We start from the raw sequence: 113,104 nt of genomic DNA, 5'->3' as shown, positions 1-113,104 counted from the left end.
GTGATCGCCGTGGACGCCCACGGCGAGAACAACATCATCATCTCCGCAGGAGCCAACGGCACGCTGTCCCCGGCCGACGTCGCCGGCGCCGCGGACGTCCTGGACGGTGCCGCCGTCGTCAGCCTCTGCCTGGAGGTGGCCATGCCCACCGTGCTGGCCGCCGCGCAGGCAGGGCACGACGCCGGCGCAACGGTTCTGCTGAATCTCTCGCCGTACGCGCACATTCCGGCGGAGCTGGCGGAACTGACAGACGTCCTGCTGGTGAACGCCCACGAGGCGGCGCTGTTCCTTGGCCCCGGGGCTTCGGTCCCGGGCGCGGACGCCCACGCGGCGCAATGGGATACGGTCCGGGAGCGGTTTGCCGGGCGGGGGATCCGGCAGGTCCTGGTGACCCTCGGCGCGCACGGGTCCGTGGTGCTGGATTCGGAGGCGGCTCCCGGCGCCCAGGTGACCTTCGTGGCGCCCACGCGCGTGGACGCCGTGGACACCACCGGGGCCGGCGACGCCTTCACGGGAGCGGTTGCCGTCCGGCTGGCCGCCGGAGACGCCCTCGCCGAAGCTGCCGCCTTCGCCTCTGTGGCGGCCGCCCTGGCCACCACCCGGAAAGGCACCCAGGCGGCGTACCCGGAGACGGCCGACGTCGAACGCCGCCTCCGCGCGTCCTGACGCCGCCGGCGGGATCAGCCGGAGGTTACGCCCGGGCCTTGGTCTGGACGGAGGCCCGCTCGACGGCGGGGCAGTGGATCTTCGCTGCCCCGCCGACGGCTGGGTCGAGGCCCAGGAGCATCCGGACACCCGCAGCGCCCAACTCGTAGTGCGGCAGGGCAACCGTGGACAGCGGCGGGCGCAGGTGGGCGGCAATCACTTCCTGGTTGTCGAACCCCACCACCGCCATGTCCTCCGGGATGGCCAGGCCGTGTTCCCGCAGGCCGTCGTAGAGGCCCATGGCCATCCGGTCGTTGTAGCAGAACACAGCGGTGACATCCCGCTTGAGCAGTTCCGCCGTGGCCCGGTAGCCGCCTTCCTGGTCCGGATAGGACTCCATCACCAGGGCCGGATCGAACGGGACACCGGCCTCCTCAAGGGCCCGCCGGTATCCGGCCAGCCGGCCATCCTTGGCCGGCGCCGGAATGGTGGCATTGATGAACGCAATGCGCCGGTGGCCGTTCCGCAGCAGGATCTCCGTGGCAGACCGGCCACCCTGGACCTCGTCCGGGACGACGGCCCGGGCGCCCGGCTCATCGGAAAAGCAGTTCACCAGGACGAAGTCGGCTTCGCGCAACGGGGCCGGAATATCGGTGGCCCGGTGGAACCAGGTGGAGTAGAGGATGCCGCGGACCTTGTATTCGAGCATCATGCTGATGGCATCCTGCTCCAGCTCGCCATTGCCCTCGGTATTGGCGATGAGCAGCGCATACCCGTGCTTCCACGCCTCGTCCTGCGCCCCGTGGATGATCTGGCCGGCAAAGGGCGTGGTGGCCACGCCGTCGGCCACCAGCCCGATGAATTTGGAGGTGCCGCTGACCAGGGTCTTTGCCATCGCGTTGGGCCGGTAGCCCAGGGTGCGGAGGGCCTCCTTCACGCGCCGCCGGGTTTCCTCGGCTATGCGGGCGTCCTTCTTCTTGTTGACCACCAGCGATACCGTGGCGGTGGAAACACCGGCCGCTTCCGCGACCTCGCGGAGGGTCACGGGGTGGGCCCGCTCCGGCGCGTGCGGCGGATCCTGCGGCACGCCGCCGGCCGCGCCCGCACCATTCTCCATTGAACTCATCTGCCCTCCTTCAGGAGTATATCCAGCAGCAGGTGCCGTCATCCCTTGGTCGCTCCGCTCTCGAGCCCCTGGATCATGGCCTTGTTGAGCACCAGGAACACCAGCAGGAGCGGGGTGATGGTCACGCACACGGCCGCAAAGGTTGCCGTCCAGTCCACCTTGCCCATGGCGCCGATGTAGTTCTGCAGGCCCAGGGGGATGGTCTTGAGGTCCTCGGAGAGCACGAACGTGTTGGCGAAAATGAAGTCGTTCCAGATGAAGATGCTGTTCACCAGGACCACGGTGACCACCGTGTTCACTGACAGTGGCAGCGTGATCAGGCCGAAGATCCGGTACGGTCCCGCACCGTCCAGGGACGCCGCCTCATATGTCTCCTTGGGAATATATTCGTAGAACGAGGAGAACAGATAGACGGACATGGGCAGGGAGAAACCGGCCAGCGGGATGATCATCGACTGGTACGTATCCAGCAGGTTCACCTGCGAGTAGTCGATGAACAGCGGAACCAGCGCGATCTGCACCGGGACGATGATGCCGATGAGGAACAGCCCGCGGACCAGCTTGCTGAGCCGGAACCCCAGCACCTGGATGGCATAGGCGGCCATCATCCCCAGCAGGACGATGAGCACGTTGGCGCCCATGGTCACCACGAAGCTGTTCAGGATGTTCCGGCCCAGGTCGCCGGTTTCGAAGGCCCGGGCGTAGTTCTCCCACGTCAGCGAACTCGGCAACGCGAAGGGGTCGCCGGTGGCGAAGTCGTGTTCGCTGCGCAGGCTGGTCAGGAACAGCCATGCCAGCGGATACACCTGCACGATCACGATGAGCATGATCAGCACGCGGGAGAGTGTCCGGAACAGGTCCGGCCGGCGCTTGCGGCGCCTCACGGCGGGCGTGGGAGGTACGACGGCGGGCGGCTGGGCGGGCGGGGCTGCCTGGGTGATCATGCGTCTGCCTTTCGCTTCAGCAGGAACAGGATAAGGCCGACGGCGGCGAGGCACTCGATGACGATAAACACCGAGATGGTGCTCGCATAGCCAAAGTCCGTGCTGGTGAACGCCGTCTTGTACATATAGGTGGTGAGCAGTTCGGAGGACTGCCCCGGACCGCCGTTGGTCATCAGGTAGGGGATGTCGAAACCCCGCAGGCCGTACGTGGTGGCCATGATGGTGGTGGTGATCCACACCGGGCGGATGTACGGGAACCGGATCTTGCTGAACAGCGTCCAGCGGGACGCGCCGTCCAGGACGGCCGCTTCCTCCAGTTCCTTGGGCACCGCGAGCAGTGCCGCGTAGATGATCAGCATGTACAACCCGGTGAACCGCCAACCTTCCGGAGCGGACACGGCCGCCAGGACCGTGTTCACATCCGACAGCCACGGCCGTTCCAGGCTGCCCAGCCCGATCCAGTGGAGCAGCTGGTTCAGCAGCCCCACTGGTTCCAGCGAGTAGATCCGGACGAAGAGGAAGGCAATGGCCACCGTGGAAATCACGGCCGGCAGCAGGTAGAGGGTCTTGATGAGCTCCCGTCCGCGGCGGAGGGAGGTAAGGAGGCTCGCGACCGCCAGGGCACCGCCGAGCTGCAGCACCAGGCAGATGGCCAGGTAGATGAGCGCGTTCAGGAACGCCCGCCAGAAGATGTCATCGCCGACGAACATCCGGACGTAGTTCGCCAGCCCGACGAATTCCATGTCGCTGATGCCGTTCCAGGAGAAGAAGCTCAGGAACAGGGACTGGACGATGGGGAAGAGGACCGCAGCGCCATAGAGCAGCAGCGGCGGGAGCAGGAAGACCAGGACCGATGTCCGTGACCTGTTGGGCAGCATGGCGAACCTTTACTTGAAGAACTTGGGGGCGTTCTGGGCGATGGTGCTGTCCAGCGTTTCCGTGAACTGCTGGGGCGTGACCTCGCCTTGCACCAGCAGGACCAGTTCCTGCTGCAGCCGGCCGTTGGTGGTGGGGTCCAGCTGGGTATCCCACGGCATGGCCTGCTTGGAGCCGAGGTCCTTCGCCTGGTCCATGGCCTTTTGGAACAGCGGCGTGGCGTTGGCGGGGACAGTGGTCTGGACGTCGGTGGTGGGGGACAGTGCGCCGGTGGCCGCGTATTCAGCGGGGTACTTCTTCAGGGCGAACTTCAGGAAGTCGCTCACCAGGGGATCGTAGGTCTTGGCATTGACGGCCATGCCGATGCCCGACGGCGAGACGAACTCGTTTGCCGCCGTCACGGATCCAGCGGTGGTTGGCAGCGTGAAGAAGTCGATGTCGTTGCGGACAGCAGGGTTGAGCTTGTCCGTGGCCAGGCTGGGCAGCTCCCAGGTTCCAATGTTGTACATCGCGGCCTGGCCGGAGGTGAACTGGTTTTGCGCGTCCGAGTATCCCTGGGCGGAGAAACCGTCCTGGAAGCACTTGGCCTTGCCCAGTTCGGCCAGCCAGTTGACGGTCTTCTGCCCGGCGGCGTCGCTGAACTTGGCGTCGCCCTTCTTCAGTTTCTGGACGAAATCAGGCCCGGCTTCGCGGAATGGCTGGTAGGCGACGTACCGCTCCAGCGGCCATTGGTCCTGGCCGTCGATGGCAATGGGGGTGATTCCCTTGCTGCGCAGGGCGGTGCACATGGCGGGGATATCGTCCAGGGACTTGGGTACGGCTACGCCGGCCTTGGCCAGCAGTGCCTTGTTGTACCACATGAACTCCAGCTCGAACTGGAACGGAATCATGTAAAGGGAGCCGTCGTCGAAGCGCTGGTAGTCCAGTGCCCCGGGGCGGTAGTTGCCGTAGATGTCCAGGGATTTCAGCAGCTTCTCGGCGTCGAGCATCTTGCCCTGTTTGGCCAGCTGCTGGGCGAACGGGGTGGCATCGGTGTCGAAAAGTTCGGGAAGCTTGTTGGCCGCGGCCAGGGTCTCAAGCTTCTGGATGTAGGAGGGCCGGTCAGGGGTGGTGATCAGGTTCAGCTTGAAGCCGGGGTGGTCCGCGGCGTATTCGTCGGCCAGCTTCTTCATGATGTTGATGACGGCGCCATCTGCCGGGCGGGAGAGGAGCCAGGAGATTTCATGGGGCTTGATCTCGCCGGTGGGGCTGACGTCGGAGGAATTCGTGGAACTGCCGCCGCCACAGGCGGTCAGTGCCAGGGCGGTGGCGGCTGCGACGGCGGCAGCGCGGAGCAGGTTTTTCATTTGGGGCAATCTCCCTTGATTGAACGGATCGTTGGAACGGGTCGGATGGAATGGAGGATGGGTATTCAGTTGTCGGTGCGCTTGCGGACTTCGAGATCTGTGACAGTGACCGAACCTTCGCCGGCGAACACGCCCAGTGCGCCGGTGGGGAGGTCGTAGATGCGGGTACTCAGGGCCACCTGCCGGTCCACGACGGCGACGCACAGATCGCCGTCCACCACCACTTCCAGCGTGTGGCGTCCGGGTGCGAGGTCGCACGGGCGTTCAAGTTCTATGGCGTACGGGACGTCGCCCGAGACGTGCCATTGGGCTTCGCCGGTGACGGCTCGTGGCCAGCGGTCGAACACCAGGCGGCCGCGTTTCGGTTCGAGGCGGAGGACGTAGGAGTGGTCGCCGTCCGCGGTCGACCGCAGCAGCAGCCCGCATTCCGTGGTGCCGGGGCCGATGTCCAGCACCGCTTTGGCGTAGAACTGCGTGGGCATCGGATTCGCAGACATGGCGGCAGCGTAGCCGTCCGGGACGTCCAGCCGGAGGGGCAGCCCGCTTCCAAGCTCAAGCGGGACGTCGTCCCAGAAGCTGTCCACCAGTTCGTCGGCGAACCCGAACGCCAACGTCCCGTCGGCGTTTTGGCGGGCCTCCAGCACGGCCATGGTGCCCGCCCACTGCCAGGCGCCGTCGTCGGAATTTCCTTCCTTGCTGGCGATCCAGCCGAAGAAGAACCGCCTGCCGTCCCGCTCCGCCGTTTTTGCAGCGTAGAAGGCGCGCCCGTCGATGCTGTCCCGGGCCGGAACGGTCCACGGGCCGTCGGGGCTCGTGGCCATCCGGTACCGGGTGGTGAAGGTTTCGGAGAACTCCGAGTAGACCATGTACCACCAGCCGCCCCACTGGAACACGTCGGGGCACTCATGGGTGATGTACCGGCGGGGATCCCAGAAGGGTTCGGCGTGGGACCAGGTCATCAGGTCGGTGGAGACGCACTGCGCGATCACGCCCCGGCGGCGTTCCGGTCCGGTGGAGTGCCTGGCGGCAAGGAGCATCCGCCACACGCCGGCTGCCTCATCGCGGAAGACGAAGGGGTCCCGCCAGTCTGCGGAATCGTACCCGTCCGGGGCGCCGAAGGTGAGTTCGGGGTGCTTGGTCCAGGTGGCCATCCCGTCGGTGCTGGTGGCATGCATGACCAGTTGCAAGGGCAGTCCGCCGGGGCCGAGGTTGGCCGGGTTCTGGCCCGTGTAGAAGAGGTGGTGGACGCCGGACTCGTCGGCGACGATGCTGCCGGTATAGCAGTTGAAGTCCAGGTCGTTTGCGGTGCCGTGGGGGAGGGCCACGCCATGGTCCTGGAACTGCGTGAGGTCTTTGGTGGTCACCAGGTTCCACGCCGTACCGGGCTTCGGATCGGCGCGCACTTCATGAAGATAGAAGAGCCAGAACTCGCCATCCTTCTGGAAGGGGATAAGGTCTCCAACCCACGCATCGGCGGGCTGGAAGAAGACTGGGTAGCTCATCAGCGGTGATGTCCGTTCTGCTAAAGCGTTTGATCACCTAGAAGCTAGCGTGAAAGCAAGCGCTGATCAAGCGTTTTAGCAAAAATACTTTCCGAGGTGCCCACGGCTCCATTTATGACGTGGGCCACTTTGCTGAAACGCTTGACCAATCCTGCCGCCACTGGGTAACTTGTCCTGCTAAAGCGCTTAATCACTGCGGTGACCGTGCGGACCAACGAGTGTTCCCCACGGAGCGCCCGGCGGCGGAGCCGCCGCCCCCGCGAGAGGAAGTCAATGATGACCCATGCCATGTCCCGCCGCCACATCCTGCAAGGCACCGGAGCAGGAGCGTTCGCCCTCCTGGCGGCCGGAGCCATCTCCGCCCCACCCGCGCACGCCCGGGATTCCCTGCGCGCGGTCTTCCACATGACCCCGCCATCGGGATGGCTGTGCGACCCCCAGCGGCCGGTATTCGTCAACGGGGCCCACCACCTGTACTACCTGCATTCCACGCAAAACAACGGGCAGGGCGGGTGGGACCATGCCAGCACCACCGACGCCGTGGCCTTCACCCATCACGGCGTGGCGCTGCCGCTGCAGCCCGATTTTCCCGTGTGGTCCGGATCCGCAGTGGTGGACACCGCCAACACCGCAGGCTTCGGCGCCGGAGCGATCGTCGTGCTCGCCACGCAGCCCACGGACGGCATCAGGAAATACCAGGAGCAGTACCTCTACTGGTCCATCGACGGCGGTTACACGTTCACGGCCCTCGCGGACCCGGTAATCGTCAACACGGACGGCCGGGCGGCCACCACACTGGCAGAGATCGACAACGCGGAATGGTTCCGGGACCCCAAGATCCACTGGGACGCTGCCCGCAACGAATGGGTGTGCGTGATCGGCCGCGCCCGGTTCGCCGCCTTCTACACATCCGTGAACCTGCGGGACTGGCAGCTGAAACGCAACTTCGACTACCCCAACCACGCGCTGGGCGGCATCGAGTGTCCGGACCTGTTCCAGATGAAGGCCGACGACGGCACCTGGCATTGGGTGCTGGGCGCCAGCATGGACGCCTACAGCATCGGGCTGCCCATGACGTACGCCTACTGGACCGGAACCTGGGACGGTAACCAGTTCCTTGCCGACGACGTGGATAATCCGCAATGGCTGGACTGGGGCTGGGACTGGTATGCGGCGGTGACCTGGCCGGTGCCGGATGCGCCGGAGACGCGCCGGTACGCCGTCGCCTGGATGAACAACTGGAAATACGCGGCCCGGGATGTTCCCACAGACGCCACCGACGGGTACAACGGCCAAAACTCGATCGTCCGCGAAATTCGCCTGGTGCGCCAGGGCGGAGGCTGGTACAGCCTGTTGAGCAGCCCGGTTCCCGCGCTCGCAGGCTACGCCACCTCCACCACGGTGCTCCCGGACCGGACGGTGGAGGGCAGCGTCGTCCTGCCCTGGAATGGCAGGGCCTATGAGCTGGAGCTGGACATCTCCTGGAGCGCCGCGGCAAATGTGGGCGTGTCCGTCGGCCGCTCCGCGGACGGTGCCCGCCACACAAATATCGGCAAATACGGTGCTGAGCTCTACGTCGACCGCGCACCCTCGGACCTTGCCGGCTACTCACTGGTGCCGTATACCCGTGCCGCGGCCCCCATTGACGCCGCCGCCAGGTCCGTGCACCTGCGCATCTTCGTGGACACCCAGAGCGTGGAGGTGTTCGTGAACGCCGGGCACACGGTGTTGTCGCAACAGGTGCAGTTCACCGACGGCGATACCGGCATCTCGTTCTACAGCGACGGGGGACCGGCCGTCTTTTCCGGAATTACCATCCGTGCCTTCTGAACGGTCTAGCTGAGCGCTTCCAGGGTGGTGCCGGTGCAGTCCGCGAGCTGCGCCAGCAAAGCATCCTGGAAGCGGGGATCGCCGGCCGCCGGGTGCGGGGTTTGCCGCTCCTGGTGAAACCAGTAGCCGCCGCTGGCCAAGGCCTCCGCATCATCGCTGGTGGCCAGCCACTCCTGGGTGCGGTGGCCCAGTTCCAGGCTGTCCGGCGCCGACCGGCCACCCATCCGGGTGGGGACCCAGCCGGGGTCGACGGCGTTGCTGGCGACGTGTGGCACCAGCCGGGCCAGCGCCAAGGTCAGCGCAGTGACCTGGAGCTTGGTGGTGGAGTAGGAGGCCGTCGTCGTCCGCCCTTCCCAGTCCAGGCCGCCTAGGCTGGCGTCCCCGCCCCGGTGCATGCCGCTGCTCAGGTAGACCAGGCGGCGCGGACCGGGCATGAGGGCCGTCAGCAGGTAAGGGGCAACCACGTTGACGGGCAGCAGCGCCGGGCCGCTGAGTACGCCGGCGTTGTGGATGACGGCGTCGATGCCGCCGATTCCGTTGGCGTCCGCCGCCAGTTGCCTGACGTCCGCCAGGACGGCCAGGTCTCCGACGACGCTCTGCGCCCCGCGGTCCAGCAGGTGCTGTACTGCGGGGAGCCGCCGGGAGGACCGCGCATGCACGATCACCTCGTGGCCGTCCCGGAGCAGCGTCTCCGCCGTCGCCAGGCCCAGCCCGTCAGTGGAGCCGGTGATGAAGATGCGTGCCACTGGGTCCTCCCGGATTGGTGGTGTTGTCCCCAGACTAGTGGCGGATGCCGCCGTCGGGCGTCCCGACGGCGGCGGCGCCATCAACCGGGCCGGCTGCGGGGTCTGCCCCCGTTGCAGCGAACAGGCGTGCCTTCCGCGTTGCCGGGCCGAAGATGGCCAGGGCGACGGCGCCGAACAGCCAGGTGCCGGCGATGAAGAAGAAGACGCTCTGGTAGCCGCTGCCGTTATAGAGGGCAGCGATGATCAGCGGACCGGCGGCATTGGAAAGCCGGCCCAGGCCGTAGGACACGCCGGTGCCCATGGAGCGTCCGTTGGTGTCGAACAGTTCGGGCGAGTAGGCGTAGGCAAGTGCCGTGTAGCCGCGCTCGAACAGGTTGACCAGGAAGCCGAACAGGACGATCAGCACCGGGTTGAACGTGAGGCCGTAGAGGAGGCCGCACACGGCGATGACGGTGCCAAAGACCACCAGGCACCACTTTCGCTCGAAGCGGTCCGTGACCAGGGACGCGAGGTAGGAGCCGAGGGGTGCGCCGACCGTGGTCAGTGCCACGTAGAAGATGGAGTTTTCAACGCTGAAGCCTTCCTTGGCCAGCAGCGTGGGTGCCCAGCTGGAGTAGCCGAAGAAGCCGATGGTCTGGGTGACCCAGAGGACGGTGAGGAGGAGGGTGGGTGCCAGGTATTTCTTCTGCAGCAGCAGCGTCAGGGGTGCCTTGGCGGCGGCGGGAGTTTCGACCGGGGCGGCGGGCGCGGGGAGGGCTCCCTTCTCCGCGCTGACGGTGGCCTCGATTTCCTTGAGGACGGCGTCTGCTTTGGCGTAGTCGCCCTTGTTTTCATACCAGCGCGGGGATTCCTTGAGCCGCCGCGTGAACAGGATGAAGAGGATGCCCAGTGCGCCCCATACGTAGACCAGCCGCCAGGTCCAGTCCGCCAGGGGGACCACCAGGCTGGCGATGAGGTTGGTGGCCGGTGTCCCGCAGATGCCGATGACGATCGCGTATGCCTGGTACTTGCCGCGCTTGGCCGCGGGGAACAGTTCGTTGACGTAGATGACCGCCACCACGGTCATGGCGGAGAGCCCGGCCGAGGTGAGGATCCGGAAGAGGCCCAGCGACACGATGTCCCAGGAGAACGCGGCTACCAGCGAGAAGGACGCGTACCAGAGGGTGGTGATGACCAGGGCATTCTTGCGGCCCCAGCGGTCTGCCATCCAGCTGGCGATGAGTGAGCCGAAGAACATGCCAACGAAGGAAGCGGACGTCACGTACGCCACCTCGTTGACGCTGACACCCCACAGCTTGATCAGTTTGGGCACGGTGGTGGCGAAGCTGTTGATGTCGGCGAACTCGAAGAAGTAGGCGAACGAGACGGCCACCAGGGCGATCTTGTGGAACTTTGAGATTGGCAACCGGTCAAGGCGGTTGGCGGCGTTGGAATGCATCATTGGAATCCTTGGGGCAAGAGGGAGGCAGGCTAGGCGTTTTCGCCGGGCCAGTAGAGGTTCATGGGGTTGCTGACGAGCAGTTTGTGCTGAAGCTCCGGGGTGGTGGCCACGTGCGGGATGTAGTCCACCAGGAGTCCGTCGTCCGGCATGTGGTGCGTGAGGTTCGGGTGTGGCCAGTCGGTTCCCCACAGGACACGGTCCGGAAAAGCCTCGACGACGGTGCGGCCGAACGCCATAACGTCGCGGTACGGGGCAGGCTCCCCGTCCAGCGCGGGCGGACCGGAGATGCTGAGCCGTTCCGGGCAGCTGACCTTGACCCAGACGTCATTGTTCTCCACGAAGCGCAGGAACCTGCCGAACTCCGGCCCGGTCGCCGGTTTGGCCACGTCGGGGCGCCCCATGTGGTCCACCACCAGCGGCGTGGGCAGCGAACCGAAGAAACCTTCCAGCCCTTCGAGGTCCTGGCCTTCGAAGTAGATGACCACGTGCCAGCCCAGCGGGGCGATCCTGCGGGCGATTGCGGCCAGTTCCTCTTGCGGTGCCGCGTTGACCAGCCGCTTCAGGAAGTTGAACCGGACACCACGCACCCCTGCGGCGTCCAGCCGTTCCAGCTCGGCGTCGCTGATGTCCGGGCGGACGGTGGCCACTCCGCGGGCGCGGCCCTTGGAGGCTCGGACGGCGTCCACCATGGCGCTGTTGTCGGCGCCGTGGCAGGTGGCCTGCACGATCACGTTGCGGCTGACGCCCAGGTGGTCCCGCAGGGCGAACAATTGGTCCTTGCCGGCGTCGCAGGGCGTGTACTTCCGCTCCGGCGCGAACGGAAACTCGTTCCCGGGCCCGAAGACGTGGCAGTGCGCGTCCACTGTGCCCGCCGGAAGCGTGAAGCCTGGCGTGGAGGGGTTGCTGTACCAGTCGAGCCAGCCGGGTGACTTGGTGAAGGTGCTGTCCATGGGGTTCCTTTGGCCGGCAGGTGAATGGGCGGCAGTCCCGCGTGCGTCAGTGGACATAGCGCAGGCCTGCCGCTTCGAGGGGTCCGCGCATGTTGTAAATGTCGAGTCCGAGTTCTCCGTTGGCAAAACGGAGGCGTTTCGCCTCTTCGTTGTCTTCGCGCTTCCGCGCAGCCTCCGCGACGTCCGCGGCGCGCGCGGCGGGGACGACGACGACGCCGTCGACGTCCGCGACCACTACGTCGCCCGGGTTGACCAGGGCGTTGGCACAGATAACGGGGATGTTGACGGATCCGAGGGTGGCTTTGACGGTGCCTTTGGAGTTGATGGCGCGGCTGAAGACCGGGAAGTCCATCTCCTCCAGCGCGGCGACGTCGCGGCAGCCGCCGTCGATGATCAATCCGCGTGCGCCGCGGGCTTTGAGTGAGGTGGCGAGCAGGTCGCCGAAGAAGCCGTCTTCGCTTTCGGTGGTGCACGCGGCAACCACGACGTCCCCGGGCTGGACCTGTTCGGCGGCGACGTGCATCATCCAGTTGTCTCCGGGCTGGAGCAGCACGGTGACGGCGGTGCCGCACATGGTGGCGCCGGGGTAGACGGGGCGAAGGTAGGGGCGCATGAGGCCCAGCCGGCCCATGGCTTCGTGGATGGTGCTGACGCCGAAGGCGGAGAGGGCTTTGACGTCCTGTTCCGCTGCGCGGGTGATGGTGGTGTGGACCACGCCGAGTTCCTGCATGTTCGGGCTCCTGGGATGGCTAGCGGCCCTGCTGCTTGAGCAGGGCGTTGAGGCGGGGGTAGACGGTGCGGGCGTTCTGTTCGTGGACGGCGGCCAGGTCGGCTTCGTTCAGCCCGGCGGCGTCGAGGTAGCGGGCAGTGTCGTCGAAATTGTGGCCGGTGCAGGGGTCGATGTCCCGGACGGCGCCGACCATTTCGGAGGCGAACAGGATGTTCCTGGTGGGGATGACGTCCAGGAGCAGATCGACCCCGGGCTGGTGGTAGACGCAGGTATCGAAGAAAACGTTGCGCAGCAGGTGTTCTTCGAGGGCCGGTTTGCCCAGTGCCATGGCCAGGCCCCGGAAGCGTCCCCAGTGGTACGGGACGGCACCGCCGCCGTGCGGGATGACGAGTCTTAGGGTGGGGAAGTCGGTGAACAGGTCGCCCTGGATGAGTTGCATGACGGCGGTGGTATCGGCGTTGAGGTAGTGCGCGCCCGTGGTGTGGAAGGCGGGATTGACACTCGTGCTGACATGGACCATGGCAGGGATGTCGAATTCGACCATTTTTTCGTAGATCGGGTACCAGTACCGGTCCGTCAGCGGCGGAGCGGTCCAGTGCCCGCCGGAAGGGTCGGGGTTCAGGTTCAAGGCCACGGCTCCGTATTCCTCAACGCAGCGTGTGAGTTCCGGGATGGATGTGGCCGGATCCACGCCGGGGGACTGGGGAAGCATCGCGGCCGGGACGAACCGGTCCGGGAAGAGCCGGCTGACCCGGTAGCAGAGCTCATTGCAGATCGCCGCCCACTCGGCCGAGGTCTCGAAGGAACCGATGTGGTGTGCCATGAAGGAAGCCCGGGGCGAGAAGACGGTGAGGTCGATCCCGCGTTCGTCCATGAGCCGCAGCTGGTTCGCTTCGATGCTCTCCCGGAGTTCGTCGTCGGAAATTCTCAAATCTGCCGGGGACGGCGCCAAGGCGGGATCCTGCAGTGCGGCGACCTGCCGGTCCCGCCACTGCCCCAGGGCGGCCGGCGCCGTGGTGTAGTGGCCGTGGATGTCGATAATCACAGTGTGTGCTCCTGGAATGAGGGATGGGCGGGGACCATGACGGCGCCCGCCATGAGAAGCCGGGCCGTGCGGATCAGCGCGGATTTGACCACTTTGGTGGGGTCGTGGGCGTCCAGGCCGAGCTCGACGGTGAATTCACCGCTGGGGTGTTCAACTGCGACCGTGGGCGCGGTTCCCTCTGGCAGTACGGCGACGTCGTGCGCCACAGTCCCTTTGAGGATTGCGGCGGTGGCGGCCGTGACCGCGGCGAGCACGCCGATGGATTCATGGCAGACGTGCGGGATGAAGCTGCGGGTATTGACCGCACCGCCGGAGGCCGGCGCTGAGACCAGGGTCATTTTGGGGTAGTTCTTGCCCGTCACGTCGCCGAGGCCCATGAGTTTTCCGCATGCCAGCCGCAGGTCCTCAAGGCGGCCCTTGAGTTCGGTGTCCTTGTTAAGGTCGACGACGGACTCCCGCCCCGTGCGGCCCAGGTCACCGGCGTTGATGATCACCAGCGGTTGGCCATTGTCGATGCAGGTCACCTCCACCGCCCCCACCCCGGCGATATCCACGGTGTCGCGGAGGTTGCCGGTGGGCAGCAGTGAGTCGCAGACCGAGCCTGCCGTGTCCAGGAAGTTGATGGTCACTGGCGCGGCCGTGCCGGGAACACCGTCGATCCGGGCGTCTCCGGCGTATTCGACGTACCGTCCTGCCGGCCCCATGGGCGTCCGGACCGTAATCTCGGCGACCATGCCGGTGTTCACGGTGAGGACCCGCGCCGTAGTGGTGTCGCCGTCGGGAGTTAGAAGGCCTGACTCAATCGCGAACGGGAGCGCGGCCGCCAGCATGTTACCGCAGTTGGGCGTGGTATCCACCTGGCTGCTGTCCGGCTGGAGTTGAGCAAACAGGAACTCAAGGTCCACCCCATCCCGATCACAGATCGAGACAATCCCGGCTTTGCTGGTTAATGGGTGGGCGCCGCCCAGTCCGTCGATTTGTCGCGGATCCGGCGAGCCCATGGCAGCAAGCAGGACCGCGTCCCGGGTGGCTGTGTCGGCCGGGAGGTCGGTGGCACGGAAGAACGGGCCCTTCGACGTCCCGCCGCGCATAAGCCAACAGGGTACGGGGGTTTGGCCCCCGTCTGGCTGTCCGACGTGAGCATGCTTGGTATGCGGCGCCACTGGGTCCACACGGCCCGCGCTCGCCGTCAAGGGAATGCCCTCATCCATGGTCTGTCCTTCGGTGATGTGGGAGGGCGCCCTCGGTTGCGACGCCGTAGCCTCAAGTGAACCAAGTTACATTCAGGATTGTCAACAATTTCTTATACATTTATGTTGACGGTCTGCTTTGCCGTGGATGTCCCTGGAAGGAGGGGCAAGTAGGCTGGTACAAAGTTGTTGACAATATTGCTTGCCTTGGACAGGCGCACGGAGGTGGCGAAGCATGGAAACCCTGGGAGGTACCACGGCCCGGTCCCTTACGGTTGCCGAACTGGTGGATATGCTGAGGTCTGCCATCGTGGGCGGAGACCTGGTGCCAAACCAGCGCTTGGTGGAGGCGGACCTGGCCGCCGAATATGGAGCCAGCCGGGGAAACATTCGGGCGGCGTTGGCAGAACTGACGGTCGAAGGCTTGGTGGAGCGGGTCCAGAACCGCGGCGCCCGCGTGCGCGCTGTTTCCGTGGAAGAGGCGGTTGAGATCACCGAGGTCCGTGCCGCCCTCGAGGCGCTCTGCGCACGGAAGGCGGCCGAACGGATCACGGACGATGAAGCCGTCGAGCTTCAGGAGCTTGCCGGGCGGATGAAGGACGCCGTGGAACGCGGCGACCGGGACTCCTATTCGGAGTGCAACCAGATCCTGCATGCCAGGGTCATCGACATCAGCGCACAGCAAACGGCCGCAGCTACCATCCACCGGCTCCGCGGCCAGGCCGTTCGCTTCCAGTTCCGGCTCGCCCGGCAGCCTGGCCGGCCGGCAGTTTCGCTGCCCCAGCACCTCGCGATCATCGATGCCGTCTGCGCGCACAATCCGGATGCGGCCGCTGATGCGATGCGGGTGCACTTGGAAAGCGTCGCTGACGTCATCCGCTCAACGCACACCTAGGACGCGCCACCCCGCACAACGTGCGGTCCCGCCACGAGTGCTGAGGACCCGGCACACATGGTTACCCGGGAGTAAGTTACCTTGGACAGCAACTGATTCGAGGATGTGAGGGGTTTATGGACAGTCACGCGGCAGCTGTTCGGCCCGCCTTTTCGGCCATGAAGGTACTTGAGCTGGCGCGGTGCGCCATTCTCGTCCTGAGGCGGGAAGACGGGATTATCGTCTCGGCGAATCCGTCCGCGGAAAAACTGTTCGGGCGCGGCCCGGGAGAGCTTGACGAAGTACCTGTCACGTCCCTGCTTCCTGAGTGGAAGATGCAAACAACCACGGGTGTCGCCGGGGCCGCAAATGAACCCGCAGGCGACCCCGACGTTTTCCATACGCGTGGACAGTGGGTAGGGGGCCACAGCTTTACGGTTGAAGTCGGCTTCGGCGGATCGGGCCGGGACCCGTACGTGGTGCTCACCATTCGTGAACTGCGGGACCATGAGGGTGGAACGGCAGAGCTGCAGAATCTCGTCTCGCTGCTAAACGCGACGCTTGAGTCTACTGCTGACGGGCTCTTGGTCGTTGGAGTGGATGGCCGGATCACCGGCATCAACGCAAATTTTGCGTCTATGTGGAGGATTCCGCGCACCATGTTGGCGACCCACGACGATCAAGCAGTGATTGATCTGGTGGTAGAACAGCTGGAGGAACCGGACGCATTCCTGGCCAAGGTCCGGGAGCTTTATGACCAGCCGCAGGCCGAGAGCCTGGATGTTTTGGAGTTCAAGGACGGCAGGGTTTTCGAGCGTTTTTCCCGCCCCCAGATGATTGGGGATCGAATCGTCGGGAGGGTATGGAGCTTCCGGGACGTTACTGCGAAGCGGCAGGCTGAGGTCAAGGCCGATCAAGCCATGCGCGACCTTGCCAAAAGGGCAGATGACCTGCGGAGGCTCGCGTTTACCGATCCGCTGACTGGCTTGGGGAACCGGGCGCTGTTCAATGAGGAATTGCGAAGGGCATGCAGCTCCGGCGGTCCGCAGCATGCGGCGTTGCTGCTGTTGGACCTGGATGATTTCAAAGAGGTCAACGATGTCTATGGGCACCAGTCCGGAGACCGGATGCTCATCGAGCTCGCCCGACGTATCCGTGGCGTTATCCGTAACGACGACATTGTCGCCAGGATAGGGGGCGACGAGTTTGTCGTGATCATCCCAGACGGCTGCGACGCGGACAGTATCGCGGAGAGGCTCGTAGATCTGTCCCGTCGACCCATAGATGTGGGGGGTGTCCAGATCACGCCGAGCCTGAGTATCGGGATAGCACGGTCCGGTACTGACTGTCCTGGGCGGGATAGCGGCGAGGACCTCTTGCGGCGGGCCGATATCGCCATGTATGCGGCAAAAGCCGCGGGCAAGAGCCGTTTCGTGAGTTTCCAGCCAGAAATGATGAGCAAGCTCATCGAGCGCGCTGCACTGCAGGAGAACCTCCGAAAAGCACTTGCCACGGGCGCCGTTGTCCCCTTTTATCAGGTGGTGGTGGCGCGCAGCGGGGAAGTGGTCCAGCTGGAGGCGCTGGCCCGGTGGCAGCATGAGGGCAAGCTGCGATTGCCCTCCGACTTCATCTCCCATGCCGAAAGCACGGGCCTCATCCGGGACCTCGGTGCGGCCATGCTGACCAAAGCCTGCACGGACATGTCCGGATGGCTGGCGGAAGATGCCGGGCGCAGCATTGCAATCAACGTTTCGGGGCTGGAAATCCGCGACACGGAGTATGCGGGATCGGTGCTGCGGATTTTGCAGACCGCCGGGGTTGATCCGGGACAACTGGTTCTTGAGGTCACCGAGAGTGTGTTTCTCGGTGAGGAGACCGAAGTCATCACGCAGTTGGCGGAGCTTCGCCGCCGGGGCGTGAAGATTTCCGTGGACGATTTTGGTACGGGTTATTCATCCTTTGGCCGTCTGCACGAGCTGCCTGTGGACGCCGTTAAGCTGGACAAGTCCTTTACCCGGCTCATCACCGGCGGTGCCTACCACTCGCCAATCATGGTCTCCATGGTGGACATGGCGCACAACCTTGGCATGGCGGTTACCGCCGAAGGGATCGAAACCAACGAGCAGGCCGATTACCTGAATCGAATCGGGTGCGACTACCGGCAAGGGTATCTCTACGGCCGCCCGCAGGCCCTCCGTGATGTCCAGGCGGCCCTTCCGTACCTGACCAAGAAGGGCCGCAGGCTTCCGCCTGGCTAACGGCTCCGGGGGACCGGACCGGGTCGTGCAGCGGCGCCGAGCGGTACGGTTATCCCGACCGCCCGGCGCCACAGCTGTAACCATTCATCGTTCCCGGCCGGATTGGGTCCACTGTAATTCCTGGACTCCCGGCGTCTTCTCAGGTGCGTAGACGATTCACGCCATGACCGGGATTAGACCCTTTTCCGACGCAGGACCAGGGTGAGGAGACCGCCGAAGGCCAGGAACAGCAGGCCCACCAGCAACAAGCCGGTGTTCACCCCCGTGTTGGCCAGGACCGTCGGGGCTGCAGCATAGTTGGCCTGCATCGGAGCCGCTGCGGCGCGGATGTCAGCAGCGCCGGCCCCCGGCTGGGCCGCCGGAACCTCGGTGGACGGAGTGGTGACCGTCGGGGTGGTGATGGTCGGCGGGGTAACTACCGGAGGATTCACGACCGGAGGAGTAACCACCGGGGGGTTCACCACCGGCGGGGTCACAACTGGCGGCGTGACAACCGGGGGGTTCACTACTGTGGCCGTTGAATTACCGATCACGCCCACAGAGGTGGCGCCAAGGGAGACCGGAAGAGTGATCGGCGCGACCACTTGCGTTCCGGAGAGGACCCCGTCGGTTCCGCCGGTGGTAATGGGTCCAGCGGGTGCCGTCGTGGTGCCCGCGGTGCTGGAGCCCTCAACACTGGCGACGGAATCCCCGACCAGGCCCACGGACGTGGCCCCGAGGTTGATCGGTGCAGTTACAGGCGCCACTACCTGGGTTCCGGACGCGATGCTGTCACTACCGGTGGTGTTCGCGGCGGGTGCTGGAGCGGGGGCTGCCGGTGCCGTGCCCGAAGTGGCGGGGTTCTGGGTGCTTGCTGCCGAGTCGCCAACAGCGCCCACCGAGGTTGCCCCCAGGGTGATGGGAACGGTGATCGGCGCCACTACCTGGGTTCCGGACGCGATGCTGTCACTACCGGTGGTGTTCGCGGCGGGTGCTGGAGCGGGGGCTGCCGGTGCCGTGCCCGAAGTGGCGGGGTTCTGGGTGCTTGCTGCCGAGTCGCCAACAGCGCCCACTGAGGTTGCCCCCAGGGTGATGGGAACGGTGATCGGCGCCACTACCTGGGTTCCGGATGCGATGCCGTCGCCGCCGTTAGTGGATGCGGCGGGTGCCGGAGCGGGTGCCGCCGGTGCTCCGGCATTCTGTGTGCTCGCTGCGGAGTCGCCAACAAGTCCCAGCGAAGTGGCTCCGAGGTTGACCGGGATGTTGACCGGGGCCACCACCTGAGTGCCTGAAAGTAGCCCGTCATTTCCCGAGGTTGTGGTGTCTGCTGCGTTGGCGGCGGCACCGCCAAAGGCCAGCAGTCCGCCGGCAAATGCGGTGCCGAGCAGGCACCTGCGAATGTTGCGATGCATCATTTTAAGTTCTCCTGAAAAGTTGAATTGGGCATACTTCTTGGGCCCGGAAATGGCTCAGTTTCCGCACGTGAGTGCGCGGAGGGGCCTCAACTAATCAGGGGAAGATCCGGGGTCGAAGGACACCGGTGCCGGGGCTGCGAGCAGACGGCCCTCGATGGCGGCGGTACCCGCCGCAGGAACGTAGAAATGGTGGGCGTTGAGCCATGCGGGGACGGCCGGGCCGTTGCCCCCGGAGGAGCTGCTTCCGCCGGTAGTGGCACCCGGCACGCCCGGCAGGGAATCAGAAGGTTCATGGATTGGTGCGTGGTCCGGGCCGGCTTCGGCAAGTGCCGGGGCGTTTGCCACCGAATTCATTCGGGTGTCACAGGCCTGGCCGGTTCCGGGCAGGGCGTCTCCGAGAATCATCGCGGCTCGACCCGGCGCGGTGCCGGCAGCATCGGCGTTTGCGACCGTGACAGACGCATCCGCTTCGTGGCCTGCCTGCGGAAGGCCGGTCACGGAAGGAGCGGGGGTCGACGCCGGATCAGAGGTGAGAGTGTCGATGGCGTCGGTGACCACGGGGGGAACCGGGCCGGAGTCAGCCGGGTTAACGCCGGGAAGGGGAACGGCGTCGGTGACAGGTTCCACAACAGGCTCAAGGGGCTCAAGAACAGCGCCGGCAATTGGGGCCACGGTTCCCACCGCACGGTCCAGCACGGTACCGACAGTGCCGGCAACCGGGTCCACCACCGTGCCCACCGTCCCGGCAGGCACTACCCGGTTGACGACGGGAACGGCCTGCACCACCTGGTCGGCAAGTCCGGTGACGTCTTTCACCGCCGGGCCCAGGGATGGCGCGGGGATCGACGCCGGAACACTCGCGACAGGCGCATTGTCCGGACCGCCCTTGAGGGTGGCCTCCACCGGTTCCAAGGCACCTTTGGCTTGATGCGCAACGGTGGTGGTGACGGAGCGAAGGGATGATCCGACCGATCCGAGCATGGAATGCCGGGAGTCCGAATCGTCCGCACCGGTATCAGCAGAAGCGCCGCCGGCGGACAACGCTACCCAGGCGGCAGTAGCGGCGAGGGCAAGCAGGAGGGGGCGGAGAAAAGCCCACGGATTATGATGTGACTTCACTCAGAACGCCTCCCCCCAGAGATTGCTCTTACAAGCAGCACCAAGCATAGGCACAGGTCTTAGGCCAAGTCCAGCAAATAGAAAAACTAAGCAAGAGGGAACTTTCGCTTATGCCGGATCGTTTGCAGCTGTCGCCGGCGCGGCTTCCGCCCACGCCCGGTCCCTGTAGTCTCTGGCACATGGTGCAGCGGCTGAAGTACTCCTACGGCGCGGACCCCAGCCAATGGGGCGAGCTCTTCCTGCCAGATCCTCCCGCGGCCGGGCAGCTTCGGGGGGTAGTGGTGGTGATCCATGGCGGCTACTGGCGCTCAACATACGGGGCAGAACTTGGGGAGCCGCTTGCCGTAGATCTTGCCGAACATGGGATGGCCGCCTGGAACCTGGAGTACCGCCGCGCCGGCAACGGCGGCGGCTGGCCTGCCACCTTCCAGGATGTCCTGGCCGGGATCGACAAACTCGCTGAACTGGCAGGGCAGCACTCGCTTGACCTCGGCAAAGTGGTGGCCGTGGGCCATTCTGCCGGCGGACATCTTGCCGTCTGGGCGGCGGGCCGCGGGCACCTGGCCGGGCCGGGTCCGGGCGCGGAGCTCGCAGACCCCGGCGGCGTCCGCCTCGCCGGGGTGGTCAGCCAATCCGGCGTCCTGAACCTGGCCGAGGCCGAACGCCTGAACCTCAGCAACGGTGCGGCGGCCAACCTGCTTGGCGGATCGTCGTCGGAATTTCCCCGACGCTACCGCTGCGCCGACCCCATGGGCGCCCTGCCGCTGGATGTGCCGGTCTACGCGGTGCACGCAGAGGCGGACGACGACGTGCCGCTGGCCATGTCGGCGCTGTACGTGGACGCAAGCGGGGCCGGAGGCGTGCCGGCGCACCTGGTCATGGTGCCCGGTGACCACTTCGACCTGATCAATCCCAAGTCCCCGGCGTATGCGGTATGCCGCGAACTGGCGGCCCGGCTGCTGGGCTGACATGAACTGCTGAGCCGGCCCGCTTTCTGGCAGAGTATGACCATGCTCACAGTTATTGGCGAAGGCCTTGTCGACGTCGTCCAGCGTGCCTCGGGAATCGAGGCGCACGTCGGCGGCAGCCCCCTCAACGTCGCGGTCGGCCTGGCCCGGCTGGACCATCCGGTGCAGTTCATCGGCCGCTACGGCCGGGACGCCTACGGCGATTCTGTGGCTGCGCACCTTCGCGCCAGTTCCGTGATGCTGCCGCTGCCTCCGGATGAGTTGCCTACCAGCGTTGCCACCGCATTGATTGACGACGACGGCGCCGCCACCTACACGTTCGACCTCGCCTGGGAGCTGCCCGGCCTCGTGGACCGGCTCGGCTTCATGCTGCAGGGCACCACGCTTCTGCACACCGGCTCCATTGCCACCATGCTGGCGCCGGGCGCCGCCGAGGTGCTGGCCGCCGTCGAGCATGCCCACCCGTCCGCCACCATCAGCTTCGATCCCAACTGCCGCCCCAGCATCATCACCGATGTGGACTACGCGCGCCGGCAGGCGGAGAAGTTCGTCAGCCTGGCGGACGTGGTCAAGGCCTCGGACGAGGACCTGGAATGGCTCTACCCCGGCCAGGATGTGCTGGACTCCGCGCGCGCCTGGCTGGCGCTTGGCGGGGAGGAGGGCCCTGCCCTGGTGGTGGTCACCCGCGGCGCGGACGGGCCCTGGGGTATCTGCCGCGCCGGGGAAGCGTCGGTGCACGCACCCAAAGTGGAGGTGGCGGACACCGTGGGCGCCGGCGACTCGTTCATGGCCGCACTTCTCTCCGGCCTGGTTGACCGGGAGCTGGACGGCGCGCAGAACCGCGAGGAACTGCGCTGCCTGCCCGCCGAAGGGCTGGCCGAACTCCTGGCGCACGCTGCCCGTGCGGCGGCCGTCACGGTATCGCGCCCGGGCGCCAACCCGCCGACACGGGCTGAGCTGAACGCCGTAGGCGGGTAGCCGCTACCCTTCGTGGTTGTAGTACGGCCACGGCAGGAAGCGGCGCTCCCAGGAGTTCTCTGCCGGCTTGAAAACTAAGCATGCTTTCTATTAGTTTGGTGTCAGCTCCTCCGCCGGCCCCCCAACAGGCGGAGTGGTTGCCACGAAGGCCCCGCTCTACAACAACATGTATTGCGGGGCTCTTCGCTTTCCGCGCTTGCGCAGCAGGCGTCTTGGAACCAAACAGCAGAGGGAGTGTGCAATGGCTCAGGGCGATATCGAGACGTACTACGAAGACGGCCAGTGGAAGAACAAGCGCGAAGGCGCTGACCGCGCGTTTGGTGCCGGCTACGGCATCAAGGAAGAGGCGGTAGCCGCCGGTCGCGACGCCGCGAAAGCAGACAAGGTGGAACACGTCATCAAAAACCAGGATGGCCAGATCGGGGAGAAGTACAGCTACGGCAACGATCCCCGGAACGTCCCGGGCTGATTGGTTCACCTTCCCCGTGACGCCGCGGTGCCGGGGAAGGCAAGGAGGGCCGGTTCATGGATTTGAGCCGGCCCTCCTGTGTTCTCCCCGTGCGGCGACGCCGGTATGGGATGCTGGACCGGTGGACGATCCCGGCATGGAAGGCTTGGCCACCGCGCGCGCGGATGGCCGGTGGTTCGCGCGCGCTGATAACAAGGCGCGCAGGCCATGACGGTGAACGAGATGGTCCGAGACGCGGTCCTTGCCGGAACCGGACTGCCCATTCCAGGCCCGGACGGACATGTCGAAGTTCCGGCTGCGTCGGAACGCTTGCAGAACCTTGTTGAACTGGCCCGCACGGTCTGTGGCCAGCCCGTGACAGCCATCAACATCATCACCGAAGACCTCCAGTACCAGGCAGCCACCGCGGGCATGGAACCGTATCTGTGCACCAGGGAAGACTCGATGTGCGCGGTGGGGTTCCTTAGCGGTGAACCCACCGTCCTCGAGGACGCTTCCTTGGACCCCCGGTACCGCGAAAACCCCTACGTGGACGGCCGGCGCAGCAGTGTCAGGTTCTATGCCTCCATTCCGCTGGTGACCGACGACGGGTTTGTCCTTGGCACCCTTTGTGCCGGCGCCCGGGAAACCGGCCGGCTCAGCGGCGAACAACTCCGCGGCCTTGAAATCCTCGCCGCCCAAATCGTCGACGTCCTGCAATTGGAGCGCCGCGCACGCCGCCTGGCTGATGCGCTGGCCGAAGCCGAGCGGAGCAACACCCTCCTGGCGGAGTTTGCCGGCAGGATCAGCCACGACCTCCGCAACCCGCTGACCTCGATCCTCGGATTCGTGGAACTGGGCGAAATGGACGCAGAAGCAGGCGACGACGCCCGGCTTCCGGAGTACCTGGGCATCGTGGGCCGGACCGGCCGGCGTATGCTGGCGATGGTCGAGGACGTCCTGGCTTTCGCCACCATCGGCGGTGACCTGCAGCCGGCCGCGGTTTCCCTGGCGGATCTCGTGGGGGACGTCGTCGCGGACCTGGCCACCGCCGTGGAGGAGTCGGGAGCGTCCGTGGACTCGGGGGAGCTGCTATTTACCGCGGACCCGGTCCAGACCCGGGTTCTCCTGCAGAATCTCATCCACAACGCCCTGGCCTACAGCCGGCCTGGCGTCCCGCCGGTCATCCACATTACCGGCCACCGTGGCGAGGATGGTGCGGTCCTGCGCGTCATCGACAACGGCAAGGGCATCGCCTCCGGTGACCGCGAACGCGTGCTCGATCCGCTGGTGCGCCTTGACCGCCAGGGTGACCCGCCCGGATCAGGCTTGGGCCTGGCAACCTGTGCCCGGATTGCCGCTGCGGCCGGCGGACGACTTGACCTCGGTCCCGCCCCCGAGTCGGGGACCGTCGTCACCATTCACCTGGGACCGGGCAGCTAACCGGCTGCCCTCTGCGGGGAGCCCTCCTTGCGCGGGCGCCGCGTCGTCCTGGTTCGGGCGGCCCCGCGCTGTGAACGGCGCTCCGCAGGAGTCGCTGTAGGTGCACAAAACAACACCTGCGGAGCAATCAAGGGTAGGAGCTATTCCTTGCCGAGCCCGGCCGCCGAGGTCTTCTCGCCGGACACGCTGTTGAGCGCCCTCAGGTCGAAGATGCCGTTGATGTCGGCCTGCTTGGTGGTACCGGCGGTCACGCCGTCGGCCAGCAGTTTCTGGTAGGTTCCGGCAAGCGGGTCCACAGTGAAGACGATGTTCTTCAGGGACCGGTCAATGACATCCGGCTTCAGCTCCGCGCCGGCGGCTTCCTTCAAGGCGGAATTGATCACCGTGGCCTTGTCGGCGGCAGAGGCGTTGTTCAGCCACTCAACCGATTTCACGTGGCCCTTCAGCAGCGCCTTGACGGTGTCCGGGTGGTCCGCCGCGAACTTCTGGTTGACGATCAGGATGGTGGTGGGGAACTCGCCCGGCTTGCCCGAGAGGGAGCCGTCCCACAGGTCCTTTTCGTCCACCAGCACCTTGGCGCCGGCGTTCAGCACCAGGCGGGAGGCCCAGGGCTCGGGCAGCCAGGCGCCGTCGAGCTTTCCGTCCTGGAACAGCTTGAGGGTCTGGGCGTTCTCGGTGGGGTTGATGGCGACGTCGCCACTGCCGTCCACGTTCGTTTTGTAGCCCTGTGATGAGAGCCAGGCCCGAAGGGCGACGTCCTGGGTGCCGCCCAGCTGGGGGGATGCAAGGGTCTTGCCCTTGAGGTCTGCGGCGGAGGTGATCTCCGGCTTGACCACAAGCTGCGCCCCGCCGGCGGCGGCTCCGGCGATGATGCTCACCGATTGGCCTTGGCTCTTGACGAACGAGTTGATGGCCGGGTTGGGGCCGATATAGGTGGCATCGATGGCGCCTGCGTTCAGGGCTTCGATGGCGGCCGGACCGGCATTGAAGACCTGGGTGCTGAGTTTGGTGCTGCCCAGTTCCCCGGCGATAAAGCCTTTGCTGACGCCCACCAGGGCCGGGGCGTGCGTGACGTTGCCGAAATAGCCCAGCTTCAGCTCGGCTGCCGGATTGCCGGCCGGGGCGCTTTCCGGGGTTGCGGCCGGGGCGCCAGTGTTGACGGCTGAGGCGACGGCGGCGCCACCGCCAACCAGGGCCAGGATTGCGGCGGCAATGCCGATTTTCAGGCCCAGGGGGCGCTTGGGTTTGGCTGACTGGCCGGCCACGATGCGTGTGGACTTCTGCGGACCGTTGTCCTGCGGGTTGGTCATGGGGATTCCTTTGCTGGGGCGGATGCTGAGACGAGGTTACGGAGCGCCCACCAGGCCCACAATCGTTCGTGTCGTACTGGTTCACCCGGCGACGCGAACGCGCAACGTGGCGTCGCGAGGCGTCAAAAAACGTCGTGAAGCGTCTTTTTGCGGGTGGCAGCGCCAGCCCGGAAGCCACCTTATTTTGCTTGACGGTTAATTAGCTAATAAGTAAAATATAGGGATGGAGAAATTCTGGAGCCCCGCATGACAGTTGCGGAAGATCAGCGGCTCGACGCGATGTTCAGTGCGCTTTCCGACCCGACGCGCCGGGCCATCGTGATCCGGCTCGCCGCCGGCGACGCCACCGTCAACGAACTGGCGGAACCGTTCAACTTGAGCCTTCCGGGCATCTCCAAGCATCTGAAGGTTCTCGAGAGATCGGGATTGATCAGTCGAGGCCGGAAAGCCCAGTTCCGCCCCTGCCACCTGGAGTTGCAGGCCCTCGATGTCGCTGCCGGCTGGATCGAGGAGAACCGGCGCCTTTGGTCCGAGCGCTTCGACAAGCTCGACCAACACCTCCGCAACCTGCAGGAACCCCCGAATGGAGACCGCCATGAATGAGAACACCCTCCGCTTCACCCGCATCTTCGAGGCGCCACGGCAACTGGTCTTCAGCTGCATGGTCGAACCCGAGCATTTGACCCACTTCTGGGGTCCGGCCGGCGTCACCACGCCCTTGGACACAATCACCGTGGATGCCCGCGTCGGGGGTGCCTTCACCACCGTCATGGTCAACAACCGCGACGGCAGCACCTACCCGACCAGCGCACGGTACGTTGAGGTGACCCCGCCGGAGCGCCTGTCGTGGATTGAGGACCACTCGGGGATGACCGTGACCATCACCTTCACCGAGCTGGGATCGCGCCGTACCCAAGTCGACATCGAACAAACAAACGTTCCGGAGCCAATGCTCGATCCCGCCGCCCAGGCCGGATTCCTCACCTCGCTGGACCGCTTCGAGACCTACCTGGCACAGCACGCCGGAGCCCACCGATGAGTGCGGACAGCTACTCCATGGCGAACATAGCAGCCGAGCGGCGGGCCTTTACCAAAATCCTGGAAGTGCTGCCGCAACAGGCGTGGGACGCCGCCTCGCTCTGCGCCGGCTGGCGCGTGCGGGAAGTCGTCGCGCACATGGCCATGCCCCTGCGCTTCTCCACCCCACGGTTCATCGGCGAGTTGCTCCGCTCGCGCGGCAACTTCGCCCGCATGGCGGATCGGGTCGCCCGCCACGACGCCCAGGAGCCGGTCAGCACCTTGCTTCACCGCTGGCGCGCGAACGAGGACACGCTGTGGAAACCGCCCGGCGGTGGACTCCAGGGAGCCCTTACCCACGACATCGTCCATGGCCTGGACATCACCATCCCGCTCGGCCTCAAACACCCGGTCAGTGATGCAAGCCTCCGCACGGTACTCGACCATGCGACCAGCCCCCTCAGCCGGAAGCATTTCCGGCTTGACCTGGCCGGCGTCCGGCTCGAAGCCACCGACCTGGACTGGGCCTTCGGCGACGGCGAGCCCCTCCGCGGCGCCGCCCACCACCTCCTGATGGTGCTCATGGACCGCCGGCTGCCCAGCGGGGCCCTCGACGGCGGGGCAACTGCCCGGTTCACCACCGCCTGATCCTGCCCAGCCCCGGTGCGTTCCAGGAGAGCTGCGGGGATTTGCATCCATGCGCGAAATCACGCACAAAGGGGACACGTCTATTTTTTTGATGCCCTGCCATTTCCAGCAGAGGCGTCCTGAAATAGTCTGGGATTTGCCACACAATTTCGGTGTGGCGATTCAGCAGGCCACTGCGACGTTTTACCGGCCGTGCTGATGAACGGAAGCGGCATGGGGGCCTGGAACGGGAGGTAGGGGTGTATTCCTTGCAGTAGGCCCGGCTAAGGCGCCGTACTGCACATGCAGCAGTTCCAGCCAATAACAATGCAGGAGAAATTCATGTTGCTTTGGATCGCTATTATCATCGCCGTTCTCTGGCTCCTCGGACTGCTCGCCAATATTGGCGGCGGGCTCATCCACATCCTTTTGGTGGTTGCCGTGGTAGTCCTGATCTTCCACTTTGTCCGCGGCAGGTCCCGCGCCTGATGGCCACGAGGGTCCCCGCCGCCGGCCTTGGTGCCGCCGGCGGGGACCCGAAGGTCAGGCGGCCTTGACCAGCGGCAGTTCGTCCCAGTGGGTTGTGTACCGGGGTGAACGCATATTGCGCTTCATGGTCCAGTCAAGGCCGGACTTGACGCCTGCGTACCCCAATCCAATGGAACCGCGCCCAAAGCGGCGGCTGACGTCCTCCAGCAGCGGCCCGATGCCGCGTTCCTCGTGCCGGTTCTCGAAAGGCTCCAGCGGTGGCTGGTTGCCGGTGGGCCGAAGATCGGTCAGCATCAGGCCCGCCTTCGCATACCTGAGCCCTTCCCGGATTTTCGGCAGCAGAGCGTGCGCGGCCCTGGTGAGCAGGAGCGGATCCGCGGTGGGCATGGGAAGCCGGACGCACACCGTAGGATACGCCTGCTCCTGGTTCCGGAACGGCGAGGTGGCTGCGAACGCCGTCAGCACCTTTGCCTGGAGGCCGTGTTTGGACAGCCGTGCGCTCGCCTGCTGGCTGTAAATGCCCAGCACCTCCCGCACACCGGCAGAGGTGGTCACCGGGGTGGCGAACGAGCGGGAAAAGATCAACTGGTCGCGGCCAACGCGCTCCTCCTCCATGGGAATGCAGGCAGTGCCGCGCAGTTCGAGGACGGTGCGCATCAGCACCACCGAAAACTTGCCCCTGATCGCCACCGGGTCGGCGTGCATCAGGTCCAGCACGGTAAAGATCCCCATGGCATTCAGGCGCTTGGCCAGGCGCCCGGCGACGCCCCAGATCTCGTCCACGGGCAACCGGCCCATCAAGCCCTCCCGCACCGGCGGCGGCACTGACTCCCAGAGGCACACCCCGCCAAATGCGGGATTGTTCTTGGCCCACTTGTTGCACAGCTTGGCCAGTGTTTTGGTGGGAGCTATCCCTACGCACACCGGAACCCCGACGTGGCGCAGCACGGCCTCCTTGATCCGGCGGCCAAGGACCAACAGCTGGTCCGGTTCGCCCTTGACGCCGAGGAACGCCTCGTCAATGCTGTAGACCTCCAGCCACGCCGAGTAGCGGCCGAGAAGTTCCATGACGCGGGCGCTGATGTCCCCGTACAACTCATAATTGCTGGACTTGGCCACCAGGCCCCATTCCTTGGCCCGCGGCGCGAGCTTGAACCAGGGCTCCCCGGTGGAGATGCCGAGGGCTTTCGCCTCGGGGGACCGGGTAACCGCGCAGCCGTCATTGTTGGACAGGACCACGAGCGGCCGGCCCTCCAGGGAGGGATCGAAGGCGCGCTCCGCCGACGCGTAGAAGCAGTTGACGTCCACATGGGCGATCTGCGGCATCCTCCGCATGGGGGCCGGCTTAGCCACGATGCACTTCACACATGATGGAGGCACCGGGTGGCAACGCCCCAGATGGTCAGCTCGGACAGGGCCGGTACCCGGATGTCCGGATACCGCGGGTTTTCCGCCTGCAGCACCACGCCGTTGCCGGTGATGCGCAGGCGCTTGACCGTCAGTTCTCCGTCCAGGACGGCGATCACCACAGACCCGTCCCGCGGTTCCAGGGCCCGGTTCACAATGAGTTCATCGCCGTCGCTGATGCCCGCGCCTTCCATGGAGTCCCCGGTTACCCGGACCACGAACGTGCTGGTGATGTCCTTGATCAGGTGGGCGTTCAGGTCGATCCGGCCATCGAAGTAGTCCTGTGCGGGCGACGGAAACCCCGCCGCCACTGCCACGGGCGAGATCAGCACCGATAACAAGGAGACGCCCGCATCTATCACGCGGGGACCAATAATAACGCCCACAACACACCTTTATTCGAATATATGTTCGATACTTCAGTGTAGCCCCGCAGGCCGACAACGGGAGCCGGCGGCCAACGTAGACTTGCAGGATGCGGTTGGTTGCGAGCGATATTGACGGAACGATCCTTGGGCACGACGGAAAAATCAGCCCGCGCACCATACGCGCCTTCCACGCCTGCCGGGATGCCGGCGTCGAACTGGTCTTCGTCACCGGGCGCCCTCCGCGCTGGCTGCACCCGCTTGAGGAGCAGCTGGGCCACGCCGGACGGGTGATCTGCTCCAACGGTGCCGTCGTCTGGGACCTGGAAGCGGACCAACTGGTATCCGCCCGTGCGCTGGCCACCGCTGCTGTCCTGGAAATCCGCCGCGTCATCAAGGAACTCCGTCCCGCCGCGCTGTTCGCCGCCGAAACGCTCACCGGGTTCCACCTTGAGCCGGGCTTCATCGAAAACGAATCCAGCGAACTCCTCGCCGAATTCACTCCGGCGCCGCTCCATGAAACGCTCACCGGGGACGATTCCGTGGTTAAATTCCTGGCCATTGTCCGGGAGGGCACCCCGGACGACTTCCTCGCCGAGGTGGCGCCCGCCGTCGAACACCTGGCCGCCGCCACGCACTCCTCGCCCGGCGTCGCCATGCTGGAACTGTCCCTCCCGGGCGTTAACAAGGCCGTCACCCTGGCCGAGTACGCGGCCGCACTGGGCATCGATGCCGCCGACGTGGTCGCCTTCGGCGACATGCCTAACGACATCGAAATGCTCCGCTGGGCGGGGCACGGTTACGCGATGGCCAGCGGCCACCCCGAGGCCATCAGGGCGGCGGGCCGGCAGGCACCGCACTTTGACGACGACGGCGTGGCCCAGGTCCTGGAGGCCAGGCTGGCAGCCTTGGGCGTCCAGTTTTCCTGACTCCCGCCCCGTACTTCCAGCTGGCGCTCACCTGGCGTTTACCTTTCGTCTGTACCGTCAAGGCTGGAGGGTTCGCCCCTCACCGGCCGGCTCACAGGGGGTTCCGATGGCACGAAGCGTCAAACAGGGCGCAGCAAATGCGCCGCTGCGCAAGGCAACGCCTGATCCGTACTGGAAACAGTTGCGCCAGGGCGACAGGGTCCGCGTCCTGCTGTCACCCGGCTTCCAAGCGAGCGGGGTAGTGGACACCATTACCGCAGACCACAGCGCCGTCTGGGTCCACCTGGATGGCGGCCGCGGACGCGTCCTGCTGCACTGCGGCGACGGCGTGGACATCCTGCCCTGCGGCGAGACCGACTGCCGGGACTGACGGTGCGGGCCTCGGGTACGCTCGCAGGGTGACCCTGCCCTTTTTCCAACACCCCGACGACGCCGGGCGGCAGCTTCCCATCGCCATGGCCCACCGGGGCTTCTCGGTGGACGGGCTGGAAAACTCCATGGCCGCGTTCCGCGCCGGCATCGAACTCGGCTTCCGCTACCTCGAAACGGATGTCCACACCACGGCGGACGGCGTGCTGCTGCTGTTCCACGATGAATTCCTGGACCGGGTGACCGACGGCAGAGGCAGGGTCGGAGATCTTGCCGCCGCAGAGGTGGCGAAGGCGCGGATCGACGGCCGTGAACCCATTCCCACGTTCGACGAGCTGGTCACCGGCCTGCCGGAGGCCAGGCTGAACCTCGACGTCAAGGACTGGGATTCGGTGCGGAGCACTGCCGCCGCGATCGAGCGGCACCAGGTGCACCACCGGGTGCTGGTCACCAGCTTTTCGGACCGGCGGCGGCGGGCGGTGCTGAAGCTGCTCAGCCGGCCGGTGGCCTCCTCCGCCGGCGTGGCCTCGAATGCCCTCTTCACCCTCCTGGGACCTGTCCTTCCGCGGGCGGCCTTCCGCCGGATCATGCGCCGGCCGCTCCGCGATATCCAGGCATTGCAGGTTCCCGTGCGGTACGGACGTGTCCCCGTGGTCACCGCAGGCTTCATCCGCCGCGCCCACGACCTTGGCCTTGTGGTGCATGTCTGGACCATCAACGAGGCCGCTGAGATGCACCGCCTCCTCGAGCTGGGGGTGGACGGCATCGTCACGGACCGTGCGGACCTGCTGCGCGAGGTGCTCAGGGCACGCGGCCAGTGGCCGCCGGCGCAGGAACCCCGGTAGGTTCCGTGCCGGCTACTCGCCGGGGCTGGCCAGGTGGCGTTCCAGGCCGTCCACATCCAGGCGGGTGTTCCAGTTGGCCCAGTCCTCAGGCCGTACCGAGGGGCGGCCCAGCAGGTAGCCCTGGCCGGCGCTGATGCCGAGTTCCGTCAGGACTTTCAGCTCGCCCACTGTCTCAATGCCTTCGGCCACCAGGGTGATGCCGATCTGGTCCGTGAAGTCCACCAGGCAGGCGGCGAGGGCGCGCTGGACACCGTCTTTGTCCACGTCACCGATCACGTTGCGGCCCACCTTGAGGAAGTCCGGGCGCAGGTGGATCATGCGGCTCAGGGCGCCGGCGCCGGTGTGGGTGTCGTCCACGGCGATCCGGAGGCCCTTCTCGCGGAGGGGATTGAGTGCGGAGATGAACTGAAGGTATTCCTCTTCCGGAATGTCTTCCGTCAATTCGAGCACCACCCGGTTGATGGGGAGCTCGATGTGCTCGAACAGTTCGGGCAGCCGCGGGTCCATGCAGGACGTGGGGGAGATGTTGAGGGACACGTAGAGGGAACCGGGCAGGTCACGGGCAGCTGCTGCAGCCGAGCCAAGGGCTGAGAACTCGAGGTTCGCGCCCAGGCCCACGGCCTCTGCCTCGGCAAACCAGAGTTCCGCGGTGGCGCCGTCGTCGCTGACGAAGCGCGAGAGCGCCTCCACACCCACCACGGCCTTTCCTTCCAGCCCGTAGATGGGCTGGAAGGCGGTCATCAGCATGTGGTTTTCCAGCAGGGCGCTGATCCGGGAGGCGCTGCGGATGGCGTCCAACTGTTCGGCCAGCTTCGGTGGCAGTACGGGCGGCGCCAGGCGCATCTGCCGTACGGATTCAATGGTTTCCGCCGTGTTGGCGTCGCTCCTCCGGGCCTCCAGGAGATATTCCAGCAGGGCCCGCTCGGGCACGCCGGGATTCTCATCGAGGCTGTCGCTCAGCCGCTGCCGGACAGCGGCCCCCGCGGGATCCGTATCCGAGAGTACTGCGGCGATAATTCCCCATGCTTGTACACGAACCGACATTAGCTACGCCCCCAGTTGACGAAGTAATGACCCATTGGCCCATTAATGTTCAATTTCAAAAACGCCTTTTAGAGTCCGGTGCTGCTGTGAGACCTGAAATTCCGCGGCGACGAAAAAGCCCGACACCGCACGCTGATCGTATAACGGCGGCCACAAAAGCGCAGTAGTTTGCGCACTACTGGTTAGCGCTTTCCGCCCGCTCTTTCAATAAACCTGGAATCTGGTCGGGCGGGACCGGCCGGCCGAAGTAGTAGCCCTGGGCGCTGCGGCAGCCCAGGCTGCGAAGGATTTCCGCCTGCTCCGCCGTTTCCACGCCCTCCCAGACAGCTTCCAGCCCGCAGGCACGCACCAGCTGGAGGACTGCTGCCACCAGGCCCGGCTGGCTGGGATCGCTCTCCAGTCCGGTGATCAGCGACCGGTCAACCTTGACCCGGTCCACCGGCAAACGGCGGAGGTAGCTGATGGATGAGTAGCCCGTGCCAAAATCGTCAATTTCAATGCCCACGCCCAGGCCCCGCAGGCCGCCCAGCGAGTATCGGTCCAGCTCATTGCCCTTGACGATTGCCACTTCCGTCAGTTCCAGGACCACCTGGTCGGGCCGCACGCGGGTTTCTTTCAGGACGTTGCGCACGTCCTCGATGAACTGCAGGCTTTGGAGGTCCGTGGCGGAGATGTTGATCCGCACGGAGAAATCGCTGTCCACCAGCGAGCTGTCGATCCATTCCCGCAGCTGCCACACAGCGGTCCTGAGGACCCACAGGCCCAGCTCGGAGATCAGCCCCGCCTCCTCCGCCAGCGGGATGAACTCGTCCGGCATGATGAAGCCCCGGGTGGGATGGTTCCAGCGGACCAGCGCCTCCACGCCCTCGACGCGTCCGGTGTTGAGCTCAACCACCGGCTGGTAGTAGAGGGTCAGGCCATCCTCCTTGATGGCTGCGCGCAGGTCATCCACCAGCTGGCTGCGGAGGCGCCGCATCAGCAGCAGCGCGGGTTCGAACCGGTGCAGCTTGTTCTGGCCCTCCGCCTTGGAGGCGTACATGGCGACGTCGGCCTCCATCAGCATGTCCTCCGGGCTCTGGCCTTCGCTGCCCAGGCTGAGCCCGATGCTGGCACCGCAGCGCACGCTGCGGCCGGGGAGCTCGATGGGTTCGCTGAGCGCCGCCAGGATGCGGTGCGCCACGATGGCGGCCTGGTCCGGTGATGCCGTGGGCATCACGATGGCGAATTCGTCCCCGCCCAGGCGGGCTACGACGTCGGAAACGCGCACCGCGCCCCGCAGCCGTTCGCCCACGGTCACCAGCACCTGGTCGCCGGCGGTATGTCCAAGGCTGTCGTTGATCGACTTGAACGAGTCCAGGTCCATCAGCAGGATTGCCGGGCACTCGCCGGCCGGTTCCAGGGTCCTTCCGTCCACGGCCAGCAGCGCGGTCCGAAGGGCTTCGATGAGGGCGGACCGGTTTGCCAGGCCGGTCAGGGGGTCCTGCATCGCCATTTTCTGCATTTCCAGGTGGGCTTCGTGCAGCAGTTGGGTCCGGACCTGGACCCGCTGTTCGAGTTCCTGGTAGATGATCTCCAAGTCCTCGGCGAGCAGGTTGGTGCCCATGATGATGGCGTCCAGTTCGTCCCGGGCGGGGGAGACCTCAATCCGGGAGGTGAGGTCGCCGGAAGCGAGCCGGACAATGCCTTCCAGCAGCTGGGAAAGCCGGGGGTCGTCGTCGGCAAACATTGCCAGTCCTCCTTCCCGCTTAGTTGACCTGGGCGTGGTCGGTGCCTAGGGGAAGGCTGACCGTCACCGTGGTCCCGGCGCCCAGGGTGGAGGCCACATCGATGCTGCCGCCGTGGCGGTCCACGATGTCCTTGGAGATGGCCAGGCCCAGGCCGGTGCCCGGGATGGCCCCGTTCATGGCGTTGGAGGCCCGGTAGAAGCGGGTGAACACATGGTTGATCTCGTCGCTGGAAATGCCGATTCCGGTGTCGGCGATCCGGACAGTGGCCCATTTGGATCCGTCGGCACCGGCGTAGGACTCACTGCCCACCTCGATGCGTCCGCCGCTGGGGGTGAACTTGATGGCGTTGGACACCAGGTTGGTGAAGACCTGCTGGAGTTGTACTTCGTCGGCAAGGATCTCCGGATCCTCTGGAACGGGATCGACGTCGATGGTGACGTTCTGCAGCGTGGCCAGCGGCCGCAGTGCGGCGGCCACCAGGTCAAGGGTCTGTCCCAGGCGTACGGGCGCCAAGTGCATCACGGTGTCATCCAGTCCGCCACGCGAGACGCTGAGCATATCCTCGATGAGCGTCCGCAGCCGTTCGGTGTTGCGGACCACGATGTCCAGCATCTGGTGGACTTCCTTGGATACCGGGTGTTCAGTGCTCTCCTGGATCATGTCCAGGTACGCCATGATCGAGGTCAGCGGCGTCCTCAGCTCGTGGTTCACGGTGGCCAGGAAGTCCGTCTTTGCCTTGTCGAGTTCCCGCAGCTGTTTGACCACCTGCTGCTGGCTGTTGATCAGGTGGCTCTGGATCAGTCCGTACGCGGCGTTGCCCGCCACGTGCTGGATCAGCCCGAGCTCGGCGCTGGACCAGGTCCTGGGCCGCTCCATCATGGCGATCCAGATGATGCCCAGGGACGAGTTTCCTTCGCCGATGGGAACTGCCAGGGTGGAGGCGGCCCCGGCTACAGCGGGTGCGGGCCTCGCGGGGGCATCCGCATCGGCCTCGCTGCCGTCGGCAGACAGCGTTTCCGTGCCCGCCCAGAGCGCATCCGCCGTGGCACGGGCTTCGTCCTCGCCAGGCAGGGCTTCGGGGCGCAGCTCCACGAGCCCGCGCCGGCGCCAGGTGGCCGTGATCACCGGGACCCTGTGGTCCTCGAAGGTGGAAAGGACAACGTAATCGGCCTTGAAGGTCCGGCCGAATCCGGCCACGACGTGGTCGGCAATTTCCTGGGGATTGTTGGTGGCGCGCACCGCCGCGGACACTTCACGCAGCTGTTCGCGGAGCCCCTCCGCCTCCTCCCGTGACGCGCGGCGGCGGGATACCTGCTCGATAAGGACCGACGCGCGGTGGACCAGTTCCTGCGGTGCGGGCGGCTTGGTGATGCAGTCGTGGATGCCGGGCGGGTTCGCTGCCCCAATGTCCGCCGGATCGTCCAGGTCCACCATCACCAGGACCGGGGCAGTCGTCCGGACCGCTGACAGCGGCGCGTCCACGACGATGATGGAAGGCTCGCCGGCAGCCAGCAGCCGGGCCAGGGACGCGGCGTCGGCGGCTTCCAGGACGGTGTAGCCGGCCTTCCGCAGGGCGTGTGCGTTAAGGGCCAGGCGCCCGGCGTCGGGATCGGCCACGACGGCGGTGCGGGGCAGGCGCACATCACTCGGGACAGCCGTCACAGTGCTCCCTTCCCTCCCAGTTGAGTACATTGTAGGGGGATGCAGGGTGCCGGGGGCCACTACGTCCGTCCCGCGCCCCAACCGCCGCCCCGCGCCGGGGCGCGCCGTAATGTAGCGCAAGGTGCGCCGCCTGCGGGAGCGGGAACATATATTTGAGCCGTGTCCTCCCGAACCAAATCGACGTCGTCCGCCTGGCGGAAGTACTTGTTGATCCCCAAGCTCGTCAGGCTGTCCCGGAGTGCTCCGAAGGACCGGCATAAGGCGTGGGACCAGTATTGGGCCGGTATCACCGCCACGGGCCCGGGCGGCGAGGTCCTGTGGGATTCGGGCAGCGACCACGAGTTCCTCGGCTACCGGGACAACCTCCTGCGCTACCTGGACCCGGCCCTCCCGGTGGTGGACGCCGGTTGCGGCCACGGCGGTTTCACCCGGGCGCTCGCGGGTGTCTTTCCGCGGGTAATTGGCGTGGATGTGTCGCCGCACGCGGTTGACATAGCGCGGCGGCAGTCCGCAGGAGCTGCCAACCCTGCTTTCGAAGCGCTCGACATGACTGCACCGGGCGCCGGCGCTGCCCTGGCAGAGTCAATCCATGCGGGTGCTGATGGCGCCAACGTCTTCATTCGCGGAGTCCTGCACGTCCTCGATCCCGCCCACCAGAAGGCGCTCGTGGAAAACCTGGGGACCTTGGCCGGCAACCGCGGCACCGTCTTCATGGCGGAAACCAACTTCCACGGGAACCCGGTGGAGTACGTGTCCCACCTCGGTGCCACCACGCGCGGCATCCCGGCGCCGCTGGAACTGGCCATCCGCGGGCTGCCGATGCCCGGCCACTTCGGCCCCGAAGAACGCGAACGGGCGTTCCCGCCGTCGGACTGGGAACTCCTGGAAGACGGCCACGCTGCCATCGAAACCAATCCGGTCACGGGCGTCCCCGGGCAGGACCGGGTGCCCGGATATTACGCGGTGGTCCGGCCCCGGCGGTAGCGCGCTGGGCCTGCTTTTCCGCACGTTTCCGCAGGCCTGTGGGTATCTCCGCAGGCCATCCACACAGTCCTGGCGCGGGTCCTTGACATGGAGCGGATCCGGAGGCTCTATGGTAAGTACGCTTATCAATTGGCCGCAGGAAAGGAAAGAGCTGTGGCAGGGGACCAAGGCAACAGCACCCGTCAGTTCATTCCGTCCGGGGCCCTCCGCAGGCTGCTGCTCCCGCCCACCTACGGGCGGCATGGCACCGAGGTTGCCGAATTCACCATCCTGTCCGTGGAGGTGTGGGCGTCCGGGCTGGTGGTCAACATCCACCTGCCCTCGGACGGTGCGCCCGAGCCGCGGCTCACGCTCCAGGATCACTTCGGGACCGAATACACCCTGCAGGATTCGGCCACGGTGGGCACCCGCAACCTGCAGGTCTTTACCCCGTCGGTGCCGCCCGGCACCAGAAGCCTGACCGTCAGGTCCGCGGACGAAGACGACCGGCCCGTGGTGACATTCGCCGTGCCGTTGATGGCCGTGCCCGAGAGCCAGCCCACCCTGGCCGCCGGACCACGCGGGCGCTCCAGCGGCACCGACGGGCCCTACGAGCCGGAACTCCGCCGCCCCGCCTGACCTGCTACCCCGCCTGCCCCCGATGAAAGGCCCGCCATGCCGGACACCAGCAATTTCACGCCTACCGCTGCCATCGTCACTGCCTCCGATTCCGGGATCGGCAAGGCCACCGCGGTGGCGCTCGCGCGCGCCGGCCTGGATGTTGGCGTCACCTGGCATACGGACAGGGCGGGTGCCGAGGGTACTGCCGAGGAAGTTCGGAGCCTGGGCCGGAGGGCCGTAGTCCGGCAGCTGGACACCACCGAACTCCGTGCTGCCGCCGGAGTCATCGACGACCTCGCCGGGGAGCTGGGTGGCCTGGACGTCTTTGTGAACAACGCCGGCACCGGGGCGAACACCAAGTTCTTGGACATGGGCATCGACGACTGGATGCGGATCCTGGATACCAACCTCAACGGGGCCTTCGTCTGTCTGCAGGCCGCGGCCCGGTACATGGTCCGCGCCGGCAGCGGCGGGCGCCTGATTGCGGTGTCCAGCGTCCATGAGTTCCAGCCCCGCGTCGGCTCCTCCGCCTATGATGCCTCCAAGCACGGCCTCGGCGGCCTCATGAAGACGCTTGCCCTGGAACTGGGCCAGTACGGCATCACGGCCAACACGGTGGCCCCAGGCGAGATCGCCACGCCCATGACGGGGCAGGAGGACCAGGACCCGACGACGATCAGGCGGCCCGGTGTCCCGCTCGGCCGGCCGGGGCACGCGCGGGAGATCGCCGACGTCATTGCGTTCCTCGCCTCGCCCGCCTCCAGCTACGTGACCGGTGCGGCCTGGGTGGTGGATGGCGGAATGCTGCAGATGGGACCGCAAGCGGGCTCCCACCTCGCCGGCGACGACTGGCGCCAGGGGTAACAGCACTACCGGCGCCCTGGGCGTCCGTATTACGATGGCAAGCGCTTTCCCGGCGGATGCTGGCATGATGGAGCGCATGCGCATTCTTATTGCTCCGGACAAATTCAAGGGGTCCCTCACGGCGGCAGAAGCGGCCGCCGCCATCGCCGAAGGGGCACTGCGGGTCTACCCGGATGCCGTGGCCACCCAGTTCCCCATCGCCGACGGCGGGGAGGGGACCCTGGAGGCCGCCGTCGCGGCCGGGTACGAGGAGCGGCTCAACGCCGTGGTCGGACCGATCCTTGCTCCCGTCGGCGCCGCCTGGGCCATCCACAAAGGGGCCGACGGCACGGTCACGGCAGTGATCGAGACGGCCCAGGCGTCCGGACTGGCCGACATGGAACCGACCCCTGCCAACGCCTTGCGCGCCCACAGCTACGGCTGCGGCCAGCTCATCGCCGCCGCCCTGGACGCGGGCGCCACCGAGATCGTGCTGGGCCTGGGCGGTTCGGCAATGACCGACGCCGGGAGCGGCGCCCTGCGCGCCCTGGGATTGAAGCCGCTTGATGGTGCCGGGAATGTGGTGCCGCTGGGCGGCGGGTCGCTGGCCGACGTCGTGTCCCTGGATACCTCCGGGCTGGACCCGAGGCTCGCGGCCACCACCTTCCGGATCGCCGTGGACGTCCGCAACCCGCTGTATGGACCGTCCGGTGCAGCCCACGTCTTCGGCCCCCAGAAGGGTGCGGACCCGGAAGCTGCCGAACTGCTCGACGCCGGCCTGCGCAACTGGGCATCCATACTGCGGGAAGTGACGGGCCGGGACGTGAACGTCCCCGGGGCGGGCGCCGCCGGCGGCTTCCCGGCGTCGTTCCTTGCCTTCACCGACGCCACGCTGGAGGGCGGCTTCGCGCTGGTGGCCGGCCTGACCGGCCTGGCCGGCCAGCTGGACAGCGCAGACCTGGTGATCACGGGGGAGGGGTCCATGGATTCGCAGTCGCTGACCGGCAAAGCGCCGATTGCGCTCGCGGATGCAGCCCGGGAGCGCGGGATTCCGGTCATCGTGGTGGCCGGCCGGATCCGGGTGACCCTCGAAGACCTCGCCGGGCATGGCGTGGTGGCAGCGGCGCAGTTGCTGGACGTGGCAGCGAGCCCGGACGACGCCGTCGCCAACGCGGGCAAGTACCTCGCCTGGGCAACAAGCCAGGTGCTCGAAGGCGCCTAGCCGGCCAGGGGTTGCAGGGGCCCAAGTCCGCCTTACTGCGCCTTGCCGGGAGGGAGCGGGGCGGGCTTCCCCGAAGCCCGCTTGTTGAGTCGGAATGGAACGAATACCAACAGCACCACCATGATGCCCAGCAAAGCTCCGCCGGCGGTAACTCCGGCCGAGCGCCCGGCCGCGACGTCGAAGACGAGGGCTGCCGTGCCCGCGCTGAGCAGGGCGATGCCGCCAAGGGCAATCTTGGTGATGGTGTCCGCGCTGGACACCAGTGTTTCCTTCAACCGTTTGCGGAACAGCCTGCGGTGCACGCTCACCGGAAGGAGGATGAAGGCGGTGGTCAGGGCCGCCACCACGACGTTCGCGAGGTAGAGGGCCACCTCTACGCCATCAAGCGTTTCAAAGCGCTGCTGGAACGGCAGCGTCAGCAGGAAGCCGGCCAGGATCTGCACCCCGGTCTGGAGCACGCGAAGCTCCTGCAGGAGTTCTGCCCAGTTGCGGTCCAGCTGCTCCTCGCGGGTCTCATTCCGTCCCGTCCGGCCCGTGTAGTCCTCAACATCGGACACCGGCGCTCCTTCCTTGCAGGCCAAGTACCAGGTCTTCTTTCTACTCCTCCCGTGCCCGGAAACAAGGCATCCCGTTGCACTTGCACCCATATTTGATAAGTTTGCTGATTATCACCCGCAGTTGGCACACAGGAGGAAGCATGACGCAGGAAAACCAGCAGGCTGAACCCGAGTCCGCCCCGGGCGGTTACGGCACCCCCACTGCCGAGCAGGAAGCGGCCGGTACGCAGGGCCAGGGGTCCGGTGGCGGGTCTTCCGCCGGCGCGGACACCAACGAACCGCAGCAGGGAGCGGCCCAGGAACCCGTGCCCCACGACATGGACCTTCCGTCCAGCGCCGCGGAAATCGATGAGTCGAATGACGATTCCCAAGGTTCGGCGCCGGTTTCCTCCGAATCCGGCGAGGAAGCCACGGGCCTTCCGGACGGCAGCGGAAACGACCTCCCGCAGGAGGAATCGCCCAATGACGACGACGAGAGCTTCGACGCCGGATAAAGCGCCTTGAGACGGTGGCCCTTGGATCAGGTACTGGTTCCAGGGGCCACCGTTTTCTGCTGTATGGGCCTATGCTGTATCGGCCTCCGTGGGAGTTGTTCGACGCCGGTGCCATCTGCACGGACCCGGGCGAGCTGGACATGGCCGTGCGTGGTCGAGAAAGACTCCGTGTGGCCGTCATTGGCGGACAGGAAGATGGTTTCGCCATCAGGATGCGATCCACACCTCGCACTGCTGCCCCGGCCGGAGGGTTCGCACGCGGCGTCAGTCGTTGCTGCTGAAGGCGGCGTCGAAGCTGGTTTGGGAGGCGGGGAAGTCGTACTTTTTCAGGGCGGCGAGGGCTTCGGGGGCTCCGTGGAGGCGGTCCATGCCGGCGTCTTCCCATTCGATGCTGATGGGGCCGTTGTAGCCGATGGCGGAGAGGGCGCGGAAGGAGGCTTCCCAGGGGACGTCGCCGCGTCCGGCGGAGACGAAGTCCCAGCCGCGGCGGGGGTCGCCCCAGGGCAGGTGGGAGCCCATGACGGTGTTGCGTCCGGTCTGGCGGATCTTGGTGTCCTTGCAGTCCACGTGGTAGATCCGGTCCTTGAAGTCCCAGATGAAGGAGACGGGGTCGATGCCTTGCCACATCATGTGCGAGGGGTCCCAGTTCAGGCCGAATGCTTCGCGGTGGCCGATCGCTTCGAGGGTGCGGACGGTGGTCCAGTAATCGTAGGCGATCTCGGAGGGGTGGACTTCGTGGGCGAACCGGACGCCTTGTTCGTCGAAGACGTCCAGGATGGGGTTCCAGCGGTCGGCGAAGTCCTGGTAGCCGGCGTCGATGACTTTTTCCGGGACGGGCGGGAACATGGCCACGTACTGCCAGATGGCGGAGCCGGTGAACCCGACCACGGTGTCCACGCCCAGTGCTTTGGCGAGCCGGGCGGTGTGTTTCATTTCCTCGGCGGCGCGGGTGCGGACTCCTTCGGGGTCGCCGTCGCCCCAGACTTTGGATCCGACGATGGCCTGGTGCCGGAAGTCGATGGGGTCATCGCAGACTGCCTGGCCTTTGAGGTGGTTGGAGATGGCCCAGACTCTGAGGTTGTACTTGTCCAGTATCTCGAGTTTGGACTCGACGTAGCCGGGTTCGTCCCAGCGCCAGGCGTCCAGGTGGTCGCCGGAGACGGCGATTTCCAGTCCGTCGTAGCCCCAGCCGGCGGCCAGGCGCGCGACTTCTTCGAAGGGCAGGTCGGCCCACTGGCCGGTGAACAGGGTGAAGGGGCGGGGCATGGGGGCTCCTTGGTGGTGGGGTGCTAGTGGCGCACGACGGTGAGGGTGCTCTTATTGGCTGCGGATTCCTCCACGGCGTCCAGGACGTATTGGACGTTCAGTCCTTCTTCGAACGACGGCGACGGCTGGGTTCCGTCCCGGACCGCGAGCAGGAAGTCGCGGACCTGGTGGGTGAAGGTGTGTTCCCAGCCGATGATGTGGCCCTGCGGCCACCACGCTTCCAGGTAGGGGTGCTCGGGTTCGTTGACCAGGATGCGGCGGAAGCCCTGCTCCCGGGCGGGGGCGGTGGCGTCCAGGAAGCCGAGTTCGTTGAGGTTTTCCAGGTCGAACAGGAGGCTGCCCTTCTCGCCGTACACCTCGATCTGGAGGGAGTTCTTCCGGCCGGTGGCCACCCGGGAGACCTCCACCGAGGCGACCGCCCCGGAGGTGAGGGACAGCGTGGCCCAGGCGGCGTCGTCGACCGTCACCTCTTCGAGGCCGCTTGCGGCACCACTTGTGCCGGGGCGGTGGTCCACGAAGGTGTGCAGCCGGCCGCTGACCTCGCTGACCTGGTCGCCGAGGAGGAAGAGGACCTGGTCGATGGCGTGGCTGGCGATGTCCCCCAGCGCGCCGGACCCGGCGGTTTCCTTCCGCAGCCGCCAGGTCATGGGTGCCTGGGCGTCGGCGAGCCAGTCCTGGAGGTAGGCGGCGCGGACGTGCCGGACCGTGCCCAGGCGTCCCTCGGCGATCAGTTCCCTGGCCAGGGCCAGTGCCGGGACGCGCCGGTAATTGAAGCCGATCATCGACTGCACGCCCCGGGCACGGGCCTTGGCGGCAGCGGCCGTCATGAGTTCGGCCTCGGCCAGCGTGTTGGCCAGGGGCTTCTCCACCAGCACGTGCTTGCCCGCCTCCAGCGCTGCGATCGCGATCTCGGCATGCATCCAGCCCGGCGCGCAGATGTCCACGATGTCGATGTCATCCCGTTCAATCACGGCGCGCCAGTCGGTGGCCGACTCCGCCCAGCCATAGGCGGCCGCGGCCTCGGCCACGGCGGTGGCGTCCCGGCCCACGAGGACTTTCTGCTCGAAGGCCGGGACGTCGAAGAAGCTGGCCACGTTCCGCCATGCGTTGGAGTGCGCCTTGCCCATGAAGGCGTAACCGATCGCGGCCACACCCAACGGGCGGCCGGACCGTCGGGAGGGCGTGGAATCGGAGGGGTGTGCGGGTGTGCTCATGATGCGTTCCTGCTGCCTGTCAGAGGGTGGCGGTTTCCGGAGCCCAGTCCTCCGGAATGGCGGAGGATGCCGGGGCGGAGCTTTCGACGTCGATGAACGTGCCGGAGTCGATGGACTCACTGATCGAAACCATGGTGTCCAGCACGTGGTACGCCAGGTCGCCGGTGGCCCTGTGGGCTGTTCCTGCCCGCAGTGAGCGAGCCATGTCCAGCACGCCCATGCCGCGGCCGTTAGCGGGCCCGGTGGCGGGAACGGTTGTCCAGTCCTCGTCGCCGGCGCGCCAGAGCTTGATCTCGCCGGTGAAGTAGTTGGGGTCCGGCAGCGACAGGGTTGCTTCGGTGCCTGTGATTTCCACGAAGCCCATCCGGGTCCGGGGGGACTCGAAGGAGAAGACGCTGTGCGAGGAGGCGCCGGACTCGAACTGCGCCATGGCCGAGACGTGGGTGGGCACCTCGACGGTGAACTTCTCGCCCGCCTTGGGGCCGGAACCGATCACGCGCACATCCTTGGCCTTGGACCCGACGGCGGCCACCTTGCGGATGGAGCCGAAGGCCTGGACCAGGGTGGTGAGGTAGTACGGGCCCATGTCGAACAGCGGGCCGGCACCGTGCTGGAAGAGGAACGCCGGGTTGGGGTGCCAGGACTCCGGGCCGGGGGTCTGGAACGTGGTCATCGCCGTCAGCGGGGTGCCGATGTCGCCGCGCTGGATCAGGCGCAGGGCGGTCTGGATCCCGGCACCGAGGAACGTGTCCGGGGCGCAGCCCAGGCGGATCCCGGCGGTGTCCGCCGTCTTGAGCAGGCCCAGCCCGGACTCGCGGTCCAGGGAGAAGGGCTTCTCGGTCCAGACGTGCTTGCCGGCGTTGACGGCGGCGGTGGCCACCTCCACGTGTGCTGCCGGGATGGTGAGGTTGACGATGATTTCGACGTCGGGGTGGTTCAGGGCCTTCTCCACCCCGCCCCACTCGGCGATGCCGTACTCCTTGGCCCGCGCCTCGGCGGCCTCCTCGAAGAGGTCCGCGATGACGTGGACCTTCAAGTCCGGGAACGCAGTGAGGTTGTCCAGGTACTGCTTGCTGATCACCCCGGCGCCGATCACGCCGACGCCCACCGGGCCCTTGCGGGAAGATTTTGCTGCGGGCGTGCTCATGCGTTGGCCCCCTCGGCTGCGGTGTTGCTGTTCAGGAAAGCAAGGCTTTCGGCGATGCCTTCGAAGATGTCACCGGCGTAGTCGTCGAACTCCACGACTCCCACTTCAAGCGACGTGGCCGCGGCGATCACGTCCATGACCGGCACTTTGCCCTGGCCCGCCGGCTGCTGGGCCTTGTTGTCCCTGGTGAGGGGGCCGTCCTTGATGTGGATGAACTTCACCCGGTCACCCAGCTTTGCCAGGATGTCCACCGGGTCCTGCCCGCCCACGGCTACCCAGTAGGTGTCCACTTCGAGGACGAGTTCCGGGTCCAGCAGGGATTCGAAGTATTCCAGCGCAGTGCGGCCGTCGATGATGGACTCCAGCTCCCAGGCGTGGTTGTGGTAGCCCACCCGGATGCCGTACTCGGCCCCCTTCCTGGCAGCCTGGTTGAGCTTTTCGGCGGTGGCTTGGATGTCTTCGGCCTTCTGCCAGTGCTCGGCGGGCAGGAACGGGTCAATGACCGTGCTGATGCCCAGTTCCTTGGCCGCGGTGAAGATCTCGTCCTGGTCCTGGCTCATCAGCGGGGCGTGGCCGGACGGTGCGGTGAGGCCGTTCTCTTTCAGGGCTGCGCCGAGTTCCTTGGCCGTGGCTACGAAGTTGTAGGGCTCCACCTGGGTGAAGCCGATATCGGCAACCTTCTTGATGGTGCCGGGCAGGTCCTCGGAGATGGCGTTGCGGAGCGTGTAGAGCTGAAGCGAGTAGGACATGGGTTTCCTTAGCGGTGTTGGGAAGCGGTTGGTCGAATGCGGCGGTCAGCGGCCGGCGAGGGAGCCGCCGATGCCACCGACGCTGAAGTATTTGTTCAGGGCGGCGAACACGATGACCGGCGGGAGCATCATGACCACGGCCAGGGCCATGACTGAGGTCCAGTCTGTCGCGTTTTGCTGGAAGAAGGACTGCACGCCCATGGGAAGGGTGAAGATTTCGTTGGAGCGGAGGAAGACGATGGCCACGAGGTAGTCGTTCCAGGCCAGGAGGAAGGCGAAGATGGCGGTGGAGAGGACGCCTGGGAGGGAGTTTCGGAGGACCACTTTGGTGAAGGATCCGAAGACGGAGCAGCCGTCGATCCAGGACGCTTCCTCGAGGCTGATGGGGATGGAGTCGAAGTATGCGGCCATCATCCAGGTGGCCACCGTCATGGTGGAACCGACGTAGATGATGGTCAGGCCCAGGAGGTTGTCCACCAGGCCCATCCCGGCGAACAGGATGAACAGCGGCACCACCGAGGTGATGATGGGCAGCGACTGCATGACGAACAGGAGCAGGGAGTAGCCGGAGACGGCCTTGGACCGGCCGCGGGAGAGGACGTAGCCGGCGGGTGCGGCCACCGCCACCGATACCACCACGGTGGAGAGGGTGGTGACCAGGCTGTTCTTCAGCCAGGTGGCGGCAAGGGTCTTGGAGAACACGTTGCTGAGGTTCTCGAAGGTCAGGCCGGTGGCGGTGCTGTTGGGACCGGGGGTGAAGGCGAGCACGATGGTGACCATGATGGGCACCAGCACGATCGCGGTGATGATGAGGATGGCGATGAACCGCCACCAGCGGCCGCGTTGGCCGGCTTCGGAGAGTACCCGGCGGGTGTTGCCTGCCTGGCCGACTCCCAGGGCCGGGCCGGATTGGGGATGGGCGTGGACTGCTGCGCTCATTATTCGACACTCGACTTTCGGATCTGGCGGTACAGGATGACCGAGATGACCACCAGGGTCATGGTCATGAGGAAGGCGATGGCCACGCCGGGGCCGGTGGCGAAGTCCTGGAACACGGTGCGGTAGGCCAGGACCACCAGGGAGGTGGTGGCGTTGACGGGTCCGCCGCCGGTGAGCAGGTAGATGGTGGGGAAGTCGTTGACGCAGAAGATGGTCATCAGGATCCAGCTGATGTAGGTGGAGCGGGCGATCAGCGGCAGGGTGATCTGGGTGAATTGCTGCCAGCGGCTGGCGCCGTCCATGCTGGCGGCCTCATAGACGGTGGTGTCCACGGAGGCCAGGGCGGCGGAGATCATCATCATCATGAACGGGAAGCTGACCCAGACTTTGAAGACCATCACGGTGATGGAGGCCAGGGTGGGGTCTGCCAGGAACAGCGGGGTGCCCAGGCCAAGGTTCCGGAACAGCGCGGGAATCAGGCTGTCCGGGGTGGCCACCAGCCAGTTCCAGGCGGTGGAGGACACCACGATCGGCACCACCCAGGGCAGGAGCAGCAGGACCTTGAACGTATTGCCGGCGGGGATCTTGGTGCGCAGGAGCAGGGCGAGGCCCAGGCCCACGAGCCAGGATCCGAACACGCCGACGATGGTGAACCAGAGGGTGAACTGGGCGGCTTTCCAGAACGCCGGTGAGCTCAGGACAGTGGAGAAGTTCTGGACGCCCACGAAGTTGCCGGTCTGGAGCAGGTCGCCGTCGTGGGTGGCCTGGACCGCGGCGTAGATCAGCGGGTAGCCGTGGATCAGGACCAGGAGGACCACAGAGGGGAGCAGGAGCCAGAAAAAGGTCCTGGTGGCCTGGGCCGAGAGCTTGCTCTTGCGTTTGCCGGGGGCGGCCCCGGACCCGCCGGGGGCAAGCCCGCGGCGGGCCCGGGCGAGGCCGGATTGTGCAGTGGTGGAGGACATGGCGGGCGCTTACTTTTTCAGGACGGACTCGAGGCCGGACTGGAAGGTCTGCAGGGCGGTCTTGGCGTCGGCCTTTCCGGTGATGATGGTCTGGCTGAACTGGTTCAGGGCCTGGCCGCCGTCGAGGGCGGCCAGGTTGGCGTTCAGCTTGCTGCCCTGGGAGGCGAAGGTCTTGGCGATCGGCTGCCAGTCCTTGACGATCTTGACGTTGTTGGGGTCATCCGCGAACTCGGGCATCTCCGTGATGGATTTGAAGACCGGCAGTGCGGACATGAGCTTCTTCTGCCACAGCTGCTTGAGCTGGCCCAGGTAGTACACCAGGAACTCCTCGGAGGCGTCCTGGGACGGGGTGTTGGTGTACATCATGATGTTGTTCGGGAACACGATGGTGGCTTTGTCCCCGTGCGGGCCCTTGATCGGGTCAGCGACCAGGAGGTCGCCAGAGGTGTCGCCCACGCGCTGCGGAACGTTCACCTGGAACAGGCCGTAGCCCGCCTTGCCGTCCTTCCACTGGGCTGACATGTTGTCGGTGGTGTAGCTGACCGCGGCGGGGTCCACGATGCCGTTGGACACGAGCTCCAGGACGAACTCCATGGCCTCGACGTTGCGGTCGTTCAACAGGTCCAGCTCGCCGTCCTTGTTGAACACGCCGCCGCCGTTGTTGACCATCATCATGATCATGGAGTGGTTGGCGTAGTTGTTGCCGGCACCTGCGCCGGTGGTGAAGCCGAACGCGCCGACCTTCTTCAGGGCCTTGCCGGCTTCAAGGAGGGACGGCCAGTCCGTGGGCAGGGCAACGTTTGCCTTCTCGAAGAGGGACTTGCGGTACCAGAAGACGCGCATGTCCAGCTGCCAGGGAACAGCCACATAGCCCTTGTCCGACTTGAACGGGTCCAGCACGCCGGGCAGGAAGTCGTCGAACTGGCCGTTCGCCTTCAGCTTGTCGATCACCTTGTCCGCGTAGGCGATCTGGCCCTGCTGCTCGAACTGGAACGCCTGGAAGCCGCCGCCGGTGGAAACGGCGGGGCCGGTCTTGGAAGCAATCGCGGAGGAGAAGGTCTGGTAGAAGTTGTTCCACTGGATGATCTGGTAGCTGGCCTTGCTGCCGTTGGCACCGGAGAAGCCCTCGGCGATGCTCTTGGCGGCGTCGTTGTAGGCCGGCGTTGCCCAGGGCATGTCCCAGAACTTGACGGTCCCGCCGGCCCCGCCTCCGCCGCCCTGGGACGCCGAGCCGCCACCACAGGCTGCCAGCAGTGGCACGGAGGCCGCGGCAGCCGTCAGGCCCAGGAAACCGCGGCGGGAGAAGGAGCGGCGTGGTTCGGAAGATGCATTCATGGTGTGTCCTTTCGGGACCGTCGGACGCAGTGTGCCGTGGGTACGGTCCTGCTCATCGTTGAGAGTGGAGGTGGGACTGGGCTGCTGTGTTCGGTTGTGTATCTGGAAGGTGGTTACGTGGCGGTGAGGGTTGCGTAAAGGTCGGTCAGCCGGGCGAACCCGGCCAGGTCGTCCGGCCTGGTGCCGGCGCTGAGGTGTTCCTTCAGGCGCCGCCACGCAAACCGGTGGGCGGATTCGTACAGGGTGGGAAGCAGGAGGTCGCCGTGCGGCCCGGTGACCCGGACCTCGGCAGGCCATGCGGCGTCAGGGTCGGGGACCCGGACGGCAACCCCGCCGTCGGCGGTGTAAAGGCGGATGTCGACGCCGGCGGGCCGGGCGGCGGTCAGCACGCCCTGGGCGGTGAACGGCGCACCGTTTGCCAGCCTGCCGCTGGCCGTGTAACCGGAGGTGTCCAGGCGCAGGATGGCCACGCCGTCCAGGCGGCCCGCCACGGCAAGCAAGGCGGCGAAGTGGTCGCTGAGGAGTTGCCGTGGATCGGTGCCGGGCGCCGCCGTCGCCACGCTGTCCAGCAGCGAGGCGCTGCCCAGCCCGCTGCGCACTGCGCCACGGGCATCCGCGCCGGAACCTTCGCCGACCAGGGCCGGGTTCGCTGCCCAACGGAGATCGAGGACGACGACGGCCCCCGCCGCGTCCGCGGCAGCCGCGAGCTCCGAGGTGTCCTCGGGCACGGGGTTGGCCACCACAATGCCGCGGGCCCCTGCCTGCATGGCGCCGGCGGCTTCGGCGGCCCATCCACTGCTGCCCGCAACCACCCGCACGTCGGCCTGCCCGGAATGGCCGGCCGGCATAGGGCCGAACGTTGCAGGCAGCGATGCCACGGTCTCGGTGACGGCGCCTGCCTCCCGGGCTGCGGGCGTGGCGTGCACCGTGAAGTGGGCGCTCATGCGGAAACTCCTGCCGTGTCGGCTGCGGCCGCATGGTCCAGGGCGGCGCTTTCCACCGTGGCCTCGGCGATGGCCAGGGCGAACGTGAGGTCGTCGATCAGGGTTTGGGCGGGCGGGGCCTGCCGGGTTCCGTTGGCGAGCCCGGCAAGTTCGCGCCACTCGCCCTCGTAGCCGTTGTGGCCGAACGGGCCGAAGCTGGTGGTCTCGCTGCCGTCATTGCGGGTAAAGGTGGCCACAGCGGAGCCGGCCTGGACGTAGGAGGGTGTGAAGTCGATCCGGAGCGCGGAATCGTCGGCGATGGCCTCGAAAGTCCACTCGGGCTTCCAGGTGCCGTTCATGACGGCCCGCAGTTCAATGACCCGGGAGGGGGTCCGGAGCGAGACCGCGTAGCCGAACGGGCGGACGTGCCGCGCCTGCAGGACGTCGACGTGCTCGAAATCGGGCGTGAACCGGCGTACCAGCGGAAGGTCGTGGATGGCCAGGCCCATGATCCCGCCGTGGAGGGCGGCTTTGAGGACCTCGATGTCCGAGTAGTCCGGCCGCCCGGCGGCGGGGCGGGTGAGGATTTCCGTGGCGAAGTCTTCGAACCGGGCGTTCGGTGGCAGGACGATCGAGGAACGGATGGTGTGGGCCGTTTCGGGAAGGTCGCCCCAGTTCTGTTCGGCTGCGAGCCAGCCCGGATCGAAGGTGTGCATGGCGCCGACGACGATCGGGACCCCGGTTTCGGTGCTGACCGCAGAGATGCGGGTGGCTTCCTCGGCGTTCATTGCAAACGGCTTTTCGCAGAGGACAGCCTTCTTGCCGGCCCGGCATGCGGCGATGACCTGGTCCGCGTGGAACTGGTGGGGGCTGCAGATCGCGACGATGTCCACGGCCGGATCGCCCAGCAGCTCGTCCATGCTGGTGCTGGACGTTGCCCCGACGCGCGCCGCCACGGAAGCCGCAACGGCTGCGTCGACGTCCATGATGTGCCGTACCTCGAGGACATCGCGGAGCCGGGCCAGGGCGGGAAGGTGGATAGCTTGGGTCACCGGTCCTGCCCCCAGGATGCCAACCCCCAAGGGCTGGTCTGTCGGCGCGGTGTGATGGGACAAGTTCAATTACCTCTTCGTAAGCGGACTCTGCAGTGGTGGGATCACCGTGGTGGATACCAGCCATCGGATTCACGAATGTGCCCTGAGTCACAAGGTAGAACTACTTTTGCCGCGCGTCAAGCAAAAGTTGCTTGTTTCTCGTTATTCTTCTGGCGTGATGACAGTGCTAAGTAAGAGTGTTATGACTTAGTGCATGACTTCTTCACCCGCCGGGAAACAGCTCGGAAAGGAATCCGACGCCGGCAATCTGTCGCGCGCGGGGGACCTGTTCCAGCTGCTGCGGGACGGCAGGGCCCGTACCCGTGCCGAGCTCGCCCTAAGCACGGGCCTCGCCAGGTCCACGGTTGCCTCCCGGATCGACGCGCTCATGCTCTCCGGCCTGGTGGGACCTGCCGGTGAGGCACTCTCCAGCGGCGGGAGGCCGCCGTCGCGCTTTGCTTTCAACCCGTCCGCCCGCCTGGTGTTGGCCGTCGACGTCGGTGCCACGCACGTGATTGTCGCCGTCACCGACCTTGGCGGGACAATCCTCGCCGAGCATCGGCTGTCCCTGCAGGTGGCAGACGGGCCGGAAGCCGTGCTGGACCAGGTGGTTGCGCAGGGCAAGGAACTGCTGGCGTCCGCGGGACGCAGCGTCACCGAACTCGCCGGGATTGGCATCGGGCTTCCGGGGCCGGTGGAACACGACACCGGAAAACCGGTCAAGCCGCCCATTATGCCTGGCTGGGACGGGTTCGACGTGGTCAGCTACGTCCAGCGGTCCCTGCCCGTCCATGTGCTCGTGGACAACGACGTGAACATCATGGCGCTGGGGGAGCAGTCCGCCCACTGGCCCGAGCACAACAATTTCTTCTTCGTGAAGGTGGCCACCGGCATCGGATCCGGCATCATCAGCAACGGGCAGCTGCAGCGCGGCGCGAACGGCACGGCCGGCGACCTTGGCCACATCCAGGTGGCCCGCGGCGCGGAGGTGCTCTGTGCCTGTGGAAACTACGGGTGCCTTGAGGCACTCGCGTCCGGGCCCGCCGTCGCACGCTCCCTCCGGGACCAGGGCGTGGACGTCGCCAGGGGCGCGGATGTGCTCCGGCTCGCCGCCGACGGCAACCTGCAGGCCATCCAGGCGCTGCGGCAGGCCGGCCGGGACATCGGTGAGGTGCTTGCCACCGCGGTGAACCTGCTCAACCCGTCCGTCATCGTGGTGGGCGGCAGCTTCGGCGAGACGGGCGAGCACCTGGTGGCGGGAATCCGTGAGGTGGTGTACCGGCGCTCCCCGCCGCTGGCCACCTCGCACCTGCGCATCAATGTCTCCCGGGCAGGCGACCAGGCGGCCGTCCTCGGGGCGAGCCAGCTGGTCACCCAGTACGTCCTCTCGCCGGCCATCATCGAAGCCACGCTGTCGGGCGCGATCGCGGGGTAGCGCAGAGCTGCGCCGGGCGCTGCCGGGTACGAATCACCCGGCGCCGCCCGGCGTCCTCCGTTAAGCCTCCGCGTCCGGCTCCGGTGCCTCGGTAAGGAGCAGTGCCGTCCCGCCGTAGGCGGGCAGTTCAAGGAAGAAGCTGTGCAGGTCGTCCACCTGCCCCACCGTCTCGCCGCTGAAGAGGTCCTTGACGTTGGCCCCGGAGGGCAGCTCGTTGGACTGGATGCTGCCGGCGATGTCCTGCCCGGAGAAGTTGAGCGCCGTGACCTGCAAGGCGCCGTCCTGGAGCCGGTTGACCAGCACCAGTGCCCCGCGGTTGGAGACCTCGGGGACATCGAGCAACGTGCCCGTGGCAATCCCGTTGTCCTCACGGACGGCAAGGATCCGCTGCAGCCTGCGCGCGAACGAGTTCGCATCCTGAAGCTGCTCCGGCAGCGTGCCGTACAGGCTGCGCGCCCGCGGCATGCCCGCCGAGGACGTGGTGGCGTCCGGGCTGGTCCCCATGAGGTCGTGCGCGCCGCGGTTGATCCAGCGGGTGTCGCCCTGGGAGGTGAGTTCCCGGACGCTGCTCCGGTCCAGGGCCAGGATGCCCGTGAGATCCCAGCCGGAGAGGGCGAAGACTCCCGGCTGCAGCGCGTTGTACATGGCCAGGAGGATGTGGACGTCCCGGATCTGTGCCTCCTGCTCCGGGGTCACGGCGTCCGGATCCTGGATGCCCAGGGCGGCCATGATAAAGCTGACGGTGGTGCAGGCGATGCCGTTGGTGGTGAAGACGGCGTTGTACGGTCCGTTCTCACCGGTCAGCCGGTCCCGCAGGGTTTGCTGGACCTGCTCGGCGAGCTGCGCGCCGGTGAGTTCCTCACCGTTGAGTTCGAACATCTCCTCCCGGTGCCCGGCGGCGAAGTGCAGGAGCTCGTAGGTCAGTTCGTCATGGTTCTGCAGGGCATGGACCAGGGACGCCTGGTCCACCCCGATCTCCATGGACAGGCGCAGCGTCAGCCGCAGGAATTCGGTGTCCGCGGTGACCAGGGCGTAGTGGTACGCGGGGCGGGTGATGAAGTCGTACGACAGGTCGGGACCCGATTCGGAGGTTGCCTTGATGTCGTCGATGGTGAGGTTCAGTTCCTGGAAGGAGAACCCGCCCACCTTGCGGATCATGGATCCGATCAGCTGGTTGGCTGCCTCGGACAGCGGGTGGCCCTCGGACCAGCCGGGCTGTTCCTCGGCGCTCTTTTCCACGCCCAGGAACCCGTTGGCGTCGAGGCGGAGCGCCCCGGTGCCCAGGTCCACCAGGGAGTGCAGGGCGTCGCCCACCACCAGCCGCATCCCGGCGAAGGTGGGGTCCAGCCAGTTGATGGAGGGCTGCCCGGCCTTGAAGTAGTGCAGGTAGACCCAGCGGCGGGTCTTGCCGGTGGTGTCCACGATGGGCCGGGTGGCGCTCCAGTTGGTTTCCTTCACCCCGGGTTCGTAGAAGATGACGCGCTGGAGCCTGCCGATGATGTACCCGGCTTTCTGCAGCGCCTGTTCGGAATCAGGGCTGAGGTTGACCGAATCCGCCCCCTCCGGGACATCGGGCAGGAGGTTCCAGTCCTCCTCCGGAATATCCACCATGTGGTAGATCCCGGGGTAGTCGCGGAAGTTCATTTCGGCCAGCCGGAAGTCGGCGCCCTTGCCGGTGTGGCCTGGGACGATGTCGTCAATGACCGTGCCGCCGTGCTCGGCAGCGACCTCGCACATGCTGCGGAACTCTTCTTCGGTGCCGAAGACCGGATCGATCGCCATGCTGATCCGGTCGAAGTGCCCGTCAACACTGGGCGTGTGCGACCAGCCGCTGATGCCGCCGGCCAGTTTCACCGGCCCGGTGTGGATGCCGCGGATGCCGATCTCGCGGAAGGCTTCCCACATGGCCTTGTCTCCCAGGGCGGACAGGAACGACCGGCCCGGCTCGGTGATGAAGGACAGCGGGTAAGCGGTGAACCAGACAGGGGCGCGTTCGACGGCGGCCCGGGGGTTCGGATGCGCGTACGAGTTCTGCCACATGCTGGCCTGGCCGGACAATTGCCGGGCCAGGACGTTGGCGTCACCGAGCATGGCCTGGTTGCGCAGCCAGTCCACGTACGCGGCGTTCCGGCCGTCGAATTCGAAGGAGGGCCTGTTGCCCACGAATTGGCGCCGCCGCGCTACGGGCCGCAGCGCTTTTGGCCGGGCGGCGAAGAACTGTTCGTCGAAAGTGACTTCCAGGTCCGCTGCCGGCTCCGTGGCGGCTGCCTCCCCTTCCCCGACTCCGGCGGTGTTCTCCGCATCCGAAACGCGCTCGCTGGTCCCCGGCTCCCGCATAAGCTCCTCTTTCCACTGCTCGTCTCCGTGCTGGCATGGATGCTCCGTAGCCCCTTGCCCGTGGAAAAGTACCCAGCCGGACAGGGAGTATTCGGTGTTCCCTCTCCCGATGCTACTGGGCGGCGCAACCGGTGGACGGAACAAACGTGCCGGGCTGGCGGATGCCTTGTCCGATCTGCCGGCCGATGTCGCGGTGCAGCTGCTGCCGTACAGGGACCCTATCAGCGAACAATTTCCTCCTCTTTTTGGCTTATTTCTGCTGCCACTCCCGCCAGGGCCCGGTTCGGACGTATTCTGGGAACCAGGTTTTGTAGTAGGCCGAAGCGCTTCGAACAGGGCTGGAACATGGCGGCTGAACCTTCGGGGCAGGTTGGCTGGGGGCTGCTTCCAGTTACCCCGGAGCCGGTCTTCGACAGCAAGGATGTCGAAACCTTCCTCCGGGAAGTCACCCATGACTTCATGAGCGAGATCAAGGGTGAACGCCGCGGTATCGGCTGGGCCGCCACGCTCTTCCACCTGGGCCAGGGACACACCCTTGCGGCCAGCACGGAGCAGGCGCAGGAGGCGGACCGGAAACAGTGCTCGTTCGCCGACGGGCCCCTCATGGAGGCCATGCGCACCGAGGCCTTCGTCCTGGTATCCGATCTCAGCCGTGACCGTCGGTGGCCCGGTTACGCGAGTGCGGCGTCGGGCCACGGGGTGCAGTCGATGCTCTCCGTTCCCATCATGTCTGAAGGCGGGACGAGCGCCGCCATCACCTTCTACGCGGGCGTGCCGCATGCGTTTGCCAGCGATGACCTGGTCAGGATTCAGGGCTTTGCGCGCCAGATGGCCCGGGCCCTTCGCCTCGTATTCCGCGTGGCCGAGCGGGCCGAAGCGACGGCCGGCCTCGCCGTCGTCCAAAGCTCCCTGGTCCTGGTGGACCTGGCCGTGCGCAGCCTCACCAGCGAATACGGCCTCAGCAGGGAGGCGGCGCTGCTTTTCCTGCAGACGCAGGCACTGCACCATGAGCTTGGCCTCCGGGACGCGGCCCTGAACGTCGTGGCCCCGGGGACCGGCCGGGACCCGAGCGGCGCACCGCCGTCCGCGTTGCGGCAGGAAGCGTACGACGGCGTCGCGGAGCTTCCGCGCCCGTCGGCGGCGGGGCGGGGCTTTCCAACCGGAAAGCAACCCCGCAGGAACGCTGCGGTGAAGACGGAAACCCCGCCTCCCGCAGAAGGGAGGACAGCATGACCATCCAGAAGCAGGAGCCGCGCCTCATCGCGGACAGCCCGGACGGCCACCCCTGGCGCCGGTTCGTTGCCCTGGGAGACTCCTACACCGAAGGAATCGGCGACCCGGAACCGCTCAGCCTGGGCGGCCTTCGGGGCTGGGCGGACCGTGTGGCCGAGGAGCTGGCGTCCGGCCGTCCCGACTTTGCGTACGCCAACCTGGCCATCCGGGGACTGCTGCTGCGGCAGATCCTCGAGGGTCAACTGGCCGCGGCGCTGTCCTTGAAGCCGGACCTTGTCGCCATTGCCGCCGGTGGCAACGACATCATCTTCAGGCATGGCGATCCGGACAAACTGGCCGGGAAGCTGGACCATGCCATCGGCACGCTCGCAGCCACCGATGCCACCGTGCTTCTTTTTGCGGGCCCGGACTGGGGCAACACACCCGTGTTCGGCAAGATCCGCGGCCGCGTGGCCATCTACAACGAGCACCTGCACACCATCGGGGCCAGGCACCACGCCATCATGGTTGACCTGTGGTGCCTGCCCGAGCTTCAGCACGCGTCAATGTGGGACCCGGACCGGCTGCATCTGTCGCCGCTGGGCCACCATGCCGTGGCCGCGGCAACCCTTGATGCGCTGGGAGTGGAGCATGCGCTCAAGCCGTTGCAGCCGAGGCCGCTGCCGGCCCACGGGTGGACGCAGGCCCGGGCGGAGGACCTGGTGTGGGCGCGGCAGTATTTCATGCCGTGGGTGCTCAAGCAGTTGCGGCCCCGCCAGGCCGACGCGCTGGCGGCCAAGCGGCCGCAGCCCGGCCCGGTCTTCGGCCAAGGCCTTCCCGGTCCCTTCCCGCCGGGACACCCGGCCAAGGGATTGGCGATGGGCCCCGGCACGGCAGCCGGCGGCCCGGATGGGAGGGCGGACCGGGTGGCCTGACGCCGGTCCGGGTCAGCGCTTCCTGGGCGTCCGCTTCGAGGCTGCATTCATGGCAGCCTTGACGGCCGGCGGCAGTCCCGTCTGCTCGGTTTCGGGTTCGGCCGCTGTTCCCCGCGCCTTGGCGATGGCGCGCATGCCGTGGTAGATCACCAGTGCGGCTGCCGAGCCCAGCGCGATGCCGGTGAACTTGAGGTCGCCGATGGTCCAGGTGTAGTCGGCGATGCCGATGATCAGGGCCACAGCCGCGGTGGTCAGGTTTACGGGATTGGCGAAGTTCACCTTGTTCTGGACCCAGATCTTCACGCCGAGGATGCCGATCATGCCGTACAGCATGGTGGCCGCGCCGCCCAGGACGCCGGCCGGGACGGTGGCAATCAATTCGCCGAACTTGGGGGAGAAGCTCAGCAGGATGGCGAACATGCCGGCCACCCAGTAGGCCGCCGTCGAATACACCTTGGTAGCCGCCATGACGCCGATGTTCTCGGCGTAGGTGGTGGTTCCCGAGCCGCCGCCAAGGCCGGCGAGGACTGTTGCCGCGCCGTCGGCCATCAGCGCCCGGCCGGAGACGCCGTCAAGGTTTTGCCCCGTCATGGCGGCAACCGACTTCACATGGCCGATGTTCTCCGCCACCAGCACCAGGACTACGGGGACGAACAGTCCCAGCACGCCGATGTGGAACTCGGGGGTCTGGAACTGCGGCAGGCCAACCCAGGCTGCGGCGTCCATCTTGTCGTAGGCCACCTCGCCCCGGAGCATGGCCACCAGGTAACCCACCACGACGCCCACCAGGATGCTGAGCCGGCCGAGGATTCCGCGGAACAGGACGCTGACCAGGATGATCGTGGCCAGCGTGACGACGGCCGTGATGGGTGCGGCGTCGAAGTTCTGCTTGGCTGCTGGGGCAAGGTTCAGGCCAATCAACGCGACGATGGCGCCGGTGACGATGGGCGGCATCAGCCGGTTGATCCACCCGGCGCCGAACTTCTGCACCACGGCACCCACGAGGGCCAGGGTGGCACCGGCGAGCACCACGCCGCCCAGCGCGCCCGGGATGCCGAACTGTGCCTGCGAAGCTGTGATGGGCGCGATGAACGCAAAGCTGGAGCCGAGGTAGCTGGGCACCCGGCCCTTGGTGACCACCAGGAACAGCAGGGTTCCGATGCCGGAGAAGAACAGCGTGGTGGCCGGCGGCATCCCGGTGATGATGGGCACCAGGAAGGTGGCGCCGAACATTGCCACCACGTGCTGCATGCCCACGCCGATGGTCAGGGGCCAGGCCAGCCGCTCATCCGGGGCCACCACCTGGCCGGGCTTGATGGTTTTGCCGGTGCCGTGCAGCTTCCATTTGATTCCGAGCATGCTCATGGGAAGGGATGCCTTTCAGGGGTGCCGCGAGGGGGCGAAGGATAACTCGGTCCAGAATACCGCCAAGTATTTCGCTGCCGTCCGTTGTGGCCAACGTCACCTGCGGTCATGGGAAGAGGAACCAAGCACTTGAAGTTGCAACTATGGAAAGCACAGAGGCCACCCCGGTAGGCGGGCGGCACAGCGAAAGGTAAGCCAATGACCATTGCACACGAAGAAGCGGTTATCGATTCGGCGGCCGTGGACGCGATCTTCGCCCAGGCCCGCACCGCCAACACGTTCACCGGCGAGGTGACCGAGGAGCAGGCGCAGGCCATCTACGAACTGACCAAGTTCGGGCCCACCGCCTTCAACTCCCAGCCGCTGCGCGTCACGTACGTCCGCTCGCCCGAAGCCCGCGCCACCCTGGTGGATGCGCTGTCCCGCGGCAACCAGGCCAAGACCGCGTCGGCTCCGCTGGTGGCCATCCTTAGCTATGACACCGACTGGGCGGGCAAGTGGGACAGCTTCCTGCCCGGCTACAACGCCCCCAAGGCCATGTACGATGCCGATCCCGAGCTCGCCGCCGCGACGGGCAACAACAACGCCCACCTGCAGGCCGGCTACTTCATCCTGGCCGTCCGCTCACTCGGTTTCGCCGCAGGACCGATGACCGGCGCCGACTTCAAGGCCATCGACGCCGCCTTCTTCCCGGCCGGTGACCAGAAGAGCTTCCTGGTGGTCAACATCGGCCAGCCCGGCGAGGAAGCCTGGGGCGAGGCGAAGCCCAAGTACTCCTACGACGACGCCGTCCGCACCGTCTGACGCCACGGCACGTTCCGCGGCTAAACCACGAACGCCCCATCACTTGGTGATGGGGCGTTCGTGCTTAAGCTGCGGGGCTTCCGGTCAGGCGATGACGCTGTCCACTAGCGCCTTGGCCTCGGCCTGCACCTGCTTGAGGTGTTCCTCACCCTTGAAGGACTCGGCATAGATCTTGTACACGTCCTCGGTGCCGGACGGGCGGGCAGCGAACCAGGCGTTCTCGGTGACCACTTTCAGGCCGCCGATGGCAGCGCCGTTGCCGGGTGCCTCGGTGAGCTTGGCGGTGATCGCCTCCCCGGCCAGTTCGGTGGCCGTGACGTCAGCGGCGGAGAGCTTCCCCAGCTTGGACTTCTGCTCACGCGTGGCGGCTGCGTCAATGCGGGCGTAGACGGGAGCGCCGAACTGGTCCGTCAACCCCTTGTACAGCTGTGACGGCGACTTCCCGGTCACGGCGGTGATCTCGGAGGCCAGCAGCGCCAGCAGGATTCCGTCCTTGTCGGTGGTCCACACGCTGCCGTCCATTTTGTTGAAGGATGCGCCGGCGGATTCCTCGCCGCCGAACGCGCCTTCACCGGAGAGCAAACCGGGGACAAACCATTTGAAGCCCACCGGGACTTCCACCAACTTGCGGCCCAGGCTCTCCGCCACCCGGTCGATGATCGAGGAGGACACGAGGGTCTTGCCCACCACGGATTCGGGGTTCCAGCCGCTGCGGTTGCGGTAGAGGTAGTCGATGGCGACCGCGAGGTAGTGGTTCGGGTTCATCAGGCCGCCGTCGGGGGTGACGATCCCGTGGCGGTCGGCGTCGGCGTCGTTGCCGGTGGCGACATCGAAGGGCACGGACCCGTCGGCACCCACCGACATCCGGCTGATCAGGGAGGCCATGGCGGACGGCGACGAGCAGTCCATCCGGATCTTCTCGTCCCAGTCCAGGGTCATGAAGGCCCACTGCGGGTCCACGGTGGGGTTGACGACGGTGAGGTTCAGGTGGTGCCGTTCGGCGATCTCGCCCCAGTAGTCCACGGACGCCCCGCCCATGGGATCGGCGCCGATCCGGACTCCGGCCTCGCGGATGGCGTCCAGGTTCAGGACGGACGGAAGGTCATCCACGTAGCTGCTCAGGAAGTCGAACTTGCCGGTAGTGTCCGCGGCCTGCGCGTCGGCCAGCGGGATCCTCTTGACGCCGCGCAGTCCGTTCTCCAGCAGTTCGTTGGCACGGTTGGCAATCCAGCCGGTGGCGTCCGAGTCCGCGGGTCCGCCGTGCGGCGGGTTGTACTTGAAGCCGCCATCGGCCGGCGGGTTGTGGCTGGGGGTCACCACAATGCCGTCAGCCTGCGGGGCGCCGGGCGCGGCCTTCCGGTTGTATGTGAGGATGGCGTGGCTCAAGGCCGGGGTGGGGGTGTAGCCGTGGCGGGCGTCCACCAGGACGTGGACGCCGTTGGCGGCCAGCACCTCCAGGGCGGAGTTCTGCGCCGGTTCGCTCAGGGCATGGGTGTCCTTGGCCAGGAACAGTGGGCCGGTGACACCCTGCGCCGTCCGGTATTCCACGATCGCCTGGGTGATGGCCACGATGTGCTGCTCATTGAAGGACGCTTTGAGGCTGGAGCCCCGGTGTCCGGAGGTGCCGAACACCACGCGCTGGCCGGGATCACCCAGGTCCGGCGCGATGTCGTAATACGCATCAAGGAGCGCAGTGATGTCAACAAGGTCCTGGGGTTGGGCAACTGTACCCGCGCGGCTAGCCATGGGACCAGCATGCCAGAACCTGGCGGGAGTCAAAACGAATTGCCCAGGATCCGGACGCTGTGACACGCAATGACGTCACCAACCAAGTAGTGCACCTGAGTACAGCGCCGTGAAAGTACCTATATACCGGCCCTTCAGCGCCCTGCTATTTTCAAGAAAATTCCAGGCACGCAAGCGAAAGCAACGGACGACGGCGGGACCCGCCGATCGTCCCGTCCGGCAAGGAAGCGGGGACGTCCAATGGGGGCAGGAGACGGGGCAGCCGAGCAGTCCAGGCTCGCTGCCGAACGTGTTGCCAGGCTGAAGCGCCAGCTGGATGAGGCCGAACGGTCCACCAAGGCCTGGGACGCCGGAGCCCTGGGGGAGCGGGTGGTGGCGGACAAGCTCAGCGAACTGGTCCCGCGGGGCTGGTACGTGCTGCACGATGTCCACTGGCCGGGCCGGCCCAAGGCCAACCTTGACCATGTCCTGGTGGGCCCCGGCGGGGTGGTGGTGGTTGATTCGAAGAATTGGTCCGGCGAAGTGCGCGTAGTGTCCGGCGTGCTCTGGCAGGGCCGCTACGCGCGGACCCAGGCCGTGGAGGGAGCGCTGGCACAGTGCGCCGCCGTCGCCTCGGTGCTGGCCCCCCAGCATCGCCGGCTGGTGCGTCCGCTCATCTGCATGGCGGCCCAGCCGGATCTCTTCGGGGTGACCGCCTCCGATGTAGCCGTGGCGGGTTCCCACCGGGTGGTGCGGACCATTGAGGCGCTTCCGCCGGTGCTGGATCCGCAGGCGGTGGTGGGGTTGTACGAGCAACTGGGCCAGCAGCTCACGCATGAACAGGAGCCCGGCATCACGGCGCTGCGCAACGTCCGCCCCGGAACCGTGGTGCGCCCGGCGGGGGCCCTGCCGCCTGGCGGCCCCGTCGCGGGTGCTGCGGAAGGGAGCAGGCCACTTGACGGCAAGGGCCGCAGCGGAAGCATGTCCCGGCATCCGGCCGGCCGCAACCTGCCGGCCGGCGGATCCCGGGCAGGAGCACCGGCAGGGATCCGGGCCGGCCGGCGCGGCGGGAAAGCCAAAGCGCAGCAGAGCGGCACCAGCGGCGGGAAGTTGGCCCTGCTGGCGGCCTTCGTCATTTTTGCCGTCTATTTCCTGCCCTACTTGGCCCGCTGACACCCTCTCCGCCGCCGGGCCGCAGCCGGTCTTTGGCCGCGGTCCGTACCGCGCGGGTGATCCGGTTGAGGCCGTCAGAATCGAGGGTCCAGGCCTGCCAGTAGAGGGCCACATCCTGGTAGCCGTCATCCAGCCGGACCAGGGTGCCGTCCGAAAGGCCATCCGTGAGCTGGAGCTCGGGGATCATGCCCCAGCCCAGGCCCGCCTTGACCGCCGCGAAGAAGCCCTCCGATGACGGCACGGTGTGCGTGGGGGGAGGCTGCGCAATGCCCTTGGCCGCCAGCAGTTGCAGCTGGAGGTTGTCCTTGGCGTTGAATTTCAGGACGGGCATGGCGGCCCAGTCAACACTGTCGGCCGCCGCAAACCGGCGCCGCAGTCCGGCGCTGGCCACCGGGATGTACCGCATGGAACCCAGCATTTCTGCCCGGCACCCGCTGACGGGCACGGGATCAGAGGTTACGGCGCCCATCACGTCTCCTTCGCGGAGCAGCTGGCTGCTGTAGCCCTGGTCTTCGACACGCAGGTCCAGCACGGCGTCCTCCCATTCGGCGGCCCGATGGAGGACGGGGACAAACCAGGTGGCCAGGGAGTCGGCGTTGATGGCCACGGGCAGGTGGGCGCGGGCTGGCGGCCCCGCGCCCAGCGCCGCCGATGTCTCCGCCTCGAGCACCTGGACCTGCCGTGCCATGCGCAGCAGCAGTGCGCCGGCGTCCGTGGTGGTGCAGGGCGACCGGCGGCGGACCAGGACCTGGCCCACGGATCCCTCGAGGGCCTTGATCCGCTGGCTGACGGCTGACGGCGTGATGCGCAGGAGGTCCGCCGCCGCCTCGAATGTTCCTTCGTCGATAACCGCAACCAGGGCCTTAAGATGCTCCAGATTCATGAAGAGATTCTAATGCGTACGCAGAATCCTTTACTTGCCTACATATCTCATAGGACCCTACCGTCGTAGCCATGTGGACTTCGTGGATAACCGGCATGCTGACCGGATTGGCGCTCATCGTGGCGATCGGTGCCCAGAACGCCTTCGTCCTGCGGCAAGGGATCCGCCGCGAACACATCGGCGTGGTGGTGGCGGTGTGCATGGCCGGTGACGCGCTGCTGATCGTGGGCGGTACGGCCGGAATCGGGGCCGTGGTGACCCGCTTCCCCGAGGCGCTCGAAGTCCTGCGGTGGGCAGGGGCCGCCTACCTTTTGTGGTTCGCGGTCCGGTCCTTCCTGGCGGCAGCGAAGCCCTCAGTGTTGGCGGAGCAGGCGCCCCGGTCCAAACACTCGGTTTTCGCCACCACGGCGGCCCTCACATTCCTGAATCCCCACGTCTACCTGGACACCGTGGTGCTGCTCGGCAGCTTGGCCAACCAGCAGGGACCGGACCTCCGCTGGATCTTTGCCGCCGGCGCCGTGGCCGGAAGCATCCTGTGGTTCTCAGGGTTGGGGTACGGGGCGCGGGCCCTGGCGGGCGTCCTGGGCAGCCCGCGCACCTGGCGCTGGATCGATGCCGGCATCGGTGTTTTGATGCTGGTGCTGGCCGTCCGCCTGGTCCTTCACTGAAGTAGGCTGGAGCCAGATCCGCAGGGGAGAAACCATGACTGACCAGCCGTCCCAGGGGCCCGACTACCAGCGTCCCGACCGCCAGGGCAACGATGCGCCGTGGCCCAGCTACCAACCGCCGGCCCAATACGGCCAGACGCAGTATGGGCAAGGCCAGTATGGGCAGCCCCAGTACGGCCCAAGCTACAACCAGGGCCAGTTCAACCAGTCCCAGTACGGCCAGGGGCAATACTTCGGCCAGCCGGCCTACTACGGCAAGCCGGCCGAGCCAAAGACCCTGAGCATCGCCAGCATGGTCTGCGGCATCGCCTCGGTCATCATGGGCTGGCTGCTCCTTCCCCAGCTGGCCGCCATCATTACCGGCCACCTCGCCCTCAGGCGCGAGCCGTCCGGCAAGGGGATGTCCATCTCAGGCCTGGTACTGGGCTACCTGTGCCTGCTGGGCTACGGCGCCATCTGGTTGCTGCTCATCATCGGCCTCACCGTCGCCAGCACCACGGGTTCGAATTCCGGGACGTTCTAGGCGCCCTGCCCCCGCCGCGGGGCGGTTAAGGGTCGGTCACGAATAAAGTCCCCTCCGGGTGGACTGCTCCCCTGCGCATGGCAGGGGGACTGTTCCATGCGACGGGGATGCTGCCGCTACGAACCCGCGGTCGTGCCGCTAGCGGAGCAGTTCCACGTCCGAGACGAGGTCGATGTGCGCCAGCATGGCCTCCGTTGCTGCGGCCGGATCCTGCGCGCGGATGGCGTCGGCGATCCGGCGGTGTGACGCCAGTGACTGTTCCGGACGCCCGGGCTGGCCCAGCGATTCCATCCGGGTTTCCAGGATCATCTCGGCGATGAAGGCCATCAGCTGCGCCAGCACGGAGGAGTGCGCCGCCGCGGTTATGGCCTGGTGGAAGAGCTCATCGCCATGGGTGCCTCGATCGCCGTCGTTGATCTCCCGTGCCATGACGTCCAGGGCGTTGTCGATGGCGGCGAGGTCGTCTCCGGTCCGGCGTTCGGCGGCCAGTGCCGCGAGCTTCCCTTCCAGGGTGCTGCGGGCTTCGACGATCTCCGGCAGCCGGCTTTGGTGCTCGCGGAGGCCCTTGATGACGGATGCCACGCTGGGACGCCGTGCCAGGACTGCCCCTGTGCCGTGCTGCACGTCGATCACGCCCAGCACTTCGAGGGCCACGAGGGCTTGGGCCAGGGTGGCGCGGGAAACTCCCAGCCGCTCGGCAAGGTCGCGTTCGGCAGGCAGCAGGTCCCCGGGGCGGAGCTGGGCCGACTCGATGTAGGCGAGGATCTGCTCCACCAGCTGCTCATAGAGCCGGGGACGCGAGACCCGCTCCAGGCCTGCCCGTGCCGTCTTTTCCACAGTTCCTCCCGAGGTTCTCGGACCAGAATACCCCCTTCGTCTATTGACAGATAGACTCACTGTCTAAGAGGCTAGTCCAGTGAGCCAGTAACTCACGTCACATTCTTTCGTTCCAATGGAGGACCAACGATGTCCGCTCCTGTCTTATCGATCATCATCCTGGCGGCGATGTTCCTGCTCGCCACCATCCTGCCCCTCAACATGGGTGCCCTCGCCTTCGTGGGCGCCTTCCTGCTTGGCTCACTGGTGCTGGGCATGTCCACCAATGACATCCTTGCCAACTTCCCCGGCGGCCTCTTCCTGACGATCGTCGGAGTCACCTACCTGTTCGCCATCGCGCAAAACAACGGCACCATCGACCTCCTGGTCCGGGGCGCCGTCAAACTCGTGGGCAGCCGCGTTGCCCTGATCCCCTGGGTCATGTTCGCCATCACCGCCGTCATCACGGCCGTGGGCGCGCTGTCTCCCGCCGCCGTCGCCATCATTGCCCCGATTGCCCTCAGCTTCGCCGGAAAATACAAGATCAGCCCGTTGCTGATGGGCATGATGGTGATCCACGGTGCCCAGGCCGGCGGCTTCTCGCCCATCGCCGTCTACGGCGTCACCGTCAACGGCATCATTGCCAAGACCGATCTCGCCTTCAGCCCGGCAGCACTCTTCCTCTCAAGCTTCATCTTCAACCTGGTCATCTCCCTGGTCCTCTTTGTGGTCCTGGGCGGCAGGAACCTCATGTCCTCCAAGGTGGGTCAGTTCGTGGAGCAGGCCGCCGAGGCACGGATGGCAGTCAGCGTCGGCGCCAAAGCCGGCACCGATGTTCCGTTCAAAGGCTTCGGCTCCGGCATGTACGGCCCCCGCGACCCGGCAGGCGACGGCGTTGCCGCCACCAAGGAGCGCAAGGAGCGGATTCCGCAACTGGTCACCATTGCGGGCCTGGTCGCGCTGGCCGTCGTGGCCCTCGGGTTCAAGATGGACGTCGGCTTCGTGTCCATCACCATCGCGATCGTCCTTGCGCTGGTCTCGCCGGCGGCCCAGAAGGGTGCCATCAACAAGATCAGCTGGTCCACCGTGCTGCTCATCTGCGGCATGCTGACTTTCGTTGGTGTCCTGGAAGAAGCGGGCACCATCGAATTCGTCTCCGGCGGCGTGGCCGGCATGGGAATGCCGCTGCTGGCGGCCCTCATCATCTGCTTCATTGGCGCCATCGTGTCCGCCTTCGCCTCCTCCACCGCCATCCTGGCCGCGCTCATCCCGCTGGCCGTGCCCTTCCTCTCCACCGGTGAGATCGGCGCCATCGGCGTCATCTGCGCGCTCGCGGTCTCCGCCACGATCGTGGACGTCTCCCCGTTCTCCACCAACGGCGCCCTGGTCCTGGCCAATGCCCCGGAGGGCGTGGACAAGGACCGGTTCTACAAGAAGATCCTCGGCTACAGCGGCATCGTGATCGTGGCCGGACCCATCCTGGCCTGGCTGGCGCTGGTGGTCCCCGGCTGGCTCTAGCCGGCGCAGCCGCCCGCCACGCCGCCCGCACATGAGAAAGGAAACCCAAGCACATGAGCTCAGCCGAAAATTCCCGAGGCCCCCTGGCGGGGCACACCGTCGTCGACCTGAGCCGTGCACTGGCGGGGCCCCACGCCGGCATGATGCTGGCGGACCTCGGCGCCCGCGTGATCAAGGTGGAAAACCCCGGCACCGGGGATGACACCCGCGGCTGGGGGCCGCCCTTCGTGGGCCCGGAAGACGACCTGCAGTCCACCTATTTCATGTCCTGCAACCGCAACAAGGAATCCATCAGCCTGGACCTGAAGAGCCAGGACGGGCAGGCAGTGCTGCGCGGGTTGCTGGAGCGTGCGGACGTGGTCATCGAGAACTTCCGTCCCGGCGTGATGGACCGGCTGGGCTTCTCCACGGCCGCCATCCATGCGCTCAACCCCCGGCTGGTGATCCTGTCCATCACGGGTTTCGGCCATGACGGGCCCGAATCCCGGCGCAGCGGCTACGACCAGATCCTGCAGGGCGAGGCCGGACTCATGTCACTCACCGGCTCCGGGCCCGAAGACCCGCAGCGCGTCGGCGTTCCGATCGCAGACCTCCTTTCCGGCATGAACGGAGCCTTTGGCGTGCTGGCGGCGCTGGTGGAACGGAACCGCACCGGCCGCGGCCAGGTGGTGCGCACCTCCCTGTTGGCGTCACTGATCGGCGTCCACGCCTTCCAGGGCACCCGGACCACCGTGGCCGGCGAGGTTCCGCAGGCACAGGGCAACCACCACCCGTCCATCGCCCCGTACGGGCTGTTCACCTGCAAGGACGGCAGCGTGCAGATCAGCGTCGGCAGCGAGAAGCTCTGGCAGTCATTTGCGGCGGCCTTCGGCCTGGACCCGGCCGCGCCCGGATTCGCCAGCAACGCCGAACGTGTGCGGAACCGCGCCGGGGTGATTGCCGCCGTCGAACGCGCTTTCGCCGGCTACGGCGCGGCGGAACTGCTGGAGAAACTGAACGACGCCGGGATCCCGGCAGGGAAGGTGCGCTCCCTGGACGAGGTGTACGCGTGGGACCAGGTGGCCTCCCAAGGGCTCGTGGTGGACGTGGAGCATCCGCTGCTCGGAACCGTCAGCCTCCCCGGGCCCCCGCTGCGGTTCTTCGAACAGGGGGACACAGCCGAAACCACCGTGAAGGACCACGCCGCGCCGCCGCTGCTGGACGCGGACGGTCCTGCCATCCGCGCATGGCTCGGTTTGCCGGCTCCCGTGGCGGCCGGGGTGAACTAGCATGCCAACCACCGAAAAAGTGCGGCACCTGCGCGCCGCCGAACTGATCGACGCCGTGGTGGACCAGGATTCGTTTGTCTCCTGGGATACGCCGCCGCACCAGCCGGCGCTGTCCGAAGAGTATGCCCGTGACCTGGCCAAAGCCCGCGAACGCAGCGGAGCCGACGAATCGGTGCTCACCGGCACCGGGCTGATCCGGGGGCGCCGGGTGGCGCTGATCGTCAGCGAGTTTTCTTTCCTTGCCGGCTCCATCGGCCACGCCGCGGCACAGCGGATCGTTGCCGCCGTCGAACGGGCCACCTCGGAGGGACTGCCGCTGCTGGCGGGCCCGGCCTCCGGGGGAACCCGGATGCAGGAGGGGACGCCGGCGTTCCTGTCCATGGTCAAAATCACCGGAGCCGTCCGGGCGCACCGCCAGGCCGGCCTGCCCTACCTGGTCTACCTCCGGCACCCCACCACCGGCGGCGTGATGGCATCCTGGGGGTCGCTGGGCCACATCAATGTTGCCGAACCGGGCGCCCTGCTGGGATTCCTGGGCCCCCGGGTGTTCGAAGCACTGCATGGGGAGTCCTTCCCGGACAACGTGCAGGTGGCGGAAAACCTGTTCAACAAGGGGCTCATCGACGGCGTCGTGAAGCCCGAAGAGCTCGCGGAACTGGTGGCCCGGGCGCTGGACATCCTGGCGCCCCGGCGGGAGGCGGCGTCAGGGACGGTGGTCCGGCCCGCCGCACCGGCCACTTTGGCCGTGCGGCCGGCCCCCGTGGACGCCTGGACGTCGATCGGGATTTCGCGCCGGCCGCGGCGGCCGGACCTGCGCCAGCTCCTCAAGTTCGGCGCCAGCGACGCCCTGCCGCTGAACGGGACGGGGCAGGGGGAAAAGGACCCCGGGTTGCTGCTGGCGCTGGCCCGGTTCGGCAGCCGGTCCTGCATTGTGCTCGGCCATGCCCGCCCGCTGCGCAAGGACGCCGCCGGTATGGGGCCCGGGTCATTGCGGGAAGCGCGCCGCGGCATGAAGCTGGCCGAAGAACTGCGGCTCCCCCTGCTCACGGTCATCGACACCGCAGGCGCCGCGCTCTCCCAGGAGGCGGAAGAAGGCGGCCTCGCCGGCGAGATCGCACGCTCTTTGTACGAACTGATCGGCCTGGAATCGCCGTCCGTCTCGGTGCTGCTTGGCCAGGGTGCCGGGGGAGGGGCGCTGGCACTGCTGCCCGCGGACAGGACCATCGCCGCGCAGCACAGCTGGCTGTCGCCGCTGCCGCCCGAGGGCGCCAGTGCGATCGTGCACCGCACCACGGCCTTCGCGCCCGCGATGGCACAGGCGCAGGGCGTCAATGTGGCGGCGCTGTATGCGAACGGACTGGTGGACCACATTGTGGACGAGCGCGACGACGCGTCCCTGGAGCCGCGCGAATTCTGTGCCCGGATGGCCCGTGCCATCGAATACGAACTTGCATCCGTTGCCGACATCCCCGTGGCCGGGCTGGTGGGGGCGCGGTTCCGGAAGTACCGGAACCTGGGCGGCAACTGACGCAACGCACGGCCGGGGAGCCGCCGGCGGATTCGCTCCGGCGGCTCCGGCCGTCGCTTGCCCTAGCGGCGTTGACGGACCTTGGCGCGGTGGGCGGTGGCGCGCAGTTGCAGGATGCGCGCCCCACCTGCCACAGCCACCAGGACCCCGCCGGTGACGGCGGCAATGAAGAGTGCCATGCCCAGCGGGACAGACCCCTCAAAACCCAGGAACTGCACCATGGCCTGTTCCTGGTTCTGCAGGATGAAGATGATCAGCAGGATCAACAGGATCAGTGAGGCGACAACGCCAGCCCAGATGACGCCGGCGCGGGTAACTTTGCTTTCGGGTGTGCGGCCACCCGCTGCGGCTTTTTCCGTGCCCGCTGGTGGTGCTGGAACCGCGGGTGAATCCGGGGCATCCGGGGCATCCGGGGCGTAGGACGGCGCGCCACCGTAGGTTGCGTCCCGGCCGCCTGCCGCCCGGTCCGTGGCCGACGGCGTGACGTTGACGTCCGGGTCCGGCTGGCTGTTCGGTCCCGGCGTGTACTGTCCTTCGCTCATGCCCGTGTCCTTTCGCAGAATGCTAAGCATGCTTATGGTGCAACCATAGACGCCTGGGTTGCCGCAGCACAACGAGCGCGCCGCGCGCGTCTACTGCTGCATGAAAGGCAGGCTGGATTGGGAGCCCTGGGGAAGGAGGGGCCCCGACGGGAACCCCTCCTTGGACTACTGCCCCGGGCCGTGTAGGGCCGGGCGTCAGACCCTTTCCTTGCTCCGTTCGGCGGAGGGAGTCCCCGGCACAGGCGACCTGCGCCACTTCGGAAAGGCCCAGAACGTGAATTCCGGTGCCTTGGCCGGCTTCGGAGTTTCGTGGGTCTCAGGCCGCTCTTCAGGCCGGCGCCTGGTTTCTTTCCTGGCGTCCCACCCGAAGTCCTTGCTTGATGAATAGCACATCACAGACCTCCTCATGGTGACTGCCCTTTAATGGTCCTCCTGTTTGTTGCCGGAGTCGATACCGTGGTGGCCGGCGCCTGTCAGCGGCCGCCGGTCACCACGTCCTGCGCCTCCTGCGGGCGGTGGAACTCGCAGGGGCCGCCGTGGCGCAGCGGAAGGAGGCAGGCCCGGCCCGTCGGCAGGTGCACCAGGCCGCAGCGGCCGGCCATGGCCAGGTCCTCCCTGACGTTGGAGTTGCTCAGGTCCGGCCGCCCGTCGTCAGCAGTTTCTGTGGGGCCGGCGCCGGTGGCGTGCTGGTCAGCATTCATGGTGGTGCAGCTCCTCATTGGGCGGAAAGGCGTACGGAGGGTGCGAAAGGTGGTTTTTCCAGTCTGCGCCGCCGGGGTTACCGCCGGGTTAAGCGGGCGTTAGGTTCAGGTCAACAACACCACACCGCCGCGGCGCCTAGAAACCCAGTTGGTGCGCCACCTGCAGCAGGAGGGCTTCCGAGCCCATGGGACCCACCAGTTGGACGCCCATTGGGAGTCCGCTTCCGGCGGATCCACCGGTCCAGTGGACAGGGAGCGTTATGGCCGGCAATCCGCATACGTTCACCATCGAGGACCACGGCGCATATTCGCACTGCTTCCGGTAGTCGCCGTCCGCATCTCCTGGCCATTGCACGGCCGGCCAGCGTCCGCCGCCGTGGCCTGTTCCGGTGAACCAGCCCACGGGGCGGGGTGTCTGCGCCAGCGCGGGCATCATGATCAGGTCCCACTGGCCGTACTGCGCGACGGTGTCCTGCTGGAACTGCCGCAGGAACGCCAGGGCTTCGGCGAGCTTCGCCGGGCTGCGTTGTTGGGCCCGACGCCGGAAGGTCCGGGTCAACGGCGCCAGCAGCGCTTCGCGGGAGGGGCTGATCCGTGCAGAACCCACTCCTGCCGTCCAGGCGGTGGTGAAGGCATCGGGATAGCGGTTGTCGTACCGCACGGCAGCTTCGGCCAGGGTATGGCCGGCGTGTTCCAGGAGCCTTTCGCCTGCCCGGAGGGCATCGAGTGCTTCGGGTTCGATACTGAAGGGGAAGGTGCCGGACCAAGGGCTCTCCAGCGTGACGCCGATCCTCAACGGCGGCGGCTCCTGGCCTATGCCCGCGAGGTATTCGTTCCCCGGTGCCATGGCGTCCAGCATCAGGGCGGCATCCTTGGCGGTCCGGGCAAGGGGGCCCGGGACCACCAGCCGGGCCGGGTCACCGCTGCTTTCCCCGGCAGCCACCAGGCCACGGCCCGGCTTCAGCCCCACCAGGCCGCAGGCGGCTGCCGGAATCCTGACTGAACCACCGCCGTCGGTCCCTGGCGCGAAGGGCAGCAAGCCCGCCGCCACGGCGGCAGCGCTGCCGCCGGAGGACCCGCCCGAACTCCTGCTGGGTGCGTAAGGATTGCGCGACGGCGGCGCGATGCGGTTTTCGCTGTAAGCCGTCAGGCCGAACTCGGGTACTTGGGTCTTGCCCAGGGAAACCGCGCCTGCCTCCGTGAGGAGTGCCACCAGGGGAGCGTCCGCGGGAGCCGGTTTATGCTCGACGGCGGCGCTTCCGTGGGTGGTCACCACGCCCGCCACATCGGTGAGGTCCTTGAAGCCCAGCGGCATGCCGTGCAGCAGGGGGAGGTCGTCGGTACCGGTGCGGGAGTGGAGGTCATCAGCCGCCCGGGCCCGTTCCATGGCCTGGTCCGCGGTAACGGTGATGAAGGCCCCCAGCAACGGGTTCTGCCGGCTGATCCGCGCCAGGAAATGTGTGGTGGCCTCAGCAGCGGACACCGTCCCGGCGCGGAGGAGGTTCCGCAGGTCCAGCGCGGGCAGTTCGTGAAGTTCAGCCAAGGACCCGGCCCTCCGGCTCCTTGGCCGTGGACGGTCCGGCATCCCCGCCGACGTCCCGGCCGGGGCGCGACTGTAGCGGCGCCGGACGGGCAGGCTGCTGACGGGACATGGAAACCTCCTCGGGAGCCACCAGCCTAGCTTGCCGGTTTCCGCACCACCCGTGGTCGAAGGACTAGGCTTTAACGTGACTCTGATCCGCCACGACAGGACTCCGATGAGCGATTTTGATACCGTGCCCGTCCACGACATCCCGGCTGATGCCGTCATCTTGGACGTCCGGGAGGACTACGAGTGGGTCGCCGGGCATGCCGACGGTGCACTCCACATCCCCATGGACCAGATCCCGGCCCGGCTGGGCGAACTTGATCCGGATGAGGACGTGTATGTCATCTGCCGGACCGGCGGAAGGTCGTTCCGTGTTGCCCAGTGGCTCACGGGCCAGGGGTACACCGCCATCAACGTCTCCGGCGGGATGGACCAGTGGCTCGAATCGGGCAAACCCTTGGTCTCCGACAACGGACTCAAGCCGCTGGTGCTTTAGTGCACGGCAGTCCCCCCACCTACGCGTTCCTCGGACCCGAGGGCACGTTCACCGAGGCTGCCCTGTTGCAGGTACCCGGTGCGCAAGAAGCAGTCCGGGTGCCGGCGCCGAACGTCAATGCCGCCCTGGACCAAGTGCGCAGCGGTTCTGCCGACGCTGCCATGGTTCCGATTGAAAATTCGGTCGAAGGCGGCGTCACCGCCACCCTCGACGCGATAGCGAGCGGCCAAGAGCTGCGGATCATCCGCGAGGTCCTGGTACCCATCAGCTTCGTCCTGGTGACCCGGCCTGGCGTGCGCAGGGAGGACGTACGGCGCGTGTCCACCCATGGCCACGCGTGGGCCCAGTGCCGGATGTGGATGGAAAATAACATGCCCGGCGCGGAATATGTTCCGGGGTCTTCAACCGCGGCCGCGGCCATGGGACTGCTGGACGGTGACTGCCATTACGATGCCGCCATCTGTGCGCCGCTCGTAGCGCAAGCGCATCCGGGCCTGCAGGTCTTGGCGGAAAACATTGGTGACAATCCGGGCGCCGTGACGCGCTTCATCCTCGTGAGCCGTCCAGGTGTCCTTCCGGAACGCACCGGCGCGGACAAGACCACGCTTGTCGTCCCGCTGCCGGAGGACCGTCCGGGTGCGCTGATGGAGATCCTCGACCAGTTTGCCAGCCGCGGCGTCAACCTCAGCCGGATCGAATCGCGTCCCACCGGGCAGTACCTGGGCCACTACTTCTTCAGCATCGACGCGGATGGCCACGCCGGCGAGGCACGTGTTGCGGATGCCCTGGCGGGACTGCACCGGATCAGCCCCGGGACCCGTTTCCTGGGTTCGTATGCCCGGGCGGACAGGCAGGCCACGGCCGTGGCGGCGCATACTTCCGATGCCGCCTTCTCGGCGGCCCGGGAGTGGGTCGGATCCATACTTGACGCGGCATCCACCGCAGGTGAAAGCGGTTCCGGATCTTCGCCCACAGCGTAGGCAAATTGCCTTTCGGACTACTTCCGCGGGGTGTGCACAATGCGTATGCTTGCTTGATCCACACGGGGTATGGCCCCTAATGAAGGGAGCGGGTCATGACCAGCACCACTGACAATGACGGCCAGGGGATGATCGTCAACCCCAAGCCTGCCGCAGACAACCAGGACTGGGACGGCGACGATGCTGACCGCGCGGACCGCCTGCGTTTCGAAGAGGAACAGGCAATGATCCGTGAACAGTCCGAGGCCCATGCCGCTGCCAAAGCAGCAGCTGAGGCGGAGAAGAAGGACGCCGGCGCCTGATCCACGTGAGCCGGCCGGTCAGGCCGGCCCGGCATTTCCCCAGCCGCTGACGGGCCTTGCACGCCTAGACGCGGGTTTTCGCCTGCCCCGGGCCACCCGGCTCGTGTGCCTTGACCCTTACCAGCAATGACTTCGGTTCCACCTGGACGGTGAGTTGGGTCGCTTCCCCGGACGTGTCGCCATCGATTTGGGTGGGCATGGGCTCGGGACACTTGATGACCACCTTGACCGACCTGTAGACCGTCATGATCGGCAGTTTCCCGCTGTGCTTGAACATGATCTTCATGTACATCAGCAGCCAGCCCAGGGCGCTGCGGGGACTCATGACCACCACGTCCAGCATGCCGTCGTCAATCATTGCCTGCGGAATGAAGTCGATGCCGCCGGGCACCAGCCCGCAGTTGGCAAAAAGTACGCTGCGGATGTTCCGCACCTGCTCCGGGCTGCCGTCCAGCGAAATGGACACCTTTTTCCGCCGGCCCGGGAGGTGCCGGACGCCCGCCTCGGTGTAGGCGAGCCAGCCCACCGCCTTCTTCAAACCGTCGTTGGTGTCCGCCAGGACTTCCGCGTCCATGCCAATCCCGGCAATGACCAGGAAGACGTGCTCGGAGTAGTGCCCGGTGCGGGAGTTCTCAATGGCCATCCGGGCGGTGTCGATGTAGCGCTGCCGCCCAAACAGCGCCGTCTGAACGTTCCCGTGGAGGTCGTTCACGTCAAGGTCGACGTTCCTGGCCAGCAGGTTGCCGGTCCCCAGCGGTATCAAACCCATGGCAACATCGGTGTGCGCGAGGGCCTCGGCCACCACGCGGACCGTGCCATCCCCGCCGCCCACCAGGACGACGTCGGGCTTGCCGGCCAAGGCAGCCTGCATCTGGGAAAAGCCGGGGTCGTCCGCGGTTGTTTCGAAAAAGGCCGGTTCCTCCCAGCCGGCTGCCAGGCAGGCGCGCTGGATGGTGGCCTTTGCTTCCTCTGCCCGCGCCTTGATCGGATTGAGGACCACGGCCACCCGCTGCTGCGCCAGGCCCGGATCGTAGGCTTCGCCGGCCACTGTGCTGCGCACGTGCAGGGCCTGCAGGCGCCGGACCCCCCACCAGCTGGAGGTGGCGAAGGCAAGGGCCACCGCAATCAGCAGGTAAAGAATCCAGTCGCTCATGGTGGTTCAACAGTAGCCCGGCGTGCGGCGGCCCGGCGCACGGGGCCTGCCGCCCGCCGTCGTGCGCGGTATTGGATACCCTTGTCTGGTGATCGACGTAAAAGACCTCAGCGAAAACCCGGACAAGTTCCGTGCCAGCCAGCGCGCCCGCGGCGCGGACGAATCAGTGGTGGACGCGATCATCTCCGCGGATGCCGCGCGCCGCGCCGCCCTGATCCGCTTCGAAAACCTCCGCGCCGAGCAGAACGCCTTCGGTAAGAAGGTGGCGCAGGCCAAGGGTGAAGAGAAGCAGGCACTGCTGGCAGAGGTCAAGGAGCTGGCCAACTCCGTCAAGGCGGCCTCCGCCGAGGCCGATGCCGCGCAGACCAAGCAGGAAGAGCTGCTGCGCACCGTCCCCAACCTGGTGGAGGATGGTGTTCCCGAAGGCGGCGAGGACGACTACGTGGTGGTCAAGACCGTCGGCACCCCGCGCGAGTTCCCGGACTTTGAGCCCAAGGACCACCTGGAGATCGGTGAGCTGATCGGCGCGATTGACATGGAACGCGGCGCCAAGGTCTCCGGTGCCCGCTTCTACTTCCTCCGCGGCGTTGGAGCCCGGCTGGAAATGGCGCTGCTGCAGATGGCCATGGACCAGGCCATTGAAGCGGGCTTTATCCCCATGATCACCCCCACGCTGGTGCGTCCGGAGACGATGCAGGGCACGGGCTTCGATGTGAAGCACGACGCCGAGATCTACCGACTCGCCGAAGACGACCTGTACCTGGTGGGCACCTCCGAGGTGGCCCTGGCCGGCTACCACGCGGACGAGATCCTGGACTTCTCCAAGGGCCCCATCCGCTACGCCGGGCAAAGCTCCTGCTACCGCCGCGAGGCCGGCTCGCACGGCAAGGACACCCGCGGCATCATCCGCGTGCACCAGTTCAACAAGGTGGAAATGTTCATTTACACCACGGTCGAAGAAGCCGCCGCCGAGCATCAGCGCCTGCTGGCCTGGGAAGAGGAGATGCTGGCCAAGTGCGAGCTGCCGTACCGGGTCATCGACACCGCGGCGGGCGACCTCGGCATGTCCGCGGCCCGGAAGTACGACTGCGAAGCGTGGGTCCCCACCCAGGGCGCCTACCGCGAGCTGACCTCCACCTCAAACTGCACCACGTTCCAGGCGCGCCGCCTCAACATCCGTGAGCGCGCGGTCAACGCTGACGGCGTCGCCAAGGGCACCCGCGCCGTGGCCACCCTGAACGGCACCCTGGCCACCACCCGCTGGATCGTGGCGCTGCTGGAGCACCACCAGAACGCGGACGGCTCGGTCAACGTACCCAAGGCGCTGCAGAAGTACCTCGGCGGGCTCGAGGTTCTGCCGGTCCTGTAGAGGCCGTCCCTTTTCATAAGCTTGTTCGCGCGACCAGTCCTTCACCGATCGGATGCGCGAACAAGCTTTGGTTTCGCCCAGAACTGTCCACATACGGCCGCGGGCGAACCGTCCGGCAGGCTCCAGCCCCGCATCCTTGGGATATGGAGATACCACCTGGCCTGATTGATACTGCCGCCATACTCCGCACCGGCGTCGGCACTGATGCCCTGCACCGCGCCTTCAAGGCCGGGCAGCTCGTACGGCTCCGGCGAGGCTTCTACGTGCGGACCAATGACTGGATCAGTGCCACGCCCGCACAACGCTTCGCGTGGTCGACGGCGGCGATTGCGAGATCCGTCAGCGGCGCGGTCCTCTGTGGGCAGACGGCTGCATGGGCCATCGGCCTTCCAACACTGGGCGACCCCCAATGTGTGGAGTTGGCAACCAGCCTGCCGGGCCGCAGCGGGATCAGGAAGTCGCCGTTCGTGGTCCTCGGCACGGACAAGGCCGCCCGGGAAGCGCGGGAGGTGCGGTCCTACCCCCTCCAATACCGGCTAAAGCAGGTACATGAACCTGTGCGCCACGGCGAATTCCTCAGTCTCGGGCTGGTGGAGACCACTTTGGACATCATGGCAACCCGCAGCCTGAGCCAGGCGCTGGTTGTTGCTGACGGAGCCGCACGAAAGCTCCACAAGGCTGGCCGAATGCCCGCTGATGCCAGCTTGTGGTCGCTTCAGGACATCCGGGACGGGATCCGGGCGCTTCCGCACGCTTCCGCCGCGGCACGTGCCGAACGCGCCGCTTCCCTTGCCAGCCCGTTGTCGGAATCTGTAGGGGAGTCCTACAGCAGGGCAGTCTTCGAGTTCCTTGGCTTTGAGCAGCCTGTCCTTCAGCGCACATTTGCCGACCGGGAGGGTGTCATTGGGAGGACTGATTGCTGGTGGCCGAACCCAGGGGTGGTTGGCGAATTCGACGGCAAAGGCAAGTATGTTCAGGCCGCCCTGCGCGGAGGAATCACCGCCGAGGAGGCGGTCTATCGGGAGAAGATCCGTGAGGACCGGATCCGGTCACTTGGTCATGGCTTCGTCCGCTGGCGCTGGGCCGACTTGCAGAATCCTGACCGGCTACGCGCCAAACTCCTGGCTGCCGGCATCCGGAGCAGGTGAGTGCCCCTACCCCCGGTTATACCTCAGCTTGTTCGCGAATCAGATTCTAGAAGGGTGTCCTCTGCGATCAAGCCTCTGACAGGCGGTACCGCGGAACCACCGGTGACCCGCCTCGAGGTGCGGAAACCCGCAGTTAATCAACAGTTCAGTAAAGCTGTGTCCTGCGTCCTAGCGCCTGTCAGTGACGTCTGCTTCACTGTTTCAATGACAACGCTGACTGAAACCTCAGTCGCCGGCAACGATGACCGGCGAGAGAACAACCAAGACGACACCAACACCTACGGCTTTTCGGGAATCGGCCAGAAGCTGATGGTCGCGCTGGACGTAGACGGTACCCTGGTGGACCACGACGGCCACATGACGCCGGGCGTGCGGGACGCGGCGCAGGCGGTAGTGGCGGCCGGGCACGAGGTAATGATCGCCACCGGCCGCTCCTTGAATGCCACCCTCCCCGTCATCGAAAAGATCGGCATAGAGCGCGGCTACGCTGTTTGCTGCAACGGCGGCGTGACCCTCCGGCTCCACCCCGAACTGGCCAACGGCTACGAGGTCATCCACAAAGCCACCTTCGACCCCGGGCCTGCCCTGAGGGCCCTCCGGGAACGGCTTCCCTCTGCCAAGTACGCGCTGGAGGACGCCGATGGAAACTTCCTCTCCACGGAACGGTTCCAGGACGCCAGCTTCGGTGTCGAGGCCGTAGGCGTCGACTTCCACACCATGCTGGAGGCCACCGCGGTGCGCGTGGTGGTGTTCAGTACTGAAAACACGCCCGAGGAATTCAACGAAGCCATCGACCACGTGGGACTGGCCGGGGTGACCTACTCGGTGGGCTGGACCGCATGGCTGGATATCGCAGCGGCAGGGGTGACCAAGGCCAGCGCCCTGGAGAACCTTCGGCTCCGGCTCGGGATCGAGCAGCACCGCACCGTGGCCGTTGGAGATGGCCGGAACGATATCGAGATGCTCAGCTGGGCCGGCCGCGGAGTTGCCATGGGGCAGGCTCCGGAGGAAGTGATTGCGGCGGCCGATGAGGTCACCCACTCGGTGTTCGACGACGGCGCCGCCCACGTACTGCGCAGCCTCCTCTGACCTGCCTACTCCGGCAGCCCGGATTCCAGCCGGCACCGGGCGCCAAGGCAGAATAGGACCATGACCCTTACGACGTTCGCCCTCGTCCGCCATGGCCAGACCGACTGGAATGCCGAACGCCGGCTGCAGGGTGCCACCGATATCCCCCTGAACGACGTCGGACGCGGCCAGGCACGTGACGCCGTCGCCGTCCTGGCCCCGTACGAATGGGACGTGATTGTCTCCTCCCCGCTGAGCCGGGCCGCCGAGACCGCGGACCTGATCGCCGAAGGATTGGGGCTCGCGGTGGCCCGGCGCATCCCCGAGCTGACCGAGCGCAGCTTCGGACCGGCCGAAGGAATGCAGGCCGGCCCCGAACTTGAGGCGCTGCGAGTGCCCGGCGGGTTCAAGGGTGCTGAAAGCGAAGCCGAGGCGGCGGACCGTGGCCTCGCCGCGCTTGAGGCATTGGCGGAGGAATTCCGTGGGCAGCGGATACTGGTGGTGGCGCACGGCACCCTGCTGCGGGTCAGCCTCAGCCGTGCCATCGGCCAGACCTTGGCCAGCGTGGACAACGCCGCCCTGAACGTGGCACACCACCATGCTGTGGACGGGTGGAAGCTTGAGTATTTCAACGGTGAACCGATGATGGCGGCCGCGGGAGCCTGAACAGCCTCCTGACGGGGGCTAAGCAGGCCTGCCCCAGCGCAGGGCGGGCCTTGCTACCTCGCTTCGAGGATCAGGGCCAGCAGCCTCGCTGCCGCGGGCCGGGCGGAATGTTCCTCGTTCCACTGCGCCCGGGACACTGCCTTGCTGACAGCCTGGGTGGTGATGCCCAGTTCCTGCGCCACCGCTTTTTGCTGGCCGCGGACCCCGGGCGTCAGCAGGTCCAGCACCCGCCATTCGGCGCCGGAACGGTCCCGGACAATGTGTCCGAGCAGCCGCAGCACGGCCTCCGCGTCATGGGCCACGTCGGCCAGGGGCCCCTCCACTGCAACCGGAATCCGCTCCTTGCTGCTGCGGAGCCGGTCCACGGCCCTGCGCGCGTAGACCAGGCCATGGCCGGTGGCGTCCTTGATTTGGTTGGGCAGCGGCTCGTCCACCGGCCCGGCGCCGATTCCCACGTACCAGGATCCGCTGCGCAAAGCGATCAGCGCCGCCTCCACAGCCTGGTGCGGGCAGTCCACCACACCCTGCACTTCATCCTCGACGGACCGGTCAAAATCCAGGCGCGCAGGGATATGTCGCAGCGCTTTGAGCAGCTGCGGCACCTGGTCGCCGTCGCGCCGGCTGTCAGTCTGGTTGATGGTCAGCGTGAACATTCTGGGTACACACTACCCGGAAGTAGAAATGACGAAACCGCCGCGGCCGGGGGTGTGAAAGTCCTGGAATGGGCGCGGGGCACGACGCCGGGCCTTGCCTGCGTGCCCCTTCATCTGTTGCCATGGGGGAACGGCCGCCCAGCGGCACACCCGATGTAAGGATGGCTATGGCCGGGAATACAGGGCACGACGACATGCGGCACGACCGGCGGGGGCAGGCCGGGGCGTCGGCAGACGATCTGGCCCTGGTGGACCGCTGGTGGCGCGCCGCCAACTACCTCTCCGTGGGGCAGATTTACCTGCGCTCCAACCCGTTGCTGCGGGAGCCGCTGCAGGCGGCGGACACCAAGTCCCGGCTGCTGGGCCACTGGGGCACCACGCCCGGGCTTAACTTCGTCTACGCCCACCTGAACCGCGTGATCCGCCGCGACTCCCTGGAGATGCTCTTTGTTGCCGGTCCCGGCCATGGCGGCCCCGCCGTCGTCGCCAATGCCTGGATGGAGGGGACCTACTCCGAAATCTATGCGCACGTGGGCAACGATGAGGCCGGCATGGCTGAACTGTTCCGGCAGTTCTCCTACCCCGGCGGCATCCCCAGCCATGCCGCCCCGGAAACTCCCGGCTCCATCAGCGAAGGCGGGGAACTCGGGTACTCCCTGGCGCACGCGTACGGGTCGGTGTTCGACAACCCGCAGCTGGTGACCGCCGTCGTGATTGGCGACGGCGAGGCGGAAACCGGGCCCCTCGCTGCCAGCTGGCACTCCCACAACTTCCTGGATCCCGCAGCGGACGGCGCGGTGCTGCCCATCCTGCACCTGAACGGCTACAAGATCGCCAATCCCACCATCCTGGCCCGGATGCCTGAGCAGCAGTTGGAGCAGCTGCTGCGCGGGTACGGACACGAACCGTACTTCGTCACCGTGGCCGACCCGGACAACACGGAACAGGCACACCGTGATTTCGCCGGCGTCCTGGACCGGTGCCTGGCGGACATCAAGGCCATCCAGGATGCCCACCGGCAGGACGCTTCCGGTGAAGAGGCGGGGGAGGGCGGACACCGCTGGCCCCTGATCGTGCTGCGCTCGCCCAAGGGCTGGACCGGGCCGCGGACCGTGGACGGGCTGCAGGTTGAAGGCACGTGGCGGGCGCACCAGGTGCCGCTGTCCGAAGTCCGCACCAACGGTGACCACCTGAAGCAGCTGGAGGAATGGATGCAGTCCTACCGGCCCCGGGAACTGTTCGACGGCGGCGGCCGGCTCCGCGCCGACGTCGCCGAGGGCGCCCCCACCGGCGACTTCCGCATGAGCGCCACACCGCATGCCAACGGCGGACTGCTCAGGCGCGCCCTGAAGCTGCCCGCCTACCGGGACCACGCCGTGGAGGTACACCACCCGGGTACCGAACGGGTGAGCCCCATGGTCACGCTGGGCTCCTGGATGCGGGACGTCATCGCGCAGAACATGGAGAACTTCCGGCTGTTCGGCCCGGACGAGACGGCCTCCAACCGGCTGCAGAACGTCTACGAGGCCACCGACAAGGTGTGGCAGTACAGGATCGACGACGTCGACGAGCACCTTGCGCGCTCCGGCCGGGTCCTGGAGGTGCTGAGCGAGCACCTGTGCCAGGGCTGGCTGGAAGGATATCTCCTGACCGGCCGGCACGGGGTCTTCAACTGCTACGAGGCCTTCGTCCACATTGTCGATTCCATGTTCAACCAGCACGCCAAATGGCTGAAGGTTTCCCGCGGGCTGCCATGGCGCCGGCCGGTGGCCTCCCTGAACTACCTGCTGTCCTCGCACGTCTGGCAGCAGGACCACAATGGCTTCTCGCACCAGGATCCAGGGTTCATCGACCACGCGGTGAACAAGAAGGCAGAGGTCATCCGGGTCTACCTGCCGCCGGACACCAATACCCTGCTCTCCGTCATGGAGCACTGCCTGGCCTCCACGGACTACGTGAACATCGTGGTCAGCGGCAAGCAACCGTCACCCACCTGGCTGGGTCCGGCGGACGCCGCCAACCATTGCCGGCGCGGCCTGGGCATCTGGACGTTCGCGGGGTCCGAGGTGCCAGGTGAGGAGCCCGACGTCGTCCTGGCCTGCGCCGGTGATGTCCCCACCGTGGAGACCGTGGCCGCCGCGGAACTGCTCCGGGACGGCGCTCCCGGGCTCAAGGTACGGGTGGTGAACGTGGTGGACCTGATGCGGCTGCAGGATGACAGCGAGCATCCCCACGGCCTCCCCGCGCACGACTTCGACGGGATCTTCACCGCGGACAAGCCGGTCATTTTCGCCTACCACGGCTATCCGGCGCTGATCCACCGGCTCGCGTACCGCCGCACCAACCAGCAGGGCCTGCACGTGCACGGGTACAAGGAAGAGGGCACCACCACCACGCCGTTCGACATGGCCATGCTCAACGGTATTGACCGCTTCACCCTGGCCATCGACGCGATCGACCGTGTCCCCGGCCTGGCGGGGAAGCATGCCTTATTGCGCCAGGACCTGCAGGACCGGCGCAACCGGGCCCGCGAGCACACCCGCACGCATGGCGAGGACCCGGCGGAAATCCGGAACTGGACCCTGGGCGGCTAGGAGCCTTTGGGGAGTTCGTCGAGGCGGCAGTCCGGGAGGTGGATCCAGCCTTCGGTGCGGGCGGCCGCTGCGTGGGTGCTGTCCGGCAGGAGGGTACGACGCCGGGCGGCGGCGCGGGCGGTCAGGGAGGCGATGACGGCGTCGAAGAGGTCGTCCGAGCCTGCCAGGCTGTCGCGGTGCCCGGCCAGGTCCAGCCACGGCGCCTGTTCCTCGAGGGCGGCCAGCAGGAGGGCCAGGCGCTCGGCTTCCGGGACGCCGCGGCCCTTGTAGCCGCGGCCGTTGAGGCCCCAGATCTTCAGGGACGCCGCGGGGTACACCTCGGCCAGGCGTCCGGAACCGTCCCTTGGCTGCGGGCCGTGGAGTTGGGCGATCTTTGCCTGGATGACCGCGCAGCGCATGGCAGGGTGGGCCAGCCGGTCCGCGGAGACGCTGAGCGGGATCAGCCCGGTTTCACGCGTGACGAAGCGGTCGGTGTCCCGGTACGCGAGCAGCCGGCGGCCGGCGATTCCGTCGTGTTCGAGGACGGGGGCCGCGATGTTGTCCAGGTGCCCGGTGAGGAACGGGATCAGGGCATCGGGCCAGCCTACGGGGCAGTCGACGCCGGTCATGTCGGTGCTGCCGAACAGCTCCACGATGTGCTGGTCGTCCACGTCCAGGGCCAGGTGGGTGAGCCGGGCGGCCCCGCTGCCCGTGCTGCCTGCGCCCCACTCAATGACCGCCACCGCGGTCTTCTTGGTGGCCGCCGCGAGGTCCACGCCGAGGGTCTTCATGCCGGGATCAGACGCGCCTGTAGCACAGCGCCCCGTCAACGGCTCCGGCTTCGCCCAAGTCATCGCCCCGGGCAAAGCCGGCCCACAGGGCCCGCACTGAACGGCCGGTAGAGTCCACGTCCTCCCACCGGGCACCGTTGATCAGGCCCACGCCGTCCCAGGTCTTCCGGGTGCCGAGCAGCAGGGGCAGGTCGATGGTGTGGGCCGCGCCGAAGACGTTGCCGGGGGCGTGCCAGTCCAGGACGTACCGGTGCGCGCGGCCGCCTGCCTTCGCGTGCCGGCGGGCAAAGCGGCGGGTGGCCCGGCCGTACACGGTTTCGGCGACCACCCAGTCGATGGCGCGGACGGCAGTGGCACCCACCAGCGGAACGGCGGCCAGCCGCATGAGCCACGGGCTGCGGGGGAGGAACAACCGGGCTTCCTCGGTTGTGTGCCCGATCAGCACGTCAATCGCGGGTGCGGTCCGGTCCCAGGCCGCCTCGATGGCGTCCTCCTCCGGGAGCGGATCGTGGCCGTACTGCGTTCCAAACGGCATGGCCGCGAGCATCCCGAACTTCCGCGCCACCTGGGCTACCTGTGCCTCGCGTTCCACCACCTCCATGGCCGGTGTTTCCTCGGTCACCGTTTCGGCGGCGATGCCCATGGCATGGTTCATCCGGGCGCGTCCCCGGGCAATGCCCAGCGGTGCGCTTTGGATGATGGCACGCTGGAAGAGCCCGGGCGCGTCCGGCGTGGCCATGAGGTGGGCGATTGCGTCGCCGCCGGCGGACTGGCCGAAGGCGGTCACCAGGCCCGGGTCGCCGCCGAACGCCCCGATGTTCCGCTGTACCCAGCGGAAGGCTTCCAGTTGGTCCAGGAGACCCAGGTTGCCTGGACGCCCGGCCGGCGTGGCCAGGAACCCAAACAGGCCCAGGCGGTAGGTCACGGATACCGCCACCACGCGGTTTTCGGACACCAGCCTGGCGGGATCGAAGATGGCCAGGTCTCCGGATCCGGTGGTGTAGGAACCTCCATGGATCCACACCATGACGGGCAGCCGTTCCCCCGGCTGGAGGTCGCCGGGCATGGTGATGGAGAGGTTCTGGCAGTCCTCGCTGCCCGGGAGCTCCCCGTAGGTGGTGCCCAGGACGTCGTCGAGGAACGGGACCGGGCCTTGCGGGCAGGCCGGGGCCAACGCCGTGGCGGCATAGTCGCTGGTCCAGTCCGCGACCGGTGCCGGGGCTTGGAAACGTGGGGCCCGGGCGTACGGGATTCCGGTGGCACGAAGGACATCGCCGTCCCGCCAGCCGGTGACGGGGCCGCAGGGCGGATTGAACAACAACGTGGAGTAAAGCGTCGGCTCGGTAGGCACAGGTCCACGATTCCACAGATTTCCAGTGGCCGGACAACAGAAATCCCCGCCTTCCGGACAATTCCCCATCGCGTGATGCGGGGAATAGTCCGAGATGCGGGGACTTGTGGCGAAGGCCGCGCCCAGGCGGGCCGCCGCAGGAATTAGTGGCCGGTGGGCACGTAGCGCTTGATGGAGGCTTCCAATTCGGCTTCGGCGGCGGCGCGGTCGCCCCAGCCCTCGGCCTTGACCCACTTGCCGGGCTCCAGGTCCTTGTAGCGGGTGAAGAAGTGCTCGATTTCCTTGATCAGGAACTCGTTGACATCGCTCACTTCCTGGATGTGGTCAAAGCGGGCATCCACCGGGACGCACAGGATCTTGGCGTCTCCGCCGCCGTCGTCGGTCATGTTGAAGACGCCGATGGGGCGGGATTCGACGATGACGCCGGGGTGCAGGTCGAAGTCCTGCAGCAGCACCAGCGCGTCCAGCGGGTCGCCGTCCTCGCCGAGGGTGTTTTCGAAGTACCCGTAGTGGGTGGGGTACTGCATGGAGGTGAAGAGGACGCGGTCCAGGCGGACGCGGCCGGTCTCGTGGTCAACTTCATACTTGACGCGTGATCCCTTGGGGATCTCGATGGTCACGTCGTGCTTCATGGAATGCTCCTCGGCAATTACAGGGGGTGCGCGGCACACTTGACGGCCCACAAAAGAGAGTGTCGGTACCGCCGACTACTATTGAGGATATAGCGAGAGGCCCTGGAATCAGGAACTTGTGGGGAAATTTCAGGACTTGAGGACCAGCACCAGCATGAGCAACACAACCGGCACGGAATCCCGGCGTGGCCGGCGTTCCCTGGGCTCCGCAGGCCTGGGCCAGGCCCTGCGGGCGGCCATCCCCCCGGTGCTGGTGGTCTTGCTGCTGTTGGTCCTGGCAGTCCCGGCGGCCCTGCTTGTGGCACCGGGATTCGTCGCCCCCGGAGCGACTGTCGCTGCCGCGCCGGTTCCGGCCTGGCAGCAGCTCCCCGCCACGGTGTCCGCCCCGCAAGTCCTTGCCCCGCTCCAGCAGTCCGCGCCGGTGCCCACGCCCTCGGCGGTGGCGGCCCAAGTGGATCCGCTGTTGGCCACCGACGGCGGCGGCACTTTCACGGGCATGGTGCAGGACGCGTCCACCGGCCAGGTCCTTTTTGACCGGGGCGGCTCGGAAGGCCGGGTGCCGGCGTCCAACCTCAAGCTGCTGACGTCGGCAGCCGCGCTGCGGACCCTGGGGCCGGACCACCGCTTCGCCACCAAGGTGCTGCGCGGTCCCGCTCCCGGGCAGGTAGTGCTGGTAGGTGGCGGCGACGTCCTGCTGGGGGCCGGGGAGTCGCGGCCCGAACAAACCCTGGGCCACGCCGGCCTGGCCACCCTTGCGGCGCAGGCCGTGGATGCCTTGCGGGCTGCCGGCACCACCGGGGAAATTACAGTGCTGCTGGATGACTCGCTCTTCACCGGTCCGGCGCTGAACCCGGCCTGGCTGGCGGGCGACGTGGAAGCCGGCGAAATTGCCCCGCTCTACCCACTCGCCCTCAACTCCGCGCGCTTCGATCCTGCGGTCACCACAGGCCCACGGCCGCAGGACGCAGCCATGGCCGCGGCCGGGGAATTCGCTGCGCGGCTCCGCGCTGCAGGTGCCGGAGCGGGCCTGACCGTCGTGGCCGGCGTCGAACGCGCACCCGGCACGGCCGCGGCGGCAGGAGCCGCCGTGCAGGCGCAGCCCGTGGTGCTGGCAGAGGTTGAATCGGCCACCGTGGCCGAGCAGGTGGACCTGATGCTGCAGGTATCGGACAACTACCTGGCCGAGACCATGGGCCGGATGGCGGCGCTGGCCACCGGCCGGTCCGGCAGCAATGACGGCGCAACGGCAGCGGTCGTTGCCGAGGCGGGGGCCGCCGGAGTCGCCACGGACACCATCAAACTGGCGGACGTGTGCGGGCTGGCCCTGGGCAACCAGGTATCGGCCCGCCAGTTCACGGACGTGGTCAGGGCCATGACCACCGGTGCCGATGCCAGGCTTCGCGGTGCCTTGGACGGCTTTCCGGTGGGCGGCCTGTCCGGCACCCTGGACACCCGGTACGGGGATGCCGGCACGGCGGGCGGGGCAGGCCTGGTGCGCGCCAAGACCGGGACCTTGAACACCGTCCTGGCCCTGAGCGGCTACGTGGTGGACGCCGACGGCCGGCTCCTGGTGTTCTCGTTCATCGGCAACGGGCTCACGCCGGGGGCGGCAGGGAACAAGCAGGCGCTGGACCGTGCGGCCACGGTGCTGGCCGGGTGCGGCTGCCGCTGACCTACTGCGGCTGCACGCCCAATGCGGCCATGACGACGGCGGCAAGCACCGACGCCCAGCCCTTGCGCGGGCCTGCGGCCAGGGGAGGGATGGGGCGGTAGGGGATCATGGCGGCCTCCTTTGAGGGTTCTTGGCCTGTGCCCCAACGATGGCCGGGCCGGCTGGGCCGCCGCTTTCGACGCCCTGTGCGGTGGCTGTGGAAGTTCGCCGGTCAGCGAACTTTAAGGACGTTGTCCGGCGCGTTGTGTTCTGATGGGACCATGGAGTCCACCGCGCGCGAGTCCGCACCGACGTTGTCCCCAACGGCCCAGTCCCTGATCAACTGGGACCTCGCTGCTTCCGCGGCGGCGCGGCTGGCTCCGGCCGGCCCGGTGCTGGATGAAAAGGCCATTGGCGAGGCGGTGGACAGCCTCCGCCGGCTCGCCGACGCATCCGTCCCGCATGTCCACGACATCACCGGCCTGGAAGCCGCGCGGGACCTGCGGGACTCCTCCGTGCTGGTGGTGGACCGGGCATCCTGGGCCAAGGCCAACACCCAGAGCTTCGCGGTGATGCTCAAGCCCGCCATGCAGAAGATGCTGGACAGCCGCCGCGGCACCCTGAGCCCCTCCGCGGCCAGCGTCAGCGGCGCCATCACCGGCGGCCAGCTCGGCGCCGTGCTCGCCTTCCTCTCCAGCAAGGTGCTGGGCCAGTACGATCCTTTCGCGGCCCTGGCCGAGAACTCCAGTGCGCCTGCTGCGGGCCGGCTCCTGCTCGTGGCACCGAACATCGTCTCGGTGGAGCGTGAACTCAACGTCGCGCCGGAGGACTTCAGGCTCTGGGTGTGCCTGCACGAGCAGACCCACCGGGTCCAGTTCGCCGCGGCACCTTGGCTGCGCCACCACATGCTCGAACAGATCGATGAACTCAGCGGCCACTTGCTCGGGAACGTCGATTCCCTGATGGAGCGCGCCTCCGCCGCTGCCCGTTCGTTGAAGGACCGTTCCGCCACCGGAAACACGCCCGGCCGGGGCGCCATCCTGGACCTGCTGCAGGACCCCGAAGAGAAGGCCGCCATCTCCCACCTCACCGCGGTGATGAGCCTCCTCGAAGGGCACGCCAACGTGGTGATGGACGCCGTTGACGCCAGCATCGTCCCCTCCGTGAAGACCATCCGGCAGCGGTTCAACGACCGCGGCAAGGACCGCGGCGTGATCGAAAAGTTCATCCGCAGCCTCCTGGGCCTGGACGCGAAAATGCGCCAGTACTCCGACGGCGCCCGCTTTGTCCGCGCGGTGGTGGACGTGGCCGGCATGGAGGGCTTCAACAGGGTCTGGGAGTCGGTGGACCACTTGCCCACGGAGCCGGAGATCCACGACGCCAAGCTGTGGATTGACCGGATGGGCCTCTGATTGCCGGACGCCCAGCCGCACCACCCGCCCATGCCTGAGAATCCTTCCACCGGCCCAACCCCGCGCCGCAGCGGACGGCGCCGTCCCGGCAGGCTCGCCCCCGTCGTCGGCACTGCTCGCAAAATGCTGCAAAAAGCGCTCGCCGACGCCGGCTATCCCCGCCGTATCACCGTGGCATGCAGCGGCGGGCCCGACTCCCTGGCACTCGCCGCGGTGGCCGCCTACTTCGCCCGGCGCGGCCACGTTGACGGCCACCCGCTGGCCGTGGGCGCCGTGGTGGTGGACCACCAGCTGCAGGCAGGGTCCGCCCAGGTTGCCGCCCGCACCGCTGAAGCCCTGCGGGAGCTGGGCCTCGATCCTGTCGAAATCCGCACCGTCACGGTCTCGGCGGCCGGCATGGGCCCCGAAGCTGCGGCCCGCGAGGCCCGGCACGCCGCGCTGGAGGCTGCAGCGGACCAGCAGGGCGCCGGCGCCATCCTCCTGGGACACACCCTCGACGACCAGGCCGAACAGGTCCTGCTGGGCCTGGCCCGCGGCTCCGGAACGCGGTCCCTCGCCGGCATGCGGCCCGCCCGCGCAGGAACCGGACACAGCGTGCTGCTGCGCCCGTTCCTGGGGCTGCGCCGGGCAGATACGGAGGAGATCTGCGCCGTCGAGGAGCTGGAACCCTGGCACGACCCCACCAACACCGACCCTGCCTTCGCCCGCTCGCGCACCAGGGTGGAAGTGCTCCCGCACCTTGAGCAAAAGCTGGGTCCGGGAGTGGCCGAGTCCCTGGCCCGCACCGCCGCGATCCTGCAGCTGGACGCGGACTACCTCGAGGATGTGGCGGAAAGCACCTATGTCTCCCTCGTGGAGCGGGACGGCACGGACCTCAGCCTGCCGGAGGAGGCGCTGGGGGCTTTGGCCCCAGCCATCAGGTTCCGCGTGATTGCCAAGGCAGCGGCCGACGCCGGCGGCCAGCAGCCCGGCTACCAGCGCCTTTTGGCGGCGGAAGCGCTGCTGCGGCGGCAGGGTTCCGCAGGCCCGGTGGAGCTTCCGGGCGGCGTGAGCGTGTACCGGTTGTCGCTGGCGCAACTGGAACGGCCTGCCGGTGCCGGCAGCCCGGGAGGCGTCGCTTCCGTTCCCCGTGAACGGGCGCGCTGTGGGAAGCTAGTATTCCGGCCTCAAAAACCGCCCGAAAAATAGTCGCACCCCGCATCTAAACAGGAGCCATTGGTGGATTCAAACGACGTCCAGGCAGACCTCAAGCACGTTCTCTACACCAAGGAACAGATCCAGCAGCGGATCACCGAACTCGCCGCGCAGATCGACAAGGACTATGAAGGGCGCGAGATCCTCGTTGTCGGTGTCCTCAAGGGTGCCGTGATGGTCATGGCGGACCTGGCCAGGGCCCTGCACAGCCACGTGTCCATGGACTGGATGGCGGTGTCTTCCTACGGCTCCGGGACGCAGTCCTCCGGCGTGGTGCGGATCCTGAAGGACCTGGACACCGACCTGATGGGCAAGGACGTGCTGATCGTCGAGGACATCATCGATTCCGGCCTCACCTTGTCCTGGCTGAAGACCAACCTGGAATCCCGCGGCACCGCCTCGGTGGAGATCTGCACCGCCTTCCGCAAGCCCACCGCCGCCAAGGTGGAGATCGACGTCAAGTACGTTGGCTACGACATCCCCAACGAATTCGTGGTGGGCTACGGCCTGGACTACGCCGAAAAGTACCGCAACCTGGACTTCGTGGGCACCCTCGCCCCGCACGTCTACGAATAAGCTGCCCGCGACCGCAGCCGCTGCTGCCCGGGGCCACCACCGTGGGTAGCAGGAACGTTGGCATCAGGGACGTGGCCCGGGCGGCAGGGGTGTCCGCCACCACCGTCTCCCATGTCCTCAATGACGCGCCATACGCCCGCGTCAGCCCCGAAACCCGCGAAAAAGTGAAGTCGACGGCGGTCCGGCTGGGGTACGGGCCCAACCGGCTGGCTCGGGCCCTCCGCAGCCGCAAGTCAGGCGTGCTGGGCCTGGTCAGCGAGGATGTGGCCACCACGCCGCATGCCGGCCGCATCATCCTCGGCGCCGACGAGGCGGCCCGCGCCCGGGGCTACACCCTGATGATCATCAACACTGCGGGCTCGGCGGACCACGGCTCCCGTGAAGCCGACGTGGAGTCCCTGCTGGAGCGGCAGGTGGACGGCATCCTCTACGCCACCATGTACCACCGGTACCTTCAGGCGCCCGCCAACCTCGGCAAGGTCCCTTCGGTGCTGGTGGATGCCGTCACAGCGGATGACAGTTTTCCGGCAGTGGTCCCGGACGAGTGCGGCGGCGCGGCTGCCGCGGTGGAAGCCCTCCTTGCCGCGGGCCATACCCGTATCGGGTTCATCAACAACACCGAGGACGTTCCCTCCACCGTCCGGCGGCTCCAGGGTTTCCGGGACACGCTGACCCGCGCGGGCCTGGACGGTTCCTCCGCCCCCGTCGAGCCGGCGTCGTCCGATGCTGCCGGGGGATACGCTGCCGCCCGCAGGATGCTGGGAAGCGGCCACCCGCCGTCGGGCCTCTTCTGCTACAACGACCGCATGGCCATGGGCGCCTACCGCGCGGCCGCGGAACTGGGCCTCTCCATCCCGGGCGACCTGTCCGTCGTCGGCTTCGATGACCAGGAACTGATTGCCGCCAGCCTCCACCCCGGCCTGAGCACCGTGGCCCTGCCGCACTACGAAATGGGTGCGTGGGCGGCGGACCGGTTGATCGACGCCATCGAAGCCGACGCCATGGAAGCCGAATCCGGCGAAGCCCCCAGAACCGGCGCCGGCGCCCGCGGCGGAACATCCGGCCCGGTGCTCCTCGGCTGCCCGCTGGTAACCCGCGGGTCCGTCGCAGCGCCGCCGGAACGGCCCTGACCGGGGCATTCCCTGACTTCCGGGCCCGCTACGCCCACAGGGAACTTTTGCTTTTCGCTATGCGTGATGTACTCCGGACGGTGTATAGCTAGAAGCTGACGCAGCACCATCACGCGCGCAGACTACTCGCCGTGAAGCACTACCGGAAGGGACGGGGCGAGCCCCCGAACAGATGAAAGCTAAGAACTTCTTCAAAGGCCCGGGCATCTGGATCGTCGTTGTGGTCGGTCTGCTCCTGGTGGCTTTTGCAACGCTCGCCCCCGGCGGTGCAGCCCGGATCGACACGGACAAGGGCCTGGAGCTGCTTTCCAGCAACAAGGTGGAGCAGGCCAAGATCTTCGACGGCGAAAACCGCGTTGACCTCACGCTGAAGGACAACCTGCAGGTGAACGGGCAGGACAAAGGCAAGAGCGTGCAGTTCTTCTTCGTGGACGCCCGCGCGCAGGATGTGGTGAAGGCTGTCACCGACGCCAAGCCCGCCCAAGGCTTCACAGACCAGCCCATCGAGAGCAACTGGTTCTCCGGCCTGCTCTCGCTCCTGATCCCCGTGATCCTCCTGGGCGCCCTGTTCTGGTTCCTGATGACCCGGATGCAGGGCGGCGGCTCCAAGATCATGCAGTTCGGCAAGTCCAAGGCCAAGATGGTCAGCAAGGACATGCCGCAGGTGACCTTCGCCGATGTCGCAGGTTCCGACGAGGCAGTGGAGGAACTGCAGGAAATCAAGGAATTCCTGCAGGAGCCTGCAAAGTTCCAGGCCGTCGGCGCCAAGATCCCCAAGGGCGTGCTGCTCTACGGCCCGCCAGGCACCGGTAAGACGCTGCTGGCCCGCGCAGTGGCCGGTGAGGCAGGCGTCCCCTTCTTCTCCATCTCGGGCTCGGACTTCGTGGAAATGTTCGTCGGCGTCGGTGCCTCCCGCGTCCGCGACCTCTTTGAACAGGCCAAGGCCAACTCGCCCGCCATCATCTTCGTGGACGAGATCGACGCCGTGGGCCGGCACCGCGGCGCCGGCATTGGCGGCGGCAACGACGAACGCGAGCAGACCCTCAACCAGCTGCTGGTGGAGATGGACGGCTTCGACGTCAAGACCAACGTCATCCTGATCGCCGCCACCAACCGGCCCGACGTCCTGGACCCGGCACTGCTGCGTCCGGGCCGCTTCGACCGCCAGATCGGTGTGGAGGCCCCCGACCTGATCGGCCGCGACCAGATCCTCAAGGTCCACGCCAAGGGCAAGCCGATGGCTCCGGGCGTCGACCTCAAGGCCGTCGCCAAGAAGACGCCGGGTTACACCGGTGCGGACCTGGCGAACGTCCTCAACGAGGCCGCCCTGCTTACCGCCCGCTCCAACGCGAACCTGATTGATGACCGCGCCCTGGACGAGGCCATCGACCGCGTCATGGCCGGCCCGCAGAAGCGCAGCCGCGTCATGAAGGAACACGAGCGGAAGATCACCGCCTACCACGAGGGTGGGCACGCCCTGGTTGCCGCGGCCCTGCGGAACTCTGCTCCGGTCACCAAGATCACCATCCTCCCGCGCGGCCGGGCCCTGGGCTACACCATGGTGGTGCCGGACAACGACAAGTACTCCGTGACCCGCAACGAACTCCTGGACCAGATGGCGTACGCCATGGGCGGGCGCGTCGCCGAGGAGATCGTGTTCCACGATCCGTCCACCGGCGCCTCCAACGACATCGAAAAGGCCACTGGCACCGCCCGGAAGATGGTCACCGAATACGGCATGAGCGAACGGGTCGGCGCGGTCCGGCTGGGCCAGGGCGGCGGCGAGCCGTTCCTGGGCCGCGACGCCGGGCACGAGCGCAACTACTCGGACCAGATCGCGTACGTCGTGGATGAGGAAGTGCGCCGCCTGATTGAGCAGGCCCATGACGAAGCGTACGAAATCCTCACCGAAAACCGGGACATCCTGGACATCCTGGCCCTGGAACTGCTGGAGCGGGAAACCCTGAACCAGGCCGAGATCGCCGACATCTTCCGTGACGTCCGCAAGCGTGACTTCCGCGAGGTGTGGCTGTCCAAGGAAACCCGCCCCGTGCAGATGGCGGGTCCGGTGGAGAGCCGCCTGGAGCGGGCAGAACGCGAGGCCCAGGAGGAAGCAAAGAAGGCCCGGATGGACGAGCCGCTGGACGCCCAGCCGCCGCATTCCCAAGGTGTTGCGGAGGATGCGCCGTTTCATGGCGGCACCCCCGAATCGGGGCCCGGCACCCTTCGCGGCTAAGCTTTCCCTGTGACTTCCTTCGACGACGACGACGTTTCCGCCTCCGCCGATCACCTGGCGGCAGGCGGTCACCGGTCCTCAAAACATGAAAGAGTGGACCGGCCCCGGATCGAGGCGGCCGTCCGCGAGATCCTCCTCGCCATCGGCGAGGACCCGGACCGCGGCGGGCTCGTAGATACCCCCAAACGGGTTGCGAAGGCGTACGCCGAGGTGTTCGCCGGGCTGCACCACGACCCCGCCGAGGTCCTGTCCACCACCTTTGACCTGGACCACGAGGAACTCGTCCTGGTCAAGGACATTCCGTTCTATTCCACCTGCGAGCACCACCTGGTGCCATTCCACGGGGTGGCGCACGTTGGCTACATCCCGTCGCATGACGGCAAGGTCACCGGGTTGAGCAAGCTGGCCCGGCTGGTGGACATCTACGCCCGCCGCCCGCAGGTCCAGGAGCGGCTGACCACGGAGATCGTCGAAGCGATGGTCCGCTACCTCAAGCCCCGCGGGGCGATCGTCGTTGTCGAATGCGAGCACATGTGCATGTCGATGCGCGGCATCCGCAAGCCCGGAGCGAAGACCGTCACCAGTGCGGTCCGCGGGCAGCTGCATGACCCGGCCACCCGTGCCGAGGCCATGAGCCTCATCCTCGGAAGGTAACAAACCATGGATTCACTAGCCGCAGCCCCCGGAACGGGGCCCGCGACCTCTCCGCTGCCCATCCTCCGCAAGCCCCGCCCGGCGGCCCGCTTCGAGGACCTCCCCACCGGCCGCACACTGGTCATGGGGATCCTGAACGTCACCCCGGATTCCTTCAGTGACGGCGGAAAGCACCCCACCGCGGACACCGCCATCGCTGCCGGCCTGCGGATGTTGTACGCAGGGGCGGACATCATCGACGTCGGCGGGGAGTCCACCCGCCCCGGCGCCGAGGACGTCACGCCGGAGGAAGAGCAGCGGCGCGTCCTGCCGGTCATCGAAGCACTGGTGAAGGCCGGTGCGCTGGTCAGCATCGACACCACCCACGCCGCCACTGCGGCCGCCGCCCTGAAGGCCGGCGCCGCCATCATCAATGACGTCTCCGGGCTGACCATCGAACCGGAGATGGCGGAGCTCGTGGCAGCATCCAAGGTTCCCTACGTCCTCACGCACCGTCGCGGGGACGCCCGGACCATGAATTCACTCGCTGAGTACACGGACGTGGCAGGCGAGGTCGTGGCCGAGCTGGCGGGGGTGCGGGACAAGCTCTTCGCCGCAGGAGTCAGCCACGAGCAGATCATCGTGGACCCGGGCCTGGGGTTCGCCAAGAACGACGCCCACAACTGGGAGCTGCTGCAGAACCTGGACCAGCTGGACAGCCTGGGCCACCGGGTCCTGGTGGCGGCCTCCCGCAAGAGGTTCCTGGGCACGCTGCTCACCGTGGCCGGCAAGTCCGCCGCTCCGGAGGAACGGGACGGTGCCACGGCGGCAATCACCGCCATCAGCGCCTCGCGCGGCGCATGGGCAGTCCGCGTGCACGACGTCGGGCCAAGCCTTGACGCCGTCAAGGTCGCTGCCCGCATGGCAGCGGTACCCACGCCACAAGCCGTACCCAAGACGCACTAGGGCCGGGGGACCCCATGGACAGGATTACGCTGACGGGCGTGACCGCCGTCGGTCATCACGGCGTGTTTGATTTTGAGCGCCGCGAGGGCCAGCCTTTCGTGGTGGACGCGGTGCTCTATCTTGACTTCGCCGCAGCAGCGGAGTCAGACGACGTCCGGGACACCGCGCACTACGGCGAGGTGGCGCAGCGTATTACCGACTGGATCGCCGGGGAACCCCTGAACCTCATCGAGGCGTTGGCCGTGCGGATTGCCGAGAGCCTGCTTGACGAATTCCCGCTCCAGGCGGTGGACATCACCGTCCACAAACCCCAGGCTCCCATCGCAGTGCCTTTTGGCGACGTCGCCGTGACCGTCCACCGGAGCCGTGTCCCGGCCGACAACGGCCTGTCCGGGGAGCCGGTATGAACCGCGCCTACACCAAGGCCGTGCTGGCCTTGGGCAGCAACCTTGGCGAGCGGAATGAAACCCTGACCGAAGCCGTGGCCGACCTCGTGGATCCGCCGGAAGTCAGGCTCCTGGCTGTCTCCCCGATCGTCCAGACCAAAGCCGTGGGCGGCCCGTCCGGCCAGCCGGACTTCCTGAACATGGTGATTACCGTGGAGACCAGCCTGGGTGCGCAGGAACTGCTGGAGCACTGCCAGGCGGTGGAGAACAAGCACCTCCGCGTCCGCGATGTCCGCTGGGGGCCGCGGACGCTCGACGTCGACATCATCACCTATGGCGACCTGCACAGTGACGATCCGGCGCTGACGCTCCCGCATCCCCGTGCTGCCACCCGGGCCTTCGTCCTGTACCCGTGGTCGCTGATCGAACCCGCCGCCATGCTGGGCGGGGAACGGATCAGCGCCCTGGCGGTCCGTGCCCCGGACTTCGGCGACCTTGCGCCGTTCGACGGTTTCGGGGACTTCGACGGGATGCCGACGGCAGGAGCGGTGGAGCCGCGATGAAACCCATCAACCCGCTGCGCCTGATGCTGATCGGCGTCATCCTTGCCGTCGCGGGCTGGTCGGCGACCGTGGTCACCAGCCGCTACAGCATTGCCACTCCAGTCCTTCCCGCCACCGCGCTGGCCACCATGGGCGTCATCGTCATCATCACGCTGATCCTGGGCATCCGCGTCGTGCGGTGGCGCAACAGCCTCAAGCCCGGCAGCAAGGCAAAGAAGACCCAACTTGATCCGCTCCTGGCCGCAAGGACACTGATCCTCGCCCAGGCGTGCGCCTACGCCGGAACGGTCCTGCTGGGCTGGCACGCGGGCATCGTCCTGGACCAGTTGCGGATCTGGAGCCTGCGGAGCGACCAGGGCATCACCTGGCTTGCCTTGGCCATGGCCGGCGGCGGCCTGGTGATGATCGTGGTGGGGCTCGTGGTGGAACGGTTCTGCCGGATCCCTCCGGAGGACGGCGACACCACCAGCACCGACGGCAAGGGCCGCCCTGCCCGCGGCGAGGCTGCCGGGGAAGGCGAATATGCGTACCGAGGCGATTGACCCGCCCGGTATTTCCTGGCAGCGGGTGTCGCCACGGTACGTCACGGTCCGGCTGGCGGAGTGGGCCCTCGGCAACCTGGTTGCGGTGCTGGTCCTGTCCGCTCCGCTGGTGTTTGTCATCCTGGGCTGGTGGTCCTGGCCGCCTGTGTGGCTTGCCGTGACCGTCCCGGCCGCCATGCTGGTGCTGGCCTTGTGGCGGCTGGTGCTCATTCCGCGGCAGGTCCGGGCCATCGGTTACGCCGAGCGGGACGAGGACCTGCTGGTCAGGGGCGGCATCTTCTTCCAGCGCACCATGGCCGTGCCGTACGGCCGCATGCAGTACGTGGATATCGCCGTGGGGCCGGTGGAGCGCGCCCTGGGCCTGTGCACGCTGAAGCTCCACACCGCCTCGCCCGGCACCCATGCACGCATTCCCGGCCTGCCGGCCGCTGAGGGCGCCCGGCTCAGGGAAGAGCTGACGGCACGCGGCGAAGCCAGGCTGGCCGGGCTGTGACCGCTGACGGCCAGCTGCCGGCGGTGCCGCCCGCAGCGGCCGGCCGGGACACCGCAGCCGCGTCCGACGACGGCTGGCAGCGGGTGCACCCCGCGTCACCGTTTGTGAGGGGCTGGTTTGCCCTGGCCGCCATTGCGTTCTTCTTTGGGCGGGACATTTTTGAACGGGCCCTGCAGGGCCAGCCCGTTTTCGAGGAAGGCCTGGGGCGGCGCGCTCCGTGGCTCCTGGGCGGTGGCGCGGCCGTGCTGGTGGTGGCGGTGCTGGGGTTCGTACTGACCTGGTACTTCACCAAATACCAGGTGTCCGGCGGCTACGTCCGGGTCACCAGCGGCTTGCTGTTCCGCCAGCACCGGCAGGCGCGGCTGGACCGGGTGCAGGCCATCGACATCGTGCAGCCGCTGCTGGCCCGCATCTTCGGCCTGGCCGAACTCAAATTCGAGGTGGCCGACGCGGGGGAGTCCGCGGTGCGGCTCGCCTACCTCAGGATCGATGATGCGCGCCAACTGCGTGCCACCATCCTGGCCCGCGCGTCGGGTGCCGCAGCCGTCGCCGTGCCCGGGGCCGGCTTTTCCGGTGCCGGACAGCCGGCCCGGGCCGCAGCCGAGGAGCCGGAATTCCCGGTACTTGCCGTCCCGCCGTCGCGCCTGCTCGGTTCGCTGCTGCTGAGTGAGCAGAGCTTTTTCGTGGTGGTGGGCGGCGCCGCCTCCGTGGTGCTGTCCGCGGTGACGGACAACCGCGCCTTCTACTTCTACCTGGTGCCGGCGGTGCTGGGCCTGGCGGCCGGCTACTGGAATTTCTTCAACAGGGGCTACAACTTCACGGCGGCAGTCTCGCCGGACGGCATCCGGCTGAGGTACGGGCTGCTGGACACCCAGGCGCAGACCCTTCCGCCCGGCCGGATCCAGGCGGTAAAAGTGGCCCAGTCCCCGCTGTGGCGCCCGTTCGGCTGGTACCGGATGCAGGTGAACGTGGCCGGTTACGGGCAGTCCGGCAACGCCGTCGAGGGCAATACCCGGACCATCCTCCTGCCGGTGGGTAAACTTCCCGACGTCCTGGCCATGCTCTCCCTGGTGCTGCCGGACCCCGGTACTGACCAGCCCGCGGCCGTCTTTGCAGCCGGTTTGAACGGCAGGGATTCCGACGGCGGGTTCATCACCACGCCGCGGCGGGCCTGGCTGCTGGCACCCTTTGCGTGGCGCCGCAACGGCTTTGCCGCCACGGACACGGCCCTGTTGATCCGCTCCGGGCGGTGGTGGCGTGAGCTGGTGGTGGTTCCCCATCAGCGGACGCAGTCGCTGGCCCTGCAGCAGGGGCCCGTGGCGCGGCGGTTCCGGGTGGCGGACCTGGTGCTGCACACCACCGCCGGACCCGTCGCCCCGCGGCTGGCCCAGGCGGGTCTGGATGAGGCCCGGCAGCTCTTCAACGACCAGTCTGCGCGTGCCCGGCTGGCCCGGAAACGGCAAACCACGGAACAGTGGCTCCAGCAGGTTGCCCCGGCCGCGGGACCTATGACCACCAGCACCCCTTACCAAAAGGAGGGCCAGCAGCATGGCTAAACCCGGACGCCTCGGCGTCGGAATCATCGGCGCCGGAAAGGTGGGGGCCGTGCTGGGCGCGGCCCTGCGCGCAGCAGAGCACGCCGTCGTCGGGGTCTCGGCGGTCTCGGACGCAAGCCGGGAACGGGCTGAGGCCCTGCTGCCGGGCGTTCCCATCCTGGAGGTGCAGGACATCGTGGAGCGCGCCGAGCTGGTGCTGCTGGCCGTGCCCGACGACGCCCTGCCGGGCCTCGTGGAGGGACTGGCGAAGCTCGGCGCCTGGCAGCCCGGCCAGCTGGTGGCCCACACCTCCGGCCGGTTCGGCGTGGGCGTGCTGCACCCGGTGCGGTCCGCCGGTGCCGTGCCGCTGGCCCTGCATCCGGCCATGACGTTCACGGGCATGAGCCTGGACCTTACCCGGCTCCTGGACTGCACCTTTGGCGTGACCGCAGATGCCGCCATGCTGCCGATCGCCCAGGCCCTGGTGGTGGAGATGGGGGCGGAGCCGGTGGCCATCGCCGAAGCGGACAGGACCCTCTACCACGCCGCCTTGGCCCATGGTTCCAACCACCTGGTCACCCTGGTTGCCCAGGCATCCCAGTTGCTGCGCGAGGTGGGGGTGGAGCTGCCGGAGCGCATGCTCGGCCCGCTCCTGCGGGCAACGCTGGAAAACGCGCTGGCCTCCGGGGAATCCGCACTGACCGGCCCCGTGGCCCGCGGTGACGTGGGAACGGTCCGTGCCCACGCGGAAGCGCTGCGGGAGTTCGACGGCGGCGGGCACGGTGACGTGCTGGAAGCCTACCTGGCGATGGCCCGGGCCACAGCCCTGCGGGCAGAGGGCCGCGGACTGCTCAAACCCGACCAGCTGAAGGGGCTGCGCGAGGCCCTCGACCCGAAGGAAGACTGAATGTCCATTCAACTCGTCACCACCGTCGCAGGCCTGCACGCCGAGAGCGCCAGGCTCCTTGGCGCCAAGAAGGGTCTCTTTCAGGGGCTGGTACCCACCATGGGCGCACTCCATGACGGCCATGCCGCGCTGGCGCGCACCGCCGTCGAGCAGAACGACGTGGTGGTGGCGAGCATCTTCGTCAACCCCCTGCAGTTTGGCGACGCCGGGGACCTGGACCGCTACCCGCGGACGCTTGAGGCGGACCTTGCCCTGCTGGAGGAACAGGGCGTGGACCTGGCCTTCGCGCCATCCGTGGAGGAGGTCTATCCAAACGGGGAACCCCTGGTTCGGATCACCTCCGGCCGCCTTGGCGAAAAGTGGGAGGGTGCGTCGCGTCCGGGCCATTTCGACGGCGCGCTGACCGTGGTGGCGAAGCTGCTGCATTACGGCATGCCCGCTGCCGGTCTTCCGGCCGGGTCCGCGAACCCGGCTTTGCCCGGCGGACTGCCGGCGTACCGGGCGTACTTTGGACAGAAAGACGCCCAGCAGCTGGCCTTGGTGCGGCGGATGGCGGCGGACCTGAACTTCCCGGTGGAGATCGTTGGTGTGCCCACGGTGAGGTCTGCGGACGGGCTGGCGTTGTCCAGCCGCAACCGCTTCCTGTCCGCGGGCGAGCGGGAAGCCGCGTTGGTCCTGTCCCGGGCACTGCGGCTGCTGGAACAGCGCGCAAATGCCCACGAACCGCTGGACCTGGAATCGGCGCTGGCCCTGGTGGAGTCCCAGCCGCTGGTGGAACTGGACTACTTCGACGTGGTGGACCCCGGCACGCTTGAGCCGTTGGCGGAAAACTGCAGGGAGACCCCGTTCAGCGGCGACGCCCTGGCCCTCATCGCGGCCAAGGTGGGCCCGGTCCGCCTGATCGACAACATGCCGTTGAGTTCCTGAGCGCCGGCGGCTTGCAGCCCGGCGTCACATGGCCCGGGCTACCAGCCCGGCCTGTCCGGGCTGTTCATGAGCTGTTCGAGGAGCGCGCGCTCCGGGCGCCCGGGATTCCTGGCCACGCACCCGCGGAGCCGGTCCCGCACCCACTCTTCCCGCGGATCCTTGCTGCAGAGCACCTCATCGATAATCTCCTGCGCCTGCCACCGGAGCGATTCGATGGCGAACTGCCGGACGTCCTCGGGAGTGTCGCCGGACATCCACGGGTCCGGGTCCGAGGGGACGCCTTGGAACATTCGCTCTACTGTCATCGGGGCCTCCTTGCACCAGTCCGAAGTGGCCCGTGGGGTGGCCGCTGCGGCTACGAGAGCACTGCGCGTAGGTGAAACCTTACTGCCGGAAACCGGGTCCTGTCTGTACCCCAATCCCGCATACAGCCGCACCGCCAGAGTCGAAGGTCCCGGGAAGGAACCGCCACCACGGCGTCACGTGGATTCCAATATAGTCAGCTTGCTTATCACTTTCACCTTTCCTAGGGTGGAAGTTGTCAGGAATTCAACTCTGGAAGCGGATCCGGGCACCGCAGTGGTGCATGGTCCGCCTCAGGCAAGGAGGAGCTATGTCGGAGCACAACATCGCAGGCAAGAAGGTCGCATTCCTGCTGACTGACGGCGTGGAGCAGGTGGAGCTCACCAGTCCCTGGCAGGCCGTGAAGGACGCCGGCGGCGAGCCCACCCTTTTGGCGCCCAAGAGCGGCAAGCTGCAGGGCTACAACGGCACGGACAAGGGCGATACCTTCGACGTCGACCTCACGGTGGCGGAGGCAAATCCCTCCGATTATGACGCGCTGGTCCTTCCCGGCGGGGTTGTCAACGCGGACCACCTGCGGGTGGACAAGGACGCCCGGGCCTTCACGCGCAGCTTCTTTGAACAGCACAAGCCGGTGGCGTCCATCTGCCACGGGCCGTGGCTGCTGATTGATGCAGGAGTCATCAAGGGCCGGAACGTCACGTCCTACTTCACCCTTGAGACGGACCTGAAGAACGCCGGCGCCAACTGGTCGGACCAGGAAGTTGTGGTGGACCAAGGCCTGGTGACCAGCCGCAACCCGGATGACCTCCCGGCATTCAACAGCAAGCTGGTGGAGGAGATCTCGGAAGGCCGGCACGCGGGCCAGACAGCCTAAAGCCCCAACTGTTCCCTCAGGGTTTAGGGGAATTCCCGTGCCGGGGAATTACTCCAGCGGGTAGAGTGTTGGCATCTGCAGCGGCGCCGACCGCCCATCACTTTCAAGAACCCCTGAGGGAACACCCATGTCTACCGAAGTCTCTCCCAACGCCGGCGGCCAGTCCGTTCCCGCCGCAGGAACCGTCGCGGAACCCCGCACGGGCACCGGGCCCGCTGCGCCGGAGAAGATGTCCCGGGAGTCAGTGACCATCATCAGCACGCTGCTGGTGGCGACGTTCGTGGTGATCCTCAACGAGACCATCATGAACGTCGCCCTGCAGCGGCTCATGGTGGACCTCCGCGTGGACGCACCCACCGTCCAGTGGCTCTCCACCGGGTTCATGCTCACCATGGCCGTGGTCATCCCCACCACCGGTTTCATCCTGCAAAGCCTGTCCACCCGGGCCGTTTTCATGCTGGCCATGGGATTGTTTGCCGGCGGCACCGCACTTGCCGCCGTGGCCCCCGGATTCGAAGTCCTCCTGCTGGCACGCATCGTCCAGGCAGGCGGCACGGCCATCATGCTCCCGCTGCTGATGACCACCATCCTCACCCTGGTCCCGCTGGCCAGGCGCGGCGCGGTCATGGGCAACGTCAGCATCGCCATCTCGGTCGCCCCGGCCATGGGCCCCACTGTTTCCGGGCTGATCCTCGAACACTTCACCTGGCGCTTCATGTTCATGTTCGTGTTGCCGGTGGCGCTGGCGGCCCTGGCCATCGGCGCAAAATTCCTCACCAACGTGGGTGAGGCGGAGAAGACCAAGCTGGACTTCTCCTCCGTGCTCCTCACGGTCCCCGCGTTCGGCGGCCTTGTGTACGGACTCAGCCAAATCGGCGGCGGCCACGGCGGCCAGTCCGGTCCCGGCGCCGCAGCCATCGCCGCCCTGGTCATCGGCGTGGCCGCCCTCGCGGTTTTCATCCTCCGCCAGGTCCGCCTGCAGAAGGCCGCTGCGCCGCTGCTGGACTTGCGTGCGTTCAAATTCCGGATGTTCACCGTCTCGGTCCTGCTGATGGTGGTGGCCATGATGGCATTGTTCGGCGGGGTCATCCTGCTGCCGCTCTACCTGCAGGAAGTCCGGGGCCTGGGCTCGCTGGAAACCGGACTCGCGCTGCTCCCCGGCGGCCTGGCCATGGGGCTGCTCGGCCCGGTGATCGGCCGCGCGTTCGACAGGGTGGGCCCGTTGCCGCTCACCGTGACGGGATCCATCCTGATGGTGGTGACGCTCTGGCAGTTTTCAATGCTCGACGCCGGCACGGCGGTGTGGTGGATCATCACCCTGCACGTCGGGCTGAGTTTCGGCCTGGCCCTGCTGTTCACCCCGGCCTTCACCACCGGCCTGAACCCGCTGCCACCGCACCTCTACTCGCACGGCTCCGCGATCATGAGCACCACCCAGCAGGTGGCCGGCGCCGCCGGGACGGCGCTGCTCGTGTCCATCTTCGCCGTGGTGAGTGCGACGTCGGGGCTCGTCGCCGGGATGAGCGCCGCCTTCCTGACGGCAACCGTCATAGCCCTTGCCGCCGTCGTGCTGTCCGCCATGATGCGCAAGACCGAAGGCGCCGGACCGGGCCACGGCGCCCACTAGCCCAACCGGGCCGGGATCAACCGGCGAAGAAGTCGCTCAGTTCCTTGATCAGCTTGTCGGGGGCCTTGATGGCGCCGTCGTGGCCGAAGCCGGGCAGGATGGTGTAGCTGGAGCCGGAGAGGACGTCGTGAATCTGGCCGCACGCGATGCCGAAGTAGGCCGGGCTCTTTTCGCCCACCACAATCAGCGTCTCCAGGGGGAGCGCCTGGAACGGTTCGGCCGGCATGTCTGCGGCGATGATGGCCTTGATCTCGCGGACACCGGTGCGCATCAGTTCGCGTTGCTGCTTGCCCTCCGTGGTGCCCGCTGTCAGCTTGTTGGCCAGCGTCAGCATGGACAGCGGCATGCGCGAGGAGAACGTGCCGCCGGCCTCAAGGCCGCGCTGGATCACCGCGAGGGCCCGGTCGTCGTCTCCGGCAGCAACGGCGCGTTCGTACTCCACGATCCAGCTGGCCGTGACGCTGCCGTTCACCGAGACGGCGGGGTCGTAGACGGCCAGCCGTTCCACCGGCAGCGTCCGTGCCGCGTGCAGGGCAACCGCTCCGCCGAAGCTGTGGCCGAAGACGTCAGTGCTGGCGGTGTGCTTCATGACGGTGTCCAGGTCCCGGATGTCCACGTCCAGCGTGTAGTCCTCGGGCTGCGGGGACGATGAGCCGCGGCCGCGGCGGTTGAACGTGTGCACCGGCCGGCCCAGGGCGGCGCTCAGTTTCTGGGCAAATTTGGTGTAGTCCGCAGCCGTCACCATGGAGGGCGGCACCACCACCACGCCCGAACCAGCCGAAGCGAGTTCCGCGCCGGTGGAGAAGAGCTCCACAGTGCCGCCGTCGGGGGTCCTGATGTTCTCTCGCGTCATGTTCCGAGCCTAGCCGAGCAAGCCGGGTGCGGGCATCACTGGCCGGTGCGGCCAGGCTCAGGCGAGCCGTCCGATCAGCTCCCTGCTGGCTGCGCGGATGGCCGGGAGTTCCGCGCCGAGTCCACAAAGGATGAGCCCGGCATCCGCCGCCTGCAGGGCCGATTCTGTGTTTGCCGCACCGTCTGCGCGGAGGTAGATCAGCGATTCGACCAGGCGGAAGGTGAAGTCGCCGCCGTCCGGCCCGGAGGCGGTGGCAGACAGGCCGCTGCCAAGTTCCCCGTAGAGCCGCCGCAGTTCCTGCCGGTCGGCCAGGAACCGGGCAAAACGCGTGCTCCGGACCTCGGGCAGGTGGTAGAGGACGCCGAGGTTCCACCGTGCGCTGCACAGTTGCGTGCCGTCATACAGTGCGACGGCGTGCAGCCGGCTCCCGGCCGGGCTTTCGGTCCCTGTGCTGCCGGCGGGCAGCGCGGCCACGGCCCGGGCAAACTCCAGGCCGCCGGACACCGTTCCCTCGAGCAGGTCCTCAAGGATGTCGTCCTTGGTCTTGAAGTGGTGGTAGAGCGATGACTGCCGGATCCCGACCGCGTCCGCGATGGACCGGGTGGAGGTGCTGGCGAAACCCTGGGTGGTGAACAGTTCCGCCGCGGCATCGAGGATTTCGTCGCGGGCGGTGGCGCCTGGCCGTGATGGCTGTTGGTGGCGGGGGCGTCCCGGTCCGGCGTAAGTCACCGACTCATTCTTGCACCGCAGAGCGGGCTCGAAGGTGCCCTGCGGGAACGGTGAGGGGATGGAAATATCCCCGAAACAAGATGTCTATCCGCCTTTTACAGAGGGGAAACTGTTTGGGGACATCGCGCTGGAAAACTATCAAGTGACCGGTAATCCGCAGCCTTCGGCCGAGCGCTGCACTGCCGGAAGGCTTCGCCCCCAAGATCCCTTTCCAGCCCCGGAGATTCCCATGACATCCACCGTTCTTCCCACCGTCCACCAGGACGATGCAGACCTGACGTCCCTTGGCTACCAGCCCACCCTGCACCGAAAGCTCGGCCGCTACGCTTCCTTTGCCGCCGGTTTCTCCTTCGTCTCCATCCTCACCACCATCTTCCAGCTCTTCGCCTTCGGCTACTCCTTCGCTGGTCCCGCGTTCTTCTGGACCTGGCCGGTAGTGCTGGTGGGCCAGCTGCTCGTGGCCCTCAATTTTGCCGAACTCGCCGCCCGCTACCCGCTCTCCGGAGCCGTTTACCAGTGGGCGCGCCGCGTCGGCGGGGAGGCCGTGGGCTGGTTTGCCGGCTGGTTCATGGCCATCGCGCAGGTGGTCACCGCGGCAGCCGCAGCCATCGCCCTCCAGGTGGTCCTGCCCCAGCTGTGGGACGGATTCCAGGTGGTGGGTGGTGACCCCGCCCTCAACACCGTCACCGGGGCATCCAACGCGGTGATCCTGGGTGCCGTCCTGCTGGTGGCCACCACCATCATCAACTCCCTGGGCGTCAAGCTCATGGCGCACGTGAACTCCGTCGGTGTCACCTGCGAAATCGTCGGCGTCGCAGCCGTGATCCTCGCCCTCATCAGCGCCGCCCAGCGCGGTCCGGACGTGGTGGCGGACACCACCGTCCTTGAGGGCTCGGACCTCGGCGCCGTGGGAGCCTTCCTGGTCTCGGGGCTCATGGCCGCCTACGTCATGGTGGGCTTCAACTCCGCCGGGGAGCTCTCCGAGGAAACCAAGGACCCGCGCCGCACCGCACCGCGGACCATTCTCTCCGCCCTGCTCATCTCCGGCATTGGCGGCGCCCTGATGATCATCACCGCCCTGATGGCCGCCCCCAGCCTCGACGACGGCCGCCTCGCCACCGAAGGCCTGCCCTACGTCCTCACCGCTGTCCTGGGAACCTTCTGGGGAAAGGTCCTGCTGGTTGACGTTGCCATTGCCATCTTCGTCTGCACCTTGGCAATCCAGACCGCCGGTTCCCGGCTCGTATTCTCGATGGCCCGCGACGGCAAGCTCCCGGCGTCGGCCTTGCTCTCCTCCGTTCACCCCACCCGCGGGACGCCCATGTGGCCCTCGATCGTGATCGGCGCGCTGGCAGTTGCCGTGCTGGCCATCAACGTCGGCAACGCTGCCCTCTTCACCACCCTGTGCAGCGTCTGCATCGTGATGGTTTACATCGCCTACCTCCTGGTCACCGTCCCGCAGCTGATCAACCGCCTCCGCGGTGACTGGGCGCGGGTGGGCCAGACCATGCCTGCCGGCCTGTTCTCCCTGGGCCGTTGGGGCCTGCCGGTCAACATCCTCGCCGTCCTCTACGGAGGCCTCATGGTGGTCAACCTCGCCTGGCCCCGGCCCGAGGTGTACGACCCCTCCGGCGACAACGGGCTGCTCCTGTGGTCCGCACCGCTCATGGTCGCCGCCGTCCTCCTCCTGGGCGTCTGGGTCCGGCGCAGGAACCTCGCAGCCACCAAGGCCTGAGCCCTAAATTCCCATCGTTCCCGACAACAACCAGGACCTCGACCATGACACAGACCATCGAAACGGCCGCCGCCGGCACCGCCACCACGGCCGGCGCCCGCGCCCACGCCAGGGACCAGCACGGCAAGACCGCCGAAACCATGCGCTTCGTCCCGGCCGCCTCCGCGCCAGGGCGCCTCCTGTCCGGAATGCCCGACGACGCGTCCCCCACCTGGGCGGAGTCCCTCGCCTTTGGCCGCTACACCACCATGGCATTGGCCCGCGGCACCCGGATCCGGCTCACGGATACCGCCGGCGACGGCTGCGTCCACGCGCTCCTGTACCGGACTGGTGCCACCCACGAACGACTGAATGTCGCCGACACCGTCAAGGTCCCGTGGCAGGCCTATCCCGCTGCCGGGCACCCGCTGCTGTCCGACGCCGGCCGGCTGATGGCCACCATCGTGGCCGATACCTCCGCCCGGCATGATGCCCTGACGGGCGCCACCACGCTCACCGGCAACACCGCGAAATACGGTGCGGGAACAGTCCACAGCGCATCTCCGGCGGCGCGCGAACTGCTCACGCTGGGCGCCCTGAAGAACGGGATGGGTCCGCGGGACGTCGCTCCGTCGCTGTCCTTCTTCAAGGGCATCACCGTTGACCCGGCCGGCAGCATCACCTTCACCGGCAGCGCAGGCCCCGGTGCCGCCGTCGAACTCCTTCTCCACCTGGACGCCGTCCTGGTCCTGGCCAACACAGCGCACCCGCTGGACCCCCGCCGGGAGTTCACCGGAACTGCCGTGGACATCCTTGCCTGGCACGCGCCGCAGGACCTTCGCGAACTCGAAGCCGGCCGCCTGGTTGGCCCACTGGCCCCGGAACACCTGCAGGCCCTGCTCAATACCGAACACGATCTCACCGCAAGGAACGCCCGATGAACACCGCCATTGAGACCCGCCCGGACGCTGCAGGCACGGCACTTGCCCCCGGCACCCTGATCCTGGACGAATTTGTCGAAGCCCGCGGCCCCTGGTCGGCAGTGGTGGCAGCCGGCGACGTGCTGACCATCGTGGACCTGGAAGGCAACCAGGCCGTTGACTGCCTGCTCTACGCAGCCGGGGACACCACCGTGCGCTACTCGGCGGCAGCCACCATCGCCGCACAGCAGTCCATCGTCCTCACCACCGGTTCGGTCCTGCGCGCCGACACCGGTGCTGCCCTGATGACCGTTGTTGCGGACGAAGTGGGCGTGCACGACACCATTGGCGGCGCCTGCTCGCAGGAATCCAACACCCTGCGCTACGGCCAGCACACCCGCGAACAGCACGCCTGCGTGGAGAACTTCCTGATCGAGGGCTCCCGCTGGGGCCTGGGCAAACGGGACCTGGTGTCCAACATCAACTGGTTCATGAACGTCCCGGTGGACCCGGACGGCGCCCTGGGGATCGTGGACGGACTGTCCGCCCCCGGCAAGCGCGTTGCGCTGAAGGCGGAGGTGGACACCCTGGTGCTCGTCTCCAACTGCCCGCAAATCAACAACCCGTGCAACGGCTTCAACCCCACGCCCGTCCGCATGATCGTCACCCGGCCGGAGGCTGCACTGTGACCACCACAAAACTCTTCGACACCCTCCTGATCGCCAACCGCGGCGAAATCGCGTGCCGCATCATCGAATCTGCCAGGAAACTGGGGCTGCGCACCATCGCCGTCTTCTCCGAGGCCGACCGCGGCGCCAAGCACGTCCGGCTCGCCGACGAGGCTGTGCTGCTGGGGCCAGCGCCCGCCAAGGAGTCCTACCTCCGGGTGGAGGCGATCCTGGCCGCGGCAAAGGAAACCGGCGCCGGCGCCATCCACCCTGGTTACGGCTTCCTGTCCGAGGACGCGGCCTTCGCCGAGGCCGTGGAAGCCGCAGGTCTCGCCTTTGTTGGCCCCACCCCCGAACAGCTGCGGATCTTCGGAACCAAGCACACCGCGCGCGACGCCGCACGGGCGGCCGGGGTACCCATGATCGCCGGTTCCGGCCTGCTTGACGACGTGGACGCCGCCGTCGCGGCCTCCGCAACCATTGGGTTCCCGCTGATGCTCAAGGCCACCGGCGGTGGCGGCGGGATCGGCATGACGGTCTGCCGCACGGAGGCCGAGCTCGTGGACAGCTTCCCTCGCGTCGCCCGGCTTGCCGGTGCCAGCTTCGGCACCGCAGGGGTCTTCGCCGAACGGTATGTGGAGAACGCCCGCCACGTGGAGGTCCAGGTCTTTGGCGACGGCGAAGGCCGGGTGGTCAGCCTGGGCGACCGGGACTGCTCCCTCCAGCGCCGCCACCAGAAAGTCCTCGAGGAGGCTCCCGCTCCGGACCTGCCCGTCGATCTGCGCGAGGAACTGCACCGCAGCTCCCGCGCCCTCTGCGCCTCCCTTAACTACCGCTCCGCCGGCACAGTCGAGTTCGTCTACGACTCCGCCCGCAAGGAAGCCTCCTTCCTGGAAGTCAACGCCCGGCTCCAGGTGGAGCACCCCGTCACCGAGTCCGTCACGGGGGTGGACCTGGTGGAATGGATGCTCCGCCTCGCCCAGGCCGGCGCCGAAGCCCACACGGTGTTGGCGGACGTGCCCGATGCGTTGCCGGTATCCGGGCACGCGGTGGAGGCCCGCGTTTACGCAGAAGACCCGGCACGCGGCTTCCAGCCCAGCGCCGGAACCGTCACCAGCGCCGCCTACCCGGGGCCGGAGGAAGCGCGCGTGGATGCCTGGGTGGAGACCGGCACCGACGTCTCCACCAACTACGATCCCCTCCTGGGCAAAATCATCACCTCCGGCGCAAGCCGCACCGAGGCCTTCGACCGCCTCGCCGTTGCGCTGGGCAACACCCGGATCGATGGCATCGAGACCAACTTAGGGTTGCTCCGCGCCGTGAGCGGCATGAACGTGGTCCGCGCCGTCCGGCACTCCACCAGCACCCTGGACAACGTGGGAGACCCCGAACCGCGGATCACCGTGGAACGACCCGGGCTGCAGACCAGCGTGCAGGACTGGCCGGGACGCACCGGGCTCTGGCAGATCGGCGTTCCGCCCAGCGGCCCCATGGATGACCTCTCCTTCCGCCTGGGCAACACTGCGCTGGGCAACCCCGAAGGGGTCCCGGGCCTGGAATTCACCATGACTGGACCCAGCCTGGTGTTCACGCATGCCACCACCGTCTGCGTCACCGGCGCGGAGGTCACAGTGACCGTTGACGGCGTGGAGGTGCCCGCCTGGACCCCCGTGACCGTCCCGGCAGGCGGAACGCTCGACGTCGGCACGGCCACCGGCAAGGGCCTGCGCGGCTACATCCTGTTCCAGGGCGGCCTGGACATTCCCGCCTACCTGGGCAGCGCGTCAACCTTTACCCTGGGCCAGTTCGGCGGCCACGCCGGACGGGTTCTGCGCGCCGGCGACGTACTCCGCGCGGTCACGGTGGATGGGGTACCGGCCGCAGGCCAGGCTGCAGCGGTGCCCGCCGACAGCCGCCCCGTCCTCGTGTCCACCTGGGAACTGGCCGTGGCCGAGGGGCCGCACGGCGCCCCCGAGTTCTTCCAGCGCGAAGACATCGATGACCTGTATGCCGCGGAGTATGAGGTGCACTTCAATTCCGCCCGCACCGGCGTCCGTCTCATCGGCCCCAAACCCCGCTGGGCACGGACCGACGGCGGCGAGGCAGGCCTGCACCCGTCCAACATCCACGACACCGCCTACTCGGTGGGCGCCCTGGACTTTACCGGCGATACCCCCATCCTGCTTGGCCCGGACGGGCCCAGCCTGGGCGGGTTCGTCTGCCCCGTCACCGTCGTGACGGCCGAGCGCTGGAAGCTCGGCCAGCTCCGTCCGGGGGACAAGGTCCGGTTCGTGCCCATCAAAGCCAGCCAGGCGCCGTCGGCCGCGGACTTGGGACCCGGCCGCCAGCTGGTCCTCCCGGGCGACGCCGGCTGGTCCGGCAGTGCCGCCCTGAAGCTTCCGGCAGCGGCAGCGGCAACGCCGGGGCCGGTCCGCGGAGATGGCGACGACGGCGTCCTGGGCCGGGTGCCGGAAGGTTCCGGCCGGCCCGCGGTCACGTACCGCCGCTCCGGCGATGACAACCTGCTGGTGGAATACGGCGAGATGGTGCTCGACCTGGGCCTGCGTGCCCGGGTCCACGCCCTGCACCAGCACATCGAAGCGCTCCGGGTGCCCGGCATCGTTGACCTGACCCCGGGAATCCGCTCGCTGCAGATCAAGGTGGACCCGTCCGCCCTGTCCACCCGCCGGCTGCTGGGCCTGGTCCAGGAGGTCGAGGCAGCCCTGCCGGCGAGCTCCGAGCTGGTGGTTCCCAGCCGCACCGTCCGGCTGCCGCTGTCCTGGGACGACCCCGCCACCCGTGAGGCGATCGAACGCTATATGGCCGGCGTCCGGGATGATGCACCGTGGTGCCCGTGGAACATCGAGTTCATCCGCCGGATCAACGGCCTGGACTCCGTCAACGAGGTCTTCGACACCGTCTTCAATGCCGAATACCTGGTCCTGGGCCTGGGCGACGTGTACCTGGGTGCGCCTGTGGCCACGCCGCTGGATCCGCGGCACCGCCTGGTCACCACCAAGTACAACCCGGCGCGCACCTGGACCCCGGAGAACGCGGTGGGCATCGGCGGCGCGTACATGTGCATTTACGGGATGGAGGGCCCCGGGGGCTACCAGTTCGTGGGCCGCACCACCCAGGTGTGGTCCCGGTACGCCGATTCCGCTCCGTTCGAACCCGGATCGCCTTGGTTGCTCCGTTTCTTCGACCGGATTTCCTGGTACCCCGTCAGCCCGGAGGAACTCCTGGACCTGCGCGCCGACATGGCGGCCGGCCGCGGCCGCGGCGTGGAGATCGAGGACGGCACGTTCTCGCTCGCTGAGCACGAACAGTTCCTGGCCGAAAACCGCGCGTCCATCGAGGCGTTCCGGGACAAGCAGGGTGCGGCTTTCGCTGTGGAACGGCAGGCATGGGCTGACGCCGGCGAGTTCGACCGTGCCGACGCGCTCGCCGCCGTCGCCGCCCCCGCAGCAGATGACGTGGTGGTTCCGGACGGCGGGTCCCTGGTCTCCGCCCCGTTCGCCGCGAGCGTCTGGAAGGTGGATGTGGCCGAGGGCGACCGGGTGGCGAAGGGCCAGCCGCTGGTCTCACTGGAGGCCATGAAAATGGAGACAGTCCTGGAGGCGCCGTGCGACGGTGTGGTGCTCCGTGTCCTGCCCACGGCGGGTTCGCAGGTGGTTGCCGGGGAGGCAGTGGTTGTCCTCGGCGGCAGCGACCTTGCGCTGCTCGAGGTGGAGGACCTGGAACTGGAAGGGGCCACGGTATGAACCCGGCACCCGCAGGCGCCGCCACGCGGCGCGCCGAAGCAGCACTGGCCGCGGTTGACGCCGTGGACCGCCCGGAAATCTGGATAACGCTACGCGGCCGCGAGGACGTCCTGGCCGAAGCGGCAACCATCGACGCCGCCGTTGCCCGGGGTGCGCACCTGCCGCTGGCCGGACTGGTGCTGGCCGTCAAGAACAACGTTGACGTGGCCGGGATCCCCACCACGGCGGCCTGCCCCGGCTTCGCCTACGTGCCGGAGCAGGATGCCGAAGCCGTGGCGCGGCTCCGCGCCGCCGGTGCCCTGGTCCTCGGCGCCACCAACCTTGACCAGTTCGCCACCGGCCTGGTGGGAACGCGCAGCCCCTACGGCGCCGTCCGGGACTCCCGCCGGCCGGACCGGATCTCCGGCGGGTCCAGCTCCGGGTCCGCCGTGGCCGTGGCGCTGGGACTGGTGGACATCGCCATCGGCACCGACACGGCAGGATCCGGCCGGGTTCCCGCCGGGTTGCAGGGCATCGTGGGCATCAAGGCAACGCTGAACGTGGTCTCCACGGCAGGGGTGGTGCCGGCCTGCCGGTCCTGGGACGCCGTCACGATTTTCGCCCGGGACCTGGCCACGGCCGAGCTCGCCATGGGCATCATGGCCGGCGGTGCCCGGGCGTGGCCCGCGGACACAAAGCTCGCAGCGCCGTCCCGGCCCCGGGTGGCCTACCCCGCGAGCCTCCCGGCCCTGCCGCCTGAGTGGGCTGCGGAATTCCAGCGGCAGGTGGACCGCCTGCGGTCCAGCGGGGTGGATGCCGAAGCGATCGAGTTCGACGCGTTCCTCCAGGCAGCACGGCTGCTCTACGACGGAGCGCTGGTGGCCGAACGCCACGCTGCAGTGGGGGACTTCCTGGCAAAGCACGACGCCGGCACGGGCGGCCGTGCAGGCATCGATCCCACCGTGGAAGGCATCATCCGTGCCGCCGGCACGGTGTCCGCCTCCCGGTACGTCGCCGACACCGCCAGGCTGGAGGAATTGAAGGCCACCGCCATGGGCCGCCTCCAGGGCTTCGATGCCCTCCTGGTTCCGACGGCGCCGTTCCACCCCACCCTGGCAGAGGTTGCCGCGGATCCGGTGGGGGTGAACTCGTTGCTGGGCGCCTACACGAACTTCTGCAACCTGTTCGATCTTTGTGCCGTGGCTGTCCCGGCCGGCGGGGTGGACGGCGCCCAGTTCGGCGTCACGGTGGTGGGCCGGGCGTTCGATGACGCCGTGGCGGCGGACATCGCCCGCCGGCTGGAAACCACCCCAGCGCAGCCCGGACTCTTCGCGGCCGGGGCGGCGCCTGGTGCCGCAGGACTGGAGGCAGCCGCAGGAGCCGCCCGGCCGTCGTCGCCCATTCCCTGGCCGGTCGCCGCCGGCGCAACGGCCCTGCCGCTGGTGGTGGTGGGCGCGCACCGCAAGGGCCAGCCGCTGGCCCGCGAGCTTGAGGAACTCGGCGCCTTCTGGGACGGGCCCGTCCGCACCGCTGCGCGCTACCGGATGGTGGCACTGGACACGGTGCCGCCGAAGCCCGGCGTGTACCGGTCCGACGACGGCGCAGAGCTGGCCGGGGAGCGGTGGCTGCTGCCGCCCGCGGCCTTGGGGACGTTCCTGGCCGCCCTTCCCGAGCCAATGCTGCTCGGGTCGGTCCAGCTCCGTGACGGGACGGCCGCCGTCGGCTTCGCCTGTGACGCCGTGGCCGCCGCGGGCGGGGAGGACATCACCGTCTGGGGCGACTGGCTGGCTGACCGGAGCAAAGAACCGAAGCCGCGGACCGTGTGGCGGGACCTGGGGGAGGCTGCCTTGGCAGGCTTCAGCCGCGGGGAACGGGGATAGCTCCGGAGGAATCCGGGCGGGGCGGCCCGCCCGGATTACCGCCGGCGAAGTACGCCGAGACATCAGCCACGAGCTCCTTGACCGCCGCCGGAATGGAGCCGTGGAAGCATCTGGGTGAGAGCTGGTGGGTGCTGCCCGGAACGGCTGCGTGCAGCCGCTCCGCGGTCACCTTGTAGTAGTCGGGGCTCTTCCCGCCGGCCATGAAATGCGTGCCGGCCGGCAGCACGCTGAAGTCCCGCGCGTGGTCCTTTTCGTCGAAGGCCGCACGCAGCTCACCCACTCCGCTGGGCATCACCTCGCGGAACAACGTGTTCACCTTGGTCCGGGACAGCACGGCCATCAGGCCGGCCAGCACGGGAACCGGGATCCGTGCCATGACGGAGCCGGGACTGGTGGCCTTCTTCATGTACGCCAGGGCGCGGCCAACCCTGCCGTTGTTGACGGCGTCCTCGAACCCGTCCAG

Annotated in this window: 106 protein-coding genes (2 of these 106 cut by a window edge); 60 read left to right on the top strand and 46 right to left on the bottom strand. The window is 67.3% G+C overall.

Going from position 1 to position 113,104, the window contains the following annotated elements; genetic code table 11:
• Positions 1–666: the 3' portion of a ribokinase gene (locus DFO47_RS08750; protein ID WP_133831364.1), read on the top strand. Its footprint begins 303 nt before the window's first position; the window shows 666 of its 969 coding nt (coding positions 304–969); the start codon falls outside the window, past its left edge; its stop codon occupies positions 664–666.
• A 25-nt stretch (positions 667–691) separates the two neighbouring features.
• On the opposite strand, the gene DFO47_RS08745 is transcribed toward DFO47_RS08750, so the two are convergent.
• The 5 genes from DFO47_RS08745 to DFO47_RS08725 all read right to left on the bottom strand — a co-directional run bounded on the left by DFO47_RS08745 (position 692) and on the right by DFO47_RS08725 (position 6,439).
• A complete protein-coding gene (locus DFO47_RS08745; RefSeq protein ID WP_243835421.1) occupies positions 692–1,762 on the bottom strand; it encodes a LacI family DNA-binding transcriptional regulator in 1,071 nt (356 codons plus the stop codon).
• Between the two features lie 47 nt (positions 1,763–1,809).
• The gene (locus DFO47_RS08740) at positions 1,810–2,715 is read right to left on the bottom strand and encodes a carbohydrate ABC transporter permease (protein WP_133831363.1); all 906 of its coding nucleotides are present in this window, start codon (positions 2,713–2,715) and stop codon (positions 1,810–1,812) included.
• The gene (locus tag DFO47_RS08735; RefSeq protein WP_133831362.1) at positions 2,712–3,593 is read right to left on the bottom strand and encodes a sugar ABC transporter permease; all 882 of its coding nucleotides are present in this window, start codon (positions 3,591–3,593) and stop codon (positions 2,712–2,714) included. Before DFO47_RS08735 ends, DFO47_RS08740 begins: the two co-directional genes overlap by 4 nt.
• A gap of 9 nt (positions 3,594–3,602) precedes the next feature.
• On the bottom strand, positions 3,603–4,937 hold the full coding sequence (locus DFO47_RS08730) for an extracellular solute-binding protein (RefSeq protein WP_133831361.1): 1,335 nt from the start codon (positions 4,935–4,937) through the stop codon (positions 3,603–3,605).
• A gap of 65 nt (positions 4,938–5,002) precedes the next feature.
• Positions 5,003–6,439: a GH32 C-terminal domain-containing protein gene (locus DFO47_RS08725; protein ID WP_133831360.1), complete on the bottom strand. Its 1,437-nt coding sequence runs from the start codon at positions 6,437–6,439 to the stop codon at positions 5,003–5,005.
• 276 nt (positions 6,440–6,715) lie between these two features.
• Between DFO47_RS08725 and DFO47_RS08720 the strand changes: the two genes are divergently transcribed.
• Positions 6,716–8,269, top strand: a complete 1,554-nt coding sequence (locus DFO47_RS08720; RefSeq protein ID WP_133831460.1) for a glycoside hydrolase family 32 protein — start codon at positions 6,716–6,718, stop codon at positions 8,267–8,269.
• 5 nt (positions 8,270–8,274) lie between these two features.
• On the opposite strand, the gene DFO47_RS08715 is transcribed toward DFO47_RS08720, so the two are convergent.
• The 6 genes from DFO47_RS08715 to DFO47_RS08690 are packed head-to-tail and all read right to left on the bottom strand — an operon-like array spanning position 8,275 to position 14,344.
• Positions 8,275–9,015, bottom strand: a complete 741-nt coding sequence (locus tag DFO47_RS08715; protein WP_133831359.1) for an SDR family NAD(P)-dependent oxidoreductase — start codon at positions 9,013–9,015, stop codon at positions 8,275–8,277.
• 34 nt (positions 9,016–9,049) lie between these two features.
• Positions 9,050–10,456 carry an MFS transporter gene (locus tag DFO47_RS08710; protein WP_133831358.1) on the bottom strand — a complete coding sequence of 469 codons (1,407 nt, stop codon included), beginning with the start codon at positions 10,454–10,456 and terminating at the stop codon, positions 9,050–9,052.
• A gap of 29 nt (positions 10,457–10,485) precedes the next feature.
• On the bottom strand, positions 10,486–11,406 hold the full coding sequence (locus DFO47_RS08705; protein ID WP_133831357.1) for an amidohydrolase family protein: 921 nt from the start codon (positions 11,404–11,406) through the stop codon (positions 10,486–10,488).
• Positions 11,407–11,452: 46 nt separating this feature from the next.
• Entirely contained in the window at positions 11,453–12,136 is a 684-nt protein-coding gene (gene ligK / locus DFO47_RS08700; protein ID WP_133831356.1) for a 4-carboxy-4-hydroxy-2-oxoadipate aldolase/oxaloacetate decarboxylase, read from the bottom strand.
• A gap of 19 nt (positions 12,137–12,155) precedes the next feature.
• On the bottom strand, positions 12,156–13,181 hold the full coding sequence (locus DFO47_RS08695; RefSeq protein WP_133831355.1) for an amidohydrolase family protein: 1,026 nt from the start codon (positions 13,179–13,181) through the stop codon (positions 12,156–12,158).
• The gene (locus DFO47_RS08690) at positions 13,178–14,344 is read right to left on the bottom strand and encodes a 4-oxalomesaconate tautomerase (protein WP_255414754.1); all 1,167 of its coding nucleotides are present in this window, start codon (positions 14,342–14,344) and stop codon (positions 13,178–13,180) included. Before DFO47_RS08690 ends, DFO47_RS08695 begins: the two co-directional genes overlap by 4 nt.
• Positions 14,345–14,606: 262 nt before the next feature.
• On the opposite strand from DFO47_RS08690, the gene DFO47_RS08685 reads away from it, so the two are divergent.
• Together DFO47_RS08685 and DFO47_RS08680 are read left to right on the top strand one after the other, a co-directional pair.
• A complete protein-coding gene (locus DFO47_RS08685) occupies positions 14,607–15,266 on the top strand; it encodes a GntR family transcriptional regulator (protein WP_133831354.1) in 660 nt (219 codons plus the stop codon).
• A gap of 116 nt (positions 15,267–15,382) precedes the next feature.
• Positions 15,383–17,503, top strand: coding sequence for a bifunctional diguanylate cyclase/phosphodiesterase (locus DFO47_RS08680; RefSeq protein ID WP_133831353.1), 2,121 nt, complete (start codon positions 15,383–15,385; stop codon positions 17,501–17,503).
• Positions 17,504–17,676: 173 nt separating this feature from the next.
• Here DFO47_RS08680 and DFO47_RS08675 read toward each other — a convergent pair whose 3' ends face one another.
• Positions 17,677–18,897: a chaplin family protein gene (locus DFO47_RS08675; RefSeq protein WP_133831352.1), complete on the bottom strand. Its 1,221-nt coding sequence runs from the start codon at positions 18,895–18,897 to the stop codon at positions 17,677–17,679.
• Between the two features lie 90 nt (positions 18,898–18,987).
• Entirely contained in the window at positions 18,988–20,016 is a 1,029-nt protein-coding gene (locus DFO47_RS08670) for a hypothetical protein (protein WP_133831351.1), read from the bottom strand.
• A 179-nt stretch (positions 20,017–20,195) separates the two neighbouring features.
• Here DFO47_RS08670 and DFO47_RS08665 point away from each other — a divergent pair, with 179 nt between their 5' ends.
• From DFO47_RS08665 to DFO47_RS08650, 4 genes are all read left to right on the top strand, one after another.
• Positions 20,196–20,984: an alpha/beta hydrolase gene (locus DFO47_RS08665; protein WP_208294379.1), complete on the top strand. Its 789-nt coding sequence runs from the start codon at positions 20,196–20,198 to the stop codon at positions 20,982–20,984.
• A 36-nt stretch (positions 20,985–21,020) separates the two neighbouring features.
• Entirely contained in the window at positions 21,021–21,962 is a 942-nt protein-coding gene (locus DFO47_RS08660; protein WP_347876400.1) for a carbohydrate kinase, read from the top strand.
• A 241-nt stretch (positions 21,963–22,203) separates the two neighbouring features.
• Positions 22,204–22,431 (top strand): DUF2188 domain-containing protein, encoded by a 228-nt coding sequence (locus tag DFO47_RS08655; RefSeq protein WP_018762732.1) that lies wholly within the window; start codon positions 22,204–22,206, stop codon positions 22,429–22,431.
• Between the two features lie 207 nt (positions 22,432–22,638).
• A complete protein-coding gene (locus DFO47_RS08650; protein WP_133831349.1) occupies positions 22,639–23,853 on the top strand; it encodes a GAF domain-containing sensor histidine kinase in 1,215 nt (404 codons plus the stop codon).
• 140 nt (positions 23,854–23,993) lie between these two features.
• On the opposite strand, the gene DFO47_RS08645 is transcribed toward DFO47_RS08650, so the two are convergent.
• Positions 23,994–25,163 carry an ABC transporter substrate-binding protein gene (locus DFO47_RS08645; RefSeq protein ID WP_133831348.1) on the bottom strand — a complete coding sequence of 390 codons (1,170 nt, stop codon included), beginning with the start codon at positions 25,161–25,163 and terminating at the stop codon, positions 23,994–23,996.
• A 246-nt stretch (positions 25,164–25,409) separates the two neighbouring features.
• Between DFO47_RS08645 and DFO47_RS08640 the strand changes: the two genes are divergently transcribed.
• The 4 genes from DFO47_RS08640 to DFO47_RS08625 all read left to right on the top strand — a co-directional run bounded on the left by DFO47_RS08640 (position 25,410) and on the right by DFO47_RS08625 (position 27,296).
• Complete coding sequence (locus tag DFO47_RS08640; protein ID WP_133831347.1) at positions 25,410–25,766, top strand: metalloregulator ArsR/SmtB family transcription factor; 357 nt, start codon at positions 25,410–25,412, stop codon at positions 25,764–25,766.
• Positions 25,759–26,202: an SRPBCC domain-containing protein gene (locus DFO47_RS08635; RefSeq protein WP_166651689.1), complete on the top strand. Its 444-nt coding sequence runs from the start codon at positions 25,759–25,761 to the stop codon at positions 26,200–26,202. The genes DFO47_RS08640 and DFO47_RS08635 overlap by 8 nt, the downstream gene beginning before the upstream one ends.
• A gap of 17 nt (positions 26,203–26,219) precedes the next feature.
• Positions 26,220–26,828: a maleylpyruvate isomerase family mycothiol-dependent enzyme gene (locus DFO47_RS08630; RefSeq protein WP_208294378.1), complete on the top strand. Its 609-nt coding sequence runs from the start codon at positions 26,220–26,222 to the stop codon at positions 26,826–26,828.
• Between the two features lie 321 nt (positions 26,829–27,149).
• A complete protein-coding gene (locus DFO47_RS08625; protein ID WP_109044233.1) occupies positions 27,150–27,296 on the top strand; it encodes a lmo0937 family membrane protein in 147 nt (48 codons plus the stop codon).
• 54 nt (positions 27,297–27,350) lie between these two features.
• Here DFO47_RS08625 and DFO47_RS08620 read toward each other — a convergent pair whose 3' ends face one another.
• Together DFO47_RS08620 and umuD are read right to left on the bottom strand one after the other, a co-directional pair.
• Entirely contained in the window at positions 27,351–28,631 is a 1,281-nt protein-coding gene (locus tag DFO47_RS08620; protein WP_026264843.1) for a Y-family DNA polymerase, read from the bottom strand.
• 26 nt (positions 28,632–28,657) lie between these two features.
• On the bottom strand, positions 28,658–29,089 hold the full coding sequence (gene umuD, locus DFO47_RS08615; RefSeq protein WP_026264842.1) for a translesion error-prone DNA polymerase V autoproteolytic subunit: 432 nt from the start codon (positions 29,087–29,089) through the stop codon (positions 28,658–28,660).
• An 89-nt stretch (positions 29,090–29,178) separates the two neighbouring features.
• Between umuD and DFO47_RS08610 the strand changes: the two genes are divergently transcribed.
• The 3 genes from DFO47_RS08610 (at position 29,179) to DFO47_RS08600 (ending at position 31,211) form a co-directional block, all read left to right on the top strand.
• Positions 29,179–29,997: an HAD family hydrolase gene (locus tag DFO47_RS08610; protein WP_109044109.1), complete on the top strand. Its 819-nt coding sequence runs from the start codon at positions 29,179–29,181 to the stop codon at positions 29,995–29,997.
• Between the two features lie 106 nt (positions 29,998–30,103).
• Positions 30,104–30,367 carry a hypothetical protein gene (locus tag DFO47_RS08605; RefSeq protein ID WP_133831344.1) on the top strand — a complete coding sequence of 88 codons (264 nt, stop codon included), beginning with the start codon at positions 30,104–30,106 and terminating at the stop codon, positions 30,365–30,367.
• A 28-nt stretch (positions 30,368–30,395) separates the two neighbouring features.
• Positions 30,396–31,211, top strand: coding sequence for a glycerophosphodiester phosphodiesterase (locus DFO47_RS08600; RefSeq protein ID WP_133831343.1), 816 nt, complete (start codon positions 30,396–30,398; stop codon positions 31,209–31,211).
• Positions 31,212–31,223: 12 nt separating this feature from the next.
• On the opposite strand, the gene DFO47_RS08595 is transcribed toward DFO47_RS08600, so the two are convergent.
• From DFO47_RS08595 to DFO47_RS08585, 3 genes are all read right to left on the bottom strand, one after another.
• Complete coding sequence (locus DFO47_RS08595; RefSeq protein ID WP_243835398.1) at positions 31,224–32,255, bottom strand: EAL domain-containing protein; 1,032 nt, start codon at positions 32,253–32,255, stop codon at positions 31,224–31,226.
• A 175-nt stretch (positions 32,256–32,430) separates the two neighbouring features.
• Positions 32,431–33,981 (bottom strand): EAL domain-containing protein, encoded by a 1,551-nt coding sequence (locus DFO47_RS08590; protein ID WP_018762711.1) that lies wholly within the window; start codon positions 33,979–33,981, stop codon positions 32,431–32,433.
• Positions 33,982–34,000: 19 nt separating this feature from the next.
• Positions 34,001–35,644, bottom strand: coding sequence for an ATP-binding protein (locus DFO47_RS08585; protein WP_243835396.1), 1,644 nt, complete (start codon positions 35,642–35,644; stop codon positions 34,001–34,003).
• A 207-nt stretch (positions 35,645–35,851) separates the two neighbouring features.
• On the opposite strand from DFO47_RS08585, the gene DFO47_RS08580 reads away from it, so the two are divergent.
• From DFO47_RS08580 to DFO47_RS08565, 4 genes are all read left to right on the top strand, one after another.
• Positions 35,852–36,628, top strand: a complete 777-nt coding sequence (locus DFO47_RS08580) for a class I SAM-dependent methyltransferase (protein ID WP_133831457.1) — start codon at positions 35,852–35,854, stop codon at positions 36,626–36,628.
• 153 nt (positions 36,629–36,781) lie between these two features.
• Entirely contained in the window at positions 36,782–37,246 is a 465-nt protein-coding gene (locus DFO47_RS08575; protein WP_133831341.1) for a hypothetical protein, read from the top strand.
• Positions 37,247–37,282: 36 nt separating this feature from the next.
• Positions 37,283–38,092, top strand: a complete 810-nt coding sequence (locus DFO47_RS08570) for an SDR family oxidoreductase (RefSeq protein WP_133831340.1) — start codon at positions 37,283–37,285, stop codon at positions 38,090–38,092.
• A gap of 76 nt (positions 38,093–38,168) precedes the next feature.
• Positions 38,169–39,293, top strand: a complete 1,125-nt coding sequence (locus DFO47_RS08565) for a glycerate kinase (protein ID WP_133831339.1) — start codon at positions 38,169–38,171, stop codon at positions 39,291–39,293.
• A 32-nt stretch (positions 39,294–39,325) separates the two neighbouring features.
• Here the strand turns inward: DFO47_RS08565 and DFO47_RS08560 are convergent, their stop codons facing one another.
• On the bottom strand, positions 39,326–39,850 hold the full coding sequence (locus DFO47_RS08560) for a DUF6328 family protein (RefSeq protein ID WP_109044102.1): 525 nt from the start codon (positions 39,848–39,850) through the stop codon (positions 39,326–39,328).
• A gap of 140 nt (positions 39,851–39,990) precedes the next feature.
• Between DFO47_RS08560 and DFO47_RS08555 the strand changes: the two genes are divergently transcribed.
• Positions 39,991–40,344, top strand: coding sequence for a hypothetical protein (locus DFO47_RS08555; RefSeq protein ID WP_133831338.1), 354 nt, complete (start codon positions 39,991–39,993; stop codon positions 40,342–40,344).
• A gap of 264 nt (positions 40,345–40,608) precedes the next feature.
• On the opposite strand, the gene DFO47_RS08550 is transcribed toward DFO47_RS08555, so the two are convergent.
• The 9 genes from DFO47_RS08550 to DFO47_RS08510 form a co-directional block, all read right to left on the bottom strand.
• Positions 40,609–41,610, bottom strand: a complete 1,002-nt coding sequence (locus DFO47_RS08550; RefSeq protein WP_133831337.1) for a sugar phosphate isomerase/epimerase — start codon at positions 41,608–41,610, stop codon at positions 40,609–40,611.
• 23 nt (positions 41,611–41,633) lie between these two features.
• A complete protein-coding gene (locus DFO47_RS08545) occupies positions 41,634–42,824 on the bottom strand; it encodes a Gfo/Idh/MocA family oxidoreductase (protein ID WP_133831336.1) in 1,191 nt (396 codons plus the stop codon).
• A 19-nt stretch (positions 42,825–42,843) separates the two neighbouring features.
• The gene (locus DFO47_RS08540) at positions 42,844–43,971 is read right to left on the bottom strand and encodes a Gfo/Idh/MocA family oxidoreductase (RefSeq protein WP_133831335.1); all 1,128 of its coding nucleotides are present in this window, start codon (positions 43,969–43,971) and stop codon (positions 42,844–42,846) included.
• A complete protein-coding gene (locus tag DFO47_RS08535; RefSeq protein WP_018762700.1) occupies positions 43,968–44,720 on the bottom strand; it encodes a sugar phosphate isomerase/epimerase in 753 nt (250 codons plus the stop codon). Before DFO47_RS08535 ends, DFO47_RS08540 begins: the two co-directional genes overlap by 4 nt.
• A gap of 45 nt (positions 44,721–44,765) precedes the next feature.
• On the bottom strand, positions 44,766–45,659 hold the full coding sequence (locus DFO47_RS08530) for a carbohydrate ABC transporter permease (RefSeq protein WP_018762699.1): 894 nt from the start codon (positions 45,657–45,659) through the stop codon (positions 44,766–44,768).
• Positions 45,659–46,621, bottom strand: coding sequence for a sugar ABC transporter permease (locus tag DFO47_RS08525; protein ID WP_018762698.1), 963 nt, complete (start codon positions 46,619–46,621; stop codon positions 45,659–45,661). The genes DFO47_RS08530 and DFO47_RS08525 overlap by 1 nt, the downstream gene beginning before the upstream one ends.
• Positions 46,622–46,630: 9 nt before the next feature.
• Positions 46,631–47,956, bottom strand: coding sequence for an extracellular solute-binding protein (locus DFO47_RS08520; RefSeq protein WP_018762697.1), 1,326 nt, complete (start codon positions 47,954–47,956; stop codon positions 46,631–46,633).
• A gap of 113 nt (positions 47,957–48,069) precedes the next feature.
• Entirely contained in the window at positions 48,070–48,900 is an 831-nt protein-coding gene (locus tag DFO47_RS08515; RefSeq protein ID WP_018762696.1) for a hypothetical protein, read from the bottom strand.
• Entirely contained in the window at positions 48,897–49,994 is a 1,098-nt protein-coding gene (locus tag DFO47_RS08510; RefSeq protein WP_243835394.1) for a Gfo/Idh/MocA family oxidoreductase, read from the bottom strand. Before DFO47_RS08510 ends, DFO47_RS08515 begins: the two co-directional genes overlap by 4 nt.
• A 193-nt stretch (positions 49,995–50,187) precedes the next feature.
• Here DFO47_RS08510 and DFO47_RS08505 point away from each other — a divergent pair, with 193 nt between their 5' ends.
• Positions 50,188–51,408, top strand: a complete 1,221-nt coding sequence (locus DFO47_RS08505) for an ROK family transcriptional regulator (RefSeq protein ID WP_133831334.1) — start codon at positions 50,188–50,190, stop codon at positions 51,406–51,408.
• A gap of 60 nt (positions 51,409–51,468) precedes the next feature.
• On the opposite strand, the gene treS is transcribed toward DFO47_RS08505, so the two are convergent.
• The gene (gene treS / locus DFO47_RS08500) at positions 51,469–53,745 is read right to left on the bottom strand and encodes a maltose alpha-D-glucosyltransferase (RefSeq protein WP_133831333.1); all 2,277 of its coding nucleotides are present in this window, start codon (positions 53,743–53,745) and stop codon (positions 51,469–51,471) included.
• A gap of 345 nt (positions 53,746–54,090) precedes the next feature.
• Between treS and DFO47_RS08495 the strand changes: the two genes are divergently transcribed.
• Together DFO47_RS08495 and DFO47_RS08490 are read left to right on the top strand one after the other, a co-directional pair.
• Positions 54,091–54,978, top strand: coding sequence for a GAF domain-containing protein (locus tag DFO47_RS08495; RefSeq protein ID WP_133831332.1), 888 nt, complete (start codon positions 54,091–54,093; stop codon positions 54,976–54,978).
• Positions 54,975–55,892: an SGNH/GDSL hydrolase family protein gene (locus DFO47_RS08490; protein ID WP_133831331.1), complete on the top strand. Its 918-nt coding sequence runs from the start codon at positions 54,975–54,977 to the stop codon at positions 55,890–55,892. Before DFO47_RS08495 ends, DFO47_RS08490 begins: the two co-directional genes overlap by 4 nt.
• Before the next feature lie 12 nt (positions 55,893–55,904).
• On the opposite strand, the gene DFO47_RS08485 is transcribed toward DFO47_RS08490, so the two are convergent.
• The gene (locus DFO47_RS08485; RefSeq protein ID WP_133831330.1) at positions 55,905–57,257 is read right to left on the bottom strand and encodes a solute carrier family 23 protein; all 1,353 of its coding nucleotides are present in this window, start codon (positions 57,255–57,257) and stop codon (positions 55,905–55,907) included.
• A 198-nt stretch (positions 57,258–57,455) separates the two neighbouring features.
• Between DFO47_RS08485 and DFO47_RS08480 the strand changes: the two genes are divergently transcribed.
• The gene (locus DFO47_RS08480; RefSeq protein ID WP_018762689.1) at positions 57,456–58,061 is read left to right on the top strand and encodes a malonic semialdehyde reductase; all 606 of its coding nucleotides are present in this window, start codon (positions 57,456–57,458) and stop codon (positions 58,059–58,061) included.
• An 84-nt stretch (positions 58,062–58,145) separates the two neighbouring features.
• Here the strand turns inward: DFO47_RS08480 and pgm are convergent, their stop codons facing one another.
• Positions 58,146–59,807, bottom strand: a complete 1,662-nt coding sequence (pgm, locus tag DFO47_RS08475) for a phosphoglucomutase (alpha-D-glucose-1,6-bisphosphate-dependent) (RefSeq protein ID WP_109044087.1) — start codon at positions 59,805–59,807, stop codon at positions 58,146–58,148.
• A 240-nt stretch (positions 59,808–60,047) separates the two neighbouring features.
• Between pgm and DFO47_RS08470 the strand changes: the two genes are divergently transcribed.
• Positions 60,048–60,959, top strand: a complete 912-nt coding sequence (locus DFO47_RS08470; RefSeq protein WP_109044086.1) for a nuclease-related domain-containing protein — start codon at positions 60,048–60,050, stop codon at positions 60,957–60,959.
• Here the strand turns inward: DFO47_RS08470 and DFO47_RS08465 are convergent.
• The gene (locus DFO47_RS08465) at positions 60,919–61,842 is read right to left on the bottom strand and encodes a LysR family transcriptional regulator ArgP (RefSeq protein ID WP_133831329.1); all 924 of its coding nucleotides are present in this window, start codon (positions 61,840–61,842) and stop codon (positions 60,919–60,921) included. The genes DFO47_RS08470 and DFO47_RS08465 overlap by 41 nt on opposite strands.
• 95 nt (positions 61,843–61,937) lie before the next feature.
• On the opposite strand from DFO47_RS08465, the gene DFO47_RS08460 reads away from it, so the two are divergent.
• Together DFO47_RS08460 and DFO47_RS08455 are read left to right on the top strand one after the other, a co-directional pair.
• The gene (locus tag DFO47_RS08460) at positions 61,938–62,510 is read left to right on the top strand and encodes a LysE/ArgO family amino acid transporter (protein WP_133831328.1); all 573 of its coding nucleotides are present in this window, start codon (positions 61,938–61,940) and stop codon (positions 62,508–62,510) included.
• A gap of 34 nt (positions 62,511–62,544) precedes the next feature.
• The gene (locus DFO47_RS08455) at positions 62,545–63,033 is read left to right on the top strand and encodes a DUF4190 domain-containing protein (RefSeq protein WP_133831327.1); all 489 of its coding nucleotides are present in this window, start codon (positions 62,545–62,547) and stop codon (positions 63,031–63,033) included.
• A 138-nt stretch (positions 63,034–63,171) separates the two neighbouring features.
• Here DFO47_RS08455 and DFO47_RS08450 read toward each other — a convergent pair whose 3' ends face one another.
• Positions 63,172–63,870, bottom strand: a complete 699-nt coding sequence (locus DFO47_RS08450; protein WP_018762683.1) for a FadR/GntR family transcriptional regulator — start codon at positions 63,868–63,870, stop codon at positions 63,172–63,174.
• Positions 63,871–63,999: 129 nt separating this feature from the next.
• Between DFO47_RS08450 and DFO47_RS08445 the strand changes: the two genes are divergently transcribed.
• The 3 genes from DFO47_RS08445 to DFO47_RS08435 are packed head-to-tail and all read left to right on the top strand — an operon-like array spanning position 64,000 to position 68,163.
• Positions 64,000–65,367 carry an SLC13 family permease gene (locus DFO47_RS08445; protein WP_133831326.1) on the top strand — a complete coding sequence of 456 codons (1,368 nt, stop codon included), beginning with the start codon at positions 64,000–64,002 and terminating at the stop codon, positions 65,365–65,367.
• A 53-nt stretch (positions 65,368–65,420) separates the two neighbouring features.
• Positions 65,421–66,635 carry a CoA transferase gene (locus DFO47_RS08440; RefSeq protein ID WP_133831325.1) on the top strand — a complete coding sequence of 405 codons (1,215 nt, stop codon included), beginning with the start codon at positions 65,421–65,423 and terminating at the stop codon, positions 66,633–66,635.
• A gap of 1 nt (position 66,636) precedes the next feature.
• Entirely contained in the window at positions 66,637–68,163 is a 1,527-nt protein-coding gene (locus DFO47_RS08435; protein WP_133831324.1) for a carboxyl transferase domain-containing protein, read from the top strand.
• Between the two features lie 62 nt (positions 68,164–68,225).
• Here DFO47_RS08435 and DFO47_RS08430 read toward each other — a convergent pair whose 3' ends face one another.
• The 3 genes from DFO47_RS08430 to DFO47_RS08415 form a co-directional block, all read right to left on the bottom strand.
• Positions 68,226–68,705 carry a lipopolysaccharide assembly protein LapA domain-containing protein gene (locus tag DFO47_RS08430; protein ID WP_133831323.1) on the bottom strand — a complete coding sequence of 160 codons (480 nt, stop codon included), beginning with the start codon at positions 68,703–68,705 and terminating at the stop codon, positions 68,226–68,228.
• Between the two features lie 473 nt (positions 68,706–69,178).
• On the bottom strand, positions 69,179–69,406 hold the full coding sequence (locus tag DFO47_RS08420; protein WP_133831322.1) for a hypothetical protein: 228 nt from the start codon (positions 69,404–69,406) through the stop codon (positions 69,179–69,181).
• A gap of 136 nt (positions 69,407–69,542) precedes the next feature.
• Entirely contained in the window at positions 69,543–70,949 is a 1,407-nt protein-coding gene (locus DFO47_RS08415; RefSeq protein ID WP_133831321.1) for an amidase, read from the bottom strand.
• Positions 70,950–71,163: 214 nt separating this feature from the next.
• On the opposite strand from DFO47_RS08415, the gene DFO47_RS08410 reads away from it, so the two are divergent.
• From DFO47_RS08410 to DFO47_RS08400, 3 genes are all read left to right on the top strand, one after another.
• The gene (locus tag DFO47_RS08410; RefSeq protein ID WP_018762675.1) at positions 71,164–71,490 is read left to right on the top strand and encodes a rhodanese-like domain-containing protein; all 327 of its coding nucleotides are present in this window, start codon (positions 71,164–71,166) and stop codon (positions 71,488–71,490) included.
• Positions 71,490–72,470 carry a prephenate dehydratase gene (gene pheA / locus DFO47_RS08405; protein ID WP_133831320.1) on the top strand — a complete coding sequence of 327 codons (981 nt, stop codon included), beginning with the start codon at positions 71,490–71,492 and terminating at the stop codon, positions 72,468–72,470. Before DFO47_RS08410 ends, pheA begins: the two co-directional genes overlap by 1 nt.
• A gap of 95 nt (positions 72,471–72,565) precedes the next feature.
• Complete coding sequence (locus tag DFO47_RS08400; RefSeq protein WP_018762673.1) at positions 72,566–72,772, top strand: hypothetical protein; 207 nt, start codon at positions 72,566–72,568, stop codon at positions 72,770–72,772.
• A gap of 64 nt (positions 72,773–72,836) precedes the next feature.
• Here DFO47_RS08400 and DFO47_RS08395 read toward each other — a convergent pair whose 3' ends face one another.
• Positions 72,837–73,925 (bottom strand): diacylglycerol kinase family protein, encoded by a 1,089-nt coding sequence (locus DFO47_RS08395; protein ID WP_133831319.1) that lies wholly within the window; start codon positions 73,923–73,925, stop codon positions 72,837–72,839.
• 88 nt (positions 73,926–74,013) lie between these two features.
• Here DFO47_RS08395 and serS point away from each other — a divergent pair, with 88 nt between their 5' ends.
• The 4 genes from serS to DFO47_RS08375 all read left to right on the top strand — a co-directional run bounded on the left by serS (position 74,014) and on the right by DFO47_RS08375 (position 78,176).
• Positions 74,014–75,294, top strand: coding sequence for a serine--tRNA ligase (gene serS / locus DFO47_RS08390; protein ID WP_133831318.1), 1,281 nt, complete (start codon positions 74,014–74,016; stop codon positions 75,292–75,294).
• 143 nt (positions 75,295–75,437) lie between these two features.
• Positions 75,438–76,442 carry a type IV toxin-antitoxin system AbiEi family antitoxin domain-containing protein gene (locus DFO47_RS08385; RefSeq protein ID WP_133831317.1) on the top strand — a complete coding sequence of 335 codons (1,005 nt, stop codon included), beginning with the start codon at positions 75,438–75,440 and terminating at the stop codon, positions 76,440–76,442.
• A 204-nt stretch (positions 76,443–76,646) separates the two neighbouring features.
• Positions 76,647–77,531, top strand: a complete 885-nt coding sequence (locus tag DFO47_RS08380) for an HAD family hydrolase (protein WP_133831316.1) — start codon at positions 76,647–76,649, stop codon at positions 77,529–77,531.
• Positions 77,532–77,591: 60 nt separating this feature from the next.
• On the top strand, positions 77,592–78,176 hold the full coding sequence (locus DFO47_RS08375; RefSeq protein WP_133831315.1) for a histidine phosphatase family protein: 585 nt from the start codon (positions 77,592–77,594) through the stop codon (positions 78,174–78,176).
• A gap of 53 nt (positions 78,177–78,229) precedes the next feature.
• Here DFO47_RS08375 and DFO47_RS08370 read toward each other — a convergent pair whose 3' ends face one another.
• The gene (locus DFO47_RS08370) at positions 78,230–78,829 is read right to left on the bottom strand and encodes a hypothetical protein (RefSeq protein ID WP_018762667.1); all 600 of its coding nucleotides are present in this window, start codon (positions 78,827–78,829) and stop codon (positions 78,230–78,232) included.
• Between the two features lie 167 nt (positions 78,830–78,996).
• On the opposite strand from DFO47_RS08370, the gene DFO47_RS08365 reads away from it, so the two are divergent.
• Entirely contained in the window at positions 78,997–81,423 is a 2,427-nt protein-coding gene (locus DFO47_RS08365; RefSeq protein ID WP_133831314.1) for a phosphoketolase family protein, read from the top strand.
• Here the strand turns inward: DFO47_RS08365 and DFO47_RS08360 are convergent.
• From DFO47_RS08360 to DFO47_RS08350, 3 genes are all read right to left on the bottom strand, one after another.
• A complete protein-coding gene (locus DFO47_RS08360; protein WP_133831313.1) occupies positions 81,420–82,193 on the bottom strand; it encodes a DUF429 domain-containing protein in 774 nt (257 codons plus the stop codon). The two genes, DFO47_RS08365 and DFO47_RS08360, sit on opposite strands and share 4 nt — an antisense overlap.
• A 7-nt stretch (positions 82,194–82,200) precedes the next feature.
• Positions 82,201–83,544 carry a carboxylesterase family protein gene (locus DFO47_RS08355; protein ID WP_133831312.1) on the bottom strand — a complete coding sequence of 448 codons (1,344 nt, stop codon included), beginning with the start codon at positions 83,542–83,544 and terminating at the stop codon, positions 82,201–82,203.
• 143 nt (positions 83,545–83,687) lie between these two features.
• Positions 83,688–84,176, bottom strand: a complete 489-nt coding sequence (locus DFO47_RS08350) for an inorganic diphosphatase (RefSeq protein ID WP_018762663.1) — start codon at positions 84,174–84,176, stop codon at positions 83,688–83,690.
• A gap of 154 nt (positions 84,177–84,330) precedes the next feature.
• Between DFO47_RS08350 and DFO47_RS08345 the strand changes: the two genes are divergently transcribed.
• The 15 genes from DFO47_RS08345 to DFO47_RS08275 all read left to right on the top strand — a co-directional run bounded on the left by DFO47_RS08345 (position 84,331) and on the right by DFO47_RS08275 (position 99,327).
• Positions 84,331–85,848 carry a D-alanyl-D-alanine carboxypeptidase gene (locus tag DFO47_RS08345; RefSeq protein WP_133831311.1) on the top strand — a complete coding sequence of 506 codons (1,518 nt, stop codon included), beginning with the start codon at positions 84,331–84,333 and terminating at the stop codon, positions 85,846–85,848.
• 260 nt (positions 85,849–86,108) lie between these two features.
• Complete coding sequence (locus tag DFO47_RS08340; protein ID WP_018762661.1) at positions 86,109–87,239, top strand: zinc-dependent metalloprotease; 1,131 nt, start codon at positions 86,109–86,111, stop codon at positions 87,237–87,239.
• Positions 87,240–87,362: 123 nt separating this feature from the next.
• Positions 87,363–88,427 carry a tRNA lysidine(34) synthetase TilS gene (tilS, locus tag DFO47_RS08335; RefSeq protein WP_208294386.1) on the top strand — a complete coding sequence of 355 codons (1,065 nt, stop codon included), beginning with the start codon at positions 87,363–87,365 and terminating at the stop codon, positions 88,425–88,427.
• A 30-nt stretch (positions 88,428–88,457) separates the two neighbouring features.
• Positions 88,458–89,009 carry a hypoxanthine phosphoribosyltransferase gene (hpt, locus tag DFO47_RS08330; RefSeq protein WP_018762659.1) on the top strand — a complete coding sequence of 184 codons (552 nt, stop codon included), beginning with the start codon at positions 88,458–88,460 and terminating at the stop codon, positions 89,007–89,009.
• Between the two features lie 41 nt (positions 89,010–89,050).
• Positions 89,051–90,139 (top strand): LacI family DNA-binding transcriptional regulator, encoded by a 1,089-nt coding sequence (locus DFO47_RS08325; protein WP_133831310.1) that lies wholly within the window; start codon positions 89,051–89,053, stop codon positions 90,137–90,139.
• A 172-nt stretch (positions 90,140–90,311) separates the two neighbouring features.
• The gene (gene ftsH / locus DFO47_RS08320; RefSeq protein WP_018762657.1) at positions 90,312–92,375 is read left to right on the top strand and encodes an ATP-dependent zinc metalloprotease FtsH; all 2,064 of its coding nucleotides are present in this window, start codon (positions 90,312–90,314) and stop codon (positions 92,373–92,375) included.
• Positions 92,376–92,384: 9 nt separating this feature from the next.
• Positions 92,385–93,029, top strand: a complete 645-nt coding sequence (gene folE / locus DFO47_RS08315) for a GTP cyclohydrolase I FolE (protein ID WP_109044068.1) — start codon at positions 92,385–92,387, stop codon at positions 93,027–93,029.
• A gap of 6 nt (positions 93,030–93,035) precedes the next feature.
• Positions 93,036–93,974 carry a dihydropteroate synthase gene (folP, locus tag DFO47_RS08310; RefSeq protein WP_133831309.1) on the top strand — a complete coding sequence of 313 codons (939 nt, stop codon included), beginning with the start codon at positions 93,036–93,038 and terminating at the stop codon, positions 93,972–93,974.
• Positions 93,975–93,988: 14 nt separating this feature from the next.
• Complete coding sequence (gene folB / locus DFO47_RS08305) at positions 93,989–94,381, top strand: dihydroneopterin aldolase (RefSeq protein ID WP_133831308.1); 393 nt, start codon at positions 93,989–93,991, stop codon at positions 94,379–94,381.
• The gene (folK, locus tag DFO47_RS08300; RefSeq protein ID WP_133831307.1) at positions 94,378–94,923 is read left to right on the top strand and encodes a 2-amino-4-hydroxy-6-hydroxymethyldihydropteridine diphosphokinase; all 546 of its coding nucleotides are present in this window, start codon (positions 94,378–94,380) and stop codon (positions 94,921–94,923) included. The genes folB and folK overlap by 4 nt, the downstream gene beginning before the upstream one ends.
• Complete coding sequence (locus DFO47_RS08295) at positions 94,920–95,465, top strand: DUF3180 domain-containing protein (RefSeq protein WP_018762652.1); 546 nt, start codon at positions 94,920–94,922, stop codon at positions 95,463–95,465. Before folK ends, DFO47_RS08295 begins: the two co-directional genes overlap by 4 nt.
• Positions 95,446–95,958: a PH domain-containing protein gene (locus DFO47_RS08290; protein ID WP_133831306.1), complete on the top strand. Its 513-nt coding sequence runs from the start codon at positions 95,446–95,448 to the stop codon at positions 95,956–95,958. Before DFO47_RS08295 ends, DFO47_RS08290 begins: the two co-directional genes overlap by 20 nt.
• A 23-nt stretch (positions 95,959–95,981) precedes the next feature.
• The gene (locus tag DFO47_RS08285; protein ID WP_243835419.1) at positions 95,982–97,514 is read left to right on the top strand and encodes a PH domain-containing protein; all 1,533 of its coding nucleotides are present in this window, start codon (positions 95,982–95,984) and stop codon (positions 97,512–97,514) included.
• Complete coding sequence (locus DFO47_RS08280) at positions 97,507–98,400, top strand: DUF2520 domain-containing protein (protein WP_109044062.1); 894 nt, start codon at positions 97,507–97,509, stop codon at positions 98,398–98,400. The genes DFO47_RS08285 and DFO47_RS08280 overlap by 8 nt, the downstream gene beginning before the upstream one ends.
• Positions 98,401–99,327, top strand: coding sequence for a pantoate--beta-alanine ligase (locus tag DFO47_RS08275; RefSeq protein WP_133831304.1), 927 nt, complete (start codon positions 98,401–98,403; stop codon positions 99,325–99,327). It begins immediately after the preceding gene.
• A 38-nt stretch (positions 99,328–99,365) separates the two neighbouring features.
• On the opposite strand, the gene DFO47_RS08270 is transcribed toward DFO47_RS08275, so the two are convergent.
• Positions 99,366–99,632, bottom strand: a complete 267-nt coding sequence (locus DFO47_RS08270) for a hypothetical protein (RefSeq protein WP_018762647.1) — start codon at positions 99,630–99,632, stop codon at positions 99,366–99,368.
• Positions 99,633–99,940: 308 nt separating this feature from the next.
• Between DFO47_RS08270 and DFO47_RS08265 the strand changes: the two genes are divergently transcribed.
• Entirely contained in the window at positions 99,941–100,507 is a 567-nt protein-coding gene (locus tag DFO47_RS08265) for a type 1 glutamine amidotransferase domain-containing protein (protein ID WP_018762646.1), read from the top strand.
• 127 nt (positions 100,508–100,634) lie between these two features.
• The gene (locus tag DFO47_RS08260) at positions 100,635–102,134 is read left to right on the top strand and encodes a DHA2 family efflux MFS transporter permease subunit (RefSeq protein ID WP_133831303.1); all 1,500 of its coding nucleotides are present in this window, start codon (positions 100,635–100,637) and stop codon (positions 102,132–102,134) included.
• Between the two features lie 16 nt (positions 102,135–102,150).
• Here DFO47_RS08260 and DFO47_RS08255 read toward each other — a convergent pair whose 3' ends face one another.
• Positions 102,151–102,987: an alpha/beta hydrolase gene (locus DFO47_RS08255; RefSeq protein WP_018762644.1), complete on the bottom strand. Its 837-nt coding sequence runs from the start codon at positions 102,985–102,987 to the stop codon at positions 102,151–102,153.
• 57 nt (positions 102,988–103,044) lie between these two features.
• The gene (locus tag DFO47_RS08250; protein ID WP_133831302.1) at positions 103,045–103,716 is read right to left on the bottom strand and encodes a TetR/AcrR family transcriptional regulator; all 672 of its coding nucleotides are present in this window, start codon (positions 103,714–103,716) and stop codon (positions 103,045–103,047) included.
• Positions 103,717–103,945: 229 nt separating this feature from the next.
• Between DFO47_RS08250 and DFO47_RS08245 the strand changes: the two genes are divergently transcribed.
• Genes DFO47_RS08245 through atzF form a run of 5 tightly spaced genes read left to right on the top strand, consistent with a single transcriptional unit; the run spans position 103,946 to position 112,641 of the window.
• Entirely contained in the window at positions 103,946–105,451 is a 1,506-nt protein-coding gene (locus DFO47_RS08245) for an amino acid permease (RefSeq protein ID WP_018762642.1), read from the top strand.
• 44 nt (positions 105,452–105,495) lie between these two features.
• Complete coding sequence (locus DFO47_RS08240) at positions 105,496–106,371, top strand: urea amidolyase associated protein UAAP1 (RefSeq protein WP_109044057.1); 876 nt, start codon at positions 105,496–105,498, stop codon at positions 106,369–106,371.
• A complete protein-coding gene (locus DFO47_RS08235; RefSeq protein WP_018762640.1) occupies positions 106,368–107,039 on the top strand; it encodes an urea amidolyase associated protein UAAP2 in 672 nt (223 codons plus the stop codon). Before DFO47_RS08240 ends, DFO47_RS08235 begins: the two co-directional genes overlap by 4 nt.
• Complete coding sequence (uca, locus tag DFO47_RS08230) at positions 107,036–110,782, top strand: urea carboxylase (RefSeq protein ID WP_133831301.1); 3,747 nt, start codon at positions 107,036–107,038, stop codon at positions 110,780–110,782. The genes DFO47_RS08235 and uca overlap by 4 nt, the downstream gene beginning before the upstream one ends.
• Positions 110,779–112,641, top strand: a complete 1,863-nt coding sequence (gene atzF / locus DFO47_RS08225) for an allophanate hydrolase (RefSeq protein ID WP_133831300.1) — start codon at positions 110,779–110,781, stop codon at positions 112,639–112,641. The genes uca and atzF overlap by 4 nt, the downstream gene beginning before the upstream one ends.
• Here the strand turns inward: atzF and DFO47_RS08220 are convergent.
• Positions 112,619–113,104, bottom strand: the 3' portion of a protein-coding gene (locus DFO47_RS08220; protein ID WP_133831299.1) for an alpha/beta hydrolase. Its footprint extends 429 nt past the window's final position; 486 of the gene's 915 nt are visible here — the last part of the coding sequence; its start codon lies beyond the right edge, outside the window; it ends in the stop codon at positions 112,619–112,621. The two genes, atzF and DFO47_RS08220, sit on opposite strands and share 23 nt — an antisense overlap.

Source organism: Arthrobacter sp. AG258 (genome assembly GCF_004364695.1).
In the GTDB taxonomy this organism is placed as follows: Bacteria; Actinomycetota; Actinomycetes; order Actinomycetales; family Micrococcaceae; genus Arthrobacter.
Note: the sequence above shows the minus strand (reverse complement) of the source record. Positions and strands in the feature narration are given on the sequence as shown.

Bases quoted from the DNA above. Each gene is read 5' to 3' on its own strand.
- DFO47_RS08745 (WP_243835421.1), bottom strand. From the start codon at position 1,762: ATGGAGAATGGTGCGGGCGCGGCCGGCGGCGTGCCGCAGGATCCGCCG.
- DFO47_RS08740 (WP_133831363.1), bottom strand. From the start codon at position 2,715: ATGATCACCCAGGCAGCCCCGCCCGCCCAGCCGCCCGCCGTCGTACCT.
- DFO47_RS08735 (WP_133831362.1), bottom strand. From the start codon at position 3,593: ATGCTGCCCAACAGGTCACGGACATCGGTCCTGGTCTTCCTGCTCCCG.
- DFO47_RS08730 (WP_133831361.1), bottom strand. From the start codon at position 4,937: ATGAAAAACCTGCTCCGCGCTGCCGCCGTCGCAGCCGCCACCGCCCTG.
- DFO47_RS08725 (WP_133831360.1), bottom strand. From the start codon at position 6,439: ATGAGCTACCCAGTCTTCTTCCAGCCCGCCGATGCGTGGGTTGGAGAC.
- DFO47_RS08720 (WP_133831460.1), top strand. From the start codon at position 6,716: ATGACCCATGCCATGTCCCGCCGCCACATCCTGCAAGGCACCGGAGCA.
- DFO47_RS08710 (WP_133831358.1), bottom strand. From the start codon at position 10,456: ATGATGCATTCCAACGCCGCCAACCGCCTTGACCGGTTGCCAATCTCA.
- DFO47_RS08705 (WP_133831357.1), bottom strand. From the start codon at position 11,406: ATGGACAGCACCTTCACCAAGTCACCCGGCTGGCTCGACTGGTACAGC.
- ligK (WP_133831356.1), bottom strand. From the start codon at position 12,136: ATGCAGGAACTCGGCGTGGTCCACACCACCATCACCCGCGCAGCGGAA.
- DFO47_RS08685 (WP_133831354.1), top strand. From the start codon at position 14,607: ATGGAAACCCTGGGAGGTACCACGGCCCGGTCCCTTACGGTTGCCGAA.
- DFO47_RS08680 (WP_133831353.1), top strand. From the start codon at position 15,383: ATGGACAGTCACGCGGCAGCTGTTCGGCCCGCCTTTTCGGCCATGAAG.
- DFO47_RS08675 (WP_133831352.1), bottom strand. From the start codon at position 18,897: ATGATGCATCGCAACATTCGCAGGTGCCTGCTCGGCACCGCATTTGCC.
- DFO47_RS08665 (WP_208294379.1), top strand. From the start codon at position 20,196: ATGGTGCAGCGGCTGAAGTACTCCTACGGCGCGGACCCCAGCCAATGG.
- DFO47_RS08660 (WP_347876400.1), top strand. From the start codon at position 21,021: ATGACCATGCTCACAGTTATTGGCGAAGGCCTTGTCGACGTCGTCCAG.
- DFO47_RS08655 (WP_018762732.1), top strand. From the start codon at position 22,204: ATGGCTCAGGGCGATATCGAGACGTACTACGAAGACGGCCAGTGGAAG.
- DFO47_RS08650 (WP_133831349.1), top strand. From the start codon at position 22,639: ATGACGGTGAACGAGATGGTCCGAGACGCGGTCCTTGCCGGAACCGGA.
- DFO47_RS08645 (WP_133831348.1), bottom strand. From the start codon at position 25,163: ATGACCAACCCGCAGGACAACGGTCCGCAGAAGTCCACACGCATCGTG.
- DFO47_RS08640 (WP_133831347.1), top strand. From the start codon at position 25,410: ATGACAGTTGCGGAAGATCAGCGGCTCGACGCGATGTTCAGTGCGCTT.
- DFO47_RS08635 (WP_166651689.1), top strand. From the start codon at position 25,759: ATGAATGAGAACACCCTCCGCTTCACCCGCATCTTCGAGGCGCCACGG.
- DFO47_RS08630 (WP_208294378.1), top strand. From the start codon at position 26,220: ATGGCGAACATAGCAGCCGAGCGGCGGGCCTTTACCAAAATCCTGGAA.
- DFO47_RS08625 (WP_109044233.1), top strand. From the start codon at position 27,150: ATGTTGCTTTGGATCGCTATTATCATCGCCGTTCTCTGGCTCCTCGGA.
- DFO47_RS08620 (WP_026264843.1), bottom strand. From the start codon at position 28,631: ATGCGGAGGATGCCGCAGATCGCCCATGTGGACGTCAACTGCTTCTAC.
- DFO47_RS08610 (WP_109044109.1), top strand. From the start codon at position 29,179: ATGCGGTTGGTTGCGAGCGATATTGACGGAACGATCCTTGGGCACGAC.
- DFO47_RS08605 (WP_133831344.1), top strand. From the start codon at position 30,104: ATGGCACGAAGCGTCAAACAGGGCGCAGCAAATGCGCCGCTGCGCAAG.
- DFO47_RS08595 (WP_243835398.1), bottom strand. From the start codon at position 32,255: ATGTCGGTTCGTGTACAAGCATGGGGAATTATCGCCGCAGTACTCTCG.
- DFO47_RS08590 (WP_018762711.1), bottom strand. From the start codon at position 33,981: ATGTTTGCCGACGACGACCCCCGGCTTTCCCAGCTGCTGGAAGGCATT.
- DFO47_RS08570 (WP_133831340.1), top strand. From the start codon at position 37,283: ATGCCGGACACCAGCAATTTCACGCCTACCGCTGCCATCGTCACTGCC.
- DFO47_RS08565 (WP_133831339.1), top strand. From the start codon at position 38,169: ATGCGCATTCTTATTGCTCCGGACAAATTCAAGGGGTCCCTCACGGCG.
- DFO47_RS08555 (WP_133831338.1), top strand. From the start codon at position 39,991: ATGACGCAGGAAAACCAGCAGGCTGAACCCGAGTCCGCCCCGGGCGGT.
- DFO47_RS08550 (WP_133831337.1), bottom strand. From the start codon at position 41,610: ATGCCCCGCCCCTTCACCCTGTTCACCGGCCAGTGGGCCGACCTGCCC.
- DFO47_RS08545 (WP_133831336.1), bottom strand. From the start codon at position 42,824: ATGAGCACACCCGCACACCCCTCCGATTCCACGCCCTCCCGACGGTCC.
- DFO47_RS08540 (WP_133831335.1), bottom strand. From the start codon at position 43,971: ATGAGCACGCCCGCAGCAAAATCTTCCCGCAAGGGCCCGGTGGGCGTC.
- DFO47_RS08535 (WP_018762700.1), bottom strand. From the start codon at position 44,720: ATGTCCTACTCGCTTCAGCTCTACACGCTCCGCAACGCCATCTCCGAG.
- DFO47_RS08530 (WP_018762699.1), bottom strand. From the start codon at position 45,659: ATGAGCGCAGCAGTCCACGCCCATCCCCAATCCGGCCCGGCCCTGGGA.
- DFO47_RS08525 (WP_018762698.1), bottom strand. From the start codon at position 46,621: ATGTCCTCCACCACTGCACAATCCGGCCTCGCCCGGGCCCGCCGCGGG.
- DFO47_RS08520 (WP_018762697.1), bottom strand. From the start codon at position 47,956: ATGAATGCATCTTCCGAACCACGCCGCTCCTTCTCCCGCCGCGGTTTC.
- DFO47_RS08515 (WP_018762696.1), bottom strand. From the start codon at position 48,900: ATGAGCGCCCACTTCACGGTGCACGCCACGCCCGCAGCCCGGGAGGCA.
- DFO47_RS08505 (WP_133831334.1), top strand. From the start codon at position 50,188: ATGACTTCTTCACCCGCCGGGAAACAGCTCGGAAAGGAATCCGACGCC.
- treS (WP_133831333.1), bottom strand. From the start codon at position 53,745: ATGCGGGAGCCGGGGACCAGCGAGCGCGTTTCGGATGCGGAGAACACC.
- DFO47_RS08495 (WP_133831332.1), top strand. From the start codon at position 54,091: ATGGCGGCTGAACCTTCGGGGCAGGTTGGCTGGGGGCTGCTTCCAGTT.
- DFO47_RS08490 (WP_133831331.1), top strand. From the start codon at position 54,975: ATGACCATCCAGAAGCAGGAGCCGCGCCTCATCGCGGACAGCCCGGAC.
- DFO47_RS08485 (WP_133831330.1), bottom strand. From the start codon at position 57,257: ATGAGCATGCTCGGAATCAAATGGAAGCTGCACGGCACCGGCAAAACC.
- DFO47_RS08480 (WP_018762689.1), top strand. From the start codon at position 57,456: ATGACCATTGCACACGAAGAAGCGGTTATCGATTCGGCGGCCGTGGAC.
- pgm (WP_109044087.1), bottom strand. From the start codon at position 59,807: ATGGCTAGCCGCGCGGGTACAGTTGCCCAACCCCAGGACCTTGTTGAC.
- DFO47_RS08470 (WP_109044086.1), top strand. From the start codon at position 60,048: ATGGGGGCAGGAGACGGGGCAGCCGAGCAGTCCAGGCTCGCTGCCGAA.
- DFO47_RS08465 (WP_133831329.1), bottom strand. From the start codon at position 61,842: ATGAATCTGGAGCATCTTAAGGCCCTGGTTGCGGTTATCGACGAAGGA.
- DFO47_RS08460 (WP_133831328.1), top strand. From the start codon at position 61,938: ATGCTGACCGGATTGGCGCTCATCGTGGCGATCGGTGCCCAGAACGCC.
- DFO47_RS08455 (WP_133831327.1), top strand. From the start codon at position 62,545: ATGACTGACCAGCCGTCCCAGGGGCCCGACTACCAGCGTCCCGACCGC.
- DFO47_RS08445 (WP_133831326.1), top strand. From the start codon at position 64,000: ATGTCCGCTCCTGTCTTATCGATCATCATCCTGGCGGCGATGTTCCTG.
- DFO47_RS08440 (WP_133831325.1), top strand. From the start codon at position 65,421: ATGAGCTCAGCCGAAAATTCCCGAGGCCCCCTGGCGGGGCACACCGTC.
- DFO47_RS08435 (WP_133831324.1), top strand. From the start codon at position 66,637: ATGCCAACCACCGAAAAAGTGCGGCACCTGCGCGCCGCCGAACTGATC.
- DFO47_RS08430 (WP_133831323.1), bottom strand. From the start codon at position 68,705: ATGAGCGAAGGACAGTACACGCCGGGACCGAACAGCCAGCCGGACCCG.
- DFO47_RS08420 (WP_133831322.1), bottom strand. From the start codon at position 69,406: ATGAATGCTGACCAGCACGCCACCGGCGCCGGCCCCACAGAAACTGCT.
- DFO47_RS08410 (WP_018762675.1), top strand. From the start codon at position 71,164: ATGAGCGATTTTGATACCGTGCCCGTCCACGACATCCCGGCTGATGCC.
- DFO47_RS08400 (WP_018762673.1), top strand. From the start codon at position 72,566: ATGACCAGCACCACTGACAATGACGGCCAGGGGATGATCGTCAACCCC.
- DFO47_RS08395 (WP_133831319.1), bottom strand. From the start codon at position 73,925: ATGAGCGACTGGATTCTTTACCTGCTGATTGCGGTGGCCCTTGCCTTC.
- DFO47_RS08385 (WP_133831317.1), top strand. From the start codon at position 75,438: ATGGAGATACCACCTGGCCTGATTGATACTGCCGCCATACTCCGCACC.
- DFO47_RS08380 (WP_133831316.1), top strand. From the start codon at position 76,647: ATGACAACGCTGACTGAAACCTCAGTCGCCGGCAACGATGACCGGCGA.
- DFO47_RS08375 (WP_133831315.1), top strand. From the start codon at position 77,592: ATGACCCTTACGACGTTCGCCCTCGTCCGCCATGGCCAGACCGACTGG.
- DFO47_RS08370 (WP_018762667.1), bottom strand. From the start codon at position 78,829: ATGTTCACGCTGACCATCAACCAGACTGACAGCCGGCGCGACGGCGAC.
- DFO47_RS08365 (WP_133831314.1), top strand. From the start codon at position 78,997: ATGGCCGGGAATACAGGGCACGACGACATGCGGCACGACCGGCGGGGG.
- DFO47_RS08360 (WP_133831313.1), bottom strand. From the start codon at position 82,193: ATGAAGACCCTCGGCGTGGACCTCGCGGCGGCCACCAAGAAGACCGCG.
- DFO47_RS08350 (WP_018762663.1), bottom strand. From the start codon at position 84,176: ATGAAGCACGACGTGACCATCGAGATCCCCAAGGGATCACGCGTCAAG.
- DFO47_RS08345 (WP_133831311.1), top strand. From the start codon at position 84,331: ATGAGCAACACAACCGGCACGGAATCCCGGCGTGGCCGGCGTTCCCTG.
- DFO47_RS08340 (WP_018762661.1), top strand. From the start codon at position 86,109: ATGGAGTCCACCGCGCGCGAGTCCGCACCGACGTTGTCCCCAACGGCC.
- tilS (WP_208294386.1), top strand. From the start codon at position 87,363: ATGCTGCAAAAAGCGCTCGCCGACGCCGGCTATCCCCGCCGTATCACC.
- ftsH (WP_018762657.1), top strand. From the start codon at position 90,312: ATGAAAGCTAAGAACTTCTTCAAAGGCCCGGGCATCTGGATCGTCGTT.
- folP (WP_133831309.1), top strand. From the start codon at position 93,036: ATGGATTCACTAGCCGCAGCCCCCGGAACGGGGCCCGCGACCTCTCCG.
- folB (WP_133831308.1), top strand. From the start codon at position 93,989: ATGGACAGGATTACGCTGACGGGCGTGACCGCCGTCGGTCATCACGGC.
- folK (WP_133831307.1), top strand. From the start codon at position 94,378: ATGAACCGCGCCTACACCAAGGCCGTGCTGGCCTTGGGCAGCAACCTT.
- DFO47_RS08295 (WP_018762652.1), top strand. From the start codon at position 94,920: ATGAAACCCATCAACCCGCTGCGCCTGATGCTGATCGGCGTCATCCTT.
- DFO47_RS08290 (WP_133831306.1), top strand. From the start codon at position 95,446: ATGCGTACCGAGGCGATTGACCCGCCCGGTATTTCCTGGCAGCGGGTG.
- DFO47_RS08280 (WP_109044062.1), top strand. From the start codon at position 97,507: ATGGCTAAACCCGGACGCCTCGGCGTCGGAATCATCGGCGCCGGAAAG.
- DFO47_RS08275 (WP_133831304.1), top strand. From the start codon at position 98,401: ATGTCCATTCAACTCGTCACCACCGTCGCAGGCCTGCACGCCGAGAGC.
- DFO47_RS08270 (WP_018762647.1), bottom strand. From the start codon at position 99,632: ATGACAGTAGAGCGAATGTTCCAAGGCGTCCCCTCGGACCCGGACCCG.
- DFO47_RS08265 (WP_018762646.1), top strand. From the start codon at position 99,941: ATGTCGGAGCACAACATCGCAGGCAAGAAGGTCGCATTCCTGCTGACT.
- DFO47_RS08260 (WP_133831303.1), top strand. From the start codon at position 100,635: ATGTCTACCGAAGTCTCTCCCAACGCCGGCGGCCAGTCCGTTCCCGCC.
- DFO47_RS08255 (WP_018762644.1), bottom strand. From the start codon at position 102,987: ATGACGCGAGAGAACATCAGGACCCCCGACGGCGGCACTGTGGAGCTC.
- DFO47_RS08245 (WP_018762642.1), top strand. From the start codon at position 103,946: ATGACATCCACCGTTCTTCCCACCGTCCACCAGGACGATGCAGACCTG.
- DFO47_RS08240 (WP_109044057.1), top strand. From the start codon at position 105,496: ATGACACAGACCATCGAAACGGCCGCCGCCGGCACCGCCACCACGGCC.
- DFO47_RS08235 (WP_018762640.1), top strand. From the start codon at position 106,368: ATGAACACCGCCATTGAGACCCGCCCGGACGCTGCAGGCACGGCACTT.
- atzF (WP_133831300.1), top strand. From the start codon at position 110,779: ATGAACCCGGCACCCGCAGGCGCCGCCACGCGGCGCGCCGAAGCAGCA.